Genomic DNA, 115,343 nt, shown 5'->3' with positions numbered 1-115,343 from the left:
CCTGTGAAACGCTGCCTTCATTCGCGGAGATCCAGGCGCTGGTGGCTTTACTACAGGCGTTTCCAGCTACCCCCGCCTGGTTCTCGTTCACGCTGCGAGACAGCGACCATCTTAGCGACGGTACGCCGCTGGCCGATGTGCTGGCGTTTCTGGATAACGTTCCTCAGGTGGTGGCGCTGGGCATCAACTGCATCGCGCTGGATAAGGTGACGGCTGCGCTGAAGGTCTTCTCAGCATTAAGCGAGAAGCCGCTGGTGGTCTATCCCAATTCGGGTGAGCAGTATGACGCCATCAGTAAACGCTGGCACAGCGATGCCTCAACCTGCACGCTGATCGATAATCTTGCCGACTGGCAGGCCGCCGGGGCAAAACTGATTGGTGGCTGCTGCCGTACCACGCCTGCCGATATTAAAGCTATTGCGCAGCGCTGCCGATAAAGCTTCCTGAGGTTTACATCATCGCCCGATCGCATCGGGCGTGATTATCAAACCCGCCTGGACTATTCTCACTATTTAACCTGGCAGGAAAGCTTATGAGACTTCTTTTACTGGCGCTGGCCTCGGCGTGGCTACTGAGTGGGTGTGCGACTATCGTGGGCGATAAAACCCAGGACGTGACCATCCAGAGCTGGCCGCAGGGCGCAAAATTCGTCGTACAGGATGAAACGGGCAGGGCGGTAGCGGAAGGCTACACGCCAAAAACCGTGACGCTGGCTAAGTCCGACGGCAGCTATTTTGGCAAAAAGAAATTCCTGCTGATGCTGGAGCAGCCCGGTTTTGTGCCACAGACTATCCCGCTGAAAGAGAAGGCTAACCTCTGGTATCTGCTGGGCAACATTCCGCTGGGCGGCTTCCCCGGCTGGCTGCTGGTCGATCCGTTTAACGGCGGCATGTACAGCATTGAGCCACCACCCGCACGCATTATCCTGAATCCAATTGGTGCGCGTGGGGGTTAACAGGTAACGCTAAGCAAAACGGCCCGCGCCTGAGATGATGCGGGCCGTTTGTTACGCCTTGAGGCTTATTGCGCCGTAGGCTGCACCATCGCGTGGGAGGGTTTGTGCTTTGCCAGATACTGCTGCTGGAAGATGCACATACGAATCGTGTTGCGATACTCGCCGTTGATAAAGAACTCGTGGATCAGTTCTCCCTCAATCTCAAATCCCAGCTTGCGGTAAATATGAATCGCTTTTTCGTTCTCTTTATCGACGATCAAATAGAGCTTATAAAGATTCAGTACTGAAAAACCATACTCCATGGCAAGCCTGACCGCTTTGCTCGCCAGCCCTTTGCCCTGATGGCTGGGCGCGATAATAATCTGAAACTCGGCGCGGCGGTGAATATGGTTGATTTCCACCAGCTCGACCAGGCCAGCTTTATCCCCCTCATACTCCACAACAAAACGACGTTCGCTCTGATCGTGGATATGCTTGCTGTACAGATCCTCCAGCTCCACAAAAGCTTCATAAGGCTCTTCAAACCAGTAGCGCATCACGCTGGCATTGTTATCAAGCTGGTGAACAAAGCGCAGATCTTCCCGCTCCAGCGGACGCAGCTGTACGCCATTTTCAACGGATTTGGCACTCATCACTCTTCCTTTTACTGACGAATTTTTAGTCGGGGGGGAGTATACGACGTCAGGAACAAAATAACAGGATGACCCGGTAGAGGTTTAGAAAGTATTTATTTACTCAGCGCAGGAGATCCCGCGTGTTGCCGTATTTTCAAACTCTTCCTTCCCTGCGTAAACCGCGCGTTAGCATGAAATAAATGAATCATAAGTTAATCTAATGTTTAACTAAGGTAATATGTAATGGAATGCAAGTAAACGACGGAGGATGAAGAGAGGACGGATAAATTATTGCGATGATTGCAATGGCGGCAGCAAATACGCAAAGCTAGATACACGAAGGTTAATTCATAACTTTTTGTATTACATCGCTATATCTCGCCTGTTATCTGTTTTTTTTGCGGATCGATGATTGTTGTTACTCACCGCAAAAAAATATCTCCAGCGCAGAAAACAGCATCATCATTTATGTCTCTTTTATATTTATGCGTTAATTTATCACTGCTATTAATGTGATTTTTATATTGAGGAAATAATTTGTTTTTTTCGCAATCACGACTAGCTTTATGAATGTCGCGACTTAATACGCTATTAATATAAATTACTCTTCCGGCCAGGTATTTTTCGTACGGTCGTTAACTTATTGCAGGATAATTTCTATGAACTGGCTCCACGAAATCTTTCGGCTTTCACCCGAGCTGGCGCTATTCCTTTCGCTCGCTGTGGGTACATGGATTGGTCAATTTAAACTTGGCGCATTTCAGCTTGGCGGCGTAGCGGGTGCACTGCTGGTTTCCGTATTAATTAGTCAGGTTGGGGTCACTATTGATAGTGGAATTAAAAATGTTTTGTTTGCCCTTTTCATCTATGCCGTAGGTTTTGAAAGTGGCCCTAAATTCTTTTCTTCATTAGGTCGACGCACGCTGCGTGAAATAGCTCTGGCACTAATTTTAGTTGTTTCTTCATTAGTAACGATCGTAGCGATGGCGAAATTCTTTGCGCTGGATAAAGGTATTGCCGCAGGTATTGCTGCCGGTGCGCTGACTCAGTCAGCCATTATAGGAACAGCCAGTGCGGCCATTTCTAAATTGAGTCTGGATCCGGCGCAGCTGCAACAAATGCAGGGAAATGTGGCCGTGGGTTATGCCGTTACTTATATCTTTGGCTCTCTGGGCGCGATTATTATTTGCGTCAATATTCTGCCCAAAATTATGGGCCGTACGATACGTGACGATGCGGTAAAAGCGGAGCTGGAGCTTCTTCACGGTGCCAGCCTGCTGGCACCGGGTCAGGAACCGGCTCTGCCAGAGCTGGTAGGACGCGTATTTCTCGCCGGGCCGGCTGCTGGAAAGACCGTAGCGGCGGTGGAGTCGGCTGCCGATCCGCTTTATCCCGTTACGCTGGAGCGCATAAAGCGTAGAGGCGAAGTCATCGCCGTCACGCCTGAAATGCGGCTGAACGACACCGATGTATTGCTGCTGGTAGGGCGGCGTAAAGGCGTTATCGCGTTAGCCTCTTTGCTGGGAAAAGAGCTGGAAGCTGAAGAGGGGCCAGAAATGGTCATGCAGACGTCTGAAGCCTTGCTGACAAATCCGGTGTTTATTGGTAAGCGAATTGATGAACTGCGTCAGCAAATCTCGGTTGATGTTCGTCACGGTGTGTTTGTCACTGCGCTAAAGCGCGGAGAAGTATTACTGCCGTTTAAAGACGATACGGTTATTCAACAAAACGACATTGTGACGCTGTACGGCAGTGAACAGGATGTTCAGCGCGCTGTCGCACTGGCCGGACCGTTGCTGATTAAAAGTCCAAAGTCCGATTTGATGTTTCATGGCCTGGGTCTCTCCTTCGGATTGATATTAGGGCTACTGGTCGTGCGTATCGGCGCGGTGCCTCTGACGCTTGGCAGCGGTGGCGGCGCGCTGCTGGCGGGGCTGATCTTTGGCTGGTATCAGGCCCGTAAACCGCTCAGCGGCAATATGCCAACGCCGGCTTCCGGTTTGCTGCGCGATCTGGGACTGGCCGGTTTTGTGGCGGTGGTAGGCCTACAGTCTGGCTTGCAGGCTGTACAGACCGTCATGTCAAACGGCATCTCAATTTTCCTGATCGGCGTCGTGGTCACCGTGGTTCCTTTGATGATCACGCTACTGATTGGTCGCTATGTCCTGCGTTATGACAATGTGGCCATTTTTGCCGGTGCCCTTTCCGGCACGCGTAGCGCCAATCCCGCTTTTGGTGAAATTCTTGATAAAGCGGGGAATTCTGTTCCAACAGCACCTTTCGCAGTGACCTATGGTTTAGCCAACGTGTTCCTCACCTTGCTGGGTCCGCTAATTGTCGCGCTGGTCTAATCCCTGTCAGTGAATCTGAACTCCTCAACAGAGAGCCTTGTTATGTCAAATCCCTATGAAAAATATGCTTCACTGAGTCCGTTTGAATTAAAAGATGCGCTAATTGAGCTGGCCTCAAGTAAGGCTGACAGGCTGATGCTCAATGCGGGTCGGGGCAATCCCAATTTTCTGGCGACGCTTCCTCGCAGAGCTTTTTGGCGACTGGGTCTGTTTGCCACCGAAGAAGCTGAGCTCTCCTACTCCTATCTTCCTCATGGCATAGGCGGTTTACCAAGGATTCAGGGCATTGAAGCCCGTTTTGACGCGTTTCTGGCGAATAACCACGAACAGCCAGGCGTGGCTTTTTTATCGCGCGCCGTCAGCTATGTACGCGATCAGTTAGGCCTTTCCGCTTCGGCTTTTTTGCATGAAATGGTGGAAGGGATTCTGGGCGTTAATTATCCGGTGCCGCCGCGGATGCTGCATATTAGTGAAAAAATAACCCGTGAGTACATCGTTAAAGAGATGATTGGCGGAATGCTCTCTGCCGAGGACGTGGATTTGTTCGCGGTAGAAGGCGGGACGGCGGCTATGACCTATCTGTTTAATACATTGCGTACCAATGGCCTGGTGAAATCAGGTGACAAGGTAGCGATGGGGGCACCGATATTTACGCCTTATATCGAAATCCCTCAGCTGGAGGATTACCGGCTGGAGAGTGTTATGATCAACGCTTCCCCGGAAAATAACTGGCAGTATCCTGATGAGGAGCTGGATAAATTATTAGATCCTGAGGTGAAGATTTTCTTCTGTGTGAACCCCAGCAATCCCGCCTCGGTAAAAATGGATAATCGCACGCTGGAAAAGATGACTAAAATAGTGGAGCAGCGTCCCGATCTTATCATCCTCACCGATGACGTTTACGGGACTTTCGCCAACGATTTTAAATCTCTCTTTGCGATCTGTCCGCAAAATACCATTCTGGTTTACTCCTTTTCAAAATATTTTGGCGCAACAGGCTGGCGGCTGGGCGTTATTGCCACCCACCGACAAAATATTCTTGATGAAAAAATCAGTAACCTCAACGATGCTGAAAAGCATCGCCTTAACGAACGTTATCTTTCCCTGACGCCTGACGTCCCCGCACTGAGTTTCCTTGACCGCGTAGTTGCAGATAGCCGCAGCGTGGCACTAAACCATACGGCCGGATTATCCACGCCACAACAGATACAGATGGTGCTGTTCAGCCTGTTTGCTCTGATGGATGGCAATAACGGATACAAGGCGGCGGTATCGGAAATTATTCGACGCCGTCAGGCCGTGCTCTACCGTGAGCTGGGTATTACGCATAGCATAAGTGAAGAAGAAGTGGATTATTACACGTTGCTGGATCTGGAGGCCATTTCGCGCCAGGTTTATGGTGACGAGTTTGCAGCCTGGGTGAATAAGACATTAAATCCCACCGACCTGTTATTCCGCATTGCTGAGGAAACCGGCATTGTTATGCTGCCAGGAACAGGGTTTGGCACGCTAAAACCCGCGGGGCGTATTTCGCTGGCGAATCTCAATGAATATGAATATGCCGCCATCGGTAAGGCGCTGCGACAGATGATGGAACACTATTACAAAGAATATACGCAAAACTCGTCGCAAACGGCTGAGTAGCGTCTGAGGCAACCGCCAGCGCGAACATTCGGCTGGCGGTTGAGCATTGCTTCAGGAAATTAGAAGTTATAGCCGACAACCAGGTAATAACCCCAGCCAGTAGACTTCACTTCGAACGGGCCGCTACCAAAATTCAGCTCCTGTCCATCTGCCCACTGTCCGCCGTTATGGAAGTAACGGGCCACGGCAGAGTAGTGCCAGTGGTCGTAAGCCAGTGACAGGATATGGCTGGACGCAATAGAGTTACTGGTGCGCGACGCATCGCTTTTATCACGCAGATCCGAACCCCAGTCAAAGTTAGTAAAGCCAACGTAACCCAGTTTGCCGCCCCACAGGGTGGTGATAGGGACGAAGTATTTCACCTTGAAGCGATAGCCATCCCAGCTGTTTTCATTGGCCGCACCGTAGTTTTCCCACTGATATTTGGCATAGACGTTCAGCGACAGACCAATATCGGAATGGGTATCGATATCGGTGCCCAGACCCATATACCAGGTATTCTGGCGGTTATCGCTGTTGCGGCCCATATCGTAGATATAGTTGTTGGCAAAGTACCATTCTTTGAACGGGCCGAAGCTCAGATCGGTGTTGGTCAGCTTGTCGATGGAGAAACGCGGTTCGATCTCCATAAACATCGGCGAGCCGTGGTCAAAAACGCCGTTGGCATTTGAGTTGCCTACGCCAAAGAAGTTGGTCAGATCGAGGTAGCCATAGAAATCGAACCAGTCTTTTTTCGCGAAGGCTTCATACTCGAGGTAGACATCGTTATTGAACTGCGGCCCGAAACGGGTATGGGTGCTTCCTACCACGTTCACGCTCTGGTGCCACCAGTCGGAAACGTATTGTGGTTCATCGGTTGCAGCAAACGAAGCGGCACTGTAAGAGAGCGCAACCAGGGCGCCAGCCATCAGAGATTTATATTTCATTAGATTACCACATGCTTAATGACCATTTTCTGCTGCCTGCAAGATGGTCTTGTTAAGTCGTTATCCGGTGAGGAAGAAGGACTGTTTTCACAACCGAAAACACCCGTATCAAATGCCGCGGCAGTGTGCCGTGATTCGCGCTTTAGGAAATAGAGATTGCTCACACATGTCAAACTCTGTTTCATTTCAATTCCGCTAAAGTGTGATTAAGATCACATTAACAACTGAACTAATGCGCGGAATCCGCTGTCGCGGCGTAACGGCCGTTTTTCTCGCCAGGTAATCGTTTGCCTGACGGAGGGATGGAATTTTAGGGTGAGCAACGCGTCCTGAACGACGTTGTAAAGCCAGACCGGCCAGATGTTGCGATAAGGATATCTTATGGATAGAGGGAGAAATAAGCAGGGGTTAAGGCTGGCTGCCGTGGGCATATTCGGGTGCAACGGATTTGCAGCAGAAACTGTTGATAAAAAAAGTGGATGTCGGTGACTTGCTGAATGTCCATCAAATCTCCAGTGAAAGCACCGTTAAAGGTTTTTTCAGCCTGCCTGAACAGGCTGAAAGACAATGCCTTAAAGCGGAGCTGCTGGAGAAGCCGCCTGGTCATAACCGCCCCAGACTGACTGGTCATAGTTGATTACCGAACCGGTCATGACGCCGGAGGCAGTACTGGCCAGGAAGGTGACGGCCTCCGCCACTTCTTCGGGCTTAATCAGGCGGCCAAAAGGTTGTTCCGCCGCCGCTTTTTCCAGCCAGTTGTCTTCTGCGCCGTGATACTGCTTCATGATGCGGTCTTCGCCTTCCGACGCCATCCAGCCAATATTCAGCGCATTGACGCGGATACGATTACGCAAAAGCGCGTAGGCCGTGTTACGGGTTAACGTCGCCAGCGCCCCTTTCGATGAGCAGTAAGCGGCAATAAACGGCTGGCCCGCCAGGCCAGACATGGAGCAAATATTCACTATTGCGCCTTCAGTGTTCTCCCTGCGCATAATTTTGATTGTCTCCTGCATCAGGAAGAAGGGGCCACGCACGTTGGTTGCAAACATCTTGTCGAACAGCTCCGGCTCAGTGTCCAGTATGGTGCCGCGATCGGTCATGCCGCCTGCGTTAACCAGCACGTCAACTTTGCCAAACAGCTCGTCTGTTTTCGCAATAACCTGACGACAATCTTCCACAGAAGATAAATCGGCGCGTACAAATACCACACGAGTTCGGCCTGCTTCGCTCAGCTGGGCGGCTATCTCCTCACCCTTAGCCTGATTTCGTCCACAGATAACCACGCCAGCGGCGCCCTGCTGCATGAAATGACGGGCGATAGCGGCGCCTAGCCCCTGGGTGCCACCGGTAACAACGGCAACTTTTCCTGTTAACTGACTCATCAGATGACTCCTTGAACGAGATGATATCCTGCCGCGCAGAGTGCGCTGTGCAGGGTGTTATAGCCAATACGGGCATACTTCAGCGGCGTGTCGCCATCCAACTGGGGAAGAGCGTCATTCGTCCAGGCAATCGGCGCGATGCCGGGTTTCGCTTTAAGCACCCTTTTCTTATTCCCTGTCAAAGGCCGAGCCGCTGTTTTTTACGTCCTTCAACATGAGCCGCGCGGGCTTCATTAACGCTTTCACGAGCGCTTACTTCCGGCACGCCGACGTCCCACCATGCATCGCCCGGCGTCCAGCTGTAAGGATGAGTAGAAATGCAAATCACCGTCGTGCGATCGTTGCCTTTCGCCCACTGAATCGCTTCTTCCAGCTCGTTCAGCGAGGTGACTTTACGGGCCCGCGCGCCCATTGATTGCGCATTGGCGACAAAATCGACATGGAAGGGTTCTTTGACCCGACAATCTTTCAGCAGATTATTGAAGGAGGCACCGCCTTTGGCATTCTGAAGCCGGTTAATCACCGCAAAGCCGCCGTTGTCGCAGACCAGCAGAATAAATTTATGGCCGGAGAGCACGCTGGAATAGATATCCGAATTCATCATCATGTAGGTGCCGTCGCCAATCATCACGAACACATCCCGATCCTGTTCGGTCATGGCCACGCCCCAGCCTGCGGAGAGTTCATATCCCATGCAGGAGAAACCGAATTCACAGTCGAAGGTGCCGCTGTTTTTGACGCGCCAGCCCTTCACCAGCTCGCCAGGCAAACCGCCTGCCGCGCTGATAATGTAATCTTCCGGTGCCGCCTGCGCGTTCACCACGCCGACAACCTGCGCATAAGTGGGATCGTCGTTGCCGGTGGTGCGTTCCTGCTGTCCGGCGATCAGTGCATTCCACCCGGCAAAAGCTTTGCGGCCTCTTTCCAGCCAGGCGGCATCGGCTTCCCATTCGCCCAGCGCGGTGTGCAGTTCACTGAGACCTTCGCGGGCATCGCATACCAGCGGGAGGGAAAAGTGCTTATGAGCGTCGAAACGCGCGGCGTTAAGCGCGATAAACTGTGCTTTATGGTCGAACACCGTCCAGGAGCCGGTGACAAAATCCATCAGGCGCGTACCCACGGCGAGGATCACGTCGGCATGAGCGGCAAGCTCGTTAGCAGAGGTTGAACCCAAAATGCCAATCGGCCCCATATGCGCGGGATGATCGTGAGTAAAGGCGCCTTTACCGGCGATGGTTTCCACCACCGGAATACCGTGCGCCAGCGCAAACTCTTCCAGCACCGCTTCGGCCTGCGAATAACGCACGCCACCGCCGGAAATAATTAGCGGCCGTTTTGCCTGTTTCAGGCGCTCGACCGCCTGCGCCAGCACCAGACGATCCGGACGTGGGCGCGGCATCGAATGCAGACGAGGCTGGAAAAATGCTTCCGGATAATCCCACGCCATCTCCTGAACATCCTGGCAAACGCCGATAAATGCCGGGCCGCATTCGCCCGGATCCAGCATGGTGGCCACCGCCTGCGGCAGCGAAGAGAGGATCTGTTCCGGCCAGGTAATACGATCCCAATAGCGAGTGACCGATTTGAAAGCATCGTTGACGGTTTGCGTGGGATTACTGAAATGCTCAACCTGCTGCATCACCGGGTCGGGATGGCGCCGGGCAAAGCTGTCGCCGCAAATCATTAGCATCGGCAGACGGCTGGTATGCGCAACGCCCGCGGCGGTCAGCAAATTGGTGGTGCCAGGGCCAATTGAGGCGGTGACCACCATAATTTGGCGGCGAACCATCGCTTTGGCAAAACCCACCGCGGCAAAGCCCATCGACTGCTCGTTCTGGCCGCGCCAGGTCGGCAGCGTATCCTGAACGGCTTCAAGCGCTTCGCCAAGGCAGGTCACATTGCCATGACCAAAAATGCCGTAAACCCCGGGAAAAAGCGGAACGCGTTTGCCATCCACTTCGGTAAATTGTTGACTCAGATAGCGAACTATCGCCTGAGCTGTCGTGCAACGAATCGTAGCCATATCTTTCTCACTCTGAGAGGACGCCAGAGAACAGCATCACGGTTTATTGTTACAGCGTTAATTGCTTAAATATTTCATATGCAACAAAAGTTGCAAATTCAGGCGATAAGATCCCCGGTGGTCATAGCGGGGATCTTATGGGCTCAATCAGGCGCGGTTACGTTTACGACCTTCTGCGCGCTTTTCTCTTTCGGTAATGGTTTCAATTCGCGGCTGCTCGTGCTCCGGCTGTAATGCGGCTGCCAGCGCCATGGCAATGCTTTGAGCCAGGCAAACCGGCGCGGCCAGCGATCGCGAAAAGCTGTATTCCTCTTCAGGAAGGGTAAACAGCACCTGAGCATTTTTTGCCAGCGGCGAGAGCTGGCCGTCGGTAATCGCAATCACCGGAATGTTTCTTGCGCCTGCATCATCGGCAATCGTAATCACCTCTTTTGCATAATGGCGAAAGGCGATAGCGATCAACACGTCGTTATCACGCATATTGTTGGCCATCTGCGGGGCCAGGCCACCCGCGGAGTCCAGCAGGATCACGCGCCGGTTCAGCATGGTCAGCATATAGCGCAGCAGGGAAGCGACAGGTTCCGATCGCAGCTGACCAGCGATATAAATCGTTTCGGCGTTCTTAAGCAGCGTGGCTGTTTCATCCAGATCCTTTTCTGCCACGTTGTTGAGCAGTTCATGCAAAGTAGCGATATCTCTGATGACCAGGCTTTGCAGAAAGCCAAAGCTGCCTTTCTCATCATTCTTTTTCAGATCGCTTTCCAACGCGGTAATGCGTTCGTTATAGCCAGGCGCTGCCGTCGCCAGCCGCGTTTGAAACACGCCCTGCATCTGCTTAAAACCGCTGTAGCCAAACACCTGGGCAAAACGGACCAGCACCGAAGGGTGCATGCCGCATTTAGCCGCCACGGCGTTAATCGACTCCAGCGCCACCGTATTAGGATTTTGCGTTATATAACGGGCGGCCTGCTGATGCCGCTCCGACAGCTGCGGATAGCGCTGGGTAATTTCATTAACAATTTGCTCATAAGTATTGTGCGGCAGCGGCTTCGGTGCAGCCTGAACGTCTTTCGCTTTTCCCATTACTTCATTCCTTCTCAGGCAGTTGCCAGTCATGCCAGCACGCTACAGCAATAAAAATTGCAAGTAAAACTCGCATGCAACTATTTCTAACGCATTTGCTGGCGGCAGGGAAAATTTACCAGTGGAATTTGTGATTCGTCTCTAAAAAATAGATTTCATTTCAAAGTTCAAATGAAAAATTAATACTCTTTTTATTTTTATTCTATTGATTATTAAGGTTTTTAAAGTTCTTTTTGCAGCTGGAGTTGTCGGTTTGACGCTATTGCAATTTTTATTGCTGTGATCCTAATATTGCAAATATTGATGCTGCTGTGACGGTTTCTGCGCGTTTAACAGGAGCGTTTCAGGCAGATGCAACGATGAGCAGGCGGTCTGACCGACCTGGCTCGGATGCCGGAGGAAAGCACACCATGTATGACAATTTCGGACAGTTTATTAATGGCAGATGGCGCACGGGAAGCGGTAGCGAAGTGGTCAGCGTGATCGATCCAGGTAACAACAGCCAGCTGGGCACCCTTCAGGGCGCGTCAGTTGCGGATACTGAAGAAGCCCTGCACAGCGCGGATCGGGCTTTCGCCAGCTGGAAAGGGACGTCCGGCTGGGAGCGCGCCGATATCTTGCAGCGTGTAGCGGCTGAAATGATCGCGGCAACCGCACAGGCGGCCTTAGTGATCTCACAGGAGAGCGGCAAGCCGGTTGCTCAGGCCAAACGCGAATGGGAGCTTTCTGTCGATCAGTTTGTCTGGCATGCGGAAGAAGCGCGGCGGATTTACGGCCGAATTGTCGAGAGTCGCGTGCCTGGCGGGCGGTGTGAAATCTCTCACGAGCCGGTAGGGGTAGTGGCCGCATTTACCGCATGGAATTTTCCGGTGGTGCTGGTGGCTCGCAAACTGGCACCCGCGCTGGCCGCGGGCTGTACCGTTGTGCTGCGTCCTTCCAGCGAAGTGCCTGGCTCGGCAATGATGATTTTTGAATGTCTGCGTAAAGCGGGGCTGCCGCCAGGCGTCGCCAATCTGGTGGTGGGGCCAACCTCGGCCACTTACGAACCGCTTATTTCATCACCCGTGGTCAAAAAAGTGTCGTTAACCGGATCAACCCAGCTTGGACAGCAGATGATCCGCGACTCAGCCGCAACCATCAAGCGGCTCAGCATGGAGCTGGGGGGCAACGCGCCAGCGATCGTTTATGCCGATGCCGATCTTGAGAAGGCGCTGGATCTGTCGGTCGCCACCAAATTCGCCAACTGTGGTCAGGTTTGCGTGACCTGCGATCGCTTCTACGTGCATGAAAGCCTGTATGACGCCTTCGTTGAAGGCTTCGCCAGCCGCGCCAGCCAGCTAAGGGTCGGCTACGGGCAGGACAAAGAGACCCAAATGGGCCCGCTGATCAACATCCGCCGTCTTGAAGCGATTGAAAGCATCGTTGCGGATGCCCGTAAACGGGGAGCAAGAGTCGTCACCGGCGGTCAGCGCATCGAGAACAATGGCGGCTTCTTCTATGCGCCCACCGTCATTGCGGATGTTCCTGACGAGGCGCTCGCTATCGCGGAAGAGAATTTCGGCCCGATTGCAGCCATCACTTCGTTTAAGGAGACGGACGATCTGTGGCGTCGGGTCAACGGCTCTGACTTTGCGCTCTCCGCCTACGCGTTTACGCGCGATCCGGCATTAATTCGTGAAACCATCGCGCGTTTTGAATCAGGCATGGTGGGGATAAATAGCTACGCGCTGGCCGCTGCCGAAGCGCCTTTTGGCGGTATTAAAGCGAGCGGGATGGGGCGTGAAGGCGGCTCGGAAGGCATTCATGACTACATGAACGTCAAACTGGCCCAGGTGGTTCTGTGAGGAGAAGGCATGAAACTGCATAACATCAAACAGCGCTGGGAAGCCGGTCAAACCGTGCTGAATGGCTGGCTGAGTATCGGTAACACCTTTACCGCTGAGATTATCGCCGAACAGGGCTATGACTCGGTCACCATTGATTTACAGCACGGTTTTGTGGGTTATGAAGAAGCGAAACAGATGTTACAGGCGATGCGGGCCAGCGGCGTGGCGCCGATGGTGCGGGTTCCCTGGCTGGAGCCGGGCATCATTATGAAAGCGCTGGATGCGGGCGCATGGGGAATTATCTGCCCGATGGTCAGTACGGCAGAACAGGCGCGTGCACTGGTCTCCTGCGTGCGTTATCCACCAGCAGGCAGCCGCAGTTTTGGGCCGACTCGCGTGACGATTTCAGCCGGGCAGGATTACGGTCAGCACGCGGACCAGCACGTCGTCTGCTTCGCCATGATTGAAACGGCCGAAGCGGTTGAAAATATCGAAGCCATTGTTGCGACGCCGGGGCTGGACGGCATCTATATCGGGCCTGCCGACCTGACGCTCGGCCTGACCGGACGTCAATACCGCACCGGCTTCGATCGGGATGAGCCGGACATTGTTGCGGCGATCAAACACGTTCTCGACGCCGCGCATCGTGCCGGTAAAAAAGCGGGCCTGCACAATGGCACCGCAGCCTATGCGGCTAAAGCAGCGGAATGGGGATTCGACCTGGTCACCGTCTCGAACGACGTCCAGCTGCTTCGCACCGCCGCCGCCGCCAGCGTCCAGCAGTTTCGCGAGCTGAATGACGGACAGCGTACAGCGCCTCCGGCTCAGTCAGGAGGCTACTGATATGCCGCATGTACTGGTTGCAGGAAAAATTCACCAGGCCGGGCTGGATGTGCTGCGTAACGCGCCGGGCTTCACTTTTCATCTGGTGCCGGAGGTTAGCGTGGAAAGCTACGCGCCTTATCTCGCCGAGGCGGATGCCCTGCTGATCCGCACGCAGCTGCTGACCGCTAAAGAGATTGCAGCCGCCGATCGGTTGCAGATTGTTTCCCGTCACGGCGTGGGCTTTGACTCGGTTGATGTAAATGCACTAACTGAACGCAACATTCCGCTGACGGTGGTCGGCAACGTCAATTCGCTCTCGGTCGCCGAGCATACGCTAACGCTGCTGCTGGCCGTGGCGAAACGTGTTTGCTACTTCGACCGCAGCATCCGTCAGGGTGAATGGAACTGCCGCAACGGTTTTTCAGCGGTTGAAGTGGCAGGCCGGAGGCTGTTCGTACTGGGATTTGGTCGTATCGGACGGGAAGTCGCTCGCCTGGCAGCCAGTTTTCGCATGGAAGTTATCGCTTACGATCCCTACCTGCCGGACGACGTTTTTACCGAACATGGCGTGCAGCGCGTGGGTGACATCGGGGAAGGCCTGAAGATCGCCGATGCCGTCACTGTCCATCTGCCGCTAAGTGGCGAAAAACCGGTTATCGGCAAGGCAGAGCTTGCAATGATGAAGCGCGGCGCCTTGCTGATTAATACCGCGCGTGGCGGCATCGTCGATGAGGATGCGCTGGCCGAAGCGCTGCAACAAGAGCATCTGGGTGGAGCAGGGCTGGACGTGCTGAAGCAGGAGCCTGCGGATCTGAGCGCGGCACTGCTGGCGCAAAGCGATCGCCTGATCCTCAGCCCGCACTCCGCTGGCCTTACCGCAGAAGCCGCGATGCGTATGTCGGTTTCCGCCGCCAGCAATATAGTCGATTTCTACACGGGTCAGCTTGATACCGCGCTGGTGGTCAATCATCAGCAGCTGGCGCTCGACGACCTGATGAGCCAGACACCTTAAAAATAATAATTACCCTCTTACCCGGAGTTAACAATGATCAGAGTCGCGATGCTCGGCGCAGGCCGTATTGGACAGGTGCACGCTGCAAACGTTGCACAACATAAAGGGGCGATACTGGCAGCCGTCGCCGATCCGTTAATTGAAAACGCTCAGGCACTGACGGCGGCGTTTGGCGGCATTGCGCTGGCCGATCCGCTGGAAGCGATCCACCATCCTGATATTGATGCCGTGGTTATCGGTACGCCAACGCATACCCACATCGATCTGATGCTGGCGGCGGCGAAAGCGGGCAAAGCAGTATTATGTGAGAAGCCGGTCGATCTTGATATTGCCAAAGCGTATGCCGCCGAAAAAGCGCTGGGCGATAAGGCGAATCGGGTGATGCTGGGCTTCAATCGCCGTTTTGATCCCGGTTTCAGCGAGATGCATCGTCGCATTCAGCAGGGCGACATTGGCGACTTTCACCAGTTGCTGATCGCCAGCCGCGATCCTGGCCTGGCACCAATGGGCTATCTGAAAACCTCCGGCGGCATTTTCCGTGACATGGTTATCCATGATTTCGACCTTGCCAGATGGTTTTTGGGCGAAGAGCCGACGGAGGTTTTTGCCGTTGCCAGCCGCCTGTTTGAACCCTCGCTGGAAGCGCTGGGCGATTACGACACGGTCATGGTGCAGATGCGCACAGCATCCGGGAAACAGTGCCAGATCAACTGTAGCCGCCGGGCCGTGTACGGCTATGACCAGCGCATGGAAGTGTTTGGTTCGGCAGGGATGATGATGAATGATAACCTGCGAGAAACCCCCGTTCGTCGCTTCAGCGCGACGGAAACCGAAGTACGCGGGCCGCTGCTCGACTTCTTTATGCAGCGCTATACCGATGCCTATCGTCATGAAATGGATGCTTTTATTACTGCTGTTGCTGATGACAGGACTATGCCGGTTACGGTTCGGGACGGCTGCCTCGCCCTGAAGCTGGCGGATGCTGCACAGCTGTCGGCGGATACCCACAGCGTCGTCACGCTGGAATAGAAATCCACCATCCGCCTTGCGGTCTGCTCTGCCCGGTTCCAGGCCATCCGCCTGGATTTAACGATTTGAAAACGATTGAGGGGCTGGCTGTAATATCCCCCAGCCGTACAGGATATCGTAATGATGAAAAAGATAATTTTATTGTCTCTGGCATTAATTTCGCTCAGCCCGTCGGCATTTGCGCTTCAGGTTGGGGTCAGTATTGCCCAAATGGATGATGTATTTCTTTCGCGGCTGAGAGGCTACGTCATTGAAAGATCGAAAACCTATCCGGATATGAAATTGCAATTTGAAGATGCACAAGGCGCAGTAGATAAACAATTAAGCCAGGTGCAAAACTTTATTAATGCAAAAGTTGACGTCATTATTGTTAACCCGGTTGACACTCAGGGGACAAAAAACGTTTCTGACGCCGCGCGTGCTGCTAAAATTCCGCTTATTTATCTTAACCGTATGCCGTCTGATTCCGAAATGGGAAATGGCGTCAGCTATATTGGCAGCAATGAAATTGAAGCCGGACGCCTGCAAATGCAATACCTTGCGGACAGGGTTAAAGATCGCCCTTCGGTGAACGTCGCCATCATGAAAGGCTTACTGAGCAATGACGCGACTCGGTTTCGTACTCAGGGCGCGAAAGAGATTATTGCTAAGCATCCGAATATGCATGTGGTGATTGAAGATACGGCAAAATGGATGCGCGAAGACGGGATGAACCTGATGAATAACTGGATTTTATCGGGTGATAAAATCGATATTCTTTCCGCCAACGCGGATGAAATGGCGATTGGCGCGGCGATGGCGATTAAAAGCAACGGCATGAAAATTGGCAAAGATATTCTGGTAGGCGGAACGGACGGCGGCCCAAATGGGTTGCAGTCAATAAAAGCCGGATTACTAACCGTAACCGTTTTCCAGGATGCAAAATCTCAGGCTTATGGTGCTGTCGATATGGCGGAAAAGGCCTCGAAAGGCGAAAGCATAAAGGATATTAACTTTATTCCTTTTCAGCTGGTCACGCCGGAAAATTATCAAAATTTTATGACGAAATAAATTACGGGCTATTACAGGTATCCTTTATTAATCAGGAGTCATTATGAAAACCATCAAAGGTCCTGCTGTTTTTCTGGCGCAGTTCGCCGGCGACAGTGCGCCTTTTAATACCCTTGAAGGTATGGCGGGTTGGGCGGCAGCGAAAGGGTTTAAAGCCGTTGAAATCCCCAGCTGGGATACCCGCTTAATTGATCTGCATAAAGCGGCCGAAAGTCAGACTTACGTTGATGAAATCCTCGGCGTTCTGGATAAGCACGGACTGGAACTGACCGATCTCGCCAGTCATTTGCAGGGGCAGCTGGTGGCGCTGCATCCGGCATTTAATTTACCTGCGGACAGCTTTGCGCCGGCGAAGGTGCATAACAACCCCGAGCTGCGCCAGCGCTGGGCTACCGAACAGCTGCTGCTGGCCGCTAAAGCCTCTCGCCGCTTTGGGCTGGACAGGCACGTGACGTTTTCCGGCACGTTGCTCTGGCCTTATCTTTACCCTTATCCGCAATGGCCGGAAGGGTTGATTGAAGAAGGGTTTGACGAACTCGCCCGCCGCTGGACCCCTATTCTTAACGCCTTTGATGAGCAGGGCGTGGATGTTTGCTATGAGATCCATCCAACAGAAGACCTTCATGACGGCCTGACGTTTGAACGGTTCCTGGAAAAAACAGGTAATCATGCACGCTGCAACATGATGTATGACCCCAGCCATCTGGTGTTACAGAGCATTGATTATCTGACCTGGATCGATCATTACCACGAACGGATCAAAGCGTTTCACGTGAAGGACGCGGAGTTTCGGCCGGATGGTAAAACCGGGGCATACGGAGGCTATCAGCCCTGGACAAGTCGGGCCGGGCGTTTCCGTTCACCGGGCGACGGTCAGATCGATTTTGGCGGCATCTTTTCCAAACTGACCGGCTATGGCTTTGATGGCTGGGCGGTACTGGAATGGGAGTGCTGCTTTAAAAACCCGGAAGACGGCGCGCGCGAAGGGGCGAACTTTATTAGCGACCACATCATTCGGGTAACGGGGAAATCATTTGATGATTTCTGCAAGTCTTACGCCGACAGCTCGCTCAACAGAAAAATTTTAGGCCTTTAAGGGGAAATCATGAACAAAACGTTGAAAGGACGTCGGATCAGACTGGGAATGGTGGGCGGCGGCGAAGGTGCCTATATCGGCGGTATTCACCGCTTTGCGGCCCGGCTCGACAATCAGTTCGAACTGGTGGCGGGGGCGTTTGATATTAACGCTGAACGCGGTCATGCTTTTGCCGCGCAGAACTATATTGCTGCCGATCGCTCGTATGATGATTATCAGTCGATGATTGCCGCAGAATCCCAGCGCGAAGATGGCGTGGATGTTATCGCCATTTGCACGCCTAATTTCACCCACTATCCTGTCGCGCGCGCCTGTCTGGAAGCCGGTATCGCAGTTATCTGTGAAAAACCGCTGACCACAACCTTGCAGGATGCTCAGGCGCTGGCGGAAGTGGTCGAGCGTACGGGCGGCTTTCTCGGCGTCACTTACACCTACTCCGGTTATCCGATGATCCAGGAAGCAAAGCAGCGTGTCGAGGCGGGACTGATCGGAAAAGTACGCACAGTTCAGGTGGAGTATCCGCTGGAGTGGATGGCGACAGGCGTTGAGCGACAGAATAACCAGCAGGCAGCCTGGCGAGTAGATCCCAGGAAAAATGGTCGGGGTGGTTCTGTGGGCGATATTGGCACGCATGCATATCATCTGGCGGGCTACGTGACGGGCCTGAAAGCGGAAAGCGTGATGGGGGATCTGGCGACGTTCGTTGAAGGCCGTGCGCTGGATGATAATGCTCACGTCATGATCCGCTACCAGGGCGGTGCGCGTGGCCTGTTATGGTCGTCTCAAGTCGCAATCGGCTGTGCCAACTCGCTGCGGCTGCGCGTTTTTGGCGAGAAAGGCAGCCTGATGTGGTCTCAGGAGCAGCCGAACGAATTAATTTATACGCCGCTGGGCGGGAACACGCAGATCGTTAAGCGTGGTCGTGACGATCTTGATGCGCTGACCCGCGCCCGAACCCGCACGCCGCCGGGTCATCCTGAAGGCTACATTGAAGCTTTTACCAACCTCTATTCAGGATTTGCCGAAGTGCTTCGCGCTCGTGATGAACGGCGCGAGCCTGACGCGGCCGGTCGCAATATTCCGCAAATTTACGACGGCCTGAAAGGCGTGGCGTTCGTCGATGCGGTGGTCGACAGCCATGAACAGGGCACGGTTTGGAAGAAGCCGGAATACAGCTAGCGGCCAGAGGGGCTTCCCTCGCCGGACGCCCCTTAAAAAGACATATTGAAACGGGTAATAATATTGATTCTGGAATAGGGCGTCTGGTTATCGCTTTCCGGTAAAAAACGGTGAAACGCCAGTAGCGTTTTAAAGGCATTCTGCGCGTCCAGCTGGAGGTTATGTTCAATCAGCACATCAATTTTTCCGGCCTGCATTAGCGCCCGGTTTTCCCGGTCCAGATCGTGACCGATAAATGCGCCGGGGTTAATATTTTGTTCAGCAAGCGCCTGAAGAATACCTGAATTACCGCCGCCGACGGTATAAACCGCATCAATCTGGCGGTCATGGTGCAGAAATTGACTGACGCATTCATACATCAGGCGATCGATGCCAAATCCGCCTGAAATCACAGCAATTTTATAGTGCGGAATAAACTGCCCAATGCCGCTGATAAATCCGCCGATCCTCTCCTGTTCACCAATAAACTCCTCGCTGCCGGTAATGGCCGCAATGCAGCCGCTCTCCGTTTTCAGCCATTTGGACATCATATAAGCCGCCGCTTTTCCGGCAGTATAATTATCCATGCCGATATAGCGCAGCCTGGCGCTGTCAGGGATATCGGTCACTATCGTTACCACCGGTATCCGTTGCTTGATCAGGTTCTCGATCGTCGGCACCAGTTCCGGCGCGTTAATGGCTTTAAGGATGATGCCGTGACTGCTGACGGCGCACTTTTTCAGCAAGGCATCGACATCCGCTACCGTCATATTTTCATAGCAGTGAAACCGCAGCTGGATGCGAAAAGAGACAAAGCTGGAAATCTGGCTGATAAACGCTTCTCTGACCAACTCGCTAAAGCGGACCGGCGTATGCATGATCACATCAAAATAGATCGTCCGGCCACGGGCCTGGCTAGCTTTCTGCTGCAAATCAAGATCGGCCATCGCCTGCTTGATGCGGTGCAGGGTTTGCGGATGCACTTTCCCACGCTGATGAAGCGCCCGATCGACGGTAGCCAGGCTCAGGCCCGACTGTGCCGCTATCTGCTTCATACTGAATTTTTTCTGCTCGGCCATGAGGTGTTTTTGAGGTCTTTTTGGGGTGTTGTTAAATAAATGTAACTGCTAATTTGGCTTTGAGCAATGCCGCCGCCACGCGCAGGGCGGGGCAGATGCAACCCTACAGAAGACCTGATAAAACGAGGTGAAAAAATGGCATCACACTATTTCGTTACTGAAGAAGAAGCCTCCGTTGACGACTTTCGCGAGTTTTGCCAACAACGCGTCGAGGCAAACGCTTTTCCACTCGCCAGCGAAGTGGTTTCAGAGGTACTGATTTACGATCGCGCCGTGCTGGAAGATGCAGCACAAACCCATAAACGCACGGTACTAAATGAGTTGCATCAGGCACTTTCTTACGGGCCTGGGGTATTCGTGGTCAGAAATCTTTTTCCTGACACGGGAATCATTGACCGCGCTTCGCAGGTGTTTGAAACAATCATGCAGAGCGAGGCGACAACCAGGGTCCAGGCCGACCATTTTTCTAAAGCCGGTAATAATGGACGTATCTGGAATGCACTGCAAAAAATGGCGGAAGCCAGCCCGGAAGTGTTTCGTGATTACTACGCCAATCCCTTGCTGGGGCTGATATGTCAGGGCTGGTTGGGGCCAGCATGGCGCATGACCTCGCAGGTAAATCAGGTGCGTCCTGGGGGAGAAGCGCAACAGCCGCATCGTGATTATCATCTCGGTTTTCAGCAAAGTTCTTTCGCCGTCGGGTTTCCTGTACCGGTGCAGATCCTGTCACAATATCTGACGCTCCAGGGCGCGATCGCGCATACGGATATGCCGCTGGCATCCGGCCCGACGCAGCTGCTACCGTGGTCGCATCAATATGAGCTGGGCTATATCGCCTATCGTCGTCCGGAATTCGTCAACTATTTCGCCGAACACTTTGTGCAGCTACCGCTCAGTAAAGGCGATGGCTTGTTCTTTAATCCTGCACTGTTTCATGCCGCCGGTAACAACACCACAAAAGACCATGTGCGTACTGCGAATCTGCTGCAAATCTCCTCCGCTTTTGGCGTACCGATGGAGGAAGTGAATCACGAACGGCTGCTCAAACTGGTTTATCCCGTTTTACTTAACGGTGAGCTTTCTGCCAGCGAGGTTAATGCGGCCATCGCCGTCGCGGCGCGAGGCTACTCTTTCCCGACTAACCTGGATACCGATCCGCCGGTTGGCGGCATGGTGCCGAAAACCCAGCAGCAGCTGGTGGCCGAGGCCTTGAATGCCGGATGGAGCGTGGAAAAGTTTGAGGCAGAACTGGATGCGCAGACGTTGAAACGACGTGCGTAAAGCGGGATCGCATCAGAAAAAAGAAAAGGCCGCAGCTGCGGCCTTAGATTGTTAACAAAGTGCAGGTTCAGGAAGCAGAAAGTAATGTTAGTCAGTGACTTTCTTTTTCAGATCGCTGGCGCCTTCTTTGGTCTTATTCCAGCCTTTTTCGGTGCCTTCTTTCGTGGCATCCCAACCTTTCTCAGTCCCTTCTTTGGTTTTATGCCAGGTTTTTTGCGTACCTTCGCTCGCTTTGCTGCTCAGGTCATCGCTTTTACCTTCGGCAGCGTGCTGAGATTTCAGTTTCAGCTCTTTGCCCTGGTTTTGCGTTTGATGCAGTTTTTCTTTCGCCGTGTTCGCGCCTTCATGCGCGGTAGCGACAGTATCGTCAGTTGCATGTGTGGTGGCGGCAAAAACAGGAGACGCCAGCAGAAGTGCAGATAGTGCCATGATGGTCTTTTTCATAATATCCTCGCCAAATGTTATTAGCCTTTAAGTGTAGTTAAGAATGGCACGGTTGGATCGTTGTTTCTCTAAGAATAAACCGTAAATGGATGATTGTAGCGGGATTAGGATGTGTCGAAGCGCTGAGGAAGGGAAGCCTGAAAGGAGTAAGACAGTCAGCGACGTAATAAACGCTCCTTTTGGGAGCGTCTTATACAGGCCGTTAGAAAGAGGGGGCATTCAAAGCAGGTTTTGGCCGCATCATGCGGTTACGGTGACCACTGAAGTGGAAGTGATGACCTGATTGGTGGTGACGGAGGAATCTACCGCACCGACCTGACCTTTGATAACGCAGCGATACTGTCCCGCATCTCCTGCGACAGCGCTTTTGCTGTATGTCGCTTTTGTCGCCCCGGAAATATTGCTCCAGCTGGTGCCGTTGGTGGATTTCTGCCACTGATAGCTGGCGGCATCTTTGGCTTCCACCGTCAGGCTAAGCGTACTTCCGGCCGCGACCGAAAGCGTGGCAGCGGGCTGTGTCGCAATCTGAGGCGTAAAGGCATAGTACGGCATGGCATATTCAACGCCGTTGACATTCACACGCATCCACTGGCGCGGTTTGGACTGCTCCACCGGAACCGTGGTTGATGCCTGCGAACGGGTACTGATCGCCGCCACGTCACTCTGCGCGCCAAAGCCAGCCAGGCCATTGCTCATCGACAAACGTGCCTGCGCCGCCACGCCATTCGGTGCCTCTGCCTGCGTCACGCCGCTTGGGGTAAAGATCGCCCAGCTGCCTGATTCCGTGCGCATTTCACCCGTTCCACGAACGTGAACGCCATACTCACCGATGGTGTCAGGCAGTTTCACCCACAGACCCGGCAGAATATTATTGTAATCCTGCGCGATATATTGCACCTCGCTGATGCCCGTTGTGCCTTCCATCCAGTAAGTCACCGTCGGCACCAGGCCCGCACCGCGAGCGACATGAATATGCAGCGTACCGGCAGAGCGGTCGTTCACAACCGGCATCGGATCGCCGCCGCCAGCGCTGCCATAGCTGTTGCGGCAGTCAACCTCAATCTTCCAGTGGGTGCCGGTTCTTGGCATCTGGAAGGAGCCAATGTTCAGCCACAGTTTGCTGCTGTCGATAGTGCCGCGCAGCACGCCGCTTAACCATTGCGCACGAAGCGGATTATCCAGATAAGTGCCGGAGTTCTGGAACAGGGACATGCCCATTTCATAAGCGGAGAGTTTTGCCGTGATTTCACTGCCGTCCGGGTTTTTCGGATAGCTGTACCAGGCGGCCGTTCCGGGCGTGGTTGTACGGTCGTAATTCACGCCGGTTGGGTTTGACCATTGTGACATCACAACACGCGATTTATAAAATACGGCATCGTAAGTACAAGCCTCAATACTGAGTGCCTCAATCAGCCACTGGCCGTTATTGATGTCCATCGGCACCGAACCGTGCTCGATCCAGCCGTTGCGGATCAGACCCTGGCCGTGACGTGGGATCCAGATAGCAGGCGCGTAGCAGTACTGGAAATTAAATTCGGTAAGCTCAATGGCGGTCGAGTGATCCCAGGCACCGGACGGACGGTTACTCCAGCCCACTTTGATTACCGGGCCCGCGACGCGGCTACAGTAAACCTGGGTGAATTTACTGTCGAGGCTGTCGAGATAGTAAATAGCGGCTTCGCCAGTGTCGATCGCCCGAAAATAAGAGACGTTAGCGAAGGTTCCGCCTACGCACTCGTTGGTGATAAACGGCTGTTTATTGGAGGCCGTATCGTTGAATACGCCCAGCGTAGCGCCGATCAGCATATTGGTGGTTTCGTCCTGCTTCACCGTTTGCTGTCCATCCCATTCGATGCCGTAAATGGAGAAATAGCGATGGTTCAGCGCCAGCACAGCCGAGCTGGATTTGTTGGAGACAATGCGCGTGGCAATCTGTTTACCAAAGCTGGTGGTCGCACCACGAAGAATAAAATCACCTGCCGCGAAATAGCCGCTCGGGTTGTAAGGCAACTCTGCATGATTGGCTGGAATTTTGTCGCCATACTTACGCAGATCGAGTGGCGAAACGAGGTAAACGCCCGCGCCGAAACGAACGCCAACCTTTCGCGACAGCTCATTGGTAAAACCACGGGCAAAGCTGCCGTTCATAAACTCGTACATCGCCTTCAGGGCAGGGGCACAGTCAACGCTGCCGCCCGGCACCGCGCCAAAATCGTGCACGGTCAGCGCTTCGATATCGACATCGCGACGCCAGTGATACGCGCCACCGTTACTGGCAATAAAGCCGCCATCATCCGCTGCCGCCACCAGATAGCCCACAAACCAGCCTTCACCAAAGTTCTTCGAGCGGTCGGAAGCCGCACGGGCATTCCAGGATGTCAGCCAGACACGCTCGCCTTCACTGGCGGGTTTACGGGCACGCAGGGCAGCGAAAGAACCCACTTCGGTTACTGATACAACTGTATTATCACTCATCGTTTCTTATCCTTTTTTGAATTTTAAATACTGTATGGATATACAGTGAATTTACTGTATGCCTGTACAGTGCTTATGGCAATGCCAGAATTTTCCTATTTGGATCAGTGGGTTTATGAAGTGAGCGCGTACTTCTGTTGGACGCGGCTGAGGATGTGGACTGGTTAGTGTTGTTAATTATTTTTGGGGATGGGAAATAATTTTTTGGGGGCGAAAGGGGGAGGAAGGGCTGTGAGGGTGAAGGGGTGAAGGGAAAGGAAGGAGGATTTGGGATAAAGTATGTGAAAGGGGTTTAGCTCACCGTTCTGGCGCGGCTCAGGTTTACTTAGATTTTAATTTGGTTTCTATTTTAATGAAAAATTTCACACTAAAATAAAAAACGGTAGGAATAGTAATAAGCATGAGCCTTCCCCAATATTCAGGGAAAAATCTGATATATATTACTGCCAAGATTAACAGGAGTATAAATGGTACATAGTCAAAGGCAATGTCTAATAAAAACTTTTTTATAAATCTCATTATGTACTCTTTTAGTTGTCAAACTAAAAACTCCCTGCACTATTGCAAGAGCTTACTGAAATATAGACATCAACACCACCCTCCAGAGTATCGGCGCCCCTATGACATCGAAATCCTGATTAAGGGTTCCTTCAATCATGATATCGATATTAGCTGTAATCAACATGATATTCACTTCAGGATATAACTAATTGCTTAAATTATTGCATCTTTCAAACTCACAGTACAACTGTATGCTGTCTCTATAGCCGACATCAGTACGGTCAGGGGCAGGGAGTGGCTGAGATATCAATGTATTTGCTTAACCCCAATCTACGGCTGACACCGGTAGGATCTGAGAAAGGCAGCCTGAAAGAAGATGACTTTAGCACTTTAACTGTCCATACGATATCGCCAATAAAACGGAAGTTCGCTGACTCCTGCTCAATCTGCAGATCTTTAAAAGAACCTGTAACATATTGAACACCCAGTTCGACACTTTCAAGAATACCTGCTGTCGAATCAAGTAAGGTAATCATCAAACTTTCTTCAAATATGACATCATCAGTCAGGAACAAAAGATAACGATATTCAGCAATTTTTATCGCTGCTTCGAGAATTTTACCCGAGACTTCAATACCGGTGTTTTTCCCCTCGATCAGGACAGTGGATCGAGCATGTGAAAACGGTTCCGCTTCGCTGATAATGGATAATGTGACATCGCTGGTGGCTTTCATTACTACTCCATGCACTCAGAATCGCTATGTATTTACTGCAATCTGGTCATCATATCAGCAAAATAATGATGCTGAAAAAAGAGGTAAGGAAAAGCGGCTGGCACACTTTAAAGGTAGGGCTATTGGCCCTCTTGTAAGAGTACGGACATGTAGTGGATTCGTTGGCCAACATAAACCAAATCACAAACACAAAAAAGCCCGCAACGCTTTCACTTTGTGGGCTTTCAGGGCTTCATGGAAGTGGGCTGATGACTATCCACCAGGAACTTGGGGCTGGCGGAATCTGAATACATGTACCCATTATTTTCTTTTACCAGAAAATGCACCTCTGTATATCTCATTTCTCTAGCGAGATATGGCGTACCTTTACCAGAAACTCATGGGCTGTGGTTTCCCAAAGCTCAGGCGAAAAATCAAATTCGTATCGTTTCCTAAATTTTTCTTCCACACTGTCACCATAGACGGAGATAAAATCATCAACTTCTTCGACAAGATCTTTTAGCATCCAGTCTGGTGCTGATTTTTTGAATAGCCTGACTATGCCTTCAATCGTATCCTCGCCATCGTTGATGATGTCGGCGTCCTGGTTGAAATAACCGAATATAAGTTGATCAAGGAAATGAAATTTTTGCATTTTTCACCTTAAATATCTGGAAATGCAGTGAGAATATAATAGAGTTTTCCATTATACTTTTGAAACTCAATAACAACTCTCACATTCGTCATTACTATTCGCCGATCGCTGCCACGTTTGAACCCATAGCCAACAATCTTACCAACTGGATGGCGAAGGGTAAGCCTTGCGCCGTGTTTTCCTCCTGCCAGTACAGTTTTAATGGTACTTCTGTTGGCGAAAAGCGCTTTAGAAATTGCGTCTTCAGCAATACGCACATCGATAAAGGTTGTCGAAAGCTGTAATCGTTTATTCGTTCCAAACCTGGCTAAAAGCTCGCTGTCGCTTTTCCCTATATGTGTGGAAAGGGTATGCCCACCCGGTTTGAAACTTGTGGCTGATTCATGCTCACGCAATCTGATGCGCCACTCCTTATTGCCGCAACGCGGGCAGCTCCCACAGCCAGTGCAAATCCTAATGGCACTGCAATATCTACAGTCATGCCAATTTTCATTGCAGTATCATCATCGGCACCAAAGGATTTTGCCATCGCAGATGCTGCTTTATATGTGGCTGTGCGCGTATCATTTCCCGTAATGATCTGCTTTGCAGCAGTATTAATACTATCAAGACTATGTGCTCCCACAACAACACAGCCTGCTTTAGTCAATCCGGTTGGTTCCGGTGCAATACACAGCGCAGTAGCGCCCGCAAGCTCCAGCGTACCCATGACAAGCCCAAGCCCACCGTATAAACGATTACTGAGCGTTTCACCTTCCGTAACGGATTTATCAGACAGTGCAGCAGCAAGCTGAACCGGGGACATCACGATCTTCATGCCATCATCCATAATGGAGCCTCATGTGATTAAAAAATATGCGCCCGAATGGTATCCGCATTTCAGGTGTCAGCTCTACCGATAGCTAAAAAAAGATTTTATGGGAAGGTGTTTTTCTTGTTCTTTAATTATTTAATTTTCTAATTCAACTAATCACTGGTGCCTGAGAAGGCGCCTAAAAATTTTTCTCATTTTATCGGCTCATTTTTTCATTATCTAACAACGCTGATTAGTAGAAGGAGGGAGCTGGTATGGATAATGCTCAGCAATGATGTCGTTCATCTTCTCTACTAACTCAGGACGCTTGAACGTGAGATGCGCAATGCCTTTCTGAAAGTAGCGGATAGTGAAGTACGTATCGTTATAAACATCCTTATCAGGGTTATCACGGATGTAATTCATCAGGTTGCTGCAAATATCGGTACGATTATCGGGTATCGCCTCGACATCCAGTAAAAACAGCGTTCGTTCTTGATCCGCCAACTGGTCGAGTTCATCAGCTCAGTGTATTCGGCGATCACTTCAGGTTCTATTTGCATGGCAAAAAATTCTCAATCAGCAAATGCCCCCGCCGGTAATGATGCGAAACGCTTTGCCGCACTCGTTGCCTGGCGTCATCGGTGGAAAATTGATAAGCATCGCAAAAGTCTTAAAATTACAGAAAACAGACTAATTCTTTACATGATTTTATCATTTATGTTAAAAATGTTTCGCAAGTTTTCTCAATGTAAACAGATTATAAGGATGTTTTATGGCTACTTTCTCATCTCTGGTGAGTCAGACCCATCGTTTCGATATTACGCTCGACGCCCCTTCGGTGCAGTTCGGCGGTATCGATCTGCTGGTGGAAGAATTGCCGGAAACCCTGTACTTCGCCAGCGACTGCGCTTCAACCGCAGCGAGCGTCAGCACCGCGTCTACCGCGGGTTGCGGCAGTATCGCTTCGGCTGGCAGCATCGGCACCATGGGCAGCATTACCAGTAGCGGCGGTTGATCTCTCTGTACGTAACCGGCACGAAACATTGTGCCGGTTAACTTCCTGACACTTTCTCGCTGGCTTCTAATTAATGATCAAGCAGGATGACATCACTCTGGCTATTCAGCCCGCAGACAGACAAGCGTTGCAACAGTGTCCGCCTGGTCGACAGCCGCTGTTGCAGGTCGAATCGTTAAATAAATTTTATGGCAATGTTCAGGTGCTGCATGACATTTCGCTACAGATAAATCCTGGCGAAATTATCGGTCTGGTAGGGCCGAATGGCGCGGGCAAAACTACGCTGATGGAGACTCTTCAAGGGTTACACTCTTTTGCTGGCGGGCAGATTAGCGTCTGCGGGGAAGATATCCGGCAGGGACTGAGCCAGGGCATTAAGCAGCAGTTGGGCGTCGCGCCACAGTTTTTCAGTTTGCCGTCGCTTCTGCGCGTGGAAGAAATCCTTTCGCTTTATCAGGTGCTTTATACAAACGCGCTCCCGGTTGAAGCGCTGCTCAAAGCCGTGGCGCTGGAAACCCAGCGCAAAACGCGCTTTTCCCGCCTTTCGGGCGGACAAAAACGGCGACTGGCGCTGGCGCTGGCGCTGGCCGGCAGGCCGAAGCTGCTGCTGCTGGACGAGCCAACAGGTGATCTCGATCCGCAAAGCCGCCGTTATATCTGGCGACACATTATCGAAAATGTTCGCCACTCGGAGATGGGCGTGCTGATCGCTACACATCAAATGGACGAAGCGGAAATTCTTTGTGACCGGGTGATGATTATCAATCACGGCAGGCTGCTGGAGAACGCCAGCCCGCAACAGCTTATCGATCGCTATTGTCCGGGCCACCATATTCATTTCTCCGTGCCGCAGGCGCTGGCGGAAAAATTCGTCACACCTTTTCCCGGCGCGACGCAGCAGATTGATGAACATAATCAGTCATTTAGTCGCTTACATATTCCAGTCAGTGAGCTGACGCAGGTGCTGCCGCGGGTCATAGCGCTGTCGCAAAGTCTGAACTGCGAACCCGTACAACTTCAGGTAAGTAAAAACACGCTTGAAGATGTTTTTATCTCTCTGACCGGCGAGACATTAAGGGATTAACCATGAGCCATAGCTGGCAGATTTACCGGCGCTTTTTTGGCGCCAGCGTCAAAGAGTATCTGCGCGATCCGTTATCAACGTTATTTTCCTTTGTTTTACCTCTGTTTTTTATTTTCACCTTTGGCATTACGGCGAAAATCATCAACAGCAATCCACAACAATTTGCTATACAGGTGAGCGTAGTGGGGGAGTCGCCTGAAGCCGAAGCGCTCTGGCGGCAGCTGCGCGACGCGCCCGGACTGGCGGTTCAGCGCCAGCTGAGAAGCGACCCGCAATCGCTGGTGCGCGACAATGAGGTGCAGGCTGCGGTGAGCTGGGATCAAGCCCGGCAAAGCCCGACGATTACCACTACCGAATCGATGCGTTCTGCCGCGCAGCTGGTCTTTGCTGCGCTTACGCGCCAGACGGCGGATGCTTCTACTCCGGTACGGTTTGTCTCGTTGGAAAATCAAAAGTTTAACTATTTCACTTTTATCTTTCCGTCTCTGCTTACGCTGGCTTTATTACAGGTCGCCCTGTTCGGCACAGCGACGCCGCTGGTCGCTGCGCGCGAGAAGGGAATTTATCGTTACTATGCGGTTATTCCTTTGCCGCGCTGGATTCTGCTGGCGTCACAGGTAAGCGTGCGGCTGGTGATTTCGCTCATTCAAATTGCGTTACTGATGGTGGTCGGCAACCTGGCATTTGGCTTTAGCGTGCAGCAGCCGCTGCTATTTGCCCTTTTGCTGGTGACCAGCGCGCTGTTGCTGGTCAGCTTTGGCTATGCCCTGGCCGGATTATTCCGCAGCAATACTCTCGCCACCATTTTGCTGACCCTGCTTAATTTTTGGTGCATGTGCTTCGGGCAGCTATTCCTCGATATCAGCATTTTTCCTCCGCTCAAATGGTTAATTCTGACTACGCCGGTGGGATTCGTCTCCGACGCGCTTCGCTTTGCCATGAACGGCAGCGAAGGCGTATTTCCTTTTGCCGCCAACTGCGCCGGTATGGCGGTATGGGGCGTCATAACATTGTTTGTTGGTATCAGATGGTTCCGTTTTCAGCCTAAACAATCTTAAATAACAGGTCCAAAGATGAAAAACAGGTCAGCATCCTGGCACTTTTATAAGCTCTATATCGGTAGCCACTACGATGGAATGGATTTTCTGATTGCTGAGGGTTTGACTCCGGCGCTGGGGCAGGCTCCTGATTCACCCTGGTTCTTTCTGCGCTATTTCGATGAAAAAGGCCTGCATCTGCGAGTACGTTTTTTACTGCAGAACGAGGATCGGAACCGGGAAGCAACTATTTATGCTGCATTACATGATGCGCTTAACCGGTTACCGCATCGCCCGACCAGCCAGTGGACGCCGCTGGTGAGCTTCAGTGCTATGCCGACGTTCCCTGAACACCAGTTACCTATCCATTGCGAACGTGCGGAGTATCAACCGGAAACGGAAGTTTATGGCGGCGAAACGGGGATAGTTATTGCCGAGACGCTGTTTCACCATTCCAGCGAACTTGCCCGTGCGATTCTGCAGGCTGAATCCACTCATGCCGTTTCACGCAAGGATTTCGTCCTGCCGCTGATGCTTGCGGCACTGGAACGGTTTGTTCCGACCAGCAAGCACATCGCATTTCTGGACAGCTATGCCACCTTCTGGCTGGCGGGTTCGCCAGATATCGGCATGATGAAAAACACGTTTACCGACCGGGCCTGGGATCTGATTGATGAAAACGTGGCGTTGTTGTCGCCACAGCTGCGCCAGCAGGCGCATTGCGCGGCTTTACTGGCGCGCTGGCAATCCGCGCTGGAGCAAACTCGCCGTAGCTACGAGCGGCATTGCGAACGCTACAACGAGGGGCTGGCGGAAAATCTGGCCTTCCAGTTTATGCATTTGATGAACAACCGTCTCGGCTTAAGCACGCTGGACGAAGCGTGGCTGGCAGTGTTGCTGAGCAAAAGCCTGGAAGGTGGTGTTATTCATGCATCATCATAATTTTGCCGTTTCCGCCGCGATGCGCCGAAAATATCCTTTTATGTCGCTGATTTCGCCGCTGGCCGGGGTCGTGGGCAGCGTTTATCCGCTGGAACCGCAGGAGCTGCACGTGCCACGCTTCCCGGCGGTGCTGTCCAGCCTGGGCAACCTGTCAATGCCGTATCCGCATATTATCGACAACCTGGGGAATGATCTGCAAACCATCGCGCTGGCTGGCTGCGGCGCCGACGAACAGGTTGATATGGCGATTGTCCGCTCCGTTGCCGAGGCGGCAGAGCGTTATGCGACCTGCGTTTATCATCCGCAAGATGTTACCGTCACCAGCTTTCGTGAGCTGGGCGCTGAGGGCGTGGCTGCCAATACGCTGCCTTGCTGCAGCGAGCAGGAGCTGGCAGATCCGCTTTGTCCGGTGAAGCCAATCGATGACAGCCAGCCTTTGCGCTGGGTTGAAGGCTACTCGCTGACGGCAGACCGCCCGCGCAAAGTGCCGCTAATTATGTCGCATCTTTACGTCCGGCCCTGGGAAAGCGAGCTGTTTTGGCTGCCCATTTCCACCGGCGTCGCGGCTCATACCGATCTGACTATGGCGACCGTTACCGCGATCAACGAAATCATTGAGCGCGACGCGATCGCCCTGACCTGGCTGCTGCAAATGCCGCTGCCGCGTATTCGCTTCGATCAGCCCGTCCCGGATCGCCTGCAGGATAAATTTTCCCGTCTGGCGACCAGCGGACTGGAACAGCTCTTTTTCGACGCGACCACCGATGTCGGCGTGCCGACTATCTATGGGCTACAGCTGCGGCCCGGCCACCCGACCTCCGCCCAGTTTGTCAACTGTTCAACCAGTTTCGATCCCTGGGATAGCTGCGGCAAGATTATTCGTGAAAGCGCGATGGGCCGTTCGGTGCTGGAACACCAGATATCGGTGCCGCAGGATATGCGTGATTTTATCGCTCTGGAACACGGCGCCGTTTTTATGGGCCGGGCGGAACAACGTCCCGCCTTTGATTTCCTGACCAATAGCCGCGAGGAAGTGGCGATTAGCCAGCTTCAGGCGGACTTAGCCCATCAGCCGGCCGCACAGTTGAAGCAGCTGGTCGCCCGTTTTCGCCAGCTTGGCATGGATGTGGTGATCGTAGATATGACCACGGATGACCTGCGTGAGGCGGGGTTGCATGTAGTGCGTGCGGTAATCCCGGAGTTATTGCCTATGACGCCAAGCTATCGCGCCCGTTATCTCGGCCATCCTCGTTTGCTGCAACAGCGGCAACAGCTGAGCGAGCAAACAGGCCACAAGGTCACGATCAATCCGTGGCCGCAGCCTTTTGCCTGAAGGAGAGTTGCCATGATTATTGTCAGTGAGACAGCGTTTGGTCATGAAGTAGCCGGGTATCTGTGCGGCCAGCAAGGCTTTACGCCACTGACGCTGACCGCCGCGCTGGACTATGCCTGGAGCAATAACGAAACGCCGTTTGTTGGCATTGTGCTGGCTGGCGGTGCGCCGTTGAAGCTTGAACAGCTTACTGCCCGGCTACTGCAGGCGGGAATACCTCATGCCTGCGTGGTGCTGAGCGATCATCAGTTGCGCTGCGGCCCGCTGGTGGTGCCAGGCAAAACGGCCTGCTACGCGTGTACGACGAAGCGTCTTCTTAGCCTGGTGGAAACGCCGCGAACGGCGATGATGGACCTCAATCTACAGCGCTTTCACGAACAGCAGCCGCATAACGCTTTACGCGGCTTTACGCCTGCGCTGGTGATGATGGCAGGTTTACGTTTAAAGCAGTATGCCAGCTTGCCGGAAGAGCAGTTTGGCAAATTGACGGCGGTCAGCTTCAGCAGTAATCGCACCTCCAGCAGCCATGTCGTAGCGCTGCACGGCTGCGATTGCCGCGGCAGCCGTCGCGTCTCGCAGGCGCAGGGCACAGCCTTGCTGGCCAGCCACCTGAAGGGAGTCCTGCAGTAAATGAAAACCACGCATATGTCGACGCTGCTGTCAGGCGCGCAATTCAGACAACATCGCGATCTCTACGCCTTATTGCCGCAGCGGCCAAAGTTGATCCCTGAACTGATTTTTATCCCGGAAAATGCCACTCGGGTAGCGGTTTATGGCGCGCACCAGGCGCGTGTTTTGACTTGCGCGCAGGGCATCAGCGCGTTGCCAGCATTCCTTGAGCGCCTCAACGGCGACAATGAACTGGAAAGCGTGCTGGCGGGCGATGCGTTGCTGAGCAGCGATAACGCGCTGGGCATGCTATCACTGCTGTTTCGCTACGGTTTTCTTGAAGAGGGCGAAGGGCTTGATGCTGAGGATCAAAGCCCGCTCGCCAGCTACTGTGGGCGTCTGGTTGATAATACTCGTCTGCATGCCAACCGCAGCGCAGCGCTGAAGTCCGCCCGCTGTCGTCGGCTGGTGCTGGTCTGCCCGGAAGACGTAGAGCCTTTGCTGCGCCAGGCGCTGGAATCCCTTGTCGCCAGTATTGATGTTTTGACGGAGCCGCAGCAGTTAGCTTCCCACGCCTGGGATGATGCGCTGGTGATTTTTGACGGCAGCGCGGCCGATGCGATGCGCCAGGCGTGTGCAGATGCACTGCACCATGCCGGCGTGCGCTATTTTAGCTGTTTCATCGGCGTCGACTGCACGCTGGTCGGCCCGCTAACTTTGCCTGGCATCAGCGCCAGCTATCAGTGCGCGCATGCCCAGTGCGAGCTGCCGCAGCCTGCCAGCGATCGGCAAGAAGTGGCGTTTCGCGCCGTTCATGCGGCCCATGAGCTGGGGCAGCTTCTGCTTGGGCTCTCTGCAGAAAGCTATCTCAATAAAGTTTTCGCCCACAGTCATTTGGGCATAGGGGCATACACGCTCGCCAGTAAGATTGCCCGGATACCCGGCACCCCGCTCGGCGGCCTGGCCGGTTCGTCTTATCTGCCGCCGGAAAGCGCGGAATTTACCGCCTGGCTGCATCATACCGGCACGCGTCTGCCGCCGCGCGACTGGCTGCCGCCGCGCAGCCACCAAATGCATTTTACCCTTGATAACCTTAACCGCCATGCTTCGCAGCCCACCAGACTGCACGGGCAGCAGCATCTGGATCTGCCTGTCGGCGCATTTGCGGAATCGCCCTGGCTTCGGCAGCCAGCAGAGGTTCAGCCGCTGACGCTGGCCACGCTCGGCTGGCTGCTGCGCCATGCCACGGGCTATCAACAGCTCGATGACGGCACGCTGCGCCGTATCGCGCCCAGTGGCGGGCAACTGACTTCATGCGACCTGTTTGTGGTGGTTCGGCAGCCGTTGCCTGGTTTGCCCTGCGGCGTCTGGTTTTATCGGGGAGAAGAGCAGCAGCTGGTAAGCCTTACAGGCATTGATCTGCTGCAGATGGAGCGGCTGCTGCGTCAGCCGGAAGAGCCGATATCGCTGATTGTCAGCGCCAACCTGCATCGCGTGCGGGGCAAATATAACGATTTCAGCTACAACATTATCAATCTTGATGCCGGAGTGGTGAATCAATATTGCGCGCTTTCCGCCCAGGCGACGGGATGGTCGCTGCGGGAAGACCACCAAATCGATCTGCGCTGGCTGGCGACCCTGCTGTTCTTTAACGAACAGGAAAATCCTCATTTAATTTGCCAGGTTATGCATCTGCAGGGTTCGCCAGAGCCGGTGACAGCCTTGCCGTTTCCCCGCTATGAAACCGCCACCGGCATAGCCGCGGTCAGCCATCGCCCGCACGACGGGGCTTTGCAGGCGCTCTCCCCGGTTTCTTACGCATCCCTGATGCCGTTCAGCCGTGACGAAAAGCTCTCTTCGCTGCTGTTGCGTCGCCGCGCGCAATACGAATACGCCGATTTGCCGATGCAGGAAAAGCTGCTTGAAGCTTTGGTAGCCGTTTGCCATACCGGACTGGCGCAGAGCCGCTCGCGCGGCATGCCTGCTTTATCTATGGAGCCATGGCTATTGCTGCCTGAAGCCAGCGGCGAGCTTGCCGCAGGGATCTATCAGTGTAGCGGTGCCGGACGCCAGCGATGGCGCAGGCGCGACAGGAACTTTAGCCGTAAACACCTGAGCGACTGCGTCAATCAGCTCGCCTTTCATAAGGCTGGCGCTGTGTTGGTATGGATCGCCGATCTGGAAAATACGCTGCAGGAGCACGGCGCGGCAGGCTACCGCATGCAGCTACAAAATGCGGCCGCAAGCGCGGTACAGTGCTGGCTGGCGGCGCTAAACTGCGGTCTGGTCGGCACGCTGGCGGGTGGGGTAATAGAGGAAGGACTAATACGCCATGGCGGAGCCGATGGCTACCGTGAAGCACCGCTATTTTGTCTGGTGCTGGCAAATCCATTGCCGATGGAAGCTGACTAAGATGCTGCCCGTATCCACGCCGTTGCGCTTATATGATGATGTAAAACTGGCTTCGCCGCAGGGCGATGTCGCGCTGTTGCTGCGGGAGAACAGCAATGCGCCGCTAAAACTGAGCGGCGTCTCTGCCCGGCTGGCGCAGCAGTTGCTGGTGGGAACCTCTTTAGCCGCCTTACAGGACGAGCTGGCGAAACACTACCCGCAGGCCACGCCTGAACAGTGTCAGCAGGCGCTGCACGCTTTTTTGCAGCGCCTGCGGCAGGCCAATATGATCGACGACGGCGCAGAGCGTCCTGCTGTAACGAAAGTGGCCGGGCGTATTCCGCTGCCCAATCCGGATGCGGCGGCGCGCCGGATTGCCAGCCTGCTGCAACTTGTTCCGCACTGGCTGGGACGCAGCCTGCTGTGGGCCGCAGCGTTGCTGGCTTTATGGCAGGCGGCAGCCAGCCTGCCAGCGCTGAACATTTGGCTCATGCAGGGAGAATGGCAGGGCAGTCAACTGCCTGTCATGCTGCTCGGCATGCCGCTGTGGCTATTGTTGCATGAGATGGGGCATGCCGTGGCCTGCCGTTTTTACGGCTGTCCGGTTCTGGGGGCCGGATTACAGTTTCGCGGCTGGTGGCTGCCTTCCGCTTTTGTTAACACCAGCGCGATTGCGCTCTATCCGCAGCGCAAAGTGCAGGCCACGGTGGCGCTGGCCGGGCCGTTAGTGGATCTTTTGTGCCTGGGGGCGCTGGCCTTCTTATGCGCGACCGCCGTGGCCGCCACGGTAAGACCTTTGCAAATGCTGGTGCTTATCGGATTTTTGTTCAACCTTACGCCTTTCCGGCTTTCCGACATGACCCGGGCGTTTCAGGCGTTCGCGCAGCGCGACGCCAGTGGAAAAAACTTGAACTGGTCTGCCGCCGGAAGGTCTTTGTTTCGCAGCTACTGTCTGCTTTACGGCATGGTAATGGCAGGGCTGATGGTCTGGGTCAGTATGATTAGCTGGCAGCGCATAGCGGGCTGGCTGGCGGCAGGAGCAGAGGTATGATGCTTTTTTCTCAGCCCGGCCTGTTAGTCGCGCCGTTCATTTTGCTCCGTATCGCGGGCTTGCCAACGCAATATGTCAGTAAATTGCCTGACGGCCTGCTGGCCGTTATACAGCAGCAGCAGCGACAGGAACCGCGCTGGCAACAACTCAGGCAGACCCTGATCGAGAGCCTGTACGCGCATGTCGCACTGCCTGCGGCAGACAATGTTCGTAATGAACTTATTCGCTACCGTCGTCATCTCTATAACGGTCGCCCTTTCCTGCTTTCTGAAGAGGTGAGCGCCTGGCTGGCACATTACGACGACGTTACGCTGGCGCAACTTGCCGAATGGCAGGCGCTGAGCGAAGAGCGGCGGCAGCTGAAAGCAACCTTCAGCCAGTGCTGGCAGCAGGTCAGCGACCTTACCCGCGAAGCATTAACCGATGCCGCCGACGAGCCGGCAATGTGCCGTGCGCTTACTCTCGCGTCTCCCCGACTACTGGCGGATCTGGCGCAAAACTGGCAGGCATGGCCAGCGAAAAAACGGCGGCGGGTAGAGCGCTCGCTGTTTGCCTATATGATCCGTGCTGCGGGTAAAATTAGTCCTTTCAGCACATTCGCCTCTTTTATCCTGCTTCCGCTGGCTAATAGCGCAACTGGCGCCAGCCTGCAGACCACCAACTGGCAGGTGGCGACCACCATCCGTCTTAATCGTTCGATCGCGCTGGCGCTGCGCGAAGCGCTGTATTCCCAGCATCTGCTGGCAGAGCGTGATCTGCCGCTGAGCCTCAATCCCTCCCTACAGCGGATGTCCGCCAGCCAGCTGCGCGGGCATTTTTACCGCTACGAAAAACGGCGCGGTCTGTTATGGAACGAAGAGCAGCAGTTTGCGCTGAGCCTGGAGCCGCAGGACGTAGACGCCATCCTGACGGCACGTAGCGCACAGCGCTGGAGCGAATGGCACCAGCATTTTGTCGCAGCAGGCATAGCGCCGCAGTCGGCAGAACGACTGTTGCGCAAGCTGATACGCAAAGACGTGTTGCGTCCGCAATTACAATGGAGCGCGCATCATCCAGCGCCGTTAGCGGCTGTGCTTGAGCTGCTGCCGGCAGAGCTGACCAGTGAGGCGTTAAGTCTTTTGCCCGAGTTGCCGCGCCAACTGCGTAAGGCGAAAGACACAGTCCGTATCGAGCTTTTGGCGCAGGCGCAGCAGACGCTAAACGAGAGCTGGCAGCGGCTTACCAGCCATCAAATGCCAGAAATCCGCAATCTTGTGTATGAAGATGCCTGGAGCGAGGGAATCGACATGACGTTGCCGGATGCCTTCGTGCCTGATGTGCTGGCCCGGGTAGCAAGAGTGGTGGCGAAGCGCGCGAGTCTGTCGCTGGAATACCTCTGGCTTAGGCAGGCTTTTCTGCAGCGCTATGGTGAGGGCGGCGTATGCGAAGATATTGGCTTATTTTTACAGGAAAGTTGGCAGGAGTTTATCCATTTCAGCCAGCAGCTACTCTCACAGCCTGCCGCCGCAGTTGCCCGTCTGAGTTATAAAGGCATCGACCCGGCGGCACTGCGTTTGCCGGTTACGCTATTTTTGCAGCTGGAGGCCAGCGATGTCGGAGAGCTGCACCAGCGCCATGGCAAAGTAGTGATTAATAATGCCTATTCTCGTATTGCCTGGCAGCTGGCACGCACTACGCTAACCGACGATGGTGGCGCTGATGCACGGCGTGATCAACTGAAACTGTGGCTGCAGCAGGTCGCCGCGCCAGCGCTGCCGTTAACGTTCAGCTTCAGCGGCGAATCCAGTAATTTGCAGGCTCAGGCGCGGCTGGCGCAACATCATCTGTGTTTGAACGAGCCGCAGCAGGTGGCAGACGATCTCGTGCTGGCTCAGATCCACCTGTGCCACGATGCGGCAAGCGGATTGTTGCATTTTAAGGACCAGCAAGGGCAGGCATTGCAGCCCTTCTATCTGGGAGCGGCCACGCCGATGATTGCCTGGGGCACAAAATACCTGCTGACCGTGCTGGCTGAACCTGTACAGATAGGTCGTCCTGCCTGGAGTCAGCTGATGGCCTCGGAGCAGGACGACGATTTTCGCCATGCACCAAGGCTGGAAGAAGATAACTGCGTACTGATACGTGAAACGTGGTGGTTACGTACCTCGCGGATTTTCCGGGAGTTCTCCGGACAACCCGTCGTCGATCACCCGATGCTTCTACTGGAACTGCTGCTTAAGCAGGGCATTCCGCCAGACAGCTATGTCAACGGCCAGTATAACGATAGCCTCAGTTGGCAGGCCTTCAACAATGACAAAATTCGTAAACCAATGTGGTGTAGGTTGGGCAATACACACTGTCTGGACCAACTGCTTCTGCTGGCGCGAAAGGCCGACTGGCTGGTTTTCCGCGAAGCACTTCCCGCCCCGGAAAATAGCTGGATGCAGATGCAGGAAAATAATTATGTGGCGGAGATTCATAGTGAAATGGTGATTTCCGGCAACAATTTCGATCTATCCCTGATGTTCCCAGAACAGGAGAAACATAATGCATAAAGTCTCAAATTTATTAATTTTTATCGGCCTTGTCAGCTTTGCAATAGCTTTTGGTCTGAACCTTTACGCCAGCTATGCCACCAGTCATATCAACAGCGCGCCACTGTTCACTGGTAACTGGTGGGCGCGCTGGTTCCCGGTTTATGCCTCGGGCATTACGCTGCTGTTTATTGGTCTGGTGTTGCGTCTGACCGGCGGAGCACGTTAAGCCATAATGAGCTCATCATCGCCAGATGTTTCGCGGGATGCCGCCCGCCAGCAGGCTTTGCATCTGCTGAATACGCCGCCCATGGCGCAGCCGTCGGATCGGCGATGGCGCAAAATGGCGGCGCTGGGGCTGGGCATGCTGTTGCTGTCGCTGGCAGGCATCCTGACAGGCAGCGTGTTTTTCAGCCGCTCGGTTACACTAGCTCCCGTAGTGCCGGTTGCCGCCAGCGCGCCAGCCGTTGCCGTCAGCGCTTCCGCAGTCACTGCCGCAGGATTTATTAAAGCCGATCGCTTATCCACGGTATCTGCGGAGATCACCGGCACCGTAGAGGAGATTTATGTGCAGCGGGGCGATACGGTAAAAAAAGGCGATCGGCTGGCGTCGCTGGATGGGCGTTCGCTCAGGGCGCAGATCGCCGCGCTGAACGCCAACCAGCAAATGGTGGCGGGCAAGCTCGCTCAGGTCATGTCGCGCCTGCCACGAGCGCGTAATCAGCTGCAGCGGCTGAGCAGATTGTTGCCGCAGGGCTATGTCAGCCAGGACGATGTCGACAGCGCTAAAGCGGATCTGGACGCGCTGGAGGCGCAGCACAGCCAGTATCGGGCGGAGCTGCAGCAGGCAGGCTGGCAGTTGAAAGCCAGCGAGATCGATCTGTCGCGCACCGTGATTCGCGCACCGTTCGACGGCAGGGTGGTCTCGCTGGACGCCTCTCCTGGCGAGACGGTTTCGCCGGTTTCCGCAGGCGGCGGATTTACCCGCACCGGCATCGCTACCATTGTCGGTCTGGATAACTTCAATGCGGAGGTCTGGCTGCCGGAAAACCAGCTGGGCAAAGTGCAGCTACAGCAGAGCGTAACGCTGAAACCGGACGGCCTGCCCGATTATAGCGTTCAGGGAACCGTTAGCCTTATCTCCTCGGTGGTGGATGAGCAGCGCGCGGCGGTGTTGGTGGTAGTGAAACTTGCGCAACAGCAGCCCTGGCTGAAACACAACATGTCAATTCAGGTAGATTTTGATGAGTGAAACAAGCGGCCATGTGGTTCAGCTACGCCAGGTCAGTAAGGATTATCGCAAAGGCCGCGAGCGCATTGCGGTATTAAACGAGGTAGATTTCACGCTTGGCCCTGGCGAGATGGTCAGCATTATGGGGCCTTCCGGATCGGGTAAATCGACGCTGCTGAACGTGATTTCGGGCGTAAATACCTGCGATCGGGGCGAGGTATTTTTGCAGGGGCATCCTCTACATGGAAAACGGACGAGCGTACGTACCGAGCTTCGTGCGCGTCACATCGGCTTTGTTTTCCAGTTTTATAATCTGCTGCCGGTTCTGAGTGCTGAAGAAAATGTTGCGCTGCCGCTACATCTTTGGCGCATTGATGCGCGGCAGCGCCAGCAGCGGGTTAATGCCGCGCTCGAACTGGTAAATATGGCGCATCGTCGTCAGCACCGGCCTGATGAACTTTCCGGCGGTGAGCGCCAGCGCGTGGCGATCGCACGTGCGATTGTCACCAATCCAGATCTGCTGCTATGCGATGAGCCTACCGGAGACATCAGCCGGGAAGCGGGCGAAGAGGTCATGGAGATCATGCAGTTGCTGAGCCGGGAGCAAGGCAAAGCCATTGTCATAGTGACGCACGACGTTCAGGTTGCCGCGCGCGCGCAGCGTCAGCTTCAGCTCAGAGACGGTCAGCTCGTTCGTCGGGAAGCGCCATGAAATCAGCTTTTTACCTCTGGCTTTGGCGCTCCGCCATCCAGCAGCCACGCAGATTTATCATGCTCCTGCTGTTTGTCGCCAGCGGCGTAGCGTTATTACAGCTTACGCTAACCCTCGATCGCGCTTTCAGCCTACAGGCAAGCGACGGCCAGGCTGGCGATAACCGCTTGCTGGTGCTGAATACGCTAAGCTCACAGATGCCGTTGCCGCAGTTCTATCAGCAGAAAATTGCCGGGTTGCCGGATGTCAGCCGGGTAAGCTGGGGAGTCTGGGTTGGCGCTTATTACCGGCACCCGGGCTGGTTTGTTCCAGCCGTTGCCATCGAAGATCGTGACTATTTTTCAATGCTGCCATCGCTGAAAATAGCGCCAGCAGTGCTGGAAAGCTGGCAGCACGATCGCCAGGGCGTGCTGGTGGATAGCCGCTTCGCGGCCCAGTATCAGCTGAAAACGGGAGATCGTCTGCCTCTCTCTTCCACTATCTGGCAGCTGGCGCCGAATCCGATCCTCGATCTTTATATCACCGGCATTGTTGAAGAAACGCAAACGGACAACCCGCCTGCGGTCTGGATGCATTATGACTATCTGGAAAACGCCAGGCAAAATGGCAAAGGACTGGTGAGCTTTTTTATGGCCATGCCGAAACCTGGCGCTTTCGCTGAAAATGTCTCGCGGGAAATCGATCGTTTGTTCAGCGCAGAGCGAATGCGTGGAATGACGCAAACCGCGCCCGTGCGTATGCAGATGAAATTGTTTATGAGCAAATTGTTCAATTTCAGCCGGGTGATCTTTTGGGTCAATCTCGCGCTTTGCCTGCTGCTGGCGCTGTTGCTCAGCACTAATTTTTACGTGATGACCCAAAAAGCGCTGGACGACTATAGGACGCTCAGCTATTTGGGATTTGGCAAGGCGCGCCTGCTTAGAGCCGTCGCTTTGCAGCTTGCCGCGATTACGCTGGCCGGCGCGGCGGCGGGCGTTCTGTTATCGCTGTTGATCCTGTTTTTACTGCCGGGATTGTTTCCTTCCGCGTTAAGCGGCATAACGCCGCACTGGCAGGATTATCTCGCCAGCATCCTGCTGGTTCTGGCGCTCTCCCTTTGCTGCGGCCTGCCGTCGCTGCTTCAGATCGCGCGGCTGCGAGAGGAAGGCAAATGAACTTGCAACCTTCAAACCAGGGACACCAGCTAGCCGTGCTGCTGAGGATTGGCCTGCGTAACCTGTGGCGGCGACCGCTTTATCTTGCCGCCATCCTGACCAGCTTTATTTTTCTTTCGGTGATTGTCACCTCGCTGTTTTCCCTGCGTGAAGGGCTGATTAGCGCGCTGGAATCCAGCGCGGAACCGGGACTCTATTTTGCCCAGAGCAAAGATTCCTCCGCTGAACTCACCAGCACGATAACGCGCACTCAGGCTGCGCAGCTTTCGCGCCTGCCTGGCGTGATCGCACTGTCGCCTGAGTGGGTGGTACTGGCGCGCCTGAGTCCTGACAACACAGAAAAAGAGTATCTGGTGCGTGGCGTTACGCCTGCTGCCTTTACGCTGCTAAATGCCAACAGCCTGCCGCTGCTAAGGCTGACAAGCGGCAGGCTGTTCCAGCCGGGACAGAACGAGCTGTTGGTCGGGGCTTCGCTGGCACAGCACTATCCGGCTTTTCGACCCGGCGCGACGATTCGCCTGCATGAGCGCGAATGGAAAATTGTCGGCGAGTTTTCCACCGGAGGATCGCCACGTCAGTCTGAGTTCCTTGCCGATCTGGAACATATCCGCACCAGTTGGGGAGCCGGGCTTGATTACAACCTGGTCGCTTTTACCGGTAGCGCCAGCGATGCCAGGGAGTATCAGCAAGCGATGGCCGGTTCGCTCAGCGACAGGGTAACTATCAGCGACAGCCGGACGCACTATGCGGGCGGCAGCGAAGGACTAAGCCAGATGCTGCTGGGATTTGGGCTGCTCTTTTCACTACTGGCGGCGATTTCGGTGACAGCAGGCATTATCGCGCTCTGCGAATCGCTAATTGCTAACCAGCAGGATCAGTTGGCGATGCTGCTACTGCTGGGGTACGGCCGGATTATCGGCGCATCTTACCTCTGCCAGATAGTTCTGCCTGGCCTGGCTGGTGCATTGGCGGGTTCATTACTGAGTATGTTGTTATTTAACGGCATTACTTTTACTACTTTCGACCACGCGCGCGAGCTGGTATTTCCGCTGGTGGTGAGCGTCAGGATCCAGATAATCAGTGTCGCTTATGGCGTACTGGTCAGCTTTATCGCTTCGCTGTTTGTGCTACGCGCTATCAGCGCCGCGACCAAGGGGAAATAATGGAAAAGACCGAAGAGCGTTATGCCGCGCTGGGCAAAATTTATACGTTACGTACCTCTGTACAGCTGGCGACCAGCGCCGAGCAAAGTCGCAACCTGCTGTTCGCCGTGCGCGCCGGCAACTATCATCTGCTGCATGACGACCAGCAGAGCCTGATCGGCTATGTCACCTGGGCGGCTATCAATCGTGATGGCTGGCATATGCTGCAATGCCAGCAGCCGCCGTACTATCTTAGTGAATGGAGCGAAGGCCTGGTTATGCTACCAATGGATGTGGTGGTGTTACCCGAATGGCGGGCCGGACTACAACGATTGCTGCGTCCCGTCTGCCGCCAAATGCCGCAGCTCGCAGCATGGCGTCACGGACAACAGCCGCGCCTTTATCGCGTTCTGTGCCGGAGGAAGCATGACTAATTACACTGCAGCATGGTCTGCAGCGATAGCGACAGAACCTTTCGCCAGCTGGCGCATTACGACAGCGCGCACGCTCTGGCACAATCCAGATCGCCTACCTGAATATATGGTTAGTCAGGGGCTGCCGTGGACGGCGGAGAATATGGCGACACTTTGGGGATATGCCATCCCCGGCGGTGACTCCTTCCCGGCAGAGCAGTTTGATTTGCACAGCCCGGCCACGATGTATGCCGAAGCTTACGGCGGGGAAGGCGGGGCAGCGAACGGCGGCGGGGCCAGAGCGGGTAACCTACGCGGCGTTCAGCTAAAAGGCATTGGTGCCAATATGTTTGTCGGCGCCACAACGGACAAAAGGCATGGTTACGGAGCATTTTATCTGGAGCATGCCATTGTCGACGCCATTTACTCACAGCTGGTTTCCCGTCTTTTGCCCTTGGGCAGCGTCACAATATACGGCATTATCGACAGCGGTTTGACCATTCATTTTCGCGATCCTGAGAAGAACTATTACCACAGCGGCGCTGGCGGCATACTGTTGCGTGAAGAGTGTTTGCGGCTTGGACACTTCTTGCCCGCACAGGAGTTTGTCCCACGGCAGCACCAGCGGCAGGTGATGACAAATCCGCAACGAATGCGCCAGGTAATGCAAAAATTGATGGACAGCGGAAGAGGCGACAGCGCCATTGAACATTTATTGCTGAACTTTCTGGGAAGCAGCGCGAAACAACTGGCCTGGGCCAGGGCCAGCAGGCTCAAGCATGGCGCTCTGACGCCTTCTAATATTGGCGTGGACGGCCGCTGGCTGGATCTCTCACAGACCTCAATGTTGCCGCTTGGCGTCAACCAGCGTATTACTCCCCAGCGCCTGCCTTTTTTACAGGAGAGCTTTGCGCCGCCGGATTTCGCTCTGGAGGTGCTGCATTTTTATAATAAATATACTCAACGCCGCGCAACTCTGGGCGGCGCGATCCGCCATTATGATTTGAGTTGGCAGCGCGCTTATCAGGAGGCGCTGCTGGCGCAGAGTGGCATGCAGTTTACGCATACCACAGCTGCCGCGGCGGCGGCCGTTTGGGTTGAAGCATTAAGTCAAGAGATTAACAGTAATCCTCTGCCGTTTACCGATGCCGTGGATGAGAAGCAGCAGGATGATGGATTTACGGAGTTGCTGCTTTGCGCCTGGGCCGGACTGGATAAGCCAACATCCGATGCGCAGCAGCAGGCGCTTGGGGCGCTGATTGAGGCGGACTGGCAACAGGCGCAGGCGAGAGGCGGCTGGCTCAACAGGCAGCAGCACCAGCGTTGTTGCCTGCTGCGGGCATGGCGACGCAGCGCTTTTTCCCCCTTGTTCTGGCGCAGCCGGGTTTACCTGGCGGTGAACGATATCTGTCAGCCGGAAACCGGCGACGTGGCTGGATTAATGAATGAATTAACCGCGGTGATGGACTTTGCGTATGGCGCAGAATCAGTGGAAGGTGAGGTAGCCTTATTGAAACTGAACGACGTGCAGATTAGCTGGCGGCCCGTTACCGATAGCTATCGTTTGGTGCATCAGCAGCAAATTATTGAGTTCGCTCACGCCAGCGATCTGGCTCATGCTCTCTCCGCATTATCGCTAAATTGGACGCGCTGGCGTTTTGACTTCCGACGCCCGCTGCTGAGGCTGTTGGAAGCGCTTGGGTCTATTCAATGATTCACATTCCATCAACGTTCAGCCACGAGCTGGAAAGTATTGGTTTTAGCTGCAAGCGAACTGCGCAGTTGTTCTTGCTGATGCTCATGAGGAACGCTTTGTTTCGCAAGGAGAGAACGAGACTCTGCCCGATAGTTTATGGCATCGGCAAGGGTAACTGACGGGTAGGGGTCCATGCTCTTCTTCGCACGTTTTTTAGTGACAGGGCGAATGTAGCGAAACTGCCAGATTTTACTCCCTCTGAATGTGATCAGTAGCTTAAGGCTGTCGCCACCATAGAGAACGTAGTCCGCTTCCTTAGGTTTGGCGGATTCGATTTCTTTAACGGATAGAGATTTGGTTTATCTTGCCATTGCCGGGTTTCCATAGTTTTAGGCGCCTCAAAAACAATAAAGCTTTACGGGATGCCTAAAAGGTTCGGATTTAATTAGTTGGTTTCAGACTTCGCGGGACAAATTGAGGGTACAAAAAAGCCCGCAGGGCTTGCGCCGTGCGGGCTTTCAGGACTTCATCGGATGGTTCTTGTGGGCTGGCGGAATCTGAATAGGCTACGCAAGCTAATGTAAAATTTGGGTTTTATCCAATTCAACTTTGTTCCGTGTACCTAAGTGTGTACCAATTATAGGATCTCATACCTCGGAACGGCTTTGCTAGGATAAGCAATGGCCAGCCCAAAATCCAAATAAAATGATTTAAGAGGAAGGTGTTCACACTGTTCACTTTTGGTTTTTCTATCGTTATTTCATCACGTTAGATAGTGAAGGCTTTAAAGTGGGATATGCGCAAGTGTGCACTAAGAGTGATCACCTTAGCCAAAACGTTAAGAGTTGGCCGAAGGCGGTATGCGTGATGTGAGGTGATCAGGTGGTGAATGAGGGCAATAGTCAGCTTTTGCCATGAGCGGAAGTAGCTAATAATTGTCAGTATTGGTAACTCCGGTGCAGGTCAGCCATTCGCAACTAAGCCTTAGCCGTAGCCTCGAAACGCCATGAGCGGAAGTTGGTACAGTAGATTGTCTTAATTAATACTGGCAGTTCAGAACTGATTACACCAAGTTAGAGTGCTCTTAATAACATTAATTTTAAACACCAGCCTTAACTAATTTAAATTTAAACGCTTTTATCATTATAAATAACCCCAAGTTAATTGAATTATTTTTTGACAAAAAACATAAATTACTACTTGATGACCCATTCGTTTGGGTCAAGGTATTTATTAATTACACTCAATAAAGAAAGGGTTATATATTTAAGTTATTAAATATCGAATATATCTCAAACTTAACCAATTCAGGTAGGCCGTTTAATGTCGAATAGTTATTTTCAATCCAAGCCTTACAATCTAATTCATCGTAGTTATCAGCGGCAATGAATTCTGAAATCATAACAGCCGAAGTCCTAGAGAATCCAATGCTGATAAGAGATATTTGAGTTTTTAAGCTTACACCTAATTCAAGGAAAACCCCAATATCTTCAACTCTGTCTACAAGATCGCCTCTATCTCGTGAAATATAAAAATCCTTGAGGAGGTCGTTGTAGCAAGAGAGCAATTTAGGTGCTTCATAACGAGCTATTTTTTCCACATCTTCCATTACTTCTCTGATAACAGACGCCTCCTTAAACACTACATTCTTCTTCTCTAGATGAGCTATTTTTCCGGCTATTAAACGTGCTAATGGATAACCTCTCATCCAGTTTACTACCAGTAAAGCTATGAGATAGGCACCACGGGAGTTATGACCAAGAGATTTACTCATAGTATCAGATATACGTGTAAAAGCAGCGACATAAGATTGAAGTGCATGATAATCCGAAGGATCTGATAATAGCAGTGATTCTAGTTCTGAGTCTTGTTTTTTGTTAAATCTTTCCCACAGTGATTGCATTAAAATTGGGCTTACTCCCGGATTTCTTGCAACTATATCATGAGAGAAATCCAAGCTATCTAATATTTCAGATACTGCACGATCAAGGTTGTCTATATCGTCTAATCCATATTTTTCAAAAAATGGATTATTAACTAAACCTTCATGAAAATATGAAGATATACACAGGTAGCTTAATAAGCTTTGTAATCCCGGGTTTCTTTGGGTCATGCCGTAATGATGTGGGGAGTCAATATATGAATAAAGGTCATCCACCTTTTCATTAATACCGTCTGTCGCTCGAACTATTTTAATATCTTTTTTACTTATCGGTGGAGTACCATTCCAGATTTTCTCATTATTGGTGTCAACACAGATAACGTTCCCCTGAAATTCCTTACCCCAACGTCCCGCTCTCCCAGCTAGATTCCAAAAATCGTCAGGTCCCATCGGTGTGCTTCTTCCTTTTTTAGGACCTCTTATAAAGATATTTTTACATGCCATATTTACACCTTCAACCAACGTCGATGTGCAAACTAAGTAACGTAACTTTCCTTTCGAAAAGAGACGTTCAATTTCACTTTTGATAATCATCGGCATATTGCCGTAGTGATAGGCTACCGATTTTCTCAGTGTGTAATTTAAGGTAAACCTCTCATGTATAACCTTTCTACTTAATTCAATTAGATTTTCAATCTCGTCATCTTGAATTGGACTATCAATACCATCTGACAATTGGCGTGCCGTAGTTTCTGCTTCTGCGGCTCCATTAACATACACAACATTTCCATTAGTATGTTTTCCGAGAGAAAGCGCAACAAATGGTAACCTTTTACTGACATGCGATGGGGTAAATTCTAGTTTAAAATCCCCAACATGATTTTTTTCATCTCTTAAAAACAAATACATTGACCAATCTTTACTACTCAATGCTTTTTGTTCAACCCAGATAAGATTCTGATTTACAGTTACATAATTACTTTTTACAACGCTCTTTCTTACTCTATGAGGTGCATCTGTTAACAATACTTCTGGATTTGATGTGAACGGGCTTGCAAATATAACTTTCACTTTGTAATTTCTGGTGCATGTCATTTCTAATACATATTGCAGGAAAATCCCACGCATTGAGTCGCCAATTTTATGCGCCTCATCAACTATTAATAAATCGACCTTGAAGGCGCCATTTAAAGAATTATTGAAAATGTTTAACCGTTCTTGTGTGAAAACAAAAATATTTGTTTTGTCCGCATCAAATGAGCTTCTTAATGGTAAGGACTGTATATTAACATCCCCCCTGCCACCCACAGCCCTAATTAATGAGTCTGATACTTCTGTTATCAATGCCCTTGTAGGAACTAGGTAGACAACCACACACTTCTTATTTTTACTAATAAAATCCTCTACCCAAGACTCTAATATAAATGATTTACCTACAGACGTGGGCGCAGAAACGCTGACCCATTCACTCTCCAATGCAGCATCCCAAAACGCAGCTTGAAATCTGTTTACGTAAATATCTTTCTCTGTTCCAACCTCAACACTGTGTTCAATTTTACGGCGTGTGACTTCTACTTGACCAGCTATGGGTAATCTTAATTCAAATTTGCCTTCAATAAGGTTTTTTTTAACAGCCAGATTTAACGTTGCATAATTTGACAGTGTATCAAGTATTAGTGCAGCATGATCTTTCCTAACTTCACTGCTTTCATTTTGCAAGCAAAACTGAGCGATCCTTAGTGCTGCATCTTGACACAAATCATTATCCGACTGAGAAAGAACACTTCCGCAGGTCAATAAGTAGCCAATATCATCACTATCTGGTGAGCCTGATTCAAGAGGTTGCAAATCAGGAAACTGATTGATCACAGACTCAATGTTAAGGGCTTTAAATTTTCGGTAAAATCCAGGGTTATTTATTAACCAATTAGGTAGGCTTTTCATTATTCGCTATCTCCTGAAAAGGAGCCTAAAAGTTTTTTTCTAAAATCCTCAACTGAAGGAAATGGTAAAATAAATACATGCATTGAGAATCTATTAAGTTTTTCTTCTGATAGGCGATCTTTAACTCGTGACCGCCACTGCTCAAACTTTAATCTAATATTTGCAACTAAGTTTTCGAGAGTCTGAGAATGGGCGTCTTTTGGATAGTTTTTACTATCAAAACCGACTAAACATATACCTCTATACTCCAACTGATTAAACGCGGGATCATCTGGGTCAAGGAACTTCTTCAACGCATCTTCAAGCTCTGGATCATCCAGATTCATAAAGTCGGTAAGTAATTGCATATCTCGAGATTCGGCACTTTCCAAACCCATATTTCCTGAAACCAAGGGGGCAACGCTCTTCATACATTCATAGATAGCGCTAGTGGCACTCGAATAAAGCTTAGATTCTCCCCAATATAGGCAAAGTTTCTTGGTCTCCCGATCAACCCCCATATACACACCGTCAGCACCATGGAAATGCATCTGAGAGCTAGTTTTTAAACTCATCTTACATATTATCTGTGGTAGTTTTAAAAATCGCTCTGCAAATAAAAATAAAATGAGTTCACCTCCTTCTCCACTGTTTGCGAGGCGAGTAAATAAACTCAATGATTGTAGGAATAATTTCCCATACTTTACCGTCGTTCCAGAAAGCTGCTGATGTTTAAGTGCAGCGTTAATTTTACTCCTTGGGATGGCATAATCTATTATGTTTACCATCAGATACTCAATCATGGTATCGATTTTAGGTCTTCCACTACCATCGAGATTTACACAATGAAAGTGGCATGTAGCGGATGTACCTTCAATCAGTGAGTGAGATTCAATTTCATGAAAATAGCTACTAAGAGTATCCCCATCATTTCTTGCAAGTTTTTCTAAAGCTGCATGTAAAGCATCCATGTAAAGTCCTTTTAATTAGAAATTACTTAAAATGAAACGCAAAGCCACCATTCTTTAATCGCCTAAGCGATAAGAGAACTTGAAATTGGGAAAGTCACAGGTTGCTATTAATGAGCCCGATGAAAGTGGTGTGTTTGTTTAATTTACCGTTCATATAGCATTAGCAAATTATTGAGTTGATCAATTTTCCCCTTCAATCTACTCTACTCTGGTAAAAGAGTAAAACACCTTCTAGCCATTTCTTGATTTTTAACGTATCTGGCCAGATCCGCATTGACTCATACTAGATACTGTTAGCTATGTCCGAAGAACGCTGTGAGTTCAATGGGTCGATGCAACGCTATCCTTAATCAAGGGGGGACGTTGCCATGAAACGAAGAACGCGGATCAACTACACGCCAGAGCAGAAGGCGATTATCTGGGACAGATATAAGCAAGGTGATTCCCTGCATGATATCGCCAGAATGTTCGACAGATATCATTCTTCTATTATGCCCACTATCCACCAGACTGGTGGCTACCGCCCTCCCGTGCGAAAGCGGCACCGGTTAGCGCTTTCGCTCGATGAAAGAGAGGAGATATCCAGAGGGCTGATAGCAAAACTCAGTATCAGGGACATCGCCGCCAAATTATCAAGAGCGCCCTCAACGATTGGCCGCGAGGTCAGGAGGCACGGAGGTGCTAAACAATACCGTGCAGCTAAAGCCGATGCTACTGCGTGGGAAAATGCTCTGAGACCAAAACCTTGCAAGCTAATTGAAAGCCCCGCGTTGTGTAAAATCATTGCAGAGAAGATGCATCAGGACTGGTCACCGGAACAGATCGCCGGTTGGCTGAAACGCTATTATCCGGATAATCAGGAAATGCATGTGTCACACGAAACGATTTATAAAACGCTTTTTATACAAACCCGGGGGGCATTAAAAAAAAGAGCTGCCGCAATGCCTCAGAAGCGGAAGAGCGGTTCGTAGATCCAGAACGTCATCGCTTAAAGGGAAAGGGTTAGGATCAATCCCGGATGCGATACCAATAAGCGAAAGGCCACCTGAAGTTGCAGACAGAGCCATACCGGGTTACTGGGAAGGTGACCTGATCCAGGGCTCGAAAAACTCCTGTATCGTCACTCTCGTAGAACGCCATTCCCGCTTTGTTATGCTGGCCAAAATCAGAGACAACAAGACCATAACGGTTATATCTGCGCTCATAAGACAAGCCCGGGAATTACCTGTTGAGCTTTATAAAACACTAACATGGGATCGGGGGACTGAAATGACTGGCCACACCCAATTTACTGTAGCGACAGACATTCAGATTTATTTCTGTGATCCTCAATCTCCCTGGCAACGCGGCTCAAATGAAAATACAAACAGATTACTCAGACAGTATTTTCCAAAAGGAACGGACTTATCAGTTCACAGCCAACAAAGACTAAACCGTGTCGCCAGACAGCTCAACGAGAGGCCGAGAAAAACGCTAGACTATGAATCACCCGCAGAGCTGTTCAATCAATGTGTTGCATCCATCGGTTGAACTCACAGCACAAACCAGACTATCAGATTCGATTGCGATCTATCTACGATTCATCCAAGACAGGTTTGAGCCAATGCACCTTGCTAGGAAAACACTAGTCCAGCTCAAAACTTAGCCCACAAGTTTTAACCCCGTTTTCCCACTTTCAACAATGCTCCCACTATCGGCCTTGCTAACAAAATTAGCCCACCACTGCATCATCGGACGACGTTGCTCAAGGTAATCGCTACGGTTGTATGCGCGACGTACCTCATTTTTGTCTACATGAGCCAGTGCTGCTTCAATGACATCAGGCGGGAATCCTTCCTCATTGAGTGCCGTACTAGCGATAGAACGTAAACCGTGTGATACGAGTACGCCCCCTTAGCCTGCACGCTTAAGAGCTGCATTCACTGTCTGGCTGTTCATCGGCTGGGTAGGCTTAATGCGATTGGGAAAGATAAACTCTCGGCCACCACTGAGTGACTTCATCATTTCCAGAATAGAGAGAGCCTCATCGGATAGTGGAACCGTATGGTCCCGGTTCATCTTCATTCGAGCTGCAGGAATTTTCCATTCGCTAGCATTGAAATCGATCTCTTCCCAACGGGCTTCAGCCGCTTCGGCAGGGCGGGTGATGGTAAGAAGTTGCCACATGAACAGGCATCGTGTTGAAAGACTAATGCTAGCCGTTCGCATTGTCTGCATTAGCTGAGGCAACTGATCGGGACGAATGCTGGGCATGTTTTTCTTCTACGGCTTCTCGAATGCCTTTCCAATATTGACACTAGGAACCGCATCAATTAGCCCCGTGTTTTGGGCATAGATCATGACCTCATTAATGCGTTGGCACAGGCGACGAACAGTTTCCAATGCTCCTCTGGCCTTAACAGGTTGAACGGCCTGAACCAGTGTATGAGCTTTAATATCTGCAACGCTAACGTCTCCAATCGCAGGAAAGACATCCCTCTCAAGAGAGCGCCAGATATCTTCTGCATAGTCCGCTGTCACACTGGCTTTCTTCACGTTCCACCAACGTTCTGCCACGAGTTGAAAAGTATTAGTTTTGGTTTCCAGCGAACTGCGAAGTTGTTCTTGCTGATGTTCCTGTGGATCGGTTTGTTTCGCCAGGAGAAAGCGAGACTCTGCTCGATAGGTTCTGGCATCAGCAAGCGTAACTGACGGGTAGGGCCTATGCTCTGCTTCGCACGTTTCTTGGTGACAGGGCGAATGTAGCGAAACTGCCAGATTTTACTCCCGCTGGATTTGATGAGTAGCTCAAGGCTCGCCATCATAGAGAACGTAATCCGCTTCCTTGGGTTTGGCAGATTCGATTTCCTTAACGGAGAGAGGTTTAGTTTGTCTTGCCATTGCCGGGTTTCCATAGTTTTAGGCACCTCAAAAACAATAAAGCTTTATGAGGTGCCTAACAAGGTGCCTAAAAGGTTCGGATTTAAATAGTTGAGTTCGGACTTTGCGGGACAAATTGAGGGCACAAAAAAGCCCGCAAAGCTTTCACTTTGCGGGCTTTCAGGACTTCATCGAATGGTTCTGGTGGCCATCGATCAAGAATTTGGTGGAGCTGGCGGGAGTTGAACCCGCGTCCGAAATTACTACACCGTCGGCACTACATGCTTAGTCCAGTCTTTACATTCGCCGGTTAGCTGCGAACGGACACGCTACTAACAAACTAGCCTGATTGAATTTAGTGCTTCAGCCCCAGGCAGGACATCCACACGATCTCTTTTGGGTTTGACCTCTCTTGATCCCCGTCCTAAGAGCGGAGGCTAGGGAGAGAGGGCTCTTAGCAGGTTATTAAGCTGCTAGGGCGTAGTTTTCGTCGTTTGCGACTATTTTTTTGCGGCTTTTAACGAGGCCAACCGCCCCTCGGCATGCTCCTTGGGCTTCGCAAATCCCGTCGAATCCAGAATCAGCCCCAAGTACTGTGAAGCAGTATAACGAAAAACCTGTCGCTATGCCAGTAGGTTAGCGATTTGCGTGTTTCATAATACGTGCTTTGTCTAATTTCCACTCACGATCTTTAATATCGTCGCGTTTATCGTGCTCACGTTTACCTTTCGCCACGCCGATTTTCAGCTTGGCCCAGGCGTTTTTCCAGTACATCGACAGCGGCACAATGGTGTAGCCGTCGCGATTGGCTTTGCCAAACAGGGTATCCAGCTCGCGCTGCTTCAGCAGAAGCTTGCGGGTTCGGGTAGGATCGCAAACCACGTGAGAAGATGCGCCAGTCAGCGCCTGGAACGTGGCGCCAAACAGGAACGCTTCGCCATCGCGTAGCATGATGTAGCTTTCGCTGATGTTCGCCTTACCTGCACGGAGAGATTTGACTTCCCATCCCTGGAGCGACAGACCCGCTTCGAACTCTTCTTCAATGAAGTATTCGTGGCGCGCCCGCTTGTTCATGGCAATGGTGGCAGAACCGGGTTTATGTGCTTTTTTCTTTGTCATAGTGCAACTTAGTGTACATGAAGCGGTGAATGATGGCATCCCCTGTAACAACAAGCGCGGGGAAAAGCGCTATTTTAGCAGAACGCTGGCGGCTGAGAATTTTTGTTTGTTTGCCGTCGATGGTATTATTGAAAAGTTTAAGATTAACAGGAAATGTTATGTCCCAGATTAGTCGTTCCGCGCTGGTCCCCTACAGTGCTGAGCAAATGTTCCGGTTGGTAAACGATGTGGATGCCTACCCGGAGTTTCTTCCAGGGTGTACCGGCAGCCGGGTACTGGATGCCAGTGAACAGCAGATGACGGCATCGGTGGATGTTTCCAAGGCCGGGATCAGCAAAACCTTTGTTACGCGCAACACGCTGACCAACAATCAGAGCATTCACATGCAGTTGGTAGATGGGCCGTTCCGTAAGCTGACAGGCGGCTGGGTGTTTACCGAGCTGAGCGAAGATGCCTGCAAGGTAGAGCTAAACCTGGAGTTTGAATTTACCAATATGCTGGTTGAAATGGCCTTCGGCCGCATCTTCAAAGAGCTGGCCAGCAGCATGGTTCAGGCGTTTACCAAGCGCGCTAAAGAGGTCTACAGTGCCTAATATCGCGGTCGAAGTTGTTTATGCCTTACCGGAAAAACAGTATTTCTACACGGTGAACGTGGAAGAGGGCGCGACCGTTGAGCAGGCAATCAAGGCTTCAGGCATTTTGGAGCTGCGCAGCGATATCGATCTTACCCGCAACAAGGTTGGCGTTTTTAGTCGTCCGGTGAAGCTGGGCGATGAGGTGCAGGCCGGCGATCGGATTGAGATTTATCGTCCGCTATTGGCCGATCCAAAAGAGCTACGTCGTCAGCGCGCCGAACGCGCGGCAAAAAAATAAGGCGCTAAAAGCGCCTTATCTGTCAAACCTCAGCGCAACGGATTACGTCACCGTTGCTGTTCTGTTACTGCTTGCCTGAAGCCAGTTCAGGTTTGTTATCAATGTTAGTCAGCGTGCCGCTACCATCAAAGGTCAGCGTCAGCGTCTGCTGCTTAACAGGCTCATGGCCTGGCTCCTGACGGAAAACGTAATACCAGACGTTGCTACCAAAAGGATCGCGCATCATCGGCGTGCCCAGGGTGTAAGCCACCTGCTGTTGGGTCATGCCGGTATGGATTTTAGAAACGTCATTCGCAACCAGGTAGTTTCCCTGGTTGATGTCTGGCCGGTAAACCACTCGCTCCAGAGTGGAACATCCAGCGGTCATCATCAGAAGAACCACCGCCGCAGCAGTCAGCGTTTTACAGCGCATAAGTATCTTTATTCCTTTTCGGGCCAACACCTTGGGCATCTGGCTATTTTATTTGCCAGCCTGAATCCGATCGGCAGTCCTGCGCTCTCGCCATGCAAAACTGCTTAACCTGACTCACGCTGGCGACAACAGTTACGCCAGATATCCCGTGCATCAATGACCGGCATCTGGCTGTATCGGATTATCGCTTCGATAACAGCGTAAGAAGCCGATGATAATAAACCTTTCCGCAGTTTGAAACCTCTACGGAACAAGCTTATGACCACAAGGGGCCAAAAAAGTGCGGTATCAGGCCGCTAAAAGCTCTTTCGCATTCGCCAGAGTGTTACGCGTGACTTCGCTGCCGCCCAGCAAACGGGCAAGTTCCTGAAGACGAGCGCGCTTATCCAGCGGTCGCATATGCGTTTCGGTCATTTCGCCGTCGGTCTCTTTACTGACGTAGAAATGCTGATTGCCACAGCCTGCAACCTGCGGCAGGTGAGTCACGCACATGACCTGAGTCGATTCCCCCAGCTGGCGCAGCATTTTACCGACCACCGCAGCGGTTGGGCCGCTGATCCCCACATCCACCTCATCGAAAATCAGCGCAGGCGTATCCATCTTGCGGGCAGTGATAACCTGAATCGCCAGCGCGATGCGGGAGAGTTCACCGCCTGAAGCCACTTTCGACAGCGGCTGTAATGGCTGGCCAGGGTTGGTGGTAACGCGGAACTCGATGCGGTCAGCCCCTTCAGCCGTAAGATGATCGCTATTGAACTGTACCTCAATAGCCAGCTGACCGTGCGGCATCGACAGCGTATGCATACTTTCACCAATCAGCTGGCTCAACTCTTCGGCGTAGTGCGCACGGCGCTGATGAAGCTGTTCAGCACAGCTCAGGGCGATTTTGTGATGCTTAGTCACGGCGAGCGTCAGTTCATCCTGATCGCTCTCCTGCTGGTCGAGCAACGCCTGCTCTTCCAGCAGCTGCTGATGAAAGACGGGCAGATCTTCCGGCGAAATATGGTGTTTGCGCGACAGGGCGATTTGGCGTGACAGGCGCTGTTCCAGCTCGTAAAGCCGGTTAGGATCGAGGTCCAGACGTTCGCAGTAATGGCGCAGCTCATCGCTCGCTTCGCTTATCTGAATAGCGGCCTCATCCAGCATTGAACAGACGCCGTTCAGCTTGTCGTCCATCGAAACCAGCTCGCTCAGCAGCTGCTGGGCGGTATACAGCTGATTCTGTAACGTATTGCTTTCACCATCGGCGAGCAGCATCAACGCCTGTTGGCTGGTTGAAAGCAGCTGCCCGCTATTGGCGAGACGCTTATATTCTTCATCAATGTTTTCATATTCGCCCGCTACCGGCGCAAATTCGTTCAGCTCTTTCAGCTGATACTGCAACAGCTCGCGACGGGCTTCGCGCTCCTGCGACAGCTGCTGGTGTTGCGCAAGGATGCGGCAGCTCTGGTGCCACTGACGATAGCTCTGCGCCATCTCCTGCATCAGGCTGGTTTCACCGGCGTAGCCATCCAGCAGCGTTTTCTGATGTTCAGGCTTCAGCAACAGCTGGTGAGCGTGCTGACCGTGGATCTGAATTAACAGCTGGCCTAAGTCGCGCAGTTGGGAAAGGGGGACGGCGGTACCGTTGATAAAGCCACGTGAACGGCCGTCGCTGCTGATAACCCGACGCAACAGGCACTCGTTACCTTCATCAAGCTGGTTATCAACCAGCCACTGCTGGGCGGATGGCGTATCTTTGAGGGAAAATCTGGCACAGATGTCGGCGCGGGTCGCACCCTGACGCACCATATCGGCTTCAGCGCGACCGCCCAGGCACAAGCCTAAAGCATCAATTGCAATAGACTTACCCGCACCGGTTTCGCCGGTAATCGCGGTCATGCCACGCTGAAAATCGATTTCAAGTTCACGAACAATCGCAAAATTACTGATGGTCAGTTGTGCCAGCATCGTTAACGTTCCTGTATGAAAACACAGATATGGTTTTTCATACAGTATATACTGGTTTTATAACCAGTAAAGTAGCTGGCTGTCGATTTTAAAACAATTTTTTCGACCAGCCGAGTTTCGAACTCAACGTATTAAAGTAGTTATAGTTTTCTGGATGGATCAGATTAAGGTGATCGTCGTTGCGGCGAATCAAAACATCCTCGCCTTCCTGAATTGGCAGCGCAATTTGGCTGTCACAGCTGATTTCCAGATCGCTGCGCATATGGGAAAAGCGCAGCCGGATAGTGCTGTTGCTGTTAATCACTAATGGTCGGGCTGAAAGCGTGTGCGGAAACATCGGCACAATTACAATCGCATCCAGAGAAGGCGTTAAAATTGGCCCACCAGCAGAAAGCGAATAGGCGGTCGAGCCGGTTGGCGTTGAGATAATCAGGCCATCGGAGCGCTGCGAAAAGGCAAACGTTTCATCGATATACACTTCGAACTCAATCATATGCGCGACCTTGCCGGGATGCAGCACCACCTCATTGATGGCGGTGCCTACACGCGGATCGCGTCCCTGACGACATACCTGCGCTTCCAGCAGAAACCGGCTTTCGGTGATATATTTTCCTTCCAGCACGTCGGCGAGCTGCTGCTGAGCATTGTCCGGATCAAGATCGGTCAAAAAACCTAAATTGCCGCGGTTGATGCCAATCACTTTAATATCGTAACGCGCCAGTACGCGCGCTGCGCCAAGCATGTTCCCATCGCCGCCTACCACAACCGCCAGATCGGCTTTCTGGCCAATCTCTGCCAGCGAGCCGGTCTCGACGTCAGAGAGGTTCAGCTCGCGTGCAATTTGCTGCTCGATAATCACTTCATAGCCCCTGGCGGTGAGCCAGCGGTAGAGCATTTCGTGCGTCGTCAGCGCGGTAGGATGGCGCGGATGGCCCACAATACCGATGCAGTTGAAATGGTTGTTCATGATGCTGGCGTTCCTCATGAGGTAAACTACCTCAGACAATGTGACGGGTTCCCTTGAAACCGCAATTCTGATCCCCATAATAAGCGAACCAGCGAGATGAATGTGCACAAACGCGGAGAATTTCATGAGTAGTAAAGAACAGAACACACCAAACGAGCAAGTCTCAGACGATATTGAGATGGAACAGGCAAAAAACCAGGACGCAGAGACAGCAGAAGTGGTGGATTCACGCGACGAGCGGATTGCCGAGCTGGAAGCCCAGCTGGAGCAGGCGCAGGGTGGCGTACGTGAAGCCCAACTGCGTGCGCAGGCTGAGATCGAGAACATCCGTCGCCGTGCCGAACTGGACGTGGAAAAAGCGCACAAATTTGCGCTGGAAAAATTTGCTAACGAGCTGCTGCCGGTTGTCGATAGCCTGGAGCGTGCGCTGGAAGTTGCAGATAAAGACAATGCTGAGCAGGCTGCAATGATCGAAGGTATCGATCTGACGCTGAAATCCCTGCTGGGCGCCGTACGTAAATTCGGTGTGGAAGTAGTTGGCGATGTCAACGTGCCGTTCAACCCGGAAATCCATCAGGCGATGTCGATGATTGAGTCTGAAGACGTTGCACCAAACCACGTGCTGATGGTGATGCAACGTGGCTACACGCTGAACGGTCGCCTGCTTCGCCCGGCGATGGTTGCAGTAGCAAAAGCCAAAGGCTGATTGCATTGATTTAAAAAAAGCCCCTCTCGGGGCTTTTTTTATGCGCGTAAATCCGCGGTGATTGACCTGTTCAGAAACCCGCAGCGCTTAATCCTGACGCGGCAGCGCAGGCATCCAGTCGATCGGCTTTTGGTTATGTTCTTCCAGCCACTGATTGGTTTTGGAAAAGTGGCCACAGCCGAAAAAGCCGCGATGTGCCGACAGCGGGGAAGGGTGAGGCGCCTGTAATACGTGGTGGCGATCTCTGTTAATGATGCTGCCTTTTTTCTGCGCGTGCGAACCCCACAACAGAAACACGACGCCCTCACGATGTTCATTGATGGCCGCAATAACATGATCGGTAAAGGTTTCCCAGCCAAAGCGGGCATGAGAATGTGCCTGACCGGCTTCCACGGTTAGCACCGTATTCAGCAACAGCACGCCCTGACGCGCCCAGCTTTCCAAAAAGCCGTGGTTAGGACGCTCGAATCCCGGAATATCAGTCACCAGTTCTTTATACATATTCACCAGCGAAGGCGGAACCGCCACGCCCGGTAAAACGGAAAAGGCCAGACCGTGTGCCTGATTGGGGCCATGGTACGGATCCTGACCGAGGATCACCACTTTCACTTCGCCCAGTTCTGTCAGCCGGAATGCATTGAACACATCTTTTTGCGGTGGGTAAACGGTTTTACCGGCCGCGCGCTCTTTTGCCACCTTTGACAGCGTTTCGATGAAATACGGTTTTTCTTTTTCCTCTGCCAGCACATCGTGCCAGGTCAGTGCATTGACCATGTCCGCCTCCTTTGGGGTAATCAGACCGTAGCTTAACGCGAATCGTTAGCACGATAAAATTAAAAAAAAGTTTAAATTTACAAAAAAAGTTCGTGTTATTACCGCTTAATCTGTCGATAAATCAAAAAGTTGAAATATGCCTCAAATCTGACGAAGTCGCGTTATTGATTTCAATCAAAGTTGCTCAGTTCTCAGCCTGTTATATAGGTTGCACAGTAAATTTAATCCGTTTTTCACTGCCGATCGTCGATCGGCGTTAAACCGCCTGGGAGGCAACACTATGATTTCCGGAATTCAAATTACAAAAGCAGCGAATACGGCCCTGCTCAACTCTTTCTGGCTGCTGGATGACGAAAAAGCTGAAGCGCGCTGTGTGTGTGCTAAAGCGCAGTATCAGGAAGATCAGATCGTGCCGGTTAGCGATCTCGGACAGATTGAGTATCGTGAGATCCCACTGGAAGTGAAACCCCAGGTGCGCGTAGAAGGTGGACAGCACCTGAATGTAAACGTGCTGCGCCGTGAAACGCTGGAAGATGCCGTTAAGCATCCTGAAAAATATCCGCAGCTGACCATTCGCGTCTCCGGCTATGCTGTTCGCTTTAATTCTTTGACGCCAGAGCAACAACGCGACGTTATCGCACGTACCTTTACAGAAAGCCTGTAATTCACAGCGGTAAATGCGCGTTAACACCAGGGAAATATCTCTCGTGTTTGAAAACTGCATCAGGGGTGAATTTTGTACAATCTTCTGAAAAAAAAGGATTTTTATTGCTTTATCTCAGCAATGTAAAGATAACTCATGCCTGATAGCAGCTGGAAAGATTCAATCGTTGTGAATCCGGTATTTCCAGATGTTTAGTGAAAAAAAAACCGCCATCATCAGGCGGTTTTTTGTTGTAGCGATGATTTATTCAGCGCTGTCTGTTTTAGCCGCAGAGCTTGGCTTACGACGCTTACCGACATTTTTGGCATCGCGGTGACGTTTCTTCACGCGCGGCTTAGTCTCTTCAGTCTCTTTCTCTTTCTTCTCTTTGCGTTTCGCCAGCGCTTTCTTCGACGGTTTGCCGTTCAGTTTTTCACTAGGCGCGCGGGTTGTCGGACGCAGCTCATCGATGGTACGGGCTTTTAGCGGCTCGTTGATGTAGCGACTAACTTTACCCAGCAACAGGTTGTCATGCGCTTCGACCAGCGAAATCGCAATACCTTTTTTACCAGCACGACCGGTACGGCCGATACGGTGCAAATAGGTATCAGAAGTACGAGGCATATCGAAGTTGAACACATGGCTGACGTCATCGATATCGATGCCACGTGCCGCAATATCGGTCGCAACCAGCACGTTAACACGGCCTTCAACAACGCGTTTAATCGCTTCGTTACGCTTGAACTGCTCCAGCTCGCCTTCAAGATAGCTGGTGTTGATGCCTGCATCACGCAGCCAGCCGCACAGCTCATGCACACGCTCACGTTTACGCACAAAGACCACGGCGCGCGTCGTTTCAGGCTGCTTCAGAAGGTGGATAAGCATCGCCGTTTTATGCTTGATATCATCAGCACGGTAATACCACTGCTGGATTTTCTTACGTTCGCGACGGGCAGGATCGGCTTCAATCTCAACCGGCTCATTCAGCAGGCGCTCAGAGAAGTCTTTAATCGCATCGCCTTCCAGCGTGGCGGAAAACAGCAGCGTTTGCTTACGCCAGCGCGTTTCAGCAGCAATGGTTTCGATATCCTGACCAAAGCCCATATCCAGCATGCGGTCGGCTTCATCCAGAATCAGCGTCTCGACGGCGCGACAGTCAAAGTTCTCTTCTTTGATGTATTGCAGCAGACGACCGGTGGTAGCTACCACGATGTCCTGGTTTTCGCTGAACACTTCAGCATGGTTCATAAAGGCGACGCCGCCGGTGATGGTAGCGATATCCAGATGGGTATGCTTCGCCAGTTCGCGCGCCTGCTCCGCAACCTGCGTAGCCAGTTCACGCGTAGGCGTCAGGATCAGGATACGTGGCGGGCCGGATTTTTTACGCGGGAAATCGAGCAGATGCTGTAGAACAGGCAGCAAATAAGCCGCTGTTTTGCCTGTACCGGTTGGTGCCGAACCCAGAACGTCGCGACCCTCCAGTGCAGGCGGGATCGCAGCGGCCTGGATAGCAGTGGGGCGCGTGAAGCCCTTTTCCTGCAAGGCATTCAGCAGGCTTTCATCAAGTTCGAGTTCGGAAAAAGTGGTTACAGTCATGGTCTACCTCAGTTTGGGGCGCTGATTATAGACAGATTGAACACGATCTTCATCTGTTTGTGTGGTCTGAATGACTTTTCCTTGTATCTCAATTGTCCTATGCTAGCGCCGTTTCCCTTTCAGGTCAGTCAAATGTCGCAACAGAAAGCGCATCTGCGCGCTAATGGTTTTACCTTTAAACAATTTTTTGTCGCTCACGATCGTTGTGCGATGAAGGTCGGCACGGACGGCGTGTTGCTGGGTGCCTGGGCGCCCGTAGCGGGTGCGACAAGCGTACTCGATATCGGCACTGGCAGCGGTTTGATTGCGCTGATGCTGGCGCAGCGTACTGCTGAAAACGTGCGGATCGAGGCTGTTGAGCTGGATGAACAGGCAGCCGGACAGGCGCGGGAAAACGCCGCGGCGTCAAAATGGGCCGATCGTATTACCGTTCATCAACACGATATTCGTCACTGGACGGAAAAATGTGAGCAGCGCTATTCGCTGATTGTCAGTAATCCGCCTTACTTTGTGCCTGGCGTGGAGTGCGCGACGCCGGAACGAGCGTCTGCCCGCTACACCACGGATTTGACGCACGATGTATTGCTGGGCTGTGCGGAAGCGCTGATCACGGAAGAAGGTTATTTCTGTGTGGTTTTGCCCGCCACAGCCGGTAATGCGCTGGTGGAGCTGGCATTACAGCGCGGCTGGCATCTGCATTTCCGTACCGACATCTCAGATAACGAAACGCGTCCGCCTAACCGCGTCTTGCTGGCGCTTTCCCCTAAACCGGGCGAGCAGTTTATTGACCGGATGACGATTCGTGGGCCCGATCAGCGCTATTCTGAAGCCCATTGCAGCCTGACCCGCGAGTTTTATCTGTTCCGCTAATCAGGGAACCAGAATGGTCGGCTTCGCTTCCGGCAGCCTGTTCGGGTAGTCCAGCGTGTAGTGCAGCCCGCGACTCTCTTTTCTCGCCATGGCGCTACGCACAATCAGCTCTGCCACCTGCACCAGATTACGCAACTCCAGCAGATTGTTAGAGATGCGGAAATTGGCATAGTACTCATCAATTTCCTGTTGCAGCAGGCTGATACGGCGCAGCGCGCGCTCCAGCCGCTTGGTGGTGCGCACGATGCCCACGTAGTCCCACATAAACAGTCGCAGTTCGTGCCAGTTATGCTGAATGATGACTCTCTCATCCGAATCGTCGACGCGGCTTTCATCCCAGGCTGGCAGGGTTTCTGCTAAAGGAACCTGCTGCAAATAATCATGGATGTCGCCGGCTGCTGACCAGCCGTAAACCAGGCACTCCAGCAGAGAATTGGAAGCAAGGCGGTTTGCGCCGTGCAAACCGGTATAGCTGACTTCGCCGATAGCGTATAAGCCAGTAACGTCGGTTCGCCCCTGTTGATTCACCATCACGCCGCCACAGGTATAATGCGCGGCGGGAACGATTGGGATGGGTTCTCTGGTCAGATCGATGCCCAGCGTTTGCAGCTTTTCATCAATCATCGGGAAGTGCGCCCGAATAAAATCGGCCGGTTTATGGCTGATATCCAGATACATACAGTCAGCGCCCAGCCGTTTCATCTCATGATCGATAGCCCGTGCCACGACATCCCGGGGAGCAAGCTCTGCCCGTGGGTCAAAATCCGGCATAAAGCGCGTGCCGTCCGGACGTTTCAGTAACGCACCTTCGCCTCGCAGCGCTTCTGTCAGCAGGAAATTTCTGGCTTCAGGATGGAACAGGCAGGTGGGATGAAACTGGTTAAACTCAAGATTGGCGACCCGGCATCCCGCCCGCCACGCCATGGCAATACCGTCACCGGAAGCCACATCAGGATTGGTGGTGTATTGATAAACCTTAGCGGCACCGCCTGTGGCTAATACCACAGCGCGAGCGCGGCAGGTCTCAACTTTTTCCCGTTTGCGGTTCCAGAGGTAAGCGCCCACCACGCGTCGTTCGCCAGGCAACCCGATTTTATCGGAAACGATCAGGTCGACCGCGTTGCTGCGTTCAATCAGGCGAATGTTGGGATGGCTCAGCGCCTGGCTGACCAGCGTGTTTTCAACCGCGCGTCCGGTTGCGTCCGCGCTGTGCAGAATGCGTCGGTGGCTGTGACCGCCTTCACGCGTCAGGTGATAGCGAGGATCGTGGGTGTCAGGGCTTTCTTTATCGAACAGCATGCCGTGGTCAATCAGCCATTGCACGCAATCCCGGGCGTTGCTGGCGATAAAGGAAACCGCTTCGCGATCGCAAAGCCCGCCGCCAGCGATTAGCGTATCTTCTACATGGGATTCAATGCTGTCGGTTTCATCGAAAACAGCAGCAATACCGCCCTGAGCATAAAACGTTGACCCTTCGCTAACCGGGCCTTTACTCAGCACGGTTACCTGATGATTTTCCGCCAGACGAAGCGCCAGTGAAAGACCGGCCGCGCCGCTCCCGATGATTAACACGTCACAACTGTATTCTGATGAAGAGGTCATAGTGTTTAATTTACTAAACAGGTTGTTTGTTGAGCATAACCGCAACTTCCCGGCGCGGTCACGCTTTTTTTTGCGCCCATTTGCGGTAAAAAACCCACGTCATGCGTGCAGAGTTGTCTGAGATTGCACTTATGGACTGGAATTATTACCCGCAGCGTTTACTATGCCGAACAGAAAGCGGGCCGCATGATTTTAAGATGAAAAAATGGGCTTCTTGGGGTACTCTGCGGCGTTGAAGGGGATCTTTTTGCGACAAAAGCAAAAACCGGCAGCGGACTATCCGTCATAACGCACAACAACAATCGCCGGTCCATCCTTACCTTCACAACATCACAAATATAATGGCGTAATGGAACTTTACTCATGATCATCAGTCTGAGCGCATGCTTGCTCGAAAAGTATGAGTTATTGCGGTTAGTTCTTAAACGCGTGGATAAAGATTTGGGGAGACATTACCTCGGATGAGCGAGCAGTTAACGGACCAGGTTCTCGTAGAGCGAGTCCAGAAAGGAGATCAGCGATCGTTCAATTTACTGGTAGTACGCTATCAGCATAAAGTGGCGAGCCTGGTTTCCCGCTATGTTCCCTCAGGAGATGTGCCTGATGTAGTGCAGGAATCATTTATTAAAGCCTATCGGGCGCTGGACTCTTTCCGTGGCGATAGCGCTTTTTATACCTGGCTCTACCGAATCGCCGTCAATACGGCCAAAAATTACCTTGTAGCTCAGGGGCGTCGTCCACCCGCCAGCGATGTGGATGCAAATGATGCGGAAAACTTTGAAAGTGCAGGTGCACTGAAAGAAATTTCGAACCCTGAGAACTTAATGTTGTCGGAAGAATTGAAACAGATGGTTTTTCGCACCATCGAGACGCTGCCTGAAGATCTGCGTATGGCGATCACTCTCAGGGAGCTGGATGGCCTGAGCTATGAAGAGATAGCCGCCATCATGGAGTGTCCGGTCGGTACGGTTCGTTCCCGTATTTTCCGCGCGCGCGAAGCCATTGATAATAAAATTCAACCGCTTATCCAACGCTAGCGATAGCGGCTAAAGGAAGGGTACTGAGGCATGCAGAAAGAACAACTTTCCGCTTTAATGGACGGCGAAACTTTGGATAACGAAGTTTTGACCGCATTGTCTGAAGACGCGACGCTGCAAAAAAACTGGGAAAGCTATCACCTGATTCGCGATACCCTGCGCGGCGATGTGGGACAGGTTATGCATTTCGATATTGCTGCCCGTGTGGCTGCCGCTATCGAAAATGAGCCATTGAAGAATACCACGCCGCTGATCCCTGAAGCGCAGCCAACGCCGGAACGCTATGGAAATATGCCGTTCTGGCACAAGGTGCGCCCATGGGCTGCGCAGATTACCCAGGTTGGCGTTGCGGCCTGTGTTTCTCTGGCGGTTATCGTCGGCGTTCAGCACTATAACCAGCCGCAGGAAGGGCAGAGCCAGTCAGATTCGCCGGTGTTCAATACGCTGCCGATGATGGGTCAGGCATCGCCTGTCAGCCTTGGCGTGCCTTCCGAAAGCGCGACTAACAGCAACGCGCCACAGCAGGTGCAGGATCAGCGTCGCCGCGTGAACGCAATGCTACAGGACTATGAATTGCAACGTCGTTTGCACTCCGATCGGCTGCAGTTTGAGCAGAGCCCGGATCAGCAAGCCGCTGTCCAGGTTCCCGGTAATCAGTCGTTAGGAATTCAGCAGCAGTAATGAAGCAGCTTTGGTGCGCCGTCAGCCTTATGGCTGGCAGCCTGATGTACTCCACGCTCGCCCCGGCGCAAACCACTTCCGGGGCGCTGTTGCAACAAATGGAGCAGGCCAGCCAGTCACTCAATTACGAACTCGCCTATATCAACGTCTCAAGGCTCGGGATCGAATCCTTACGCTTTCGTCATGCCGTGCTGGACAACAAAGTGTATGCCCAGCTGCTGCAAATGGACGGACCCCGCCGTGAGATAATTCAGCGCGGCAGCGAAATCAGCTATTTTGAACCGGGCCTGGAACCTTTTACGCTGGCTGGTGAGCATATCGTCGACTCTTTGCCGTCGTTGGTTTTCGCCGACTTTAAGCAGCTGTCTGCCATTTATGACTTTGTCCCGGTTGGACGGACACGCATTGCCGATCAGATGTGTGAGGTGATCCGCATCGTGGCCCGCGATGGCACGCGTTACAGCTATATTGTCTGGCTGGATAGCGAGACGAGGTTGCCATTGCGCGTTGACTTACTCGACCGCGACGGTGAAACGCTGGAACAGTATCGCGTGGTCAGTTTTGCCGTGGACGAAGGCATCCGCAAAATGATGCAGAGCCTGGAAAAAGCCAGTCTGCCGCCTTCACTGTCGGTGCCGGTCAGCGACAAGGTCACCTTTAACTGGAAAGCAGGCTGGCTGCCCGGCGGCATGAAGGAGGTGACACAAAGTCGCCGACAAATTCCTTCGCTTAATAAGCCGGTTGAGTCACGGCTGTACTCCGATGGCCTGTTCAGCTTCTCCATTAACGTCAGCATGGCGGATAAAAACAGCACCAATCAGCTATTGCGCACTGGGCGTCGTACGGTCGAGACGGTAATACGCGATAATGCTGAAATTACCGTGGTGGGCGAGCTTCCGCCATCAACGGCCAAGCGAATCGCTGACGGCATTACATTAGGTGCGAAAAAATGATGAGAGAATGGGCCACTGTGGTCTCCTGGCAAAACGGCGTCGCCACGCTGCATTCCGAACTGAAAACTTCGTGCAGCAGTTGCTCCGCGCGTAAAGGCTGTGGAAGCCATATGCTGAATAAGCTGGGGCCAAAAAACGCCCACGTGATGAAAATCACCAGCACCGAACCGCTCACTCCCGGCCAGCGTATTGAACTTGGCATTGAAGAGAAAAGTTTGCTCAGCTCAGCGCTGCTGGTCTATATGACGCCGCTGTTGGGGCTGTTTGTGGTTGCCGGCCTGTTTCAGATGCTGTTCCACAGCGATCTGGCGGCGGCAGCGGGGGCGCTGCTCGGTGGCATTGGCGGTTTTATCGTGGCTAAAGGGATTTCCAGCTACCTGGCAAAAGCCGCTTCATTCCAGCCGGTGATTTTGAGCGTTGCCTTACCGCCTGACGCGTTGCGCGTTGAGACGGATGCCTGATTGACTCACTGTCGTTCCGACGACGGTGAGTTTCCTTATTAAACCTCTCCCGACTCTCACTATCGCTGTCGGAAACTGCGTAAGCGCTTTATTACCGTATAGCATCTGTCGCTTTTAATTGCCCCGGAGAAAGGATTTTTCTCTCTTCAGTCTCACAGTGAACGTGAATGGCGTTTTTGTCCGACGGACATGCCCGGTTGCGAATTTGATGGCGGCCAGGTATGTGAATTCTTTCGTGACGGGGGCTAACAGTGTAAGATGCGTGCTCATTGATGGCGGGTACATTGCAGTAAGTATTAACAGCTGTGTCCACCGCGAGAACTAAACCGAACGTTTAAGCGAAAATATTCATATAAATGAAGCATATAAGAAACTTTTCTGTCATCGCTCATATCGACCACGGCAAATCAACGCTCTCTGACCGTTTGATTCAGATTTGTGGTGGCCTCACCGAACGTGAAATGGCAGCCCAGGTACTGGACTCCATGGATCTTGAACGTGAACGCGGCATTACCATTAAGGCGCAGAGCGTAACGCTCGACTATCACGCGCCGGACGGTGAAACTTACCAGCTCAATTTTATCGATACCCCGGGCCACGTGGACTTCTCCTATGAAGTTTCGCGCTCGCTGGCGGCTTGTGAAGGTGCACTGCTGGTGGTCGACGCCGGGCAGGGTGTGGAAGCACAGACACTGGCCAACTGCTATACCGCGATGGAAATGGATCTGGAAGTGGTACCGGTGCTGAACAAGATCGATCTGCCTGCGGCCGATCCCGATCGTGTAGCGCAGGAGATCGAAGATATCGTGGGTATCGACGCCACCGATGCTGTGCGTTGCTCAGCGAAAACGGGCGTGGGCGTACCGGACGTGCTTGAACGTTTAGTGCGTGATATTCCGCCGCCGGAAGGCGATCCGGAAGGGCCGCTTCAGGCGCTGATCATCGACTCCTGGTTCGATAACTACCTGGGCGTCGTTTCGCTGGTACGTATTAAAAACGGTACGATGCGCAAAGGCGAAAAAATCAAGGTGATGAGTACCGGCCAGGTCTACAATGCTGACCGCCTGGGTATTTTCACGCCGAAACGTGTCGATCGCGACGTATTGCAATGTGGTGAAGTAGGCTGGTTAGTCTGCGCCATCAAAGATATTTTGGGCGCGCCGGTAGGGGATACGCTGACGCTTGCGCGCAACCCTGCCGAAAAAGCGTTACCAGGCTTTAAAAAAGTGAAGCCGCAGGTTTACGCCGGTCTGTTCCCAATCAGTTCTGACGACTATGAAGCCTTCCGCGACGCGCTGGGCAAGCTGAGCCTGAATGACGCCTCACTGTTCTATGAGCCAGAAAGCTCCACCGCGCTGGGCTTCGGTTTCCGCTGTGGCTTCCTGGGTCTGCTGCATATGGAGATCATTCAGGAGCGTCTGGAACGTGAGTACGATCTCGAACTGATCACTACCGCACCGACCGTAGTGTATGAAGTTGTGACGACAGATAAACAGGTTGTCTACGTTGACAGCCCGGGCAAACTACCGCCGCTGAACAACATCGAAGAGCTGCGCGAGCCGATTGCCGAGTGTCACATGCTGCTGCCGCAGGAGTTTTTGGGCAACGTGATTACCCTGTGTATCGAGAAACGTGGCGTGCAGACCAACATGGTTTACCACGGTAACCAGGTGGCGCTGACCTATGAAATCCCGATGGCGGAAGTGGTTCTCGACTTCTTTGACCGTCTGAAATCCACCTCACGCGGCTATGCGTCACTGGATTACAACTTCAAACGCTTCCAGGCTTCCAACATGGTGCGTGTCGATGTGTTGATTAACTCCGAGCGCGTTGATGCGCTGGCACTGATCACCCACAACGATAATGCGCCGTACCGTGGCCGTGAGCTGGTTGAGAAGATGAAAGACCTGATCCCGCGTCAGCAGTTTGATATCGCGATTCAGGCGGCTATCGGCAATCACATTATTGCCCGTTCCACCGTAAAGCAGCTGCGTAAAAACGTCCTGGCGAAATGCTACGGCGGCGACGTCAGCCGTAAGAAAAAACTGTTACAGAAACAGAAAGACGGTAAGAAGCGCATGAAGCAGGTCGGCAACGTTGAGCTGCCGCAGGAAGCGTTCCTTGCCATTCTCCATGTCGGTAAAGACAGTAAATAAAACCTTAGGCTAAGAGGGAACTGGAATGGCTAATATGTTCGCCCTGATACTGGCGATAGCAACGCTCATTACCGGCATTATCTGGTGTGTGGATAAAGTTAAGTGGGCTCCGGCCCGCAAAGCGAAACGGGCTGAGGCGACTGCGCAGGCAGGAACGACGGATAAAAAAGAGCAGCCAGGCTGGATCGAAACGGCTGCATCGGTATTTCCGGTGCTGCTGCTGGTGTTCGTGGTGCGTTCATTTATCTACGAGCCTTTCCAGATCCCGTCCGGATCGATGATGCCAACGCTGCTGATTGGTGATTTCATCCTGGTTGAGAAATTTGCTTACGGCATCAAAGATCCGATTACGCAAACGACGCTGATCCCAACCGGCCATCCGCAGCGCGGTGATATTGCGGTGTTTAAATATCCGAAAGATCCGAGCATGGATTATATTAAACGTGTTGTCGGTTTGCCGGGCGATCGGGTGACTTACGATCCGCAAAGCAAGACCGTAACGATTAATCCAGCCTGTGCTTCCGATGAAAATTGCAATCGGGCGCTGCCAGTAACCTATTCTGACGTGCAGCCGAGCGATTTTATTCAGACCTTTAGCGGTTTTGATGGTAACGAAGCGGGCAACGGCTTCTACCAAAAACCGCAGGGCGAGACACTGCGCGGGGGCCTGCGTCTGGCAACCCGTAATGAAACGCTGGGTGACGTGACGCACCGCATTCTGTTGGTCACGCAGGCGCAGAGCCAGGCAAGCTCTTATTACCAGCAGCCGGGCCAGCCGCAATCTACCTGGGTTGTTCCTGACGGAATGTATTTCATGATGGGCGACAACCGCGATAACAGCGCGGACAGTCGTTACTGGGGCTTTGTACCGGAGAAAAATCTGGTCGGCAAAGCCACCGCCATCTGGATGAGCTTTGAAAAGCAGGAAGGGCAATGGCCAACCGGCGTTCGCCTGAGCCGCATTGGCGGTATTCATTAATAGCGTTCTGACGCTATGGCTAAACGGGTGGTCTCCTTGCGGAGGCCACTGCACACGAAACAGTCTCGTGTTGGCGCGTCCAGCCCTGTTCCGTGTGCAGCATAATTGACGCATTCAGATATTGGTAACACATGAACCCCATCGTAATTAACAGGCTCCAGCGGAAGTTGGGCTACACTTTTACCCATCAGGAACTGTTGCAGCAGGCGCTCACTCACCGCAGCGCCAGCAGTAAACACAACGAAAGATTGGAATTCCTGGGCGATTCTATCCTCAGCTACGTGATTGCTAATGCGCTTTACCAGCGTTTTCCACGCGTGGATGAAGGCGATATGAGCCGGATGCGCGCCACGCTGGTGCGCGGCAACACGCTGGCCGAGATGGCCCGCGAGTTCGATCTGGGTGAATGCCTGCGCCTTGGACCAGGCGAATTAAAAAGCGGCGGTTATCGTCGTGAGTCCATCCTGGCCGATACTGTCGAAGCGCTGATTGGCGGCGTTTTCCTGGATAGCGATATCCAGACAGTGGAGCAGCTGATCCTCAACTGGTACGCCAGTCGTCTTGAGCAGATCAGCCCAGGTGACAAACAGAAAGATCCAAAAACGCGTCTGCAGGAGTATCTGCAGGGTCGTCACTTGCCGCTGCCCTCCTATCTGGTGGTGCAGGTGCGTGGCGAAGCGCATGACCAGGAATTTACTATCCACTGCCAGGTAAGCGGCATGGCAGATCCGGTTGTTGGAACCGGCTCCAGCCGCCGTAAAGCTGAGCAGGCAGCGGCCGAACAGGCGCTGATTAAGCTGGGACTTGAATGAGCGAACAAACCACCCATTGCGGCTTTATTGCTATCGTAGGCCGCCCAAACGTCGGGAAATCCACACTGCTGAACCAGCTTCTGGGGCAGAAGATCTCGATCACCTCGCGTAAGCCGCAAACTACGCGTCACCGTATTATGGGCATCCACACCGAAGGCGAATACCAGGCCATTTATGTGGATACCCCCGGCCTGCATATGGAAGAAAAGCGGGCAATTAACCGCCTGATGAACCGTGCAGCCAGCAGCTCTATCGGCGACGTTGAGCTGGTAATTTTCGTTGTGGACGGCACGCGCTGGACCGCTGACGATGAAATGGTGCTGAACAAGCTGAAAGACGGCAAAGTGCCGGTGCTGTTAGCGATCAACAAAGTGGATAACATCACTGACAAAAGCGTTCTGCTGCCGCATATGCAGTTCCTGAGCCAGCAGATGAACTTTATGGACGTGGTGCCGATCTCAGCTGAAAGCGGTAAAAACGTTGATACCATCGCCAGCATCGTGCGTAAGCGCCTGCCGGAAGCGGTACATCACTTCCCGGAAGACTACATCACCGATCGCTCACAGCGTTTTATGGCCTCAGAAATGATCCGTGAAAAGCTGATGCGTTTCCTTGGTGCCGAGCTGCCGTATTCCGTGACGGTTGAAATCGAGCGTTTTGTGACGAACGAACGCGGCGGTTACGACATCCACGGTTTGATTCTGGTTGAGCGTGAAGGCCAGAAGAAAATGGTGATTGGCAATAAAGGCGCCAAGATCAAAACCATCGGTATTGAAGCGCGTAAAGACATGGAAGAGATGTTCGAAGCAAAAGTGCATCTTGAACTGTGGGTGAAAGTGAAGTCCGGCTGGGCAGATGATGAACGTGCTCTGCGTAGCCTGGGCTATGTAGACGACCTCTAATCGTGATGGAAGGCTGGCAACGCGCATTCGTCCTGCATGGACGCCCGTACAGCGAAACCAGCCTTCTGCTCGATCTCTTTTCTGAAAACTACGGTCGAATTCGGGTGCTGGCTAAAGGCGCCCGCAGCAAGCGCTCCAGCCTGAAAGGCGCTTTGCAACCCTTCACGCCGCTGCTGGTTCGCTGGGGCGGGCGTGGCGAGGTGAAAACCCTGCGCGGTGCCGAACCTATCTCTCTTGCCCTTCCTCTTTCTGGTATCACGCTCTACTGCGGCCTGTACGTTAACGAACTATTGGCCCGCGTCCTGGAGCAGGAAACCGCATTTACTGAACTCTTCTTTGATTATCTGCACTGCATTCAGGCACTGGCAGCCGCCGAAGGCTCGCCTGAACCCGCGTTACGCCGTTTTGAGCTGGCGATGCTTGGCCATCTTGGCTACGGCGTGGATTTTCTGCATTGCGCCGGAAGCGGAGAAGAAGTGGCGGATGAAATGACCTACAGCTATCGGGAAGAAAAAGGCTTTATTGCCAGCCTGGTGACGGGCCATAAAACGTTTACCGGTCGTCAGCTGCGTGCGCTGGAAGAACGTACTTTTCCTGATGTCGATACGCTGCGGGCAGCAAAACGGTTTACCCGCATGGCCCTGAAGCCTTATCTGGGCGGTAAACCGCTCAAGAGTCAGGAACTTTTTCGCCAGTTTGTGCCGAAAAAACGCGCGAATACGCCGCCAGTCGCTGAGTAATCGAGCAGGCCCATTCCGGTGAACGCGCGGAAAGAGGTACACTGTAAAGACGATGCATAATTCTGAGGACCGTCATGGCTGAGTTACTGTTAGGCGTTAATATCGACCACGTTGCGACCGTGCGTAATGCACGCGGCACTCATTATCCCGATCCGGTCCAGGCCGCGTTTGTCTCTGAGCAGGCGGGTGCCGATGGTATCACCGTTCATCTGCGTGAAGACCGCCGCCACATCACCGATCGCGATGTGCGTATCCTGCGCCAGACTATTCAGACCCGTATGAATCTTGAGATGGCCGTCACCGATGAGATGATCGATATCGCCTGCGAGATCAAACCGCATTTTTGCTGCCTGGTGCCGGAAAAACGTGAGGAAGTCACGACGGAAGGCGGGCTGGACGTGGCCGGCCAGCTGGAAAAAATCACCGTAGCCGTATCACGTCTGAAAGAAGTGGGCATTCAGGTTTCCCTGTTTATCGATCCCGACCATCAGCAAATTGATGCCGCGCTGGCATCTGGCGCACCTTATATCGAAATTCATACCGGTGCCTATGCGGAAGCGGAAGAAGGACGTGCACGCGATGCCGAATTCAGACGCATTAAAGATGCTGCCGTCTATGCTGCTGGCAAAGGCCTGAAGGTGAATGCGGGTCACGGCCTGACCTACCACAATGTGCAGCCCATCGCTGCGCTGCCGCAAATGCACGAGCTCAATATCGGCCACGCCATTATTGGCCGGGCGGTGATGAGCGGCCTGGCGGATGCCGTTAGCGAAATGAAAGCCCTTATGCGGGAAGCGCGTCGCTAATGGCTATCCTCGGTCTTGGCACCGACATCGTGGAAATCGCCCGTATCGAAGGGGTGATTTCCCGTTCCGGCGACAGGCTGGCAAAGCGTGTGCTGAGTGAAAACGAATGGTCGCAGTACCAGAAACATCAGCAGCCGGTGCGTTTTTTGTCCAAACGTTTTGCGGTCAAAGAGGCAGCAGCCAAAGCCTTTGGCACCGGCATCCGTGGCGGACTGGCCTTTAATCAGTTTGAAGTTTATAACGATGAGTTGGGCAAGCCCGGCCTGCGTTTTTTTCAGCAGGCGGCTGAAGTGGCCAGGAAGCTGGGTGTGGTAAGCGTCCATGTCACGCTGGCGGATGAACGACACTATGCCTGCGCAACCGTGATTATTGAAAGCTGAAGTGAAGAGGGCGAAAGCGATTTCGCTCTTTTAGTTCTGTGCTATTCGCCCGCCAGGCATTTCACCGTCAGCGCCACGGCCATGTCTGTTCAGGATACGGCGTGATGCAGAACGACAAACTTTTCCCACAGCAGCTCATTGCTTTCAATATGCGCCGGGTCGGTCACGATGGTGTTGTCGATAGGGCAAACCTGCTGACAGGTGGGAGTATCGTAATGGCCCACGCACTCTGTACAGCGGTTAGCATCAATCTGATAAATCTCATCGCCCATGGAGATGGCCTGGTTGGGGCATTCAGGCTCGCACATATCGCAATTGATACAGCGTTTGGTGATCAGTAAAGCCATATTGAGAAATACCCTCAGAAGAAGAAGGGGCGTAATTTACCATAATGGCCTGCTATTCCCAATATCGCTTTCCGCAACCGATCCTCACGGATGCCACAAAGAGGATTTGGCGATCCCGGCAACATACTGCATTTTCGTCACGTCCTGCACGGCAATGCGGATCGGTGCATGATCTTCGTTCACCGGTAAAAGGTGATAAAAACCATCCCGCTTAAACAGATACGTTTTAACCATCACCTCGCCGTTGTTAGTCACTACCAGAACTTCATCGCCCGGATGAAAACTCTGGTTTGGCTCAACGATAACAAATTCCCCTTCCTTAATACGTGGCATCATCGAATCACCCACGCACTTTAGCGCATAAACTTCATGATCGCCCGAGGGCCAGCGCAAAAAACCATCTCCATTACCAACAGGGTATTGCATATCGCTCCAGTAGCCGCCATGGCCAAGTTGTGTATTTCCTAATACGGGCACTTTGTGCAACGTCACCGCCTGAAAACCCGCTGCGTTTTCTATCGACACCTGGCTCTGTCCCGCTTCCAGACTGTGTTCTGTCAGGTCGAGAGTCGAGATGTGAAAGTAATCGGCCAGGCTTTTCAACGTGGTGTACTTAGGATCTTTGACTTCACCCGTCAGCAGCCGATGCAGCGTGGACTGCTGTAAATTCACTTTTTTTGCCAGTTCAGTGACGCTACTAATCTCATCTCTTTCCATCAAGTATTTGATATTACTGTTAAAAATTTCCATGTCAAAGATCATTTTTTTACCCTGCCGGTATGATTAGCCTCGTTTTAATGCGTTTTTGCATTGTTAAAGCGTTTTTGAATTGATGAATAATGCATTTTAGTATAGCTTGTAATGTATGTCATGTCGCCATTGCATGACGGCGATACCCAACTCAATCTGAAAGGAGGTCAATGAATGCGCGATATACAAAAAGTGTTGGAACGGTGGGGTGGCTGGGCTGCGGCCGAAGGTACACAGCTGGACTGGTCTCCAGTTGCAGCGGGTTTTAAAGGGTTGCTACCCGACGAGCGGCGAAGCCGACTTTCCTGTTGTGATAATGACGGCACGATCGTAGATTCCGCCATTGCAAAGCTGAATAAAGTCGGGCGCAGTGAAGAAGTTGAGCTGATAATGCTGCACTATTTTTATAACCTCTCAAAGTCTGCTATTGCCCGCAAAAAGAAATGTTCTGAAGGCAAAATCAGAAACCAGCTAATGATTGCCGAAACCTTTATTGACGCCTGTATTATTATGAGTGATGCCGAATTAGAAATGGATGCCTGGGTGTAACGCATCAGCATCGAACTTTCCATAATGAAAAAAAATCCTTATAGGGATTAATAACTCTCCTTGTTGCTCAGGTAGCAGAAAGATGCTTGTAAGAGCGATTACATATGTACATTTTCGATAAAAATACAGATGAAAAAGATTTTCAAAATTTAATATGAAAAAGGCTTTTCGTTACGAAATTGATCAAGTAACTTAGTAGCATGAGATTTGCATCAACAACGTAGTGATTCATTAATCGCACGCCATACCAGTTATGGCGTGCGTTTTTTATTGCGCGTTTTATAGTTGATTAACAGACTATAAAATTTTGCGAAAAAAATTGAGAAAGTGCTTTTCGTAACGAATTTTAAGTCGTAATGTAGCAGCATGAAATAAAAAATTGATAAACAGTAAGCCTCGTCACTAAAATTAAATGCATGATAAAAAGCCTCGCAAATGCGAGGTTTTTTTATGCCTAAAAAACAATACGGAATCCAAAGGATCCCAAACACAACCTGCAAAAAGTGAGGCATTAATGAAAAGTAAGATGATTTCTCAAACTAAAGATTTTGACTATAACGACCAAAAGTACAGGCTGTTTATTTCTTATAATAAACAACATAGCGATCTGTTTCAGCCACTCTATTACCTGGATGCCAATACCCAGTCAGACGTGATGTTGCAAAACAATAATGAAACTGACGGCGCCAGCATTTTATATGTAGGGATTGGCTATCAGGATGGCGTTGACCCGCTGGTGGCACGCGCTAAAGACTATACCATCCCGGCAGAAGGGGAAGAATATGCTCAGGGCGGCGGGGCGGAAAATTTCTATCAGTTTATTTCGCAATGCGTTATACCCTGGATAAACAGTGAGTTTGATATCGATACTGAAAAACAAACGCTGAGCGGGCACTCTTATGGCGGAATGTTTGCGCTGTATGTTGCGCTAAATCATCCACAGACGTTTCAAAATTACGTTGCGGCAAGTCCTTCAATCTGGTGGGGTAAAGGGATTCTTATTCCACAGGGTCAGTTGCAACTTGATGCCAGCATTAATGTTTTAGCACTGATGATTGGTGAATATGAAGAAATCGTCTCCCCCTACTCGAATGAAGCAGAGAAAGAACGAATTGAAATGATCAATGCCGATGCACAACTGCGGTGTCGTAATCTTGCTGTGCGCTTAATCAGTAACGAACAGCGATGTGATTTTATTTTTTGTCCGGGCCGTCGTCATGGTGGGGTAATTAAGGATTATGCCAAAATAGCTAATATTATTGCAGGTCAGAAACCTCAAAATGATGGGCTCTAGCACGAATAATAACATTTCCGTTGTGGGCAATACCTTCGGGGTAACACTGGTTTGATTTCCTCTGCGAAAAGGCATTCGGTGAGTGCCTTTGTCAGAGTCAATATGCCGTAAACCCGGCAGTAAAAACAATCATCACCCATCCCACGATGAGAAATATAAGCATGTTTCCACAAGAACCTGGTTTCTGGGCCAGCGTAATGCTATGGCTCTATAGTCATAAAACTGAATGGGGTTATGCCGGTATCGCAGGCATGTTTTCCCTTTTACGCAGTGCCTGTGCAAAAAGTCCCTGGAGCAAACGGGCACTCGATGCTGTTTCATGCAGCGCGCTGGCATTCTTTGCGGCACCCACGCTTCAGGTTGTTGGCGCACTGCTTCACTGGAATGTCCCTGATGCTGCGGCTCAGGTCTTAGCCGTTTATATTGGCTATATAGGTAACGATTATATCAGCGAAAAATTACGCTGGTGGATCTCTCGTAAAACAGGAGGTATGGATGGAACTTAGCCGTAATGGCAAAGAATTTATTAAACGCGAGGAGGGTCAAAAATTAACGGCCTATCTCGATAGCCGTGGTATTCCCACCATAGGCGTGGGGCATACAGGAAACGTTGGCGATAATCCGGTTACTGCTGGCATGAGCATCACCGCTGAAACGTCGGATCAATTGCTTACTCAGGACTTAGCCTGGGTGCAGCGCACCATTAATAATAACGTCAGGGTCACGCTCACGCAGAATCAATATGATGCCTTATGCAGTTTGGTTTTCAATATTGGCGCCAGGGCTTTTATTTCTTCAACCGTACTACAACGAGTAAACCGTTCAGACTATAAAGAGGCTGCCGAAGCCATGCTGATGTGGAAGCGGGCGGGAAAAGATTCAGCTGCTTTACTGCCTCGCAGGCGACGCGAATATGCGCTTTTTATGTCGTGACGGTAATAAAAAACTATCGGGATCATACAACTATTAATTGAAAGGAATAAAGATGATTGAAGTCAATTCATTTGCACAATTACGCACCACAAAACCGTCCGCTTCGGGCGAAATCGCGATGTTGAAACGCTATTACGACGGCGACGCCACTTTCCAGGGCGGCGGGCGTTTTGTCGGCTTTATTGATGCATCATACAGTTCATCGAACGATGATAGCGGTACTGTCGCTGTTGCTACCGGAGGCGGTTATTACTGGAAGCGCATTATTGATGACGTTAATGCCATTAACATCTATCACTTCGGCGGCAAGCGTCTACGCGGCGACACCAATTTTGATGCCGACAACGGAACGGTAAACCAGGCTGCCTGCATTAGCATGTTTAAATGGGCCCAGGGATTTTCTTCTCCGGTCAGCAATGTAAAAAAGAATCCGCTACATGGCTTGGGCATTCGTTTCCCGGCCGGGAAGTTTATCGTTAACCCGGTAGATTTAACCAGCGACGACGAAATCAACTATTTCTCACTGTACGGTGATGATTGCGAATATGGCGTTTCGCCACGCACCATTATTGTCTCCGACAAATCCACTTCAACGGTGTTTAAGGTCAATGCGCGCCGTACGGCGATCCGCGGTATTTTCTGGGATGGTCAGGCGACTGCCGACGTCACGACTAACACCGATGTCATCACCCCGGCAATGGTCAGCAATACCCAGCCATTTTTTGAAAATACGGTGATTGAAGGGGAGTTTGTTAATATTACCTGCTGTCGCATCGAAAACATCGGCGGCTCGGCGTTTAAATTGTTGGATACGCTGGATACAAAACTCGACCAGATTTATACCAACACCACCTACGCCCGGGTTTTTGATATCCAGTGGTCAGATTCCGTGATCGGTAAGTGGGATCATTCAACAGCGGTAGAACTCACTAACGCAAACTTCCAGCTTGGCTATGCGGATGCGACGCTTTACATGCCGCGCATGACTCAGGGCTTAATACGTAATGTCTGGATTGAGCACACGCGATACCCGGGCGATTTAAGCAACGGCCAGTGGATTATTGATGGTCTGAGTATTGAATCTTCCGATAATCCTTTAAAGCTGAATTATACCAAAGCCCTTATCCGTGCCCTGAGTTTGCAAAGCGGTGCCACCGTGGATATGACCAAAACCGGCACCGCCTGGCTTTCCGGTTTCGACCAGGGCTGGCGACGCGATGAAAACTACGGCACGGTAATGACTGGCTCGATGAAAGCGGGCTGGTATTCGGGCTATCGCGTCAGTAATACCTCAACGGAAGATAAATGGTTCCGCGTCGGCAAATTCTTTTTCCCGAATGCGAACCAGCACTGGCATATCGAGATGCATGGCAAAGCGCTGCGCGATACCGCGACCTCACCGGCAGCCGCGCCGCTACTGACCAACGTTTGCGGCAAGGCCTATCTCAATTTATATCGCGGTGCCAGTTCGGTGGGAGGCAACGTGCATTATGAAGGTGATTCAGGCGTCATTGATTGCCTCGTCCGCTCCACCAGTAATAGCAACGGATCGTATGGCGAAGCATGGATTAAGCTCAAGGCACAGTGTGGCGACGTGGTGGTAAACCTCAAATCCAACGGACCGACGCGTTTTGAAGCGGGAGAATGCTCACTTTTCAGCGCCGACTTCTCAGAAGTCACTGATTTGGATGCTAAAAACCGCGTCACCCTCTCCACGGTGATGAATTATCACAATGGCGCGGCAGGTATCGGCTTCGACAGCGGTGTGGTGACATTAGCCAGTGAGGTAGCGGATGCTCCGGCTGCTTCAGCGGCACCTGCCGGTTACATTACCGTTAAAATTAACGGCGTAAACCGCAAGCTTGCTTATTTCTGATTGTTGAATCTGGAAAACCGTAGCGGATATCCAGCCGTACCAATTTTATTAACGGAAAAAAAGGAGAAAATGACTGAGCGCTAAAGTCCTTTGGATCGGCTTTATATTTTTACTTCTTTGCTTTGCGGTATTAATAAAAGCCGCATTCTATTACCACTCGCAATATCTCACTGCACAAGCGCAGCTTAAACAGCAGCAGGTGCAGCTGAAAGATATTCAGTATCGGCTAAAGGAGGTGGCCTCTCTTGATAAAAAATATGCTGAACAACGGCAAAAAGCGGCGGCGACGGTTAGCCAGCTTGAGCACGATGTTGCTGCTGGTCAGCGCAGGTTGCAGCTCGCCGCCAGCTGCTCGCCCTCAAACAGTCCCCGCGCCGCCCGCGTGGATGATGGAGAGCGCCCCAGACTTAATGACGCCGCTCAACGGCATTATTTCACTCTCAGAGAAAGGATCGACACTGCCCGTCTCCAGATAGCCGGTTTACAGAGCTATATCCGCGAGCAGTGCCTGAAATAAAAGCCGTTTTCAAAATTAATAAGGAGGTGCTTTGACTGATAACAGCAGTAAAGCGGCTGGCTGGCTAACGCCGGTCAGTGACGCCCCGGCCTATGACACATTACTGGAAGAGCAAATAAGAGAAGGGATCCTCGGCATAACTGGTTTACCCGATAACCGCGTCGCCGTGGTTGAAGGCAGCGAACCGCCATCGTGGCAAACCGATGAATCAGGCTGCTCTTTTATCATTATGCAAATATCCGCCGCAGGCGCGCCGGTTATTACTCATCAGCAGGAGGAAAATAGCGAATTATGGCGTGAAGAAATCATTCAATGCGTACTGCATTTTTATGGCCCTTCCGCCCAGAAATATGCCACGCGATTCCGTGATGGCAGTGAGCTGTCACAAAACAGAGAAGAATTAAACGTTCACGCACTGAATATTCAGAGCTGCAGTGAAATAACGACCGTTATTGATGTCGTTAATGACGTAAAAACTCGCCGTTATGATTTGACGGTAAATCTGGTTCGTAAAGTCATCCGTCTATACGGAATTAATACACTGGTGGAAGCACCCGTTAACTTTTTTGGAGAATAAAAGATGCCACAAGGATTACCTTTATCCGGTATTGTCAATGTTGATGTGATTATGTCACCCACAGCTACAACCGGCCGTAATTTTGGTTCAATGCTCATTTTAGGCAATTCGACGGTTATTCCGTTAACAGAACGCCTGCGCCTCTATACTGCCGCTGCGGATATTGCTGCTGATTTCGGTATTGATTCCGCGGAATATCAGGCAGCAGCCGTGTATTTCGCTCAGTCGCCACAGCCACAGCAACTTTATATCGGTCGTTGGGCAACCACGCTGGCCACCGGTGAGGAAGGAAAGGTAGAAACGCTGGCTGAAGCGGTAAATGCCGCGCTTGATTACGCCAGCTGGTATGGCCTGGCCGTTGCCGCCGCCAGTGATACCACGGTAACGGATGACGATATCCTGGCTGCGGCGGCGGCAATTGAATCCGCCAGTCAGAGCCGTGTTTTTGCTGTTACCTCAGGCAGTGAAGAGATCCTTAGTAAAACCTCGACTACCGATCTTGCTTCCAGGCTTAAAGCAGCCGGCTATGCGCGAACCTTTATTCAGTACTCCACGAAAAGCCGCTTTGCAGCGATTTCAGCCTTTGCCCGTGCCTTCACCGTAAATTTCAGCGGCAGCAATACTACGCTGACCCTGAAGTTCAAAACGGAGCCGGGCGTAACTTATGAAACCCTGACCGCCACTCAGGCAGCCACGCTGGAAAGCAAGCGCGTCAATGTTTACATCCTGTTTGCTAACGACAGCGCCATTCTGCAACAGGGCGTGATGACGAACGGCGACTTCTTTGATGAGCGCCACGGCCTGGACTGGTTGCAGAACTACGTGCAGACCAATTTATTCAACCTGCTCTATACCTCGACCAGCAAAGTTCCCCAGACGGAAGCGGGCATTACCCGCCTGATGGGCAACGTCGAGGCGTCAATGGACCAGGCTGTCACCAACGGGCTGGTTGCGCCGGGTATCTGGAACGGCAGCGATATGGGCCAGCTGAGCGCAGGCGATACCCTGACCAAAGGCTATTACGTCTACGCGCAGCCGCTGGCTACGCAGTCTCAGGCCGATCGTGAAGCCCGTAAAGCGCCGCTGATTCAGGTGGCTTGTAAACTGGCCGGTGCCGTGCACTACGCCGATGTTCAGATTAACGTTGTTCGCTAAGGAAATAATAATGACTGCTTATTCATTTATGGATGTAACTGCCTCTTTTATCGGTCCGGGAATGGTATTTGATTTGGGAAGCGGCTCGGGTAATTCTGAGGAAGGGATCACGGTTGCCATGAGCGGCATCAAAAACACCATGACGCTGGGGATTGATGGCGAAGGGATGAACTCCTTGCTGCCTGGTAAATCAGGAACGGTGACAATTAACCTGCTACAGACTTCGCCGGCAAATAAAAAGCTGTCGCTGGCTTATAACGCACAAAGTCAGTCTTCAGCCAGCTGGGGCAATAACATTATTGTTATTCGCAACAACGCCTCAGGCGAAGTCATTACTGCTCGTGGCGTGGCATTCCAGAAACTGCCCGATCGCAAGTTTGCGAAAGAGGGCGGCACTTCCGCCTGGGTTTTTGACTGTATCAAAATCGATATCATGCCGGGAGAATATTAATTTATGGAAGTTGACATTGCCGACGTTAATTACCGCATCGCGAAGCTGGATGTTTTCCAACAGCTGAAAGTTTCCCGCAAATTACTGCCGCTGCTGGCCGGGATGTTATCGGATGTGGGAACGCTTAAAGCCGCTGCGGCTGAAGGCGACTTATATAAAGCGCTGGAAAAAACGCTGCCGACGATTGCGCAAACGCTGGCCGACATGAGCGAAGAAGATACCCATGCGATTCTGCATCCCTGCCTTTCGGTGGTGTCACGGCAGCAGGCGAAAGGCTGGGCACCGATCTTTTCTCAGGGCGTGCTGATGTTTGACGATCTGGATCTGGTCACCATGCTGAAGCTGGTTATGCGGGTAGTGGAGGATTCGCTGGGAAGTTTTTTGCCCGAACTCCCCGTCAGTCCCGGTGCGGCCCAGCCAGCGAGCTGACCCTCGAAACGCTTCCTGATGGGGAAGATTTTCTGATGCGCCCGGTGGATGCCGGGTTTATCAGCTACACCGCGCTTAAAGACGGCTCGGTCGATCTGGCGGACATTGCCCGTCTGAACGACTGGCTGGATTTGAAAGCGGAGAATCACTACCGCATCGCTCAATGGAAACAGGCTAATGAACGCTGAAAACAGCAACAATTTTCCGCTGGTGCTGGAAAATCAGCTGACGGCAGAGGTCGCCAGCTGGCAGAAACTGCAGCAAATCGTTGAGGATCCCGCTGTTTCGGACAGCGACCAGGCATCAAAAACGCTGGATCTGCAAAAAATCAGGCAGTCCGTGGCAAAAGCCGGCAACGCGTTGGTGAACTATATCGATCGTTTTGCCAGTCGGCTGGAGCAGCTGGGGCAGAGGGCACAAAACGCCGGCGTGGAGGCTGGCGATTTAAAAGCGCTTGAATATGGTGCCGCGCAAAGCGGACTGAGTAATGAATCGCTGGCCAAAGCTGTTGGTGCGCTTAAAACGCCCGGTGCCGAAACGCTCCTTAACCTCCTGGGGGTCGCCACCGCTGATGCCAACGGTCAAAAACGCGCGGAGAGCAGCGTTTTTAATGACCTTGGCAACAGTCTTGGCGCAATGCCTGAAGCCCAGGCGGTGCAAACGGCGCAGCAGTTGGGGCTTGCCCCTGACGTACTGGCCGCTATGCAGCAAGGATTAGGCAAATTCATCACCGACTATAACCACATCTCCGCGTCGGTCGACGTGAATATGACGGATGCCGTCTCCGGTGCCGATCGTTTTATGGGAGCGAGACGTAAGTTTGATGAGGTTGTTGAATTGCTGCAAACCAAAAGCAGTGCGCGTCTGAACGATGGCCTGGCGGACTCCTTTGATCGTCTCAGCCAGCGGCTGATCGATAACGCGCCCGATCTTCAGCGCGTTATTGACGGCGTGGTGAGCGCGCTTCTTTGGCTGGCAGAAGTTGGAGAGCGGGTGGTCATTCGCCTTGTGCAGGCCGCTGCCGATCTCAGCCGCTGGTGGGATTCGCTCGATGGCGCTACGAAACAGCTGCTTATCTCGCTTGGCGCAGTTACCGCTGCCTGGTTAGTGCTGAACAGCGCATTTCTGATGTCGCCGTTAGGCATCGTATTAGCGCTGGCGGGCGCGCTGTTTGCCCTCTACGACGACTACAAAACCTGGCAGGAAGGGGGAAAAAGCCTGATTGACTGGGATTCATGGGCGCCGGGCATTCAGGCAGCGAAAACGGCGATTGGCTGGCTGATCGACAAAATCGCTAAATTAAGCCAGGGCACGCTGGACTGGAAAAGCGGCATGCAGGCGCTGGCCGACTTTGTCTCCGGAAACTGGTCGCCGACGATGATTAACGCCGTGAAAAGCGTCAAAGAATACTTCAACAGTTTCTTTGCCGACATCGCAAATAAACTGGCTGACGGCCCGGCGTGGACGCTATTAAGGAAACTCCACATCCTGACGGATAAAGACACCGAAGACATGATCCATTTTATGAGCAACATGTTTGGTGGAGATGATAAAGCGTCGGCAGGTTCCGCAAGCCAGGCGAACAGGCAAATTTTCAATCCGACGTATCTCAGCAACGCGATGGCGACTATTAATGCCACAGGTAACGATCGCATGCTGTGGCAAAACGCGCTGATGCAACCCGCCGGGCCAGGGATCCAGCAGGAGACCAATATTCACCTGCATGGCGTCAGCGATCCTCAGGCTGCGGCTAAATATGTTGAACGCAGTCAGTTCGACGTGAATTCACTGTTGGTACAGAAACTGGCCAGGAGGGCAGTGTAATGCAATCTTTATCAACGCTTTTCCTGCCGCAGCGACGGCAAATTGGCTTACTGATTCCTGACGTAGTGACCAGCGAGAGCCACACGGACGTGCTAACCCTTACCAGCCATCCGGTTGAAAATGGCACAAATATTTCCGATCACGCTTATCTGACCTCGCCTACCGTCACGATGGACATTGGTTTTTCCAGCGGCGGTTCGCTGGTGGATTTTTGGGATAGCCGCCAGTTGGGTGTGGGCCAGGGGCTTAGCCCAACCGAGATCTACCAAAACCTGCTGGAGATGCAGAAAAACAGAAACCTGCTGGACGTGGTGACCGGTAAACGTCTGTACAGCAACATGTTAATCAGCCATCTCAACGTCACCACGGCGGCCAATAGCGAACACGTTCTTTTCGCCTCGCTAACGCTGACTGAAGTGATCATTGCCGATACGGATAACCGATCCAGCGCGGCTAAAGAGAATATGCAGCAGGGCGTAGCGACCTCGGCCGTGCAGAACAGCGGCAAAAAAGTCACTAAGCAGACCTCCAGCCTGTCGTTAACAGGAGGTGGCTGATGGTCATTGCAGAAATCCCGTTAACGCCTGAGAACCAGCTTTTTGCCCTGTCACAAAATAACGTCGGTTATAAAATGCGGCTTATCTGGCGCGGTGACAGCTGGGTTCTGGATCTGCTGGACGACAGCGAGGCGGATATTATTACCGGCATTCCGCTGGTAACCGGTATCGACCTGCTGGAACAGTATGCCTGGCTGGACTTGGGCTTTGGTCTGAGGGTGCTCACTGACGAGAGTAGCGGTGAGGCACCGAATCAGTTCAGCCTCGGCTATACCAGCCATCTTTGCATTGTGACGGGGTCATTATGAGCGCTAACTGGATGCGTTATTTTGACCTGGTCATCGACGGCAATAACGGCAAGTCGCTGCGCCTGAACGATTTTAAAGTCACCTTTCAGATTACCAGCGACGTCACTAAAAACGGCAGCGAAGCGAAAATTACCGTTTATAACCTTAAACAATCAACCTGCAATGCGATTATGAAAGGAGAATATACCCGGCTGAAAATTGTTGCGGGTTATTCAGGCATTGCGCCTGACGTCGACAGCAGCCAGGTTGGCAAAGTTTATAACGTTCCGGCGTGGCAGGCAGGGCAGGCGCGGGGAATGAACTATGGCGAGATCTTTAGCGGCGAAATCCGCTATGCCTTCAGCGGCAAAACAAACCAGGATACGACGCTGGTTATTCAGGCGCTGGATGGCCATCAGGCGATGCTGGAAACCACGCTTAATACTACGCTGGCAGCCGGCCATAGCGCTGAATCACTGCTGGCGTTAACCCTGCGGAACTTTAATCCCTTTGGGATAACGGCTGGCGTAACCGGCGCGATGCCGCCAACCCGCTTTCCCCGGGGGAAAGTGTTATACCAGGCCGCGCATCAGGTGATGGATAATATTGCTGCTCAGTGTCGGGCCAGCTGGCAGTTTGTTGACGGCAAGCTCCAAATGGTGCCGGAAGATAACTATCTCCAGCAGCAGGTGGTGCTTAACAGCCAGTCTGGCCTGATTGGCGCGCCGAAGCTGCTGATGACGGGGGTCGAGCTAAAATGTTTGATAAATCCAAATATTCGCCTGCATGGAACGGTGCAGGTCGATCAGGCAATGCTGATGCAGGCCTGGCGATCTACCGAAGAGGCCGTTAAACCGGCAAAAGCGGCTGACGGCACCGTTAATAAAACCGACCAAAAGCTCGCCGATATTACTGCTGATGGCACTTATATTGTTAACGGCATCAGCTGTAACGGAGATACCAGAGACACAGCCTGGTATATGACCTTAACCTGCATCCCGCGAGATAAGCAGACGCCGCTTCCGTCTGGCGCCTCCTAATTCAAAGATGATGCCTTACCCGCGCTATGCGGGTTTTTTGCGTGGAGATTTTATGCCCGTTTCAATTCAGTCCATTCTCGGCGGTCAGGCTCAGGCATATCAGGCCTTAGCCGACGCGATCTCTTCAAAACTACGCGTTGCTTTGCCCGGAATTATCCAGTCGTTCGATCCCGTCGCGGTAACCTGCACGGTTCAGCCAGCGATAAAAGGCACTCTCCGCAACGCTGATAACGACCCGGTTTCCGTCTCGCTGCCTTTGCTGGTGGATGTGCCCGTTATCTTTCCGCGTGGTGGCGGCTGCACCATAACTTTTCCAGTCGCGAAAGGGGATGAATGCCTGGTGATTTTTAGCGATCGCTGCATTGATTTCTGGTGGCAAAACGGCGGCGTGCAGGAGCCGGTTGATCCGCGCCAACACGACCTGTCAGATGCCTTCGCGCTGGTTGGGCCGCAGTCACAGGCGGAAAAAATTGGCAGTATCAGTACTGATTCGCTGCAAATTCGCACCGATGAAGGCAACGCCTTTATTGAACTGAAACAGGGCGGCGAAGTGACCATTACCACACCGCAGCTAACCGTGAATGGCAACGTGACGGTTAACGGCGAGGTTCACTCCAGCGGCGATCAGACCGCCAGCGGGATCAGCCTGAAAGATCACGTTCATGGCGGCATTCAGAGCGGAACCAGCTATACAAGAGGACCACAATGAAATACCGACGCGAAGATCAAGGTGATTACACCTTTGGTAAAGGAGAGGGCACTTTCCTGATTGATTCGGCCGAATGCGTGGCGCAGGCGATTAAAACCCGATTACAGCTGTGGTACGGCCAGTGGTTTCTCGATACCACCGAAGGCACACCGTGGATGCAATCGCTACTGGGAAAACGCAGCTCAACGGCGATGGAGCTGGCGCTGCGTAAGCGCATTCTGGCGACCGAAGGTGTGAAAGCGATCCTTTCATATACAGCAACGTTTAACCCTTCCACACGCCGCATGGTAATTACGACCACGGTAGACACTCTGTTTGGTCAGACAACAGTTATAAGCGAGGCATAATGGCTCTCAACACAGACAGGCTGGGGTTATCGGCAACGGTAACGGCCCAGGGGATCAGTGCGCCCGATTACCAGACCATTCTGGGCATGTTGACCCGCTACTTTCAGCAAATCTACGGCTCCGATGCTTACCTGGAGCCGGACAGTAAAGACGGGCAGATGCTGGCGATCTACGCTCTGGCTATCCATGATGCCAATAACACGGCGATTGCCTGCTACAACTCATTTTCGCCGGCGACGGCCACGGGCGATGCGCTAACGCGCAATGTAAAAATCAACGGCATTGCCCGTAAGGCGGCAACCCGTTCGACGGTAGACGTCAAGCTAACTGGCTTGCCGGGAACGCTGATTATCAACGGCTCGGTGAGGGACAGTAATAACGTGCTCTGGGAACTTCCGGCTACCGTTACGCTTGATACTTCCGGCACCACCATCGTGACGGCAACCTGCGCCACGCAGGGTGCCGTTGCAGCAGTAATTGGTTCGGTTAATCAAATCAATACGCCGACGCGCGGCTGGACCGCAGTTACCAATGTTTCAGCAGCGGCAGTAGGAAACGCAGCGGAAACGGATGCTCAGCTGCGTAGTCGCCAGGCGCAGAGCGTTGCATCGGCGGCGCTGGTTACATTTGATGCGCTGGACGGTGCGATTGCCAATATTCAGGGCGTGACCGGGCACAAGCTGTATCAAAACGATACCAGCGAGACAGATGATAACGGCTTACCGGCCCATGCGATTTCAGCCATTGTTATTGGCGGTGACGCTACCGAGATTGCGGATACGCTCCGCAGAAAAAAATCGTTGGGTGTGGCCACCTGGGGCAATACGGCAATCGCGGTAACGGATAGCTATGGCGCAGCGCAAACCATTAATTTCACCCGTCCGGTAGCCGTTCCGGTTTATCTGGCTTTAGAGATTAAGGCGCTCCCGGGATATACCAGCGCCGTTGCCGACGAAATAAAAATGGCGCTTGCCGCCTGGATCAACAAGCTGGGTATTGGAGAGGATGTGTTGCTAAGCCGACTCTATTCTCCGGCCAACCTGACAGCGGGAACGGACAGCAATAACAGCCAGTATTACGATATTTTGAGCCTGAAAGTGGGTATTAGCGAATCGGCACTGGCAACGGCGAATATTTCAATCCCTTACGATTGCCTGGCCTCCTGTAAAATTGAAAATATCACCGTTACGGTGACCTCATGAAATATACCGAGCTGATTACAAATTATCACCGTAAGCCTTTATTTGTTGAGCACGTTGACTTAATTTCCCGACCACAAAGCGAACTCTCCGCTTCGCTCTCGGGATTACTTTCTGCACTGGATATCGACAGTGCGGCAGGGGCTCAACTGGATATATTGGGCGAATGGATTGGACGTAACAGAAAAATTACGGCACCCATTGAAGATTATTTTTTCACGCTCGACAGCAGTACGCTGGGATTTGGTTATGGCACTTGGAAAAACCGTTACGATCCCGAATCAGGTGCGATTAATGTCGACGACGAAGATTATCGCACCATGCTGCGAGCCAAAATAGGGGCGAACGGCTGGGACGGTACGACGGAAACGCTGCCGAAAGTGCTGCAAAGTATTTATCCTAAAGGAGATATATCACTCTCTTTTACTGATAATCAGGATATGTCGATTACCGTTTATGTTAACGGCAATACGGTCTCAAACATCACCAAAGAAATTATCAAACAGGGCTATCTGGCCGTTAAGCCTGCTGGCGTTTCTGTAATCTATAAAATAAATGAGGAATAATCATGCCGGTTAATGATTTCAAGGCGTTTGCTACGGGTGAGAATGCCAATGTGCTTTCGCAAGCAGAATATGAAGAACTCGATGCGGTCGATGCGGGTTTCCAGTCGGGAATAGCGCGCAGCGAACAACTCAATAAGGTCTGGCGTCAGGCCTCGACTATTGCGGCCGTAGTGGCAGGATTTATCGCGGACAAGTCTGGCAATGATGTAGTAGATAATGGCGACACCGAATCGCTGGAAGCATCATTATTGAAAGCGCTATTAAACAATTCCACATCGCAATTGGATGGCCGTTATTTAAAGTCTGCCAGTAATCTGGCTGACGTAGGGAATATAGCGGCGGCGCGAGGGAATCTTGGGCTGGGAAACCTTGCGTTAAAAAATAGCCTTACTGCAGCTGATGTTGGGGCTTATCCGATAAGTGCCGGAGAGTTAAAAGGCGAGGCCTGGTCCACATTTGTAAATAATTACAGGATTATTGCTAACAACAAGGGCGTTTTTTGGCGTTTTGACGGCAGTAATTATTATTTAATGCTAACAAATGATGGAGACCCAAAAGGGGGGTGGAATAGTTTAAGGCCTCTTGCGATTGATTATGCTTCAGGTGATATGCGCACGGATCATAATTTTTTAGCAAATGGCAGGATATCTGGAGGAAAAGATATTGTAGCCGCTAACTCTGTCTACTCTGGAAATGGTTCTGCGCAAATCGCACCTGATGGTAATATTAATGGGGGGCTCTGGGGGGGGTGGTTAAATAACTATTTGGCCAGCAATTGGAATGGCGCTGTATTTAGCTCTCGTCGTGGAGGTCAGCAACTTTATAATCCTGGTTTTACATGGATGGGCGATTGGGAAGCACCAGAAGGATGTTTTCTTACCGGCGTTAGATCGGCAAGTGCGCCGGATGGTCGAAAAATGGGGCTTTTCTACAGACGCGTTCAATTAATGAATAAGCTTGGGGCATGGTGGGAAATTGGAGATTAATATGGATTCTTTCCTGAACGTAAAAATATACAAAAAAGAAAAAATTGAACAAGGAAGTTATGAGGGGAAAAATTTCTTGTTTTTTTCTGATGATAAAGAGCGTGATTGGTATGAAACACGCAAAACATGGAGAGGATGTATTGGTGTCGATCCTTTAACAAATATTGTCTGTGCCTTCCAAACTGATGTAACGATGATGACAATGGTGCCTGGACAAAACGTTTATGAAGTTGAATATACATCTGTCCCGGAAAATGTTATTGGAAATTTTCAATATAGTCTTGGTGTTTTCAAAGAATATACTCCTATTGTTTCGGAGCGTACAAAGGAGGATATATTATATGACTTGAATAGAATAAAAGAAGAATTAGATAATATGGTTTAGATAATGAATCACCAGCATAGCATGAGATTAGCATATGCTATGCTGGTATTTTTAAATCATAAAATAAATTTTTTATACTCCAGCCTGTTTTCCACTAGATAATCAGGGAAATTTTTTTTATTCAATTCTTTCTTGATAAACTTCCTGTCACGAGACCAAATGTCTTGTCCATTTTTTATGCATTGAATAATATGATCTTCATTATTAAATTCAGGCAAGTCATATTCAGTATGTGATATTGAGGACATTTTTTTTGAAATTTGTTCAGGCGTCATTATCCAGGAGAAATGCCATCCTCCATCTTTAATGATTTTTGAGTTAATTTTCAACCACTGCCATTTAAACCAGTTTTTTCTAATGAAAGAATTCTTACGCTTAACGTTACGTAAGGTTTCCGGCTCACTTCTAAAAAAATGGGTGAGATTATAATAACTCACGGCTTTGGGAAGCTTGCAAAGTCGTGGCGTCCCATCATTGTTAAGTACCTGAAGGTTGAACTGATAGTTATAAAAATTCTGATAAATTGTTGTGCATAATTTGCGCGGATTTATTTGAGGGATAATTTTTGGATCGTAAATCTCATCCACGTCAGCAATAAGGATAAGGTCATCGTTCGATGCGTCTTTTAAACCCTGCATAATAGCATTACGAGTATCTGACTCATTTTGCCATGCATCAGCATGAGGCTGCTGATCAAAGACAACATAAATAATCTTATCCTTAAACTTACTGAAGTTGTCAGGCTTAAAGTTTAACGGTTTAGGGTTACCTGTAAAACTATGAGTAGATTCCACAATGACAAACTTATCTATATGATCTGAAAGGGTTTCTAAGCGTAGTTTTAACATCATTTCTTCATCGTAGAAGAGAAAACAATCATAAATCATGCGCGTTCCTGCTTAAAAAATAGGCTCATATTGTGAGGTTTATGAATGTAAGTGTATCATATTATTGCCGTAACTGGCTGTAAAATTATATTGATGTGAAGATGAATACGTGCGATTCAATGCATTAAAGCTAATTAGCTGAGTGAAAATATCATGTAATTATTATTTCGAATGAATAATATAGAATTGGTTATAATTATCATATAAATAAATCTATGAAAGTTCGATGGGTAATTTTATTATACAATAATTATAAGAAAAAAACCTTTTTGATTATATTTCTGTCAATAGCTAGCTTGATTTAATATAAACGCACATGATTCATCATATGCGCTTATAGCTTTATGTATCTTGTCAAATAGAGCGGTCTGGGTTATCACGGTAAGCCGTTACCATCATTGCCAGACATATGCAGATTAGCAGCACCGTATTTCCTTGAATCAACACCGTATCTGCCAGGCCAAACAGAAACATGGGTAGAATAATAAACATCACACCATTATTTCTACGCAGCTTCCTGGAAAGAGCAAGAACCATGCCGTTAATATAAAATGCCAGTAACGCTATAATGCCCAAAATTCCGTGCAGGGAAAGGACTTCCAGCATATCGTTATGCAGATGGTAAGCAACGTTTTTCCATGCTTCCGGATTATTTCTTTCATACTTTACAATATACGTTCGGGCCTTTTCAGTACGCTCATCTGAATTTTGACCTACTATGCCAAAATTAACGCTGTGCCAGCCAGATTTCCAGATAGAGAAGCGCGCACCAATTGAAGTGTCGTTATTTTGATGATAATTATCGATATCGCTTTTTATCTGACTCATGCGATCCCAGATAGCATAAGGTGTGCCGATTATCACTACCAGAAAAGCGGCGAGGCAACTGTAAAGGATCGCCTTATGGATTTTTCTATAGTTCATTATAAAGAACAGGACATACATAACAGGCGCGTATAAAACGGCAGAGCGTGTTTCTGTAAGAATAACCAGCGTTACATTGACTGCCAGAATAGTGAAGAATAATACTATTGAAAAAGCGCTGCTTTTAAAACGCTGAAATGCGAGATAGAGGCAGGTCAGCGAAACAAAAACGGTCAAATAGGAGGCTGTAGTAGCCGCATCTGAAGTTAGTTTAATGCGGGGATCATTGTTGGCGTGAGCCTGAAAAGCAAACCAGAGCGTATAAATAAGGCCTGCGAGGATCAGCGCTATGGAGGCGGTAAGCGATGTTTTACTTAGCTTGTCCCGGGCTTTGTAAAACCAAAAAATAATAAATGCCGTAAGTAAAAAACGTTTGCCGCCTACGACATAATTGTCATGAATATCCTTCCAATGGGTTTGTTTAAAACAGACTCCCCAAATAATTCTGGCTGCCGCCATCAAAACCAGGGCAAACATAAAACCCAACAATGCGTGGTTTTCAACAGGAAGTTTACGGTTCGTCCATGCGTGGTGAACTGTGAATATGATACCGACATAGCTTACCAGATAAAAAACCTTCTCAGGTAATCCCTGAAGAAAAAGATCGGAAGTGAGCGCTACGGCTAGCGCCAAAAAGCAGATGTTATAAATTAATTTATGCTGGCTTCTTATCAAATTCATCTCAGATGCTCATTTTAGATAACGAAACAGGTAATAATTGATGTACCATTTTAATGCTCGCAAAAGCTTTCTCTCTCTGAACATAAGCTTGTACATCTTTTTTGCCTGACTATCATTTTTGGGGAGATCATAGGGTTGTGCAGCCCATACCGAACGTCTGTAAATTACTGAGTAGTACTTGCACACAGCTTGTTTATTCCACTGTTGCCAGGGTTTATCTGCACCAGCATAATGCAAGAATACCGTTTCTGCAGGTGGCAACCTCTCGTAATCTTTCGGTCCATGGCCAGGTTTGAAAATTGTATTATATTTTCTGTCCAGCGCAATAAACTGATTTTCCAGCACGATATTTAAAGCATCCTGATCCAGATATTGCAGAGCTGCACCTTTCTGACCCAATACTGAAAATGTCTGAAGAGAAATACGTTCTTCTCTCCAGCGTGCTACGTTGATTAACATCACGCCTGCATTAAAATAACTATCGCTACTTAGTGCCACATTCTTCGCCAGTTCTTTCCGCAGACCTTCCTCTTCGAGCACCACAAATGCGGGATTTTTATTGATTTGAGCAAAATTCCATAGCGTCTTGAAAGGATTAAGGCAAACAATATCTGCATCAAGATAGAGCAGCATATCCACATCTCTTAGAAAATGTGGTGCAAGCAGACGGTAATACGTCGCTTTAGTAAAAAGCTGCGTGGTGGGAAAATCGCAAAAAAGGCTGGATGCTATTTTATGCACAGTGAAAATATGGGGGCTGTCTTTCAGTAGGGTTTTAAATTTATCAGACAGACTGCTGACATTTTCATCAGTAATCAGGTGGAAATTAAAGACCTCATTGCCTGAAGCTTCAATTATGGATTGAATAGTAATAAAAGCATGACGTAAAAAACCACCATCAACGCCAAAAACAATATGCCTTATTGGCCAATCAAAGGTTGTCTTTCCTGCAACAATAATCTCTGAAATGACATGCCTCTCCAGAAACTCCTCATCAACAATTCTTTCGAAAGATCCAGCCTTCATACATGCGCATCCATAACTGATGAGGTTTAAAAACGATAAAGTATACTAAATTGCCTCATGGCAAAACAACCTGTTCAACTTTTTCGTCCGGGAGCCGTTCTAACTTCTCTACCCCCGGCAAGACAACGGCTAAACCAGCCTCTTTACCAGCGCCTCGCTATGCCGGATGTGGCTGGGCGCGCGCTCGGGATCGTGCTGCACCAGCGCCATAAACAGCAGGTCGGTCAGCGTCAGCTGAGCCGATGTGGAAGAGATAGCCGCGCTGCGAGTAGTTTGTTCTTCTGCGACGGTATAAAGGCAGTGCGTCGCGCATTGTTGCAGAGTATTTGGCGTAAAGCCGGTAAAAGCGAGCACGCTGGCCCCCACGCGCTGTGCTTCCTGCGCAGCAAGGTTAATCTCACGGCGTTCTCCCGTATAGGAAATCGCTAATAGTACATCGCCCACGCTCAACGCCTGTACGCTTCCCAGTAGCGCATGCATATCCTGTTCAGCCACGGCGCTGATGCCAATTTTCATCAGCTTCCAGGAGAAATCTTTCGCGACCAGCCCGGATGCGCCAATACCTACCAGAATTATCCGGTTTGCCCCTTTCAGTAGCCGTAACGTTTCGGCAAGCATTTCTTCACTGTTAATATCCAGCGTGGCGCGAATAGCTGACTGCTTTTCAGCGAGCAACTTTTCGCCCACGATTTTCAGCGGATCGTCACTGAGTATCAGGTTATGTACGGTGATGGCGTCTTTATCCGCCAGCGATTCGCTGAGCGCCAGTTTGAGAGCCGGAAAACCTTTATAGCCCAGCTTTTGGGCGAACTTCACCACGCTGGACTGGCTCACGCCAGCCTCTTCTGCTAGTTTTTGCGAACTGAGATGACGAGCCACGTCGGGTTGCGACAGCAAAAAGTCAGCCAGTCGGCGTTCGTTTAACGCCAGTCCTGGATAGAGCTGGCGAATGCGTAGCAGTGAACTCATCGTGTGACATCTCCTGTCAATCATTAGCCCGAATAGCATGCGGGTAGGCCCCGATTTGATGCCGTGTTATTGACCGCCATCGGGTAAGCTGGCTCGGCGAAAGAATATAATATTCAAAATTTTGTTTTGTTGAAGAATTAAAAATTCATAAGAGAGAATAGCATGGATCTTGGTTCCCTGATTTCAGAAACGCGAAACGTCGACACAATGGATCTCGACAGCCTTTCCACGCTTGAGCTGGTGACAAAATTCAACGACCAGGATGCCACGGTAGCTGAAGCGGTACGGCAGACGTTACCGGAAGTCGCGAAAGCTGTAGATGCTGCGGCTCAGGCGCTGCAAGAAGGTGGCAGGTTGATTTATATGGGCGCTGGAACCAGCGGCCGACTTGGGGTATTAGATGCCTCTGAATGCCCACCGACCTTTGGTGTTCCACATGGGCTGGTTGTAGGTCTGATTGCCGGTGGGCCAGGCGCACTTTTGAAAGCGGTAGAAGGCGCCGAAGACAGTGAAGAACTGGCCATCGCGGATTTGCAGGCGCTTTGTCTGACCCCTAAAGATATGGTAGTGGGTCTGGCCGCGTCGGGGCGCACGCCCTATGTGATTGGCGGATTGCGCCACGCACGCCTGTTTGGTTGCCGTACCGCCGCCATCTCCTGCAATCCGGATTCACCGATTGCCCGCGAAGCGGAGATTGCCATTTCCCCGGTTGTCGGGCCGGAAGCATTGACGGGTTCTACCCGTTTGAAGTCAGGAACGGCGCAAAAACTGGTGCTCAACATGCTCTCAACGGGCGCGATGGTAAAAACGGGCAAGGTTTATCAGAATTTGATGGTAGATATGCAGGCAACCAATGTGAAACTGGTCGATCGCGCCTGCCGCATGGTTTGTCAGGCAACAGGCTGCTCGTCTGGTGAGGCGGAAACCGCGCTTAAACAAACGGCCTTTGAAGTCAAAACGGCCATTATGATGGTGTTAAGCGGCCTTGGCGCAGAGCAGGCAAAAGCGAAGCTCGCACAGCATAACGGCTTTTTGCGGGCGGCTTTACAGGATAAGGCGTGAGTTTAAACCCGTCAAAATCGCTAAAAAATTCATGTTGTTGTTAAAAACATCGCGTTATGACTGGGAACTGAATCGATTTGGCGGATCCCTTAGCCGCTACTGACTACACTAAGAGCTTGCGCCGGTCACAGGCAGCCGCACAGCCTCTTTCCGCTGTGGGTAAGCCGGTGATGGCGGTTTTCCTTATCGCTGGTTGATGGGAGTTAAAGCCCAGAGGAGAAATTTTGATAACTGGTCAGGAACGACGCGTGGTGTTTTTCGATCTCGACGGCACGCTGCACCAGCAGGATATGTTTGGCACGTTTATGCGCTATCTGTTGTGGCGTCAGCCGCTGAATCTGTTACTGGTCGCACCGCTTTTGCCGGTCATTGGCGCAGGGCTATTATGGAAAGGTCGCGCAGCACGCTGGCCAATGAGCCTGCTGCTGTGGGCGATCACCTTTGGTCACAGTGAGTCGAAGCTGGCTCGTCGTGAAAAAGCTTTTGCACAGTGGTTCCGCCAGAGAGTGACTGCTTTTCCGGTCGTGCAGCAACGGCTAACTGACTATCTCAACAGTTCTGATGCAGATGTCTGGCTGATCACCGGCTCGCCGCAGCCTCTGGTCGAACTGGTCTATTTTGATTCGGCGTTCCTGCCAAAGGTAAAGCTGATTGCCAGCCAGATGAGCAGGGGCTATGGCGGTCGTTTGCTGTCCATGCGCTGTTTGGGTCATGAAAAGGTCGCCAGGCTGGAAGAACAAATCGGCACGCCTTTGCAGCTTTACAGTGGCTACAGCGACAGCAAGCAGGACAACCCGTTGTTGTTCTTTTGCCAGCATCGCTGGCGGGTAACGCCGCAGGGTGAACTGCAACAGCTTGAGTAAACAGGTATACTGCCCGGCGTTTTTTGGGCTGGAGACTCAGGTGAGCGAAACAATTGATGAATACTGGATGCGCCATGCATTAACGCTGGCGCGCCGGGCCTGGGAAGAAGGCGAAGTTCCCGTTGGTGCCGTGCTGGTGCAGGGCGAAACGGTAATAGGAGAGGGCTGGAACCGGCCTATCGGCCATCATGATCCTACTGCTCATGCAGAGATTATGGCGCTGCGTCAGGGGGGGAAGGTGCTGGAAAATTACCGGCTGCTGGATACCACGCTTTACGTCACGCTGGAACCCTGCGTGATGTGCGCTGGCGCGATGGTGCATGGCCGCGTTGGGCGACTGGTGTTTGGGGCTAATGATGAGAAAACCGGCGCGGCAGGGTCGTTGCTCGATGTATTACGGCATCCTGGTATGAATCATCAGGTTAAAATCGAGCAGGGGATTTTAGCTGGGGAGTGTGCTGCGATGCTCAGCGATTTTTTCCGCCATCGCCGGGCAGAAAAAAAAGCCTTGCGCGACAGGCTGCGGGCGGAATCGCAGAAAAGCGATTAAAGCAGTCGCTGAGTTTCAGCGCCGTCTTTAAAAATGGTGCAGGCACAGGGAACATGGCCCGACGTAAAGACGCAAAAAGCGGCGTCCATGCCAGCTCGGCCCGCGACGTCCCTGTCGCGGGACGCTTTACTTACGTGCCATGTTCCCCGTGCTTCAAACTTTCCGGTCGTCTGGGATACGAAACCCCAGTGTCCTCGATCAGTTTAGCGCCACCAACGGATCGACCGTCGGGTAGCCTTTCCCCAATTCGGCTTCCATGGCAGCCTTCTGCGCCAGCTTGCTTTCCTGATCCTGCAAATATCCCACCAGGCTGAGCTGATAAATACGAATATTTTCCACGTAATTATACGCTTCCTGCCCGCGAGCATAGCCATACGTCGTCAGGCTGTAATAACGCTTCTGGCTTAACATCGGCAGGCGCTGCTTCACATCGGCCCAGCTGTCCGGATTTCCCTTCTGTTTTTCCGTCAGCCGACGGGCATCCAGCATATGCGCATAGCCCATATTATAAGCGGCGAGCGCGAACCAGATACGCTCATCATCCGGTATTGTTGGCGGAACTTTCTCCATCATCCGCACCAGATACTCGCTGCCGCCACGAATACTCTGCTCCGGATCGGTTCGGTCGCTCACCTGCAGGCTTTCCGCAGTATTACGGGTTAACATCATCATGCCGCGTACGCCGGTCGGCGAGGTGGCCTGAGGATTCCAGTGCGATTCCTGCCAGGCAATCGCTGCCAGTAAGCGCCAGTCAATCGCACGGGCATATTTTTCAAACAGCGGACGCAGGTTCGGCAACGTATCGTCGATCGCTCGCAGGAAAGTGCGGGTATCAACGTAATCAAAAGTGCCAACATGGCCCAGATATTTTTCGTCCAGCCGCGCCATCGCGCCTTCTTCGCCCATTTGATTGAAATAATCCAGCAGGGCCGCATTCAGGCTGTCGTCGTCGTCGCGCCGCATATACCAGGTAATCGGCTCTTCTTCAGTGATATCGAACGCCACCGCCAGCTGCGGATGGATCCGCTGTAGCAGCGCAATCGACACGGAATCACCCACGGTATAATCCAGCTTGCCGTCGGCCACCGCTTCCAGCAGCGCATTAGGACTCTGATCGGTTGAAATTGCCCAGTCGAGATCCGGATACTGATTTTGCTTAATATCCCGCAGCGTTGAGGCAAACGCGGAATCGGAAGCGACGGTCAGCCTTCCTTTTAATGCGCCCAGATTTGGCGGACGAGGCTTGCCCATCCGGTAAACCAGCTGCTGGGAAACGGAATAGTAAGTCGGGCCGGTGCGAAAACGCGCCAGCCGGTCGTTGTTATAAATCAGCCCGGCCGCCAGCACGTCAGCTTTGTCATCTTCCAGATCGTCAAACAGCTCGCTCAGGTTCTGACGGACGGTAATTTGCAGCTTAACGCCAAGGTAATCGGCGAAGCGCTTCGCCAGCTCGTAATCCATACCGGCCGGCGCTTTATTAACTGTGTAGTAAGTCAGCGGAGAGTTCAGGGTACTTACGCGCAGTACTCCCCGCGATTTTATCTGTTCAATCTGGTTTTGCCCGCCACCGTACCACGGGATCGACGGCCACAGCGCCAGCGCGAGCAGCACGGTGACCAACCCGATAAACAGATAATTAATTTTCAGGCGTTTCAAATGGTTATCTCTCGAGTGCTCTCAGGTTTCTGTCTGTATCGGCAGTATTGGTTGTCTTTAATGGATCCTGAGCGTGGGGCATTTTGCGCAACTCGGTGGCCCTGCGCAACTGAATTCATCGGGAATTGTGCGTTTTTCAGGCAATTCCTTTCTCCGATTAATTCTGCGCAAACGGTTTCGTAACGGGCGGGGATTCTCTATAATAGCGCCCGTTTTCCCTGTTGCGCCCCAAAGAAGCGTCGCCCGGCGCTCTGACGAGAGATCTTTAATGATGGAAATTCTGCGTGGTTCGCCCGCTCTGTCGGCATTTCGTGTTACTAAATTGCTGGCCCGCTTTCAGGACGCTCACCTGCCGGTGAGTGACATTTACGCTGAGTACGTCCATTTCGCCGATGTCAGCGCGCCACTTAACGGTGATGAAAAAGCCCGTTTGCAGCGCCTGCTTAAATACGGCCCTTCTCTCGCCGAACATATCCCGGAAGGTCGCCTGCTGCTGGTGACGCCGCGGCCTGGTACGATTTCTCCGTGGTCCTCTAAAGCCACTGATATTGCGCACAATTGCGATCTGCCTCAGGTATTGCGCCTGGAACGTGGTCTGGCTTTCTATGTAAAAGCGCCTCAGCTCACAGAAACGCAGTGGTCGCAGCTGGCCGCATTGTTGCACGACCGCATGATGGAAGTGGTACTTAGCGAGCTGTCTCAGGCTGAACAGCTGTTTGCCCACCACGAACCTGCACCGCTGAACAGCGTAGATATCTTAGGCGAAGGCCGTGTGGCGCTGGAGCAGGCCAACCGCAAGCTGGGCCTGGCGCTGGCGGAAGATGAAATCGACTATCTGCTGGCCGCTTTTGAAAAGCTGGGGCGCAACCCGAACGATATCGAACTGTACATGTTTGCTCAGGCCAACTCTGAGCACTGCCGTCATAAAATCTTTAACGCCGACTGGATTATCGATGGCGAACAGCAACCTAAATCGCTGTTCAAAATGATTAAAAATACCTTCGAGAAGACCCCGGATCACGTGCTGTCTGCTTATAAAGACAACGCTGCGGTAATGGAAGGTTCTCAGGTTGGCCGCTTCTATGCGGATACGCAGAATAAGTACGACTTCCACCAGGAAGATACGCACATTCTGATGAAGGTCGAAACGCACAACCATCCAACGGCGATTTCGCCGTGGCCAGGTGCGGCGACCGGCTCCGGCGGTGAAATTCGTGATGAAGGCGCAACCGGTCGCGGTGCTAAGCCAAAAGCGGGCCTGGTCGGTTTTTCCGTCTCTAACCTGCGTATTCCTGGTTTTGAACAGCCGTGGGAAGAAGATTTCGGCAAACCCGATCGCATCGTCACCGCGCTGGACATCATGACCGAAGGCCCGCTGGGCGGCGCGGCGTTTAACAATGAGTTTGGCCGTCCGGCGCTGAATGGCTACTTCCGTACCTATGAAGAGCAGGTGAACAGCCACAACGGCGTTGAGCTGCGCGGCTATCATAAGCCAATCATGCTGGCCGGCGGCATCGGCAACATTCGCGCTGACCACGTGCAGAAAGGTGAAATCACCGTTGGCGCCAAACTGATTGTACTTGGTGGCCCGGCGATGAATATCGGCCTGGGCGGCGGTGCTGCTTCTTCCATGGCTTCCGGCCAGTCTGACGCCGATCTGGATTTTGCTTCCGTACAGCGCGATAACCCGGAAATGGAACGTCGCTGTCAGGAAGTGATTGACCGCTGCTGGCAGCTGGGCCAGGACAACCCCATTCTGTTTATTCATGACGTAGGCGCAGGCGGCCTGTCAAACGCAATGCCGGAGCTGGTCAGCGATGGCGAGCGCGGCGGCCGTTTCAACCTGCGCGACATCCTCAGCGATGAGCCAGGCATGAGCCCGCTGGAAGTCTGGTGTAACGAGTCTCAGGAACGTTACGTGATGGCTGTAGCGCCAGAGAAGCTGGCGCTGTTTGCCGAGCTTTGCGAGCGTGAACGTGCGCCGTTCGCCGTCATTGGTGAAGCGACCGAAGAAATGCACCTGTCGCTGGACGACAGCCATTTCGACAACAAACCAATTGATATGCCGCTCGACGTGCTGCTGGGTAAAACGCCAAAAATGACGCGTGACGTTAGCAGCCTGAAAGCGCAGGGCGAGCCGCTGGCGCGCGAAGGCATTACCGTGGCCGATGCGGTGCATCGCGTATTGCATCTGCCCTCCGTGGCGGAAAAAACCTTCCTGATCACCATTGGCGACCGCTCGGTCACCGGCATGGTCGCGCGTGACCAGATGGTTGGCCCGTGGCAAATCCCGGTAGCTAACTGTGCGGTGACCACTGCCAGCCTGGACAGCTACTACGGTGAAGCGATGTCGCTGGGCGAACGTGCGCCGGTAGCGTTGCTGGATTTCGCGGCTTCTGGCCGACTGGCGGTTGGCGAAGCGATTACCAATATTGCCGCGACGCAAATTGGCTCGCTGAAGCGCATTAAGCTTTCTGCTAACTGGATGGCGGCGGCAGGGCACCCGGGTGAAGATGCCGGCTTGTACGAAGCGGTAAAAGCGGTGGGTGAAGAACTTTGTCCGGCGCTGGGCATCACCATTCCGGTGGGTAAAGACTCTATGTCGATGAAAACCCGCTGGCAGCACGGCACCGAACAGCGCGAGATGACTTCTCCGCTGTCGCTGGTGATTACTGCTTTTGCTCGCGTAGAAGACGTTCGTCGTACCGTTACGCCACAGCTGCAAACCCAGGAAGATAATGCGCTGCTGCTGATCGATCTTGGTAAAGGCGTTAACGCGCTGGGCGCAACGGCACTGTCCCAGGTTTATCGTCAGTTAGGCGACGAACCTGCCGATGTTCGTGATGCACAGCAGCTGTCCGGTTTCTTCAACGCCATGCAGGCGCTGGTGGCCGCAGGTAAACTGCTGGCTTACCATGACCGTTCGGATGGCGGCCTGCTGGTAACGCTCGCGGAAATGGCCTTCACCGGTCACTGCGGCGTGGAAGCCGATATCGCTTCGCTGGGCAGTGACGCGCTGGCCGCGTTGTTCAACGAAGAACTGGGCGCGGTGATCCAGGTTGCAGCGGCTGACCGTGCTCAGGTTGAGCAGGTATTTGCCGACAACGGCCTGGCCGACTGCGTGCATTTCCTCGGCCGCGCGCTTCAGGGCGATCGTTTTGTTATCACGTCAGGTGACTCTGCGGTGTACAGCGAAAGCCGTACCACGCTGCGTACCTGGTGGGCAGAAACCACCTGGCAGATGCAGCGCCTGCGCGATAACCCAGACTGCGCCGATCAGGAGCACGAAGCGAAGAAAAACGATCTCGATCCCGGCCTGAACGTCAAACTGACCTTCAAGCCGGAAGAAGACGTCGCCGCACCGTTTATTGCGACAGGCGCACGTCCGAAAGTTGCGGTTCTGCGTGAGCAGGGCGTGAACTCCCATGTTGAAATGGCGGCGGCATTCCACCGCGCAGGTTTTGACGCGGTCGATGTGCACATGAGCGATTTGCTGGCCGGACGCCGGGGTCTGGAAGATTTCCAGACGCTGGTTGCCTGTGGCGGCTTCTCATACGGTGACGTGCTGGGTGCGGGTGAAGGCTGGGCGAAATCCATTCTGTTTAACGAGCGCGTGCGGGATGAGTTTGAAACCTTCTTCCATCGTCCGCAAACGCTGGCGCTGGGTGTCTGTAATGGCTGCCAGATGATGTCCAACCTGCGTGAGCTGATCCCGGGAAGCGAAGCCTGGCCGCGCTTTGTGCGCAACCAGTCCGAGCGTTTTGAAGCGCGTTTCAGCCTGGTAGAAGTCGCGGCCAGCCCCTCTCTGTTACTGGATGGTATGGTCGGCTCGCAGATGCCGATTGCGGTTTCACACGGCGAAGGCTTTGTGGAAGTCCGCGATGAAGCGCATCTGGCTCAGCTGGAGCATAAGGGCCTGGTTGCCCTGCGCTTTGTAGACAACTTCGGTAAGGTCACTCAGCAGTATCCGGCCAACCCGAACGGCTCGCCTAACGGGATCACTGCGGTAACTAACGAAAGCGGTCGCGTCACCATTATGATGCCGCACCCGGAGCGTGTATTCCGCACCGTCAGCAACTCCTGGCATCCGGCAGAGTGGGGCGAAGACAGCCCGTGGATGCGCATTTTCCGCAATGCGCGCAAGCAGCTGGGCTGAGGCTGTAACGAGTTTGCCGGCTGAATCTTCGGGTTGAGGCCGCTGCTGGCCCTTGCCCCTCTCGCTTTGAGTTTCGAGCCGTTGATAACGAACCCTGCTTTTACGGGTTCGTTTTTTTTGCCTGTTGTCTGGCATACGACGCTAAAATTTGTGTTGAAAACGGGGCGGTTCCAGCCTTATCTGAGAATATGTCGCAAAATCACGACATACTGCCAATAAGATGTCGCTAAATTGAGACATATAAAGTGCTGATTTTATTAGGTTGTTGCAGGCTTATGCAGTGGTGTTACCAATTGGAGACACTTTTTTTGCCAGAGGGTAAGCTGCGCCACGCCCCATTTATTCAGTTAAAGAAAATCTTATAGTAATCAGCATGATAAATTTGCTGTTAAACCTGGCATGGATATTGCTATAATTACCGCAGTGGCTCATTCACCTGGTTATGACAGCCCTGCGCAAGCGGACAAGCGCTTCATAACAACCCGAATGACGCACAATACGGTGCCTGCCGCCCACCAAACCGATAACAGACTTCCGTCTTTATCAAGCATCGGGCGTAACGTTGAGTTAGGCACCACCTATTTTCCGTGATGAACGAGTTCGTCACGGCGCGAATGGCAGATGAAAATCTGCCATTTTTCGTTTTTGTATCAGGACTTTCTTCGTTCGCCACACTCAGCTAGCATCGGGTGAGTTCGTTAACTGAGAGTGTCCCGTGAAAACATGGCGTTTATTCCCCCGTTCTCTGCGTCAGCTGGTGCTGATGGCGTTTCTGCTGGTTCTGCTGCCGCTGCTGGTGCTCGCGTGGCAAGCCTGGGAAAGCCTCTCAGCCCTTAGCGATCGCGCAGCAGAGACTAATCGCACAACCTTAACCGATGTTCGCCGCAGCGAAGCGATGGCCCGTACCGCGCTTGAACTCGAACGCAGCTACCGTCAGTACTGCGTGCTGGACGACCCCATGCTGGCTAATCTCTATCAGACTCAGCGCACTAAATATGCTCAGCTGTTGGATGTGCACGCCGCCGTTCTGCCAGACTCGCGACTTTATGAATCACTCCGTCAGTCGTTGACTCAGCTCGGTAAAATCACCTGCGAAAACAGTAATCCCGTAAAGAGCGCCTCAGTCCGCCTTGAGAAATTTTCAACAGCCAACGGCCAGCTGGTGCAGTCGACCAGAGAAGTGGTGTTCTCGCGCGGTTTACAATTACAGCGTGAAATCGCCGAGCGCGGACAGTATTTCGGCTGGCAGGCGCTGATCCTGTTTTTGCTCAGTCTGGGGCTGGTGGTACTGTTTACGCGCATGATTATTGGGCCGGTTAAGGCCGTCGAACGCATGATAAACCGGCTCGGTGAAGGCCGTACGTTAGGACATAATCTGGCTTTGAAAGGCCCGCGTGAGCTGCGTTCGCTGGGACAACGCATTTTATGGCTTAGCGAGCGGCTCGCCTGGCTGGAATCACAGCGCCATGAATTTCTTCGTCACATCTCACACGAACTGAAAACCCCGCTTGCCAGCATGCGCGAAGGCACTGCACTGTTGGCGGATGAAGTAGCGGGCCCGCTCACCTCGGATCAGCAGGAGGTGGTCAGCATTCTGGATGAAAGCAGCCGCCACTTACAGCGTCTGATTGAGCAGCTGCTGGACTACAATCGCAAACTGACGGAAGCCCAGATATCGCTGGAGCCGGTAGAGCTTGAGCCGCTGATTGCAGGCATTGTTAACAGCCACAGCCTGACTGCCCGGGCAAAAATGATGCGCACTGAAATCGTGCTTGAGGCAAAAGCCTGCCGGGCGGAAGCGACGCTGCTGGCGCGGGCCATCGATAATCTCTATTCGAATGCGATACACTACGGCCGTGAATCCGGTACCATTTGGATCCGCAGTCAGCAGCAGGGCCGCAAGGTCATTATTGACGTGGCAAACAGCGGATCGCCAATCCCCATCACGGAGCAGGCGATGATCTTCGAGCCTTTTTTTCAGGGAAGTCAGCAGCGCAAAGGCGCGGTGAAGGGGAGCGGACTGGGGCTTAGCATTGCCAAAGACTGCCTGCATCGTTTACAGGGCGATCTTCAACTGGTGACCAGTAAAGAGGCCGATGTTTGTTTCAGAATTGAACTCAATGCCATTGCCGGAAAGAACAAATAATGAGAAAGCCTCCTTTTAGTGCCGCACTGACCGTTTTCGGCAACGCAATCACCGCCACCTTTATGGTGGTGCTTTTGGCTGGTTGCCAGACAGCGAATAAAACCGTGACGGGTGAACCGCTAAAGCTGGTGGTGCCCGAGGTAAAAGTGATTGACTATCAGGCAGTTGATTGCGACCGGCTGTGGGATCTTGATGACCAAAAAACGGTTACTAATGCGCTGTACTGGCTGCGGGCAACAGACTGCGCGGCAAGGCTTGCGCCAGCTCAGGCAAGGGCAGAAGCACGACGCTGGTCTGATGATAACTGGCAGAGCGCGTTCCGGCAGGGCGTGCTGATGGCAAATGGAAACGTGACGCCTGTCGAAAGACGCCAGTACATGCTGCGGCTGGATACGTTCAGCCTGGCTTATCCTGATTCAGTAAGAGCGCTGATCCAGCTATGGCGCGATAACCAGGCTGCGCAGCTTCAGCTGTCGGAAGAGCGCACCCGCTATCATCATTTGCAGCAAAACAGCGATGCGCAGCTGGATGCCCTGCGCCAGCAGCAGGTAGCGCTGACCAACGAGCTGAAACTGACGCGTCGCAAGCTGGAAACGCTAACCGATATTGAGCGCCAGCTTTCCACACGCCGTTCGGCGGATAATGCTGACAATAATCATTCTGACAAAAGCGCCGCGGGAAGCGGAGCTCAGACAAGCTCTGAGGAAACCACCCAGCCATGATAAAAAAATCGGCCAATCTTCTGCTGGTTGATGACGATCCCAGCTTGCTCAAACTGTTAGGTATGCGCCTCGGCAGCGAGGGATTTAGCGTATTCACGGCCCCAAGTGGCCCTGAAGCGTTACGCCTGCTTCAGCGTGAAAAAATCGATCTGGTCATCAGCGACTTAAAAATGGATGAAATGGATGGTCTTGCGCTGTTTGCTGAGATCCAGAAGATCTCGCCCGGCATGCCGGTGATCATTCTTACTGCGCATGGATCGATCCCGGAGGCCGTTGCGGCAACCCAACAGGGCGTTTTCAGCTTTCTGACTAAACCTGTTGACCGCGATGCGCTCTACAGCGCGATCGACCAGGCCTTAGCGCACCGTGCGCCAGCCAGTGATGATGCGTGGCGTGAAAGCATCGTTACCCGCAGCCCGATTATGCTGCGCCTGCTCGAACAGGCAAGGATGGTGGCCCAGTCTGACGTTAGCGTGTTAATTAACGGACAGAGCGGAACGGGTAAAGAGATCCTCGCACAGGCAATCCATGCTGCCAGCCCGCGAGCGGGTAAAGCCTTTATCGCCATCAACTGTGGCGCACTTCCGGAACAGTTGCTGGAATCTGAACTTTTTGGTCATGCCAAAGGCGCCTTTACCGGCGCGGTCAGTCAGCGAGAAGGGCTGTTTCAGGCAGCAGAAGGCGGAACGCTGTTTCTTGATGAAATCGGCGATATGCCGCAGGCGTTACAGGTCAAACTGCTGCGCGTATTACAGGAGCGCAAGGTGCGTCCGCTGGGCAGCAATCGCGATTTAGATATTAACGTCCGTATCCTGTCGGCAACGCATCGGGATTTGCCTAAGGCCATGGAAAAGCAGGAGTTTCGTGAGGACCTGTACTATCGCCTAAACGTGGTAAGTTTGAAAATTCCGGCGCTGCACGAGCGCGCGGAAGATATTCCCCTGCTGGCGAATCATCTTTTGAAGCAGGCGGCAGAGCGGCACAAACCCTTTGTGCGCAGCTTCTCGACCGATGCTATGAAACGGTTAATGGCAGCGAGCTGGCCAGGCAACGTGCGTCAGCTGGTGAACGTTATTGAGCAGTGTGTTGCGTTAACCTCAGCACCGGTTATTGGCGAAGCACTGGTGGAGCAGGCGCTGGTTGGCGAAAATACCGCGCTGCCGACCTTTGCGGAAGCCAGAAACCAGTTTGAACTTAACTACTTACGTAAGCTACTGCAAATGACCAAAGGCAACGTGACACATGCCGCACGTCTGGCCGGGCGCAACCGCACAGAATTCTATAAGCTGCTGTCGCGCCACGAGCTGGATGCATCTGATTTTAAAGAATAGTTTTTTCACTGCCTTCGGCATCGGGTTATGGTAGCTTAAGTCTCAGGAAAAAGAGGCAGCCCGCACGGCGGAACCTGTCCGTGGCACATATACTGATTAAAGATTACCCTCCGGTTGCCGAGGGAATGAAAAGGGTCTGTCATGAAAAAGATTGATGCAATTATCAAACCATTCAAACTCGACGACGTGCGTGAAGCGCTGGCCGAAGTCGGGATTACCGGTATGACCGTTACTGAAGTGAAAGGTTTTGGTCGTCAGAAAGGTCATACTGAGCTTTACCGCGGTGCGGAGTATATGGTCGACTTTCTGCCGAAGGTAAAAATCGAGATCGTGATTGCTGATGACATCGTTGATACCTGTGTTGAAACCATCATGAGAACAGCACAAACCGGTAAAATCGGCGACGGTAAAATTTTCGTCTTTGACGTGGCGCGCGTGGTGCGTATCCGTACTGGCGAAGAAGACGAAGAAGCCATCTGATTTTCTTGTGCCTGCACTATCTTATGAATATCAAAGGGGCGACTGTCGCAAAACAGTCGCCCCTTTTTGTCTGAGTAAGCCTGCTAAGTTTCAGGCTGCATCATGCCATATCATCAAATCACCTTATGCGGCCCAAACACTTCGTAGTGAACGCGTTCCGCCTCAATGCCCATTTGCAGCAGCTGCCCGGCGATATGCTGCATAAATCCCAACGGTCCGCAGAGATAGTAATGCATGTCAGGATCGCTGAGCTTGCTTTCGATCGGTAACAGATCCATCACGCCCGCGCTGTCAAAACGGCCCGTATCCTGCGGCAGCGGCTCTTTGTACCAGATATGCTGAGTAAAATGCGCCAGGCGGCGACCGGAAGCGGCCACCTCTTCAGCAAAAGCGTGCCGTTTGCCGTTATCAGCTGCATGGAACCATTGCACAGGCGCGGGATGGTTTTGCGCAGCCAGCACGTCAAGCATCGCCAGCATGGGCGTCTGACCCACGCCTGCGGAAATCAAGGTGACCGGCGTTTTCGGCTCAACAGTGAGGAAAAAGTCACCCGCCGGAGCAGCCAGATGCACTTCGTCACCGGGTTGAGCATGCTGATGCAGCCAGCCTGAAACCGTCCCGCCTGGCTCATGACGCACGGCAATACGGTAATCCCTGCCGTTCGGTGCTCGAGTCAGTGAGTACTGACGAATTTCCTGATTAGCAAAGCTTTTATCGCGTAACCAGACGCCCAGATACTGGCCAGCCTGATAGTCGGCGACAGGCTGTCCATCAACCGGGCTGAGCAAAAAGCTTTTAATCACCTCGCTTTGCGGCGTGATTTCAGCAATGCGGAAAGCGCGTGGCGAGCGCCATCCTCCCACTTTGCTTTCCGCCGCCTGATAAATTTCTTCTTCCCGTTGGATAAACACGCCTGCCAGAACGCCGTAAGCTTTGCCCCACGCGTCCAGCACTTCCTGGCCCGGGCTGAGCATTTCATCCAGCGTCGCCAGAAGATGCTGGCCCACAATCTGATATTGCTCGGGTTGAATGGCAAAGCTGGTATGTTTCTGCGCGATTTTCTCCACCGCAGGCAGTAATACGGCAAGATTTTCAATATTACCCGCATAGGCGCAAATGGCGTTAAACAACGCTTCCCGCTGATTACCATTGCGCTGGTTACTCATATTGAAAATCTCTTTCAGCTCGGGATTGTGCGCGAACATGCGGTCGTAAAAATGAGCGGTAAGGCGAGGGCCTGTCGCCAGCAGGGCAGGGATGGTGGCTTTAATCGTGGCGATGGTTTGGGCATCTAACATGGCGTGCTCCTGAGGAAAATTTAAAACATGCATTTTAAATGCATCTTATAGCAGCTGCGGCCAGTTTGTAAATATCCCTCTTTGACATAAGGGCATCTTTCACCACGGGCGCTGTGTAAAAGTGAAAAAATCACATCCGGATGATGAGGAAATATCCGATCGCGGAATCATGTAAAATTATTGAACAACCCACGCCAGTGCTGAAGCCAATCGTTTGCGTAAAAAGGGTGTTTTCCGGCTATCCCTTAACGGGTAAAACAGTTTACACTGTTGGCCTTCGCCCAAACGGGCCGTTCAATGCCGAATATTTAGTTAGCTGAGTCAGGAGAAGCGGATGTTAAAGCGTGATATGAATATTGCCGATTATGATGCCGAGTTATGGCAGGCAATGGAGCAGGAAAAAGTGCGTCAGGAAGAGCACATCGAACTGATTGCTTCAGAAAACTACACCAGTCCGCGTGTTATGCAGGCGCAGGGGTCTCAGCTGACCAACAAATATGCCGAAGGGTATCCGGGCAAGCGTTATTACGGCGGCTGTGAATATGTTGATATCGTTGAGCAACTGGCTATCGATCGTGCCAAAGAGCTGTTCGGTGCCGATTACGCTAACGTGCAGCCACATTCTGGCTCGCAGGCCAACTTTGCCGTTTATACCGCGCTGCTACAGCCGGGCGACACCATTCTGGGGATGAACCTGGCGCACGGTGGCCACCTGACCCACGGTTCTCCGGTAAACCTGTCCGGCAAACTGTATAACGTTGTGCCTTACGGTATCGACGAAACCGGCAAAATCGATTACGACGATCTGGCTGCACAGGCGCAGAAGCATAAGCCGAAAATGATTATCGGTGGTTTCTCTGCTTACTCAGGCATCTGTGACTGGGCAAAAATGCGTGAAATCGCTGACAGCATCGGCGCTTACCTGTTTGTCGATATGGCGCACGTTGCGGGTCTGATCGCCGCAGACGTTTATCCTAACCCGCTGCCACACGCACACATCGTGACCACGACCACGCACAAAACGCTGGCTGGTCCACGCGGCGGCCTGATCCTGGCGAAGGGCGGCGACGAAGATCTGTATAAAAAACTGAACTCTGCTGTTTTCCCTGGCGGCCAGGGCGGCCCGCTGATGCACGTTATCGCCGGTAAAGCGGTCGCGTTAAAAGAAGCGATGGAGCCTGAGTTTAAGGTTTACCAGCAGCAGGTTGCTAAAAACGCCAAAGCGATGGTGGAAGTTTTCCTGGAGCGCGGTTACAAAGTGGTTTCCGGCGGAACTCATAACCACCTGTTCCTGCTGGATCTGGTTGATAAAAACCTGACCGGTAAAGAAGCTGATGCAGCTCTTGGCCGTGCGAACATTACGGTTAACAAAAACAGCGTACCTAACGATCCGAAAAGCCCGTTTGTGACTTCCGGTATCCGTATCGGTTCGCCTTCCGTGACTCGCCGTGGCTTTAAAGAAGCTGAAGTACGCGAACTGGCTGGCTGGATCGTTGATATTCTTGACAATATCAACGATGAAGCGACCATTGAACGCGTGAAGAAGCAGGTTCTGGAAATCTGCGCACGCTTCCCTGTGTACGCTTAATCATGCCCGATTCCCTGCTATCCGGCAGGGAAGGCAGTGATCAATTAACGGGACTTAACGTCCCGTTAATTGATCTGAGCGCCCGAAAATCTGCACGCTAAATTCGTTTGCCGGAGGGAAAATGGCAATCCGTTCCGCCTGGTGGCTCGGCCTGGGCTACTTCACCTACTTTTTTGCCTACGGCGTCTGGCTACCGTTCTGGGCTGTCTGGCTAAAGGGCTCAGGGCTTGATGCAGAAAAAATCGGCCTGTTGTTAGGCGTGGGCATGGTCTCTCGTTTTATCGGTAGCTTGCTGATCGCTTCCCGCATTACTCATCCTTCCCGTCTGATTACCGCCCTACGTCTGCTGGCGTTATTATCGCTATTATTCACGCTGGGTTTCTTTATCCAGGCCTCCTGGATTTGGCTGCTGCTGGTGATGATCGGTTTTAACCTGCTTTTTTCACCCCTGGTGCCGCTGAGCGATGCGCTGGCAGCCACATGGCAGCGGCAGATTGCTATGGCATATGGCCCGGTCAGGCTGTGGGGATCGCTGGCGTTTGTTATCAGTTCCGCGCTGACGGGCGCGCTGGTCAGTGCCTTCTCTTATCAGGCAATCCTCATTATGCTTTGCATTGGCGTGGGCGCGATGGCGGCCGGCATGCTGCTGCGTCCTTCGGTTATGCCGCAAGGTGATGAACGGGAAAGCAAAAAAGCGGGCTGGCCGGAGTGGAAGCAGCTGCTTCAGGAAAATGCCGTCTGGCGGTTTTTACTCTGCGTTACCCTGATGCAGGGCGCACATGCGGCCTATTATGGCTTCAGCGCCATCTGGTGGCAGGAGGCTGGCTATTCCGCCAGCATCGTCGGCTATCTTTGGTCGCTGGGCGTGGTGGCAGAAATCGTCGTATTTGCCGCAAGCAATCGCTTATTCCGCCGCTGGACCGCGCGCGATCTTCTGCTGCTTTCAGGTGTTTGCGCAATCGTCCGCTGGAGCCTGCTTGCTTCAACCACGTCACTGCCCTGGCTGGTGGTAGGGCAGATCCTTCACTGCGGCAGCTTCACCATTTGCCATCTGGCCGCGATGCGCTTTATTGCTGCACGGCAAGGGGGCGAGGTTATTCGCTTGCAGTCTGCCTATTCAGCGCTGGCAATGGGCGGCGGTATTGCGGTGATGACGATGGTGTGCGGCGTCCTGTTTCAGCATTTGCATGGCAACGTGTTCTGGGTGATGGCAGCGCTGGTGGTGCCCGCCTTGCTGCTGCGTCCCAAGTTGCAACCTTCAGGACTCCAGCAGTAGCCTGATACGCTGTTGCTGATGGGGCTGCAATGGCAGCTCGGCATGGATTAACGGCGGCGAATAGAGCGGCAGAGGCGTGGCGTAAGGCGTAATAACCAGCGCCACGCCTTTTGGCGCGCTGTTGCTTTGGTACTCTGCCACGTCAAGATACTTGATATTCAGAGGCAGCAGCGTCAGCTCTCTCAGCTGCTGTTCTACCTCCTTTTCCAGTGCAGCATCTTTTCCTGTCAGTAAAAGAATTTGCTTCTCCTGCAAAACATTTTCCTGCATCAGCCACGCGCCAAAAAGGATCGCAATCAGGCCGAGTTCTTCCGGTGAAAACGTCAGGTTGTAGCGCTGTTCAAAAGCCTTTACTGCTGCCTGAGTGGTGCGCAGTAATTTGGGATAAAGCCGGGGAACTTCTTCCGTCAGGCTGTTATCAATCCTGATGCCAAACAGACAGCGTTCGAGCGCTTGCGCAAGATGGGTATAGAGGCGGTCACAAAGCCCTTGTTCATTACAAAAGCGGTTAGCAGACAGCGCCTGAAAATGCGCAATCATCTCTCTGACCCCCGCCAGTAACTCCCTCTCGTAATCATAACGGATTTCTGTGGTCACCGGCGCATGAAGCTGGCTGAGCAGTAAAGCAAATAACCAGACTTCACTGGCGTCAGGTGCCGGATGGCAGCGTTTTTGCCAGTGGCGCACGATTTCTTCCGCTAGCTGATGTTCTGCACGCCCGTTCAGCCAGCTGCGCTGCGAGTCGGTAAAATCGGTAGAGGCGCGGCGACAGAGCGAGTGCTGTATAAAAAGCTGTAAAAATTGACGATCGCGGCTGCTGAAATCACGGGAAAGTCCCAGTGCACAATGCTGTACCAGCGCCTGGAGGTTATGTTCATCATAAAGCGCTTTTTCCGTCTGCATCCTTTTCAGATGCTGCTTCAGGGCCGGAGAAAACTGTTGTTGAACGAAATCGGGTACCAGCCGGAGTGCACGGCGCAGCCAGTGCAGCAGGCAAAGACGCTGATCCAGTTCAGCGCCGATAAGACCATAGTGTCCGCTTGCTTCCTGGCGCAGGACAAGCCGATGATAGTGCTGGATTTTTGCTGCCACCTCCGCTATATCTTGCCGGGCAGTGGAATCATCCACGCTGTTCACCTTGCAGATTGTCTCCAGCGTGACAGCGGCATTCGGAAGATAAAATAGCAAAAGCAGATGGCAGTGACGCTGCGGACTGGAAAGTGCAGCAGGCGCTGATGGCGGTAAAATCATCTTCTGCATTCCCAGTTAAAGTAACATCGCTAAGAATAGCGTGATTGCCTCCCGCTGCGTCCTGAGACGCCAGATTTATTCTTAGCTTTTAAGGCAGGTCACAGAATTTTTGCTAACAGGTGAAAGGAATATAAATTGTTACGTTATAACGTATTCTGTTTGCGTCCCTTTATTGCTTTAATGATTGCGGTGGCACCACAAGCCTGGAGCCATCCTCACAGTTTTATTTCATTGCAAACCACGCTGGTTCATCAAGGCAATCAGCTTACCGGCTTGAAAATGCATTGGGTGATGGATGCGATTACCTCTGCCGATTTACTCTATGATGCCGGACAGGCAAAATCTGACTCGGTGGTGTGGAAAAAACTGGCAGCGGAAGTGATGGCTAACGTGTTGGGACAGCATTATTTCACCGAGTTCTGGCATGAAGGCAAAGCGGTAAAATTTGATAACTTACCGCCAGAATATCGTTTGCTGCGCCAGGGCAATCAGGCGGTGCTGGAATTTGTGCTTCCTCTGGGCGAGCCGCAGCCGCTCAAGGGCCAGCGCTATACTTTCTCAACTTTCGACCCAACCTATTTTGTTGATATGACCTTTGATTCTGAAAAATCACTCCATATCCCTGCTGAACTTGCTCAGCAGTGTCAGTTCAGTCTGAAAACGCCCAACCCGAACGCGTCTGTGCAGGCGTATGCGCTATCGCTTGATAAAGCCGATGCGCCACCGGAGGATAGGGAACTTGGCAGAGAGTTTGCCCAAACGGTGACGCTGACATGTCAGTAATTATCACGCAGCAAAAAACGCCGCGCGGCTGGCGGCAGTTCTGGCCGATCATCCTGCTGCTGTTGGCGTTGATTATCGGGGCAGGAGTGGTCTGGCTGCACTGGTCGCAGATTTTACTGCAAACCATCTTCTGGCAGAGGAATTTACATGCAGAGATGACCATGTTGATGCAGCAGGTCGTCGCTCATCCTCATCAGGTTGGCTTGACGCTGCTGGGATTCAGCCTGATTTATGGCGTATTGCATGCACTGGGACCGGGTCACGGCAAAGTGGTAATCGCGACGTTTCTGGCGACGCATCCTTTGAAACTTAAAACCAGCCTGCAACTGACGCTGGCGGCGGCGCTTTTGCAAGGCGCTGTTGCGGTTGTACTGGTAACGGTGATGCTAACGGTATTGCAGCTTTCTTCGCGCCAGCTGCATCTCGGCAGCTACTGGCTGGAGAAGGGCAGTTATTTGCTGGTGATTGTACTCGGAGCCTGGCTGAGCTGGCGCGCAGTAAGAAAGATGCTGCAAATTTTAAAAAAACCAGCGCGCACTTTCCATCGTCTGACGCCACTCACTCATCAGCACAGTGCGGACTGCGGCTGCGGGCACCAGCATGTGCCGGACAGTGAATCCG

General features: G+C 52.1%; 107 protein-coding genes, 1 other RNA gene and 4 pseudogenes (2 of these 112 running past the window's edge). 78 read left to right on the top strand and 34 right to left on the bottom strand.

The annotated features are described in order from the left end of the window. A protein-coding gene (mmuM, locus tag EHV07_RS17665) for a homocysteine S-methyltransferase (protein ID WP_147199416.1) crosses the window boundary here: on the top strand, positions 1-437 show its final stretch. 487 nt of this gene lie to the left of the window's left edge; the window shows 437 of its 924 coding nt (coding positions 488-924); the start codon falls outside the window, past its left edge; the stop codon is at positions 435-437. Between the two features lie 95 nt (positions 438-532). After that, on the top strand, positions 533-955 hold the full coding sequence (locus EHV07_RS17660; protein WP_147199415.1) for a hypothetical protein: 423 nt from the start codon (positions 533-535) through the stop codon (positions 953-955). A 65-nt stretch (positions 956-1,020) separates the two neighbouring features. Here EHV07_RS17660 and speG read toward each other — a convergent pair whose 3' ends face one another. Beyond that, a complete protein-coding gene (speG, locus tag EHV07_RS17655) occupies positions 1,021-1,587 on the bottom strand; it encodes a spermidine N1-acetyltransferase (RefSeq protein WP_147199413.1) in 567 nt (188 codons plus the stop codon). Positions 1,588-2,228: 641 nt separating this feature from the next. Here speG and aspT point away from each other — a divergent pair. Continuing rightward, complete coding sequence (gene aspT, locus EHV07_RS17650; RefSeq protein WP_147199411.1) at positions 2,229-3,920, top strand: aspartate-alanine antiporter; 1,692 nt, start codon at positions 2,229-2,231, stop codon at positions 3,918-3,920. Between the two features lie 42 nt (positions 3,921-3,962). Further along, a complete protein-coding gene (locus EHV07_RS17645) occupies positions 3,963-5,564 on the top strand; it encodes a bifunctional aspartate transaminase/aspartate 4-decarboxylase (protein WP_147199409.1) in 1,602 nt (533 codons plus the stop codon). Between the two features lie 59 nt (positions 5,565-5,623). Here EHV07_RS17645 and EHV07_RS17640 read toward each other — a convergent pair whose 3' ends face one another. The 4 genes from EHV07_RS17640 to EHV07_RS17625 form a co-directional block, all read right to left on the bottom strand. Continuing rightward, on the bottom strand, positions 5,624-6,490 hold the full coding sequence (locus tag EHV07_RS17640; RefSeq protein ID WP_147199407.1) for a nucleoside-specific channel-forming protein Tsx: 867 nt from the start codon (positions 6,488-6,490) through the stop codon (positions 5,624-5,626). Between the two features lie 572 nt (positions 6,491-7,062). Continuing rightward, entirely contained in the window at positions 7,063-7,872 is an 810-nt protein-coding gene (locus EHV07_RS17635; RefSeq protein WP_147199404.1) for an SDR family oxidoreductase, read from the bottom strand. A gap of 178 nt (positions 7,873-8,050) precedes the next feature. Continuing rightward, positions 8,051-9,895: a 3D-(3,5/4)-trihydroxycyclohexane-1,2-dione acylhydrolase (decyclizing) gene (gene iolD / locus EHV07_RS17630; protein ID WP_147199401.1), complete on the bottom strand. Its 1,845-nt coding sequence runs from the start codon at positions 9,893-9,895 to the stop codon at positions 8,051-8,053. A 147-nt stretch (positions 9,896-10,042) separates the two neighbouring features. Further along, the gene (locus EHV07_RS17625; protein WP_147199399.1) at positions 10,043-10,978 is read right to left on the bottom strand and encodes a MurR/RpiR family transcriptional regulator; all 936 of its coding nucleotides are present in this window, start codon (positions 10,976-10,978) and stop codon (positions 10,043-10,045) included. Positions 10,979-11,388: 410 nt separating this feature from the next. On the opposite strand from EHV07_RS17625, the gene EHV07_RS17620 reads away from it, so the two are divergent. From EHV07_RS17620 to EHV07_RS17590, 7 genes are all read left to right on the top strand, one after another. Then, positions 11,389-12,822 carry an NAD-dependent succinate-semialdehyde dehydrogenase gene (locus EHV07_RS17620; protein ID WP_147199397.1) on the top strand — a complete coding sequence of 478 codons (1,434 nt, stop codon included), beginning with the start codon at positions 11,389-11,391 and terminating at the stop codon, positions 12,820-12,822. Between the two features lie 9 nt (positions 12,823-12,831). Then, positions 12,832-13,647: an HpcH/HpaI aldolase/citrate lyase family protein gene (locus tag EHV07_RS17615; protein WP_147199393.1), complete on the top strand. Its 816-nt coding sequence runs from the start codon at positions 12,832-12,834 to the stop codon at positions 13,645-13,647. A gap of 1 nt (position 13,648) precedes the next feature. Continuing rightward, on the top strand, positions 13,649-14,641 hold the full coding sequence (locus EHV07_RS17610) for a hydroxyacid dehydrogenase (RefSeq protein ID WP_147199391.1): 993 nt from the start codon (positions 13,649-13,651) through the stop codon (positions 14,639-14,641). Positions 14,642-14,674: 33 nt separating this feature from the next. After that, entirely contained in the window at positions 14,675-15,670 is a 996-nt protein-coding gene (gene iolG, locus EHV07_RS17605) for an inositol 2-dehydrogenase (protein ID WP_147199388.1), read from the top strand. Between the two features lie 120 nt (positions 15,671-15,790). Further along, positions 15,791-16,720, top strand: a complete 930-nt coding sequence (locus EHV07_RS17600) for a substrate-binding domain-containing protein (RefSeq protein WP_254446267.1) — start codon at positions 15,791-15,793, stop codon at positions 16,718-16,720. 43 nt (positions 16,721-16,763) lie between these two features. Continuing rightward, on the top strand, positions 16,764-17,816 hold the full coding sequence (locus EHV07_RS17595) for a sugar phosphate isomerase/epimerase (RefSeq protein ID WP_147199385.1): 1,053 nt from the start codon (positions 16,764-16,766) through the stop codon (positions 17,814-17,816). 9 nt (positions 17,817-17,825) lie between these two features. Beyond that, entirely contained in the window at positions 17,826-18,995 is a 1,170-nt protein-coding gene (locus tag EHV07_RS17590) for a Gfo/Idh/MocA family protein (protein ID WP_254446266.1), read from the top strand. 32 nt (positions 18,996-19,027) lie between these two features. Here EHV07_RS17590 and EHV07_RS17585 read toward each other — a convergent pair whose 3' ends face one another. After that, entirely contained in the window at positions 19,028-20,029 is a 1,002-nt protein-coding gene (locus tag EHV07_RS17585) for a LacI family DNA-binding transcriptional regulator (RefSeq protein ID WP_254446265.1), read from the bottom strand. Positions 20,030-20,188: 159 nt separating this feature from the next. Here EHV07_RS17585 and EHV07_RS17580 point away from each other — a divergent pair, with 159 nt between their 5' ends. Continuing rightward, complete coding sequence (locus tag EHV07_RS17580; RefSeq protein WP_147199381.1) at positions 20,189-21,334, top strand: phytanoyl-CoA dioxygenase family protein; 1,146 nt, start codon at positions 20,189-20,191, stop codon at positions 21,332-21,334. A gap of 87 nt (positions 21,335-21,421) precedes the next feature. Here EHV07_RS17580 and EHV07_RS17575 read toward each other — a convergent pair whose 3' ends face one another. From EHV07_RS17575 to EHV07_RS17550, 7 genes and pseudogenes are all read right to left on the bottom strand, one after another. Continuing rightward, positions 21,422-21,778, bottom strand: coding sequence for a hypothetical protein (locus EHV07_RS17575; protein ID WP_147199379.1), 357 nt, complete (start codon positions 21,776-21,778; stop codon positions 21,422-21,424). 240 nt (positions 21,779-22,018) lie between these two features. Next, positions 22,019-24,253, bottom strand: coding sequence for an immunoglobulin domain-containing protein (locus tag EHV07_RS17570; protein WP_147199378.1), 2,235 nt, complete (start codon positions 24,251-24,253; stop codon positions 22,019-22,021). A gap of 782 nt (positions 24,254-25,035) precedes the next feature. After that, the gene (locus EHV07_RS17565; RefSeq protein WP_147199376.1) at positions 25,036-25,488 is read right to left on the bottom strand and encodes a hypothetical protein; all 453 of its coding nucleotides are present in this window, start codon (positions 25,486-25,488) and stop codon (positions 25,036-25,038) included. 337 nt (positions 25,489-25,825) lie between these two features. After that, positions 25,826-26,122 (bottom strand): contact-dependent growth inhibition system immunity protein, encoded by a 297-nt coding sequence (locus EHV07_RS17560; protein ID WP_147199374.1) that lies wholly within the window; start codon positions 26,120-26,122, stop codon positions 25,826-25,828. A gap of 8 nt (positions 26,123-26,130) precedes the next feature. Then, a complete protein-coding gene (locus tag EHV07_RS25225) occupies positions 26,131-26,517 on the bottom strand; it encodes an RNase A-like domain-containing protein (RefSeq protein WP_371419647.1) in 387 nt (128 codons plus the stop codon). Then, positions 26,454-26,951 (bottom strand): hypothetical protein, encoded by a 498-nt coding sequence (locus EHV07_RS25220; protein WP_371419646.1) that lies wholly within the window; start codon positions 26,949-26,951, stop codon positions 26,454-26,456. The genes EHV07_RS25225 and EHV07_RS25220 overlap by 64 nt, the downstream gene beginning before the upstream one ends. A 204-nt stretch (positions 26,952-27,155) precedes the next feature. After that, positions 27,156-27,428 (bottom strand): annotated as a pseudogene (locus EHV07_RS17550) (DUF4942 domain-containing protein); the annotation flags it as partial. A gap of 262 nt (positions 27,429-27,690) precedes the next feature. Between EHV07_RS17550 and EHV07_RS17545 the strand changes: the two are divergent. From EHV07_RS17545 to EHV07_RS17470, 16 genes are all read left to right on the top strand, one after another. Further along, positions 27,691-27,933 (top strand): hypothetical protein, encoded by a 243-nt coding sequence (locus EHV07_RS17545; RefSeq protein WP_147199370.1) that lies wholly within the window; start codon positions 27,691-27,693, stop codon positions 27,931-27,933. A gap of 73 nt (positions 27,934-28,006) precedes the next feature. Further along, positions 28,007-29,017 carry an ABC transporter ATP-binding protein gene (locus EHV07_RS17540; protein WP_147199368.1) on the top strand — a complete coding sequence of 337 codons (1,011 nt, stop codon included), beginning with the start codon at positions 28,007-28,009 and terminating at the stop codon, positions 29,015-29,017. 2 nt (positions 29,018-29,019) lie between these two features. Next, the gene (locus EHV07_RS17535; RefSeq protein WP_147199366.1) at positions 29,020-30,075 is read left to right on the top strand and encodes an ABC transporter permease; all 1,056 of its coding nucleotides are present in this window, start codon (positions 29,020-29,022) and stop codon (positions 30,073-30,075) included. A gap of 15 nt (positions 30,076-30,090) precedes the next feature. Then, positions 30,091-30,996, top strand: a complete 906-nt coding sequence (locus tag EHV07_RS17530) for a thiopeptide-type bacteriocin biosynthesis protein (protein ID WP_147199364.1) — start codon at positions 30,091-30,093, stop codon at positions 30,994-30,996. Continuing rightward, positions 30,983-32,329 (top strand): YcaO-like family protein, encoded by a 1,347-nt coding sequence (locus tag EHV07_RS17525; protein WP_147199362.1) that lies wholly within the window; start codon positions 30,983-30,985, stop codon positions 32,327-32,329. The genes EHV07_RS17530 and EHV07_RS17525 overlap by 14 nt, the downstream gene beginning before the upstream one ends. Before the next feature lie 12 nt (positions 32,330-32,341). Continuing rightward, positions 32,342-32,959 carry a hypothetical protein gene (locus tag EHV07_RS17520; protein ID WP_147199361.1) on the top strand — a complete coding sequence of 206 codons (618 nt, stop codon included), beginning with the start codon at positions 32,342-32,344 and terminating at the stop codon, positions 32,957-32,959. Beyond that, positions 32,960-35,350 carry a hypothetical protein gene (locus EHV07_RS17515; RefSeq protein WP_147199359.1) on the top strand — a complete coding sequence of 797 codons (2,391 nt, stop codon included), beginning with the start codon at positions 32,960-32,962 and terminating at the stop codon, positions 35,348-35,350. After that, positions 35,283-36,380, top strand: a complete 1,098-nt coding sequence (locus tag EHV07_RS17510) for a PqqD family peptide modification chaperone (protein ID WP_168199646.1) — start codon at positions 35,283-35,285, stop codon at positions 36,378-36,380. The genes EHV07_RS17515 and EHV07_RS17510 overlap by 68 nt, the downstream gene beginning before the upstream one ends. Further along, the gene (locus EHV07_RS17505; RefSeq protein WP_147199355.1) at positions 36,377-38,914 is read left to right on the top strand and encodes a lantibiotic dehydratase; all 2,538 of its coding nucleotides are present in this window, start codon (positions 36,377-36,379) and stop codon (positions 38,912-38,914) included. The genes EHV07_RS17510 and EHV07_RS17505 overlap by 4 nt, the downstream gene beginning before the upstream one ends. Then, entirely contained in the window at positions 38,907-39,122 is a 216-nt protein-coding gene (locus EHV07_RS17500) for a hypothetical protein (protein ID WP_147199353.1), read from the top strand. The genes EHV07_RS17505 and EHV07_RS17500 overlap by 8 nt, the downstream gene beginning before the upstream one ends. Positions 39,123-39,128: 6 nt before the next feature. After that, entirely contained in the window at positions 39,129-40,145 is a 1,017-nt protein-coding gene (locus tag EHV07_RS17495; RefSeq protein WP_147199352.1) for an efflux RND transporter periplasmic adaptor subunit, read from the top strand. Beyond that, on the top strand, positions 40,138-40,836 hold the full coding sequence (locus tag EHV07_RS17490; RefSeq protein ID WP_147199350.1) for an ABC transporter ATP-binding protein: 699 nt from the start codon (positions 40,138-40,140) through the stop codon (positions 40,834-40,836). Before EHV07_RS17495 ends, EHV07_RS17490 begins: the two co-directional genes overlap by 8 nt. Then, entirely contained in the window at positions 40,833-41,990 is a 1,158-nt protein-coding gene (locus tag EHV07_RS17485) for an FtsX-like permease family protein (RefSeq protein WP_147199348.1), read from the top strand. Before EHV07_RS17490 ends, EHV07_RS17485 begins: the two co-directional genes overlap by 4 nt. Then, a complete protein-coding gene (locus tag EHV07_RS17480) occupies positions 41,987-43,153 on the top strand; it encodes an ABC transporter permease (protein WP_147199345.1) in 1,167 nt (388 codons plus the stop codon). Before EHV07_RS17485 ends, EHV07_RS17480 begins: the two co-directional genes overlap by 4 nt. After that, on the top strand, positions 43,153-43,566 hold the full coding sequence (locus tag EHV07_RS17475; RefSeq protein WP_147199343.1) for a hypothetical protein: 414 nt from the start codon (positions 43,153-43,155) through the stop codon (positions 43,564-43,566). The genes EHV07_RS17480 and EHV07_RS17475 overlap by 1 nt, the downstream gene beginning before the upstream one ends. Then, positions 43,559-45,259 (top strand): hypothetical protein, encoded by a 1,701-nt coding sequence (locus EHV07_RS17470; RefSeq protein ID WP_147199340.1) that lies wholly within the window; start codon positions 43,559-43,561, stop codon positions 45,257-45,259. Before EHV07_RS17475 ends, EHV07_RS17470 begins: the two co-directional genes overlap by 8 nt. A gap of 14 nt (positions 45,260-45,273) precedes the next feature. On the opposite strand, the pseudogene EHV07_RS17465 reads toward EHV07_RS17470, so the two are convergent. The 3 genes and pseudogenes from EHV07_RS17465 to EHV07_RS17455 form a co-directional block, all read right to left on the bottom strand. After that, a pseudogene (locus EHV07_RS17465) lies at positions 45,274-45,576 on the bottom strand (integrase arm-type DNA-binding domain-containing protein); the annotation flags it as partial. A 923-nt stretch (positions 45,577-46,499) separates the two neighbouring features. Beyond that, positions 46,500-49,067: a DEAD/DEAH box helicase gene (locus EHV07_RS17460; RefSeq protein ID WP_147199337.1), complete on the bottom strand. Its 2,568-nt coding sequence runs from the start codon at positions 49,065-49,067 to the stop codon at positions 46,500-46,502. Next, on the bottom strand, positions 49,067-50,017 hold the full coding sequence (locus EHV07_RS17455) for a DUF1837 domain-containing protein (protein WP_147199335.1): 951 nt from the start codon (positions 50,015-50,017) through the stop codon (positions 49,067-49,069). The genes EHV07_RS17460 and EHV07_RS17455 overlap by 1 nt, the downstream gene beginning before the upstream one ends. 368 nt (positions 50,018-50,385) lie before the next feature. Here EHV07_RS17455 and EHV07_RS17450 point away from each other — a divergent pair. After that, positions 50,386-51,547: pseudogene (locus EHV07_RS17450) on the top strand (IS30 family transposase). A gap of 111 nt (positions 51,548-51,658) precedes the next feature. Here EHV07_RS17450 and EHV07_RS17445 read toward each other — a convergent pair. The 3 genes and pseudogenes from EHV07_RS17445 to smpB form a co-directional block, all read right to left on the bottom strand. Continuing rightward, positions 51,659-52,897: pseudogene (locus EHV07_RS17445) on the bottom strand (integrase domain-containing protein). Positions 52,898-53,100: 203 nt separating this feature from the next. Next, positions 53,101-53,464, bottom strand: a transfer-messenger RNA (tmRNA) gene (gene ssrA, locus EHV07_RS17440). 48 nt (positions 53,465-53,512) lie between these two features. Further along, positions 53,513-53,995, bottom strand: a complete 483-nt coding sequence (gene smpB / locus EHV07_RS17435) for an SsrA-binding protein SmpB (RefSeq protein WP_147199333.1) — start codon at positions 53,993-53,995, stop codon at positions 53,513-53,515. A gap of 158 nt (positions 53,996-54,153) precedes the next feature. Between smpB and EHV07_RS17430 the strand changes: the two genes are divergently transcribed. Both EHV07_RS17430 and EHV07_RS17425 read left to right on the top strand, forming a co-directional pair. Continuing rightward, on the top strand, positions 54,154-54,588 hold the full coding sequence (locus tag EHV07_RS17430; protein ID WP_217363415.1) for a type II toxin-antitoxin system RatA family toxin: 435 nt from the start codon (positions 54,154-54,156) through the stop codon (positions 54,586-54,588). Beyond that, on the top strand, positions 54,581-54,868 hold the full coding sequence (locus EHV07_RS17425) for an RnfH family protein (protein WP_147199329.1): 288 nt from the start codon (positions 54,581-54,583) through the stop codon (positions 54,866-54,868). The genes EHV07_RS17430 and EHV07_RS17425 overlap by 8 nt, the downstream gene beginning before the upstream one ends. Positions 54,869-54,932: 64 nt before the next feature. On the opposite strand, the gene bamE is transcribed toward EHV07_RS17425, so the two are convergent. The 3 genes from bamE to nadK all read right to left on the bottom strand — a co-directional run bounded on the left by bamE (position 54,933) and on the right by nadK (position 58,197). Beyond that, positions 54,933-55,280, bottom strand: a complete 348-nt coding sequence (gene bamE, locus EHV07_RS17420) for an outer membrane protein assembly factor BamE (protein ID WP_147199326.1) — start codon at positions 55,278-55,280, stop codon at positions 54,933-54,935. Between the two features lie 288 nt (positions 55,281-55,568). After that, a complete protein-coding gene (gene recN / locus EHV07_RS17415; RefSeq protein ID WP_147199324.1) occupies positions 55,569-57,230 on the bottom strand; it encodes a DNA repair protein RecN in 1,662 nt (553 codons plus the stop codon). Positions 57,231-57,318: 88 nt separating this feature from the next. Further along, positions 57,319-58,197 carry an NAD(+) kinase gene (gene nadK, locus EHV07_RS17410; protein WP_147199322.1) on the bottom strand — a complete coding sequence of 293 codons (879 nt, stop codon included), beginning with the start codon at positions 58,195-58,197 and terminating at the stop codon, positions 57,319-57,321. A gap of 124 nt (positions 58,198-58,321) precedes the next feature. Between nadK and grpE the strand changes: the two genes are divergently transcribed. Beyond that, the gene (grpE, locus tag EHV07_RS17405; RefSeq protein ID WP_147199321.1) at positions 58,322-58,903 is read left to right on the top strand and encodes a nucleotide exchange factor GrpE; all 582 of its coding nucleotides are present in this window, start codon (positions 58,322-58,324) and stop codon (positions 58,901-58,903) included. 87 nt (positions 58,904-58,990) lie between these two features. Here grpE and ung read toward each other — a convergent pair whose 3' ends face one another. Then, positions 58,991-59,677: a uracil-DNA glycosylase gene (gene ung, locus EHV07_RS17400; RefSeq protein WP_147199319.1), complete on the bottom strand. Its 687-nt coding sequence runs from the start codon at positions 59,675-59,677 to the stop codon at positions 58,991-58,993. Between the two features lie 280 nt (positions 59,678-59,957). Between ung and grcA the strand changes: the two genes are divergently transcribed. Then, the gene (gene grcA / locus EHV07_RS17395; RefSeq protein ID WP_147199317.1) at positions 59,958-60,341 is read left to right on the top strand and encodes an autonomous glycyl radical cofactor GrcA; all 384 of its coding nucleotides are present in this window, start codon (positions 59,958-59,960) and stop codon (positions 60,339-60,341) included. A gap of 243 nt (positions 60,342-60,584) precedes the next feature. Here grcA and srmB read toward each other — a convergent pair whose 3' ends face one another. Beyond that, positions 60,585-61,916 carry an ATP-dependent RNA helicase SrmB gene (gene srmB, locus EHV07_RS17390; RefSeq protein ID WP_147199315.1) on the bottom strand — a complete coding sequence of 444 codons (1,332 nt, stop codon included), beginning with the start codon at positions 61,914-61,916 and terminating at the stop codon, positions 60,585-60,587. 132 nt (positions 61,917-62,048) lie between these two features. Here srmB and EHV07_RS17385 point away from each other — a divergent pair, with 132 nt between their 5' ends. Beyond that, positions 62,049-62,786 (top strand): tRNA1(Val) (adenine(37)-N6)-methyltransferase, encoded by a 738-nt coding sequence (locus tag EHV07_RS17385; protein ID WP_147199313.1) that lies wholly within the window; start codon positions 62,049-62,051, stop codon positions 62,784-62,786. Here EHV07_RS17385 and nadB read toward each other — a convergent pair whose 3' ends face one another. Continuing rightward, positions 62,787-64,388, bottom strand: a complete 1,602-nt coding sequence (gene nadB, locus EHV07_RS17380) for an L-aspartate oxidase (protein ID WP_147199312.1) — start codon at positions 64,386-64,388, stop codon at positions 62,787-62,789. 461 nt (positions 64,389-64,849) lie between these two features. On the opposite strand from nadB, the gene rpoE reads away from it, so the two are divergent. From rpoE to acpS, 11 genes are all read left to right on the top strand, one after another. Next, entirely contained in the window at positions 64,850-65,425 is a 576-nt protein-coding gene (gene rpoE, locus EHV07_RS17375) for an RNA polymerase sigma factor RpoE (RefSeq protein WP_147199310.1), read from the top strand. 30 nt (positions 65,426-65,455) lie between these two features. Beyond that, on the top strand, positions 65,456-66,106 hold the full coding sequence (rseA, locus tag EHV07_RS17370; protein ID WP_147199309.1) for an anti-sigma-E factor RseA: 651 nt from the start codon (positions 65,456-65,458) through the stop codon (positions 66,104-66,106). Further along, on the top strand, positions 66,106-67,059 hold the full coding sequence (rseB, locus tag EHV07_RS17365; protein WP_147199307.1) for a sigma-E factor regulatory protein RseB: 954 nt from the start codon (positions 66,106-66,108) through the stop codon (positions 67,057-67,059). Before rseA ends, rseB begins: the two co-directional genes overlap by 1 nt. Continuing rightward, complete coding sequence (gene rseC, locus EHV07_RS17360) at positions 67,056-67,520, top strand: SoxR-reducing system protein RseC (protein ID WP_147199305.1); 465 nt, start codon at positions 67,056-67,058, stop codon at positions 67,518-67,520. The genes rseB and rseC overlap by 4 nt, the downstream gene beginning before the upstream one ends. A 356-nt stretch (positions 67,521-67,876) precedes the next feature. Next, positions 67,877-69,676, top strand: coding sequence for a translation elongation factor 4 (lepA, locus tag EHV07_RS17355; RefSeq protein WP_147199303.1), 1,800 nt, complete (start codon positions 67,877-67,879; stop codon positions 69,674-69,676). 25 nt (positions 69,677-69,701) lie between these two features. After that, positions 69,702-70,655 (top strand): signal peptidase I, encoded by a 954-nt coding sequence (gene lepB, locus EHV07_RS17350; protein WP_147199301.1) that lies wholly within the window; start codon positions 69,702-69,704, stop codon positions 70,653-70,655. 131 nt (positions 70,656-70,786) lie between these two features. Further along, the gene (gene rnc, locus EHV07_RS17345) at positions 70,787-71,467 is read left to right on the top strand and encodes a ribonuclease III (RefSeq protein ID WP_147199300.1); all 681 of its coding nucleotides are present in this window, start codon (positions 70,787-70,789) and stop codon (positions 71,465-71,467) included. Beyond that, the gene (era, locus tag EHV07_RS17340) at positions 71,464-72,369 is read left to right on the top strand and encodes a GTPase Era (protein WP_147199298.1); all 906 of its coding nucleotides are present in this window, start codon (positions 71,464-71,466) and stop codon (positions 72,367-72,369) included. The genes rnc and era overlap by 4 nt, the downstream gene beginning before the upstream one ends. Positions 72,370-72,374: 5 nt before the next feature. Beyond that, on the top strand, positions 72,375-73,109 hold the full coding sequence (recO, locus tag EHV07_RS17335) for a DNA repair protein RecO (RefSeq protein WP_147200660.1): 735 nt from the start codon (positions 72,375-72,377) through the stop codon (positions 73,107-73,109). Positions 73,110-73,183: 74 nt separating this feature from the next. Beyond that, positions 73,184-73,915 carry a pyridoxine 5'-phosphate synthase gene (pdxJ, locus tag EHV07_RS17330; RefSeq protein WP_147199296.1) on the top strand — a complete coding sequence of 244 codons (732 nt, stop codon included), beginning with the start codon at positions 73,184-73,186 and terminating at the stop codon, positions 73,913-73,915. Continuing rightward, complete coding sequence (gene acpS / locus EHV07_RS17325; RefSeq protein ID WP_147199294.1) at positions 73,915-74,295, top strand: holo-ACP synthase; 381 nt, start codon at positions 73,915-73,917, stop codon at positions 74,293-74,295. The genes pdxJ and acpS overlap by 1 nt, the downstream gene beginning before the upstream one ends. 89 nt (positions 74,296-74,384) lie before the next feature. Here the strand turns inward: acpS and EHV07_RS17320 are convergent, their stop codons facing one another. Further along, positions 74,385-74,642, bottom strand: coding sequence for a YfhL family 4Fe-4S dicluster ferredoxin (locus EHV07_RS17320; protein WP_147199292.1), 258 nt, complete (start codon positions 74,640-74,642; stop codon positions 74,385-74,387). An 84-nt stretch (positions 74,643-74,726) separates the two neighbouring features. Further along, positions 74,727-75,392, bottom strand: coding sequence for a S24 family peptidase (locus EHV07_RS17315; protein ID WP_254446264.1), 666 nt, complete (start codon positions 75,390-75,392; stop codon positions 74,727-74,729). Positions 75,393-75,566: 174 nt separating this feature from the next. Here EHV07_RS17315 and EHV07_RS17310 point away from each other — a divergent pair, with 174 nt between their 5' ends. The 21 genes from EHV07_RS17310 (at position 75,567) to EHV07_RS17210 (ending at position 91,073) form a co-directional block, all read left to right on the top strand. After that, complete coding sequence (locus EHV07_RS17310; RefSeq protein WP_147199287.1) at positions 75,567-75,941, top strand: antiterminator Q family protein; 375 nt, start codon at positions 75,567-75,569, stop codon at positions 75,939-75,941. 514 nt (positions 75,942-76,455) lie between these two features. Continuing rightward, the gene (locus EHV07_RS17305; RefSeq protein ID WP_147199284.1) at positions 76,456-77,235 is read left to right on the top strand and encodes an alpha/beta hydrolase; all 780 of its coding nucleotides are present in this window, start codon (positions 76,456-76,458) and stop codon (positions 77,233-77,235) included. Positions 77,236-77,396: 161 nt separating this feature from the next. Then, a complete protein-coding gene (locus tag EHV07_RS17300; protein WP_147199281.1) occupies positions 77,397-77,741 on the top strand; it encodes a phage holin family protein in 345 nt (114 codons plus the stop codon). Further along, on the top strand, positions 77,731-78,168 hold the full coding sequence (locus EHV07_RS17295; RefSeq protein ID WP_147199278.1) for a lysozyme: 438 nt from the start codon (positions 77,731-77,733) through the stop codon (positions 78,166-78,168). The genes EHV07_RS17300 and EHV07_RS17295 overlap by 11 nt, the downstream gene beginning before the upstream one ends. 52 nt (positions 78,169-78,220) lie before the next feature. Further along, on the top strand, positions 78,221-80,044 hold the full coding sequence (locus tag EHV07_RS17290; protein ID WP_147199275.1) for an amylovoran biosynthesis protein AmsF: 1,824 nt from the start codon (positions 78,221-78,223) through the stop codon (positions 80,042-80,044). Positions 80,045-80,243: 199 nt separating this feature from the next. Beyond that, a complete protein-coding gene (locus tag EHV07_RS17285) occupies positions 80,244-80,561 on the top strand; it encodes a lysis system i-spanin subunit Rz (protein ID WP_254446263.1) in 318 nt (105 codons plus the stop codon). Between the two features lie 31 nt (positions 80,562-80,592). Further along, positions 80,593-81,138 carry a hypothetical protein gene (locus EHV07_RS17280; RefSeq protein ID WP_147199270.1) on the top strand — a complete coding sequence of 182 codons (546 nt, stop codon included), beginning with the start codon at positions 80,593-80,595 and terminating at the stop codon, positions 81,136-81,138. Between the two features lie 3 nt (positions 81,139-81,141). Further along, a complete protein-coding gene (locus EHV07_RS17275; protein WP_147199267.1) occupies positions 81,142-82,293 on the top strand; it encodes a DUF3383 family protein in 1,152 nt (383 codons plus the stop codon). A gap of 10 nt (positions 82,294-82,303) precedes the next feature. Further along, positions 82,304-82,744 carry a phage protein gene (locus EHV07_RS17270; protein WP_147199265.1) on the top strand — a complete coding sequence of 147 codons (441 nt, stop codon included), beginning with the start codon at positions 82,304-82,306 and terminating at the stop codon, positions 82,742-82,744. A gap of 3 nt (positions 82,745-82,747) precedes the next feature. Then, positions 82,748-83,173, top strand: coding sequence for a phage tail assembly chaperone (locus tag EHV07_RS17265; protein ID WP_147199263.1), 426 nt, complete (start codon positions 82,748-82,750; stop codon positions 83,171-83,173). 35 nt (positions 83,174-83,208) lie between these two features. After that, a complete protein-coding gene (locus tag EHV07_RS17260) occupies positions 83,209-83,361 on the top strand; it encodes an NTP pyrophosphohydrolase (RefSeq protein ID WP_147199261.1) in 153 nt (50 codons plus the stop codon). After that, positions 83,351-84,997 (top strand): phage tail tape measure protein, encoded by a 1,647-nt coding sequence (locus EHV07_RS17255; RefSeq protein WP_147199260.1) that lies wholly within the window; start codon positions 83,351-83,353, stop codon positions 84,995-84,997. Before EHV07_RS17260 ends, EHV07_RS17255 begins: the two co-directional genes overlap by 11 nt. Next, positions 84,997-85,554: a phage baseplate protein gene (locus tag EHV07_RS17250; protein ID WP_147199257.1), complete on the top strand. Its 558-nt coding sequence runs from the start codon at positions 84,997-84,999 to the stop codon at positions 85,552-85,554. The genes EHV07_RS17255 and EHV07_RS17250 overlap by 1 nt, the downstream gene beginning before the upstream one ends. Beyond that, on the top strand, positions 85,554-85,862 hold the full coding sequence (locus EHV07_RS17245) for a hypothetical protein (RefSeq protein ID WP_147199256.1): 309 nt from the start codon (positions 85,554-85,556) through the stop codon (positions 85,860-85,862). Before EHV07_RS17250 ends, EHV07_RS17245 begins: the two co-directional genes overlap by 1 nt. After that, positions 85,859-86,881, top strand: a complete 1,023-nt coding sequence (locus EHV07_RS17240) for a hypothetical protein (RefSeq protein ID WP_147199254.1) — start codon at positions 85,859-85,861, stop codon at positions 86,879-86,881. Before EHV07_RS17245 ends, EHV07_RS17240 begins: the two co-directional genes overlap by 4 nt. 52 nt (positions 86,882-86,933) lie before the next feature. Next, positions 86,934-87,590: a Gp138 family membrane-puncturing spike protein gene (locus EHV07_RS17235; RefSeq protein ID WP_147199252.1), complete on the top strand. Its 657-nt coding sequence runs from the start codon at positions 86,934-86,936 to the stop codon at positions 87,588-87,590. After that, positions 87,587-87,937, top strand: a complete 351-nt coding sequence (locus EHV07_RS17230) for a hypothetical protein (RefSeq protein WP_147199250.1) — start codon at positions 87,587-87,589, stop codon at positions 87,935-87,937. The genes EHV07_RS17235 and EHV07_RS17230 overlap by 4 nt, the downstream gene beginning before the upstream one ends. Next, positions 87,937-89,139: a baseplate J/gp47 family protein gene (locus EHV07_RS17225; protein WP_147199248.1), complete on the top strand. Its 1,203-nt coding sequence runs from the start codon at positions 87,937-87,939 to the stop codon at positions 89,137-89,139. The genes EHV07_RS17230 and EHV07_RS17225 overlap by 1 nt, the downstream gene beginning before the upstream one ends. Further along, on the top strand, positions 89,136-89,702 hold the full coding sequence (locus EHV07_RS17220) for a DUF2612 domain-containing protein (protein WP_147199246.1): 567 nt from the start codon (positions 89,136-89,138) through the stop codon (positions 89,700-89,702). The genes EHV07_RS17225 and EHV07_RS17220 overlap by 4 nt, the downstream gene beginning before the upstream one ends. A gap of 2 nt (positions 89,703-89,704) precedes the next feature. Then, positions 89,705-90,688: a hypothetical protein gene (locus EHV07_RS17215; protein WP_147199244.1), complete on the top strand. Its 984-nt coding sequence runs from the start codon at positions 89,705-89,707 to the stop codon at positions 90,686-90,688. Between the two features lies 1 nt (position 90,689). Then, a complete protein-coding gene (locus tag EHV07_RS17210) occupies positions 90,690-91,073 on the top strand; it encodes a hypothetical protein (protein WP_147199242.1) in 384 nt (127 codons plus the stop codon). 56 nt (positions 91,074-91,129) lie between these two features. On the opposite strand, the gene EHV07_RS17205 is transcribed toward EHV07_RS17210, so the two are convergent. From EHV07_RS17205 to EHV07_RS17190, 4 genes are all read right to left on the bottom strand, one after another. Beyond that, positions 91,130-91,960, bottom strand: coding sequence for a benzoate transporter (locus tag EHV07_RS17205; protein WP_147199240.1), 831 nt, complete (start codon positions 91,958-91,960; stop codon positions 91,130-91,132). Between the two features lie 354 nt (positions 91,961-92,314). Further along, positions 92,315-93,565: an O-antigen ligase gene (locus EHV07_RS17200; protein ID WP_147199239.1), complete on the bottom strand. Its 1,251-nt coding sequence runs from the start codon at positions 93,563-93,565 to the stop codon at positions 92,315-92,317. Between the two features lie 9 nt (positions 93,566-93,574). After that, positions 93,575-94,591 (bottom strand): glycosyltransferase family 8 protein, encoded by a 1,017-nt coding sequence (locus EHV07_RS17195; RefSeq protein ID WP_147199237.1) that lies wholly within the window; start codon positions 94,589-94,591, stop codon positions 93,575-93,577. Positions 94,592-94,720: 129 nt separating this feature from the next. Beyond that, a complete protein-coding gene (locus EHV07_RS17190) occupies positions 94,721-95,560 on the bottom strand; it encodes a MurR/RpiR family transcriptional regulator (protein WP_147199235.1) in 840 nt (279 codons plus the stop codon). A 162-nt stretch (positions 95,561-95,722) separates the two neighbouring features. On the opposite strand from EHV07_RS17190, the gene murQ reads away from it, so the two are divergent. The 3 genes from murQ (at position 95,723) to tadA (ending at position 98,035) form a co-directional block, all read left to right on the top strand. Then, on the top strand, positions 95,723-96,622 hold the full coding sequence (murQ, locus tag EHV07_RS17185; RefSeq protein WP_147199233.1) for an N-acetylmuramic acid 6-phosphate etherase: 900 nt from the start codon (positions 95,723-95,725) through the stop codon (positions 96,620-96,622). A 224-nt stretch (positions 96,623-96,846) separates the two neighbouring features. Continuing rightward, positions 96,847-97,485: a phosphatidylglycerophosphatase C gene (gene yfhb, locus EHV07_RS17180; RefSeq protein WP_147199231.1), complete on the top strand. Its 639-nt coding sequence runs from the start codon at positions 96,847-96,849 to the stop codon at positions 97,483-97,485. 67 nt (positions 97,486-97,552) lie between these two features. Next, positions 97,553-98,035 carry a tRNA adenosine(34) deaminase TadA gene (gene tadA / locus EHV07_RS17175; protein WP_371419699.1) on the top strand — a complete coding sequence of 161 codons (483 nt, stop codon included), beginning with the start codon at positions 97,553-97,555 and terminating at the stop codon, positions 98,033-98,035. A gap of 198 nt (positions 98,036-98,233) precedes the next feature. On the opposite strand, the gene mltF is transcribed toward tadA, so the two are convergent. Beyond that, on the bottom strand, positions 98,234-99,691 hold the full coding sequence (mltF, locus tag EHV07_RS17170) for a membrane-bound lytic murein transglycosylase MltF (RefSeq protein WP_147199227.1): 1,458 nt from the start codon (positions 99,689-99,691) through the stop codon (positions 98,234-98,236). 268 nt (positions 99,692-99,959) lie between these two features. Between mltF and purL the strand changes: the two genes are divergently transcribed. From purL to glnB, 5 genes are all read left to right on the top strand, one after another. Beyond that, on the top strand, positions 99,960-103,847 hold the full coding sequence (purL, locus tag EHV07_RS17165; protein WP_147199225.1) for a phosphoribosylformylglycinamidine synthase: 3,888 nt from the start codon (positions 99,960-99,962) through the stop codon (positions 103,845-103,847). A gap of 715 nt (positions 103,848-104,562) precedes the next feature. Further along, positions 104,563-105,993 (top strand): HAMP domain-containing sensor histidine kinase, encoded by a 1,431-nt coding sequence (locus EHV07_RS17160; RefSeq protein WP_147199223.1) that lies wholly within the window; start codon positions 104,563-104,565, stop codon positions 105,991-105,993. Then, positions 105,993-106,715: a two-component system QseEF-associated lipoprotein QseG gene (qseG, locus tag EHV07_RS17155; protein ID WP_147199221.1), complete on the top strand. Its 723-nt coding sequence runs from the start codon at positions 105,993-105,995 to the stop codon at positions 106,713-106,715. Before EHV07_RS17160 ends, qseG begins: the two co-directional genes overlap by 1 nt. Continuing rightward, entirely contained in the window at positions 106,712-108,046 is a 1,335-nt protein-coding gene (gene glrR, locus EHV07_RS17150) for a two-component system response regulator GlrR (protein WP_147199220.1), read from the top strand. The genes qseG and glrR overlap by 4 nt, the downstream gene beginning before the upstream one ends. A gap of 141 nt (positions 108,047-108,187) precedes the next feature. Beyond that, complete coding sequence (gene glnB / locus EHV07_RS17145) at positions 108,188-108,526, top strand: nitrogen regulatory protein P-II (RefSeq protein WP_125289509.1); 339 nt, start codon at positions 108,188-108,190, stop codon at positions 108,524-108,526. Positions 108,527-108,639: 113 nt separating this feature from the next. Here glnB and hmpA read toward each other — a convergent pair whose 3' ends face one another. Further along, complete coding sequence (gene hmpA / locus EHV07_RS17140; protein WP_147199218.1) at positions 108,640-109,824, bottom strand: NO-inducible flavohemoprotein; 1,185 nt, start codon at positions 109,822-109,824, stop codon at positions 108,640-108,642. A 334-nt stretch (positions 109,825-110,158) separates the two neighbouring features. Between hmpA and glyA the strand changes: the two genes are divergently transcribed. Beyond that, the gene (gene glyA, locus EHV07_RS17135) at positions 110,159-111,412 is read left to right on the top strand and encodes a serine hydroxymethyltransferase (protein WP_147199216.1); all 1,254 of its coding nucleotides are present in this window, start codon (positions 110,159-110,161) and stop codon (positions 111,410-111,412) included. Positions 111,413-111,533: 121 nt separating this feature from the next. Continuing rightward, entirely contained in the window at positions 111,534-112,688 is a 1,155-nt protein-coding gene (locus EHV07_RS17130) for a 3-phenylpropionate MFS transporter (protein WP_147199214.1), read from the top strand. Here EHV07_RS17130 and csiE read toward each other — a convergent pair. Further along, a complete protein-coding gene (gene csiE, locus EHV07_RS17125; protein WP_147199212.1) occupies positions 112,671-113,948 on the bottom strand; it encodes a stationary phase inducible protein CsiE in 1,278 nt (425 codons plus the stop codon). The genes EHV07_RS17130 and csiE overlap by 18 nt on opposite strands. Positions 113,949-114,119: 171 nt before the next feature. Between csiE and EHV07_RS17120 the strand changes: the two genes are divergently transcribed. Together EHV07_RS17120 and EHV07_RS17115 are read left to right on the top strand one after the other, a co-directional pair. Further along, the gene (locus EHV07_RS17120) at positions 114,120-114,722 is read left to right on the top strand and encodes a DUF1007 family protein (RefSeq protein ID WP_147200659.1); all 603 of its coding nucleotides are present in this window, start codon (positions 114,120-114,122) and stop codon (positions 114,720-114,722) included. After that, positions 114,713-115,343: the 5' portion of a nickel/cobalt transporter gene (locus EHV07_RS17115; protein ID WP_147199210.1), read on the top strand. The gene runs 368 nt beyond the window's last position; only the first 631 of its 999 coding nucleotides appear in the window; its start codon is at positions 114,713-114,715; its stop codon lies off the right edge, out of view. Before EHV07_RS17120 ends, EHV07_RS17115 begins: the two co-directional genes overlap by 10 nt.

Source organism: Pantoea sp. CCBC3-3-1 (assembly GCF_007981265.1).
Classification (GTDB): Bacteria; Pseudomonadota; Gammaproteobacteria; order Enterobacterales; family Enterobacteriaceae; genus Erwinia.
Note: the sequence above shows the minus strand (reverse complement) of the source record. Positions and strands in the feature narration are given on the sequence as shown.

Bases quoted from the DNA above. Each gene is read 5' to 3' on its own strand.
- EHV07_RS17660 (WP_147199415.1), top strand. From the start codon at position 533: ATGAGACTTCTTTTACTGGCGCTGGCCTCGGCGTGGCTACTGAGTGGG.
- speG (WP_147199413.1), bottom strand. From the start codon at position 1,587: ATGAGTGCCAAATCCGTTGAAAATGGCGTACAGCTGCGTCCGCTGGAG.
- aspT (WP_147199411.1), top strand. From the start codon at position 2,229: ATGAACTGGCTCCACGAAATCTTTCGGCTTTCACCCGAGCTGGCGCTA.
- EHV07_RS17645 (WP_147199409.1), top strand. From the start codon at position 3,963: ATGTCAAATCCCTATGAAAAATATGCTTCACTGAGTCCGTTTGAATTA.
- EHV07_RS17640 (WP_147199407.1), bottom strand. From the start codon at position 6,490: ATGAAATATAAATCTCTGATGGCTGGCGCCCTGGTTGCGCTCTCTTAC.
- EHV07_RS17635 (WP_147199404.1), bottom strand. From the start codon at position 7,872: ATGAGTCAGTTAACAGGAAAAGTTGCCGTTGTTACCGGTGGCACCCAG.
- iolD (WP_147199401.1), bottom strand. From the start codon at position 9,895: ATGGCTACGATTCGTTGCACGACAGCTCAGGCGATAGTTCGCTATCTG.
- EHV07_RS17625 (WP_147199399.1), bottom strand. From the start codon at position 10,978: ATGGGAAAAGCGAAAGACGTTCAGGCTGCACCGAAGCCGCTGCCGCAC.
- EHV07_RS17620 (WP_147199397.1), top strand. From the start codon at position 11,389: ATGTATGACAATTTCGGACAGTTTATTAATGGCAGATGGCGCACGGGA.
- EHV07_RS17615 (WP_147199393.1), top strand. From the start codon at position 12,832: ATGAAACTGCATAACATCAAACAGCGCTGGGAAGCCGGTCAAACCGTG.
- EHV07_RS17610 (WP_147199391.1), top strand. From the start codon at position 13,649: ATGCCGCATGTACTGGTTGCAGGAAAAATTCACCAGGCCGGGCTGGAT.
- iolG (WP_147199388.1), top strand. From the start codon at position 14,675: ATGATCAGAGTCGCGATGCTCGGCGCAGGCCGTATTGGACAGGTGCAC.
- EHV07_RS17600 (WP_254446267.1), top strand. From the start codon at position 15,791: ATGATGAAAAAGATAATTTTATTGTCTCTGGCATTAATTTCGCTCAGC.
- EHV07_RS17595 (WP_147199385.1), top strand. From the start codon at position 16,764: ATGAAAACCATCAAAGGTCCTGCTGTTTTTCTGGCGCAGTTCGCCGGC.
- EHV07_RS17590 (WP_254446266.1), top strand. From the start codon at position 17,826: ATGAACAAAACGTTGAAAGGACGTCGGATCAGACTGGGAATGGTGGGC.
- EHV07_RS17585 (WP_254446265.1), bottom strand. From the start codon at position 20,029: ATGAAGCAGATAGCGGCACAGTCGGGCCTGAGCCTGGCTACCGTCGAT.
- EHV07_RS17580 (WP_147199381.1), top strand. From the start codon at position 20,189: ATGGCATCACACTATTTCGTTACTGAAGAAGAAGCCTCCGTTGACGAC.
- EHV07_RS17575 (WP_147199379.1), bottom strand. From the start codon at position 21,778: ATGAAAAAGACCATCATGGCACTATCTGCACTTCTGCTGGCGTCTCCT.
- EHV07_RS17570 (WP_147199378.1), bottom strand. From the start codon at position 24,253: ATGAGTGATAATACAGTTGTATCAGTAACCGAAGTGGGTTCTTTCGCT.
- EHV07_RS17565 (WP_147199376.1), bottom strand. From the start codon at position 25,488: ATGAAAGCCACCAGCGATGTCACATTATCCATTATCAGCGAAGCGGAA.
- EHV07_RS17560 (WP_147199374.1), bottom strand. From the start codon at position 26,122: ATGCAAAAATTTCATTTCCTTGATCAACTTATATTCGGTTATTTCAAC.
- EHV07_RS25220 (WP_371419646.1), bottom strand. From the start codon at position 26,951: ATGGATGATGGCATGAAGATCGTGATGTCCCCGGTTCAGCTTGCTGCT.
- EHV07_RS17545 (WP_147199370.1), top strand. From the start codon at position 27,691: ATGGCTACTTTCTCATCTCTGGTGAGTCAGACCCATCGTTTCGATATT.
- EHV07_RS17540 (WP_147199368.1), top strand. From the start codon at position 28,007: ATGATCAAGCAGGATGACATCACTCTGGCTATTCAGCCCGCAGACAGA.
- EHV07_RS17535 (WP_147199366.1), top strand. From the start codon at position 29,020: ATGAGCCATAGCTGGCAGATTTACCGGCGCTTTTTTGGCGCCAGCGTC.
- EHV07_RS17530 (WP_147199364.1), top strand. From the start codon at position 30,091: ATGAAAAACAGGTCAGCATCCTGGCACTTTTATAAGCTCTATATCGGT.
- EHV07_RS17525 (WP_147199362.1), top strand. From the start codon at position 30,983: ATGCATCATCATAATTTTGCCGTTTCCGCCGCGATGCGCCGAAAATAT.
- EHV07_RS17520 (WP_147199361.1), top strand. From the start codon at position 32,342: ATGATTATTGTCAGTGAGACAGCGTTTGGTCATGAAGTAGCCGGGTAT.
- EHV07_RS17515 (WP_147199359.1), top strand. From the start codon at position 32,960: ATGAAAACCACGCATATGTCGACGCTGCTGTCAGGCGCGCAATTCAGA.
- EHV07_RS17510 (WP_168199646.1), top strand. From the start codon at position 35,283: ATGGCTACCGTGAAGCACCGCTATTTTGTCTGGTGCTGGCAAATCCAT.
- EHV07_RS17505 (WP_147199355.1), top strand. From the start codon at position 36,377: ATGATGCTTTTTTCTCAGCCCGGCCTGTTAGTCGCGCCGTTCATTTTG.
- EHV07_RS17500 (WP_147199353.1), top strand. From the start codon at position 38,907: ATGCATAAAGTCTCAAATTTATTAATTTTTATCGGCCTTGTCAGCTTT.
- EHV07_RS17495 (WP_147199352.1), top strand. From the start codon at position 39,129: ATGAGCTCATCATCGCCAGATGTTTCGCGGGATGCCGCCCGCCAGCAG.
- EHV07_RS17490 (WP_147199350.1), top strand. From the start codon at position 40,138: ATGAGTGAAACAAGCGGCCATGTGGTTCAGCTACGCCAGGTCAGTAAG.
- EHV07_RS17485 (WP_147199348.1), top strand. From the start codon at position 40,833: ATGAAATCAGCTTTTTACCTCTGGCTTTGGCGCTCCGCCATCCAGCAG.
- EHV07_RS17480 (WP_147199345.1), top strand. From the start codon at position 41,987: ATGAACTTGCAACCTTCAAACCAGGGACACCAGCTAGCCGTGCTGCTG.
- EHV07_RS17475 (WP_147199343.1), top strand. From the start codon at position 43,153: ATGGAAAAGACCGAAGAGCGTTATGCCGCGCTGGGCAAAATTTATACG.
- EHV07_RS17470 (WP_147199340.1), top strand. From the start codon at position 43,559: ATGACTAATTACACTGCAGCATGGTCTGCAGCGATAGCGACAGAACCT.
- EHV07_RS17460 (WP_147199337.1), bottom strand. From the start codon at position 49,067: ATGAAAAGCCTACCTAATTGGTTAATAAATAACCCTGGATTTTACCGA.
- EHV07_RS17455 (WP_147199335.1), bottom strand. From the start codon at position 50,017: ATGGATGCTTTACATGCAGCTTTAGAAAAACTTGCAAGAAATGATGGG.
- smpB (WP_147199333.1), bottom strand. From the start codon at position 53,995: ATGACAAAGAAAAAAGCACATAAACCCGGTTCTGCCACCATTGCCATG.
- EHV07_RS17430 (WP_217363415.1), top strand. From the start codon at position 54,154: ATGTCCCAGATTAGTCGTTCCGCGCTGGTCCCCTACAGTGCTGAGCAA.
- bamE (WP_147199326.1), bottom strand. From the start codon at position 55,280: ATGCGCTGTAAAACGCTGACTGCTGCGGCGGTGGTTCTTCTGATGATG.
- recN (WP_147199324.1), bottom strand. From the start codon at position 57,230: ATGCTGGCACAACTGACCATCAGTAATTTTGCGATTGTTCGTGAACTT.
- nadK (WP_147199322.1), bottom strand. From the start codon at position 58,197: ATGAACAACCATTTCAACTGCATCGGTATTGTGGGCCATCCGCGCCAT.
- grpE (WP_147199321.1), top strand. From the start codon at position 58,322: ATGAGTAGTAAAGAACAGAACACACCAAACGAGCAAGTCTCAGACGAT.
- ung (WP_147199319.1), bottom strand. From the start codon at position 59,677: ATGGTCAATGCACTGACCTGGCACGATGTGCTGGCAGAGGAAAAAGAA.
- grcA (WP_147199317.1), top strand. From the start codon at position 59,958: ATGATTTCCGGAATTCAAATTACAAAAGCAGCGAATACGGCCCTGCTC.
- srmB (WP_147199315.1), bottom strand. From the start codon at position 61,916: ATGACTGTAACCACTTTTTCCGAACTCGAACTTGATGAAAGCCTGCTG.
- EHV07_RS17385 (WP_147199313.1), top strand. From the start codon at position 62,049: ATGTCGCAACAGAAAGCGCATCTGCGCGCTAATGGTTTTACCTTTAAA.
- nadB (WP_147199312.1), bottom strand. From the start codon at position 64,388: ATGACCTCTTCATCAGAATACAGTTGTGACGTGTTAATCATCGGGAGC.
- rpoE (WP_147199310.1), top strand. From the start codon at position 64,850: ATGAGCGAGCAGTTAACGGACCAGGTTCTCGTAGAGCGAGTCCAGAAA.
- rseA (WP_147199309.1), top strand. From the start codon at position 65,456: ATGCAGAAAGAACAACTTTCCGCTTTAATGGACGGCGAAACTTTGGAT.
- rseB (WP_147199307.1), top strand. From the start codon at position 66,106: ATGAAGCAGCTTTGGTGCGCCGTCAGCCTTATGGCTGGCAGCCTGATG.
- rseC (WP_147199305.1), top strand. From the start codon at position 67,056: ATGATGAGAGAATGGGCCACTGTGGTCTCCTGGCAAAACGGCGTCGCC.
- lepA (WP_147199303.1), top strand. From the start codon at position 67,877: ATGAAGCATATAAGAAACTTTTCTGTCATCGCTCATATCGACCACGGC.
- lepB (WP_147199301.1), top strand. From the start codon at position 69,702: ATGGCTAATATGTTCGCCCTGATACTGGCGATAGCAACGCTCATTACC.
- rnc (WP_147199300.1), top strand. From the start codon at position 70,787: ATGAACCCCATCGTAATTAACAGGCTCCAGCGGAAGTTGGGCTACACT.
- era (WP_147199298.1), top strand. From the start codon at position 71,464: ATGAGCGAACAAACCACCCATTGCGGCTTTATTGCTATCGTAGGCCGC.
- recO (WP_147200660.1), top strand. From the start codon at position 72,375: ATGGAAGGCTGGCAACGCGCATTCGTCCTGCATGGACGCCCGTACAGC.
- pdxJ (WP_147199296.1), top strand. From the start codon at position 73,184: ATGGCTGAGTTACTGTTAGGCGTTAATATCGACCACGTTGCGACCGTG.
- acpS (WP_147199294.1), top strand. From the start codon at position 73,915: ATGGCTATCCTCGGTCTTGGCACCGACATCGTGGAAATCGCCCGTATC.
- EHV07_RS17320 (WP_147199292.1), bottom strand. From the start codon at position 74,642: ATGGCTTTACTGATCACCAAACGCTGTATCAATTGCGATATGTGCGAG.
- EHV07_RS17315 (WP_254446264.1), bottom strand. From the start codon at position 75,392: ATGGAAATTTTTAACAGTAATATCAAATACTTGATGGAAAGAGATGAG.
- EHV07_RS17310 (WP_147199287.1), top strand. From the start codon at position 75,567: ATGCGCGATATACAAAAAGTGTTGGAACGGTGGGGTGGCTGGGCTGCG.
- EHV07_RS17305 (WP_147199284.1), top strand. From the start codon at position 76,456: ATGAAAAGTAAGATGATTTCTCAAACTAAAGATTTTGACTATAACGAC.
- EHV07_RS17300 (WP_147199281.1), top strand. From the start codon at position 77,397: ATGTTTCCACAAGAACCTGGTTTCTGGGCCAGCGTAATGCTATGGCTC.
- EHV07_RS17295 (WP_147199278.1), top strand. From the start codon at position 77,731: ATGGAACTTAGCCGTAATGGCAAAGAATTTATTAAACGCGAGGAGGGT.
- EHV07_RS17290 (WP_147199275.1), top strand. From the start codon at position 78,221: ATGATTGAAGTCAATTCATTTGCACAATTACGCACCACAAAACCGTCC.
- EHV07_RS17275 (WP_147199267.1), top strand. From the start codon at position 81,142: ATGCCACAAGGATTACCTTTATCCGGTATTGTCAATGTTGATGTGATT.
- EHV07_RS17270 (WP_147199265.1), top strand. From the start codon at position 82,304: ATGACTGCTTATTCATTTATGGATGTAACTGCCTCTTTTATCGGTCCG.
- EHV07_RS17265 (WP_147199263.1), top strand. From the start codon at position 82,748: ATGGAAGTTGACATTGCCGACGTTAATTACCGCATCGCGAAGCTGGAT.
- EHV07_RS17260 (WP_147199261.1), top strand. From the start codon at position 83,209: ATGCGCCCGGTGGATGCCGGGTTTATCAGCTACACCGCGCTTAAAGAC.
- EHV07_RS17255 (WP_147199260.1), top strand. From the start codon at position 83,351: ATGAACGCTGAAAACAGCAACAATTTTCCGCTGGTGCTGGAAAATCAG.
- EHV07_RS17250 (WP_147199257.1), top strand. From the start codon at position 84,997: ATGCAATCTTTATCAACGCTTTTCCTGCCGCAGCGACGGCAAATTGGC.
- EHV07_RS17245 (WP_147199256.1), top strand. From the start codon at position 85,554: ATGGTCATTGCAGAAATCCCGTTAACGCCTGAGAACCAGCTTTTTGCC.
- EHV07_RS17240 (WP_147199254.1), top strand. From the start codon at position 85,859: ATGAGCGCTAACTGGATGCGTTATTTTGACCTGGTCATCGACGGCAAT.
- EHV07_RS17235 (WP_147199252.1), top strand. From the start codon at position 86,934: ATGCCCGTTTCAATTCAGTCCATTCTCGGCGGTCAGGCTCAGGCATAT.
- EHV07_RS17230 (WP_147199250.1), top strand. From the start codon at position 87,587: ATGAAATACCGACGCGAAGATCAAGGTGATTACACCTTTGGTAAAGGA.
- EHV07_RS17225 (WP_147199248.1), top strand. From the start codon at position 87,937: ATGGCTCTCAACACAGACAGGCTGGGGTTATCGGCAACGGTAACGGCC.
- EHV07_RS17220 (WP_147199246.1), top strand. From the start codon at position 89,136: ATGAAATATACCGAGCTGATTACAAATTATCACCGTAAGCCTTTATTT.
- EHV07_RS17215 (WP_147199244.1), top strand. From the start codon at position 89,705: ATGCCGGTTAATGATTTCAAGGCGTTTGCTACGGGTGAGAATGCCAAT.
- EHV07_RS17210 (WP_147199242.1), top strand. From the start codon at position 90,690: ATGGATTCTTTCCTGAACGTAAAAATATACAAAAAAGAAAAAATTGAA.
- EHV07_RS17205 (WP_147199240.1), bottom strand. From the start codon at position 91,960: ATGATTTATGATTGTTTTCTCTTCTACGATGAAGAAATGATGTTAAAA.
- EHV07_RS17200 (WP_147199239.1), bottom strand. From the start codon at position 93,565: ATGAATTTGATAAGAAGCCAGCATAAATTAATTTATAACATCTGCTTT.
- EHV07_RS17195 (WP_147199237.1), bottom strand. From the start codon at position 94,591: ATGAAGGCTGGATCTTTCGAAAGAATTGTTGATGAGGAGTTTCTGGAG.
- EHV07_RS17190 (WP_147199235.1), bottom strand. From the start codon at position 95,560: ATGAGTTCACTGCTACGCATTCGCCAGCTCTATCCAGGACTGGCGTTA.
- murQ (WP_147199233.1), top strand. From the start codon at position 95,723: ATGGATCTTGGTTCCCTGATTTCAGAAACGCGAAACGTCGACACAATG.
- tadA (WP_371419699.1), top strand. From the start codon at position 97,553: ATGCGCCATGCATTAACGCTGGCGCGCCGGGCCTGGGAAGAAGGCGAA.
- purL (WP_147199225.1), top strand. From the start codon at position 99,960: ATGATGGAAATTCTGCGTGGTTCGCCCGCTCTGTCGGCATTTCGTGTT.
- qseG (WP_147199221.1), top strand. From the start codon at position 105,993: ATGAGAAAGCCTCCTTTTAGTGCCGCACTGACCGTTTTCGGCAACGCA.
- glrR (WP_147199220.1), top strand. From the start codon at position 106,712: ATGATAAAAAAATCGGCCAATCTTCTGCTGGTTGATGACGATCCCAGC.
- glnB (WP_125289509.1), top strand. From the start codon at position 108,188: ATGAAAAAGATTGATGCAATTATCAAACCATTCAAACTCGACGACGTG.
- hmpA (WP_147199218.1), bottom strand. From the start codon at position 109,824: ATGTTAGATGCCCAAACCATCGCCACGATTAAAGCCACCATCCCTGCC.
- glyA (WP_147199216.1), top strand. From the start codon at position 110,159: ATGTTAAAGCGTGATATGAATATTGCCGATTATGATGCCGAGTTATGG.
- EHV07_RS17130 (WP_147199214.1), top strand. From the start codon at position 111,534: ATGGCAATCCGTTCCGCCTGGTGGCTCGGCCTGGGCTACTTCACCTAC.
- csiE (WP_147199212.1), bottom strand. From the start codon at position 113,948: ATGCAGAAGATGATTTTACCGCCATCAGCGCCTGCTGCACTTTCCAGT.
- EHV07_RS17120 (WP_147200659.1), top strand. From the start codon at position 114,120: ATGATTGCGGTGGCACCACAAGCCTGGAGCCATCCTCACAGTTTTATT.